Annotated in this window: 99 protein-coding genes and 4 pseudogenes; 37 read left to right on the top strand and 66 right to left on the bottom strand. The window is 71.3% G+C overall.

Annotated features, from left to right (window positions below; all coding sequences use genetic code 11):
• Positions 1–29: 29 nt before the first annotated feature.
• Positions 30–1556 carry an amidase gene (locus tag D581_RS0133425; protein WP_018961476.1) on the bottom strand — a complete coding sequence of 509 codons (1527 nt, stop codon included), beginning with the start codon at positions 1554–1556 and terminating at the stop codon, positions 30–32.
• Between the two features lie 307 nt (positions 1557–1863).
• Between D581_RS0133425 and D581_RS0133420 the strand changes: the two genes are divergently transcribed.
• The gene (locus D581_RS0133420) at positions 1864–2625 is read left to right on the top strand and encodes a hypothetical protein (protein WP_026291132.1); all 762 of its coding nucleotides are present in this window, start codon (positions 1864–1866) and stop codon (positions 2623–2625) included.
• Between the two features lie 73 nt (positions 2626–2698).
• Here the strand turns inward: D581_RS0133420 and D581_RS1000000140340 are convergent.
• Positions 2699–2989, bottom strand: a pseudogene (locus tag D581_RS1000000140340) (helix-turn-helix domain-containing protein); the annotation flags it as partial.
• 358 nt (positions 2990–3347) lie between these two features.
• On the opposite strand from D581_RS1000000140340, the gene D581_RS1000000141045 reads away from it, so the two are divergent.
• On the top strand, positions 3348–3614 hold the full coding sequence (locus D581_RS1000000141045) for a hypothetical protein (protein ID WP_018961474.1): 267 nt from the start codon (positions 3348–3350) through the stop codon (positions 3612–3614).
• Between the two features lie 417 nt (positions 3615–4031).
• On the opposite strand, the pseudogene D581_RS0133405 reads toward D581_RS1000000141045, so the two are convergent.
• Positions 4032–4487: pseudogene (locus D581_RS0133405) on the bottom strand (helix-hairpin-helix domain-containing protein); the annotation flags it as partial.
• A gap of 148 nt (positions 4488–4635) precedes the next feature.
• On the opposite strand from D581_RS0133405, the gene D581_RS0133400 reads away from it, so the two are divergent.
• A complete protein-coding gene (locus D581_RS0133400) occupies positions 4636–5262 on the top strand; it encodes a hypothetical protein (RefSeq protein ID WP_018961471.1) in 627 nt (208 codons plus the stop codon).
• A gap of 148 nt (positions 5263–5410) precedes the next feature.
• On the opposite strand, the gene D581_RS0133395 is transcribed toward D581_RS0133400, so the two are convergent.
• From D581_RS0133395 to D581_RS1000000142385, 5 genes are all read right to left on the bottom strand, one after another.
• Positions 5411–5716, bottom strand: a complete 306-nt coding sequence (locus D581_RS0133395; protein ID WP_018961470.1) for a hypothetical protein — start codon at positions 5714–5716, stop codon at positions 5411–5413.
• Between the two features lie 158 nt (positions 5717–5874).
• Positions 5875–6321 carry an ATP-binding protein gene (locus D581_RS0133390; RefSeq protein ID WP_018961469.1) on the bottom strand — a complete coding sequence of 149 codons (447 nt, stop codon included), beginning with the start codon at positions 6319–6321 and terminating at the stop codon, positions 5875–5877.
• Between the two features lie 368 nt (positions 6322–6689).
• The gene (locus D581_RS0133385) at positions 6690–7562 is read right to left on the bottom strand and encodes an RNA polymerase sigma factor SigF (RefSeq protein WP_026291130.1); all 873 of its coding nucleotides are present in this window, start codon (positions 7560–7562) and stop codon (positions 6690–6692) included.
• Between the two features lie 180 nt (positions 7563–7742).
• A complete protein-coding gene (locus D581_RS0133380) occupies positions 7743–8468 on the bottom strand; it encodes a VOC family protein (RefSeq protein WP_469226211.1) in 726 nt (241 codons plus the stop codon).
• 523 nt (positions 8469–8991) lie between these two features.
• Positions 8992–9159: a hypothetical protein gene (locus D581_RS1000000142385; RefSeq protein ID WP_018961466.1), complete on the bottom strand. Its 168-nt coding sequence runs from the start codon at positions 9157–9159 to the stop codon at positions 8992–8994.
• A gap of 141 nt (positions 9160–9300) precedes the next feature.
• Here D581_RS1000000142385 and D581_RS0133370 point away from each other — a divergent pair.
• Positions 9301–9621: pseudogene (locus D581_RS0133370) on the top strand (helix-turn-helix domain-containing protein); the annotation flags it as partial.
• An 85-nt stretch (positions 9622–9706) separates the two neighbouring features.
• On the opposite strand, the gene D581_RS0133365 reads toward D581_RS0133370, so the two are convergent.
• Positions 9707–10159, bottom strand: a complete 453-nt coding sequence (locus tag D581_RS0133365) for a VOC family protein (RefSeq protein WP_018961464.1) — start codon at positions 10157–10159, stop codon at positions 9707–9709.
• Positions 10160–10162: 3 nt separating this feature from the next.
• Positions 10163–10819, bottom strand: a complete 657-nt coding sequence (locus tag D581_RS0133360) for a hydrolase (RefSeq protein ID WP_018961463.1) — start codon at positions 10817–10819, stop codon at positions 10163–10165.
• A 244-nt stretch (positions 10820–11063) separates the two neighbouring features.
• On the opposite strand from D581_RS0133360, the gene D581_RS0133355 reads away from it, so the two are divergent.
• The 3 genes from D581_RS0133355 to D581_RS0133345 all read left to right on the top strand — a co-directional run bounded on the left by D581_RS0133355 (position 11064) and on the right by D581_RS0133345 (position 13825).
• Positions 11064–12128, top strand: a complete 1065-nt coding sequence (locus tag D581_RS0133355) for an LLM class flavin-dependent oxidoreductase (protein ID WP_018961462.1) — start codon at positions 11064–11066, stop codon at positions 12126–12128.
• Positions 12125–12691: an FMN reductase gene (gene msuE / locus D581_RS0133350; RefSeq protein ID WP_018961461.1), complete on the top strand. Its 567-nt coding sequence runs from the start codon at positions 12125–12127 to the stop codon at positions 12689–12691. Before D581_RS0133355 ends, msuE begins: the two co-directional genes overlap by 4 nt.
• 90 nt (positions 12692–12781) lie before the next feature.
• Complete coding sequence (locus D581_RS0133345) at positions 12782–13825, top strand: YhgE/Pip domain-containing protein (RefSeq protein WP_018961460.1); 1044 nt, start codon at positions 12782–12784, stop codon at positions 13823–13825.
• A 68-nt stretch (positions 13826–13893) separates the two neighbouring features.
• On the opposite strand, the gene D581_RS0133340 is transcribed toward D581_RS0133345, so the two are convergent.
• From D581_RS0133340 to D581_RS0133330, 3 genes are all read right to left on the bottom strand, one after another.
• On the bottom strand, positions 13894–14418 hold the full coding sequence (locus D581_RS0133340) for a MarR family winged helix-turn-helix transcriptional regulator (protein WP_018961459.1): 525 nt from the start codon (positions 14416–14418) through the stop codon (positions 13894–13896).
• A gap of 162 nt (positions 14419–14580) precedes the next feature.
• Positions 14581–15651 (bottom strand): MBL fold metallo-hydrolase, encoded by a 1071-nt coding sequence (locus D581_RS0133335; RefSeq protein ID WP_018961458.1) that lies wholly within the window; start codon positions 15649–15651, stop codon positions 14581–14583.
• A gap of 56 nt (positions 15652–15707) precedes the next feature.
• Positions 15708–16823, bottom strand: coding sequence for an NAD(P)-dependent alcohol dehydrogenase (locus D581_RS0133330; RefSeq protein ID WP_018961457.1), 1116 nt, complete (start codon positions 16821–16823; stop codon positions 15708–15710).
• A 502-nt stretch (positions 16824–17325) separates the two neighbouring features.
• Here D581_RS0133330 and D581_RS0133325 point away from each other — a divergent pair.
• The 6 genes from D581_RS0133325 (at position 17326) to D581_RS0133300 (ending at position 21400) form a co-directional block, all read left to right on the top strand.
• Positions 17326–18798, top strand: coding sequence for an aldehyde dehydrogenase family protein (locus D581_RS0133325; protein WP_026291128.1), 1473 nt, complete (start codon positions 17326–17328; stop codon positions 18796–18798).
• Positions 18799–18887: 89 nt separating this feature from the next.
• Entirely contained in the window at positions 18888–19379 is a 492-nt protein-coding gene (locus tag D581_RS0133320; protein ID WP_018961455.1) for a MarR family winged helix-turn-helix transcriptional regulator, read from the top strand.
• Between the two features lie 139 nt (positions 19380–19518).
• Complete coding sequence (locus D581_RS1000000141470) at positions 19519–19692, top strand: hypothetical protein (protein WP_018961454.1); 174 nt, start codon at positions 19519–19521, stop codon at positions 19690–19692.
• Positions 19689–20174 (top strand): LLM class flavin-dependent oxidoreductase, encoded by a 486-nt coding sequence (locus tag D581_RS01000000138090; RefSeq protein WP_158688655.1) that lies wholly within the window; start codon positions 19689–19691, stop codon positions 20172–20174. The genes D581_RS1000000141470 and D581_RS01000000138090 overlap by 4 nt, the downstream gene beginning before the upstream one ends.
• Before the next feature lie 14 nt (positions 20175–20188).
• The gene (locus tag D581_RS0133305; protein WP_032753464.1) at positions 20189–20785 is read left to right on the top strand and encodes a YceI family protein; all 597 of its coding nucleotides are present in this window, start codon (positions 20189–20191) and stop codon (positions 20783–20785) included.
• Between the two features lie 45 nt (positions 20786–20830).
• Positions 20831–21400 carry an NADPH-dependent FMN reductase gene (locus D581_RS0133300; RefSeq protein WP_018961451.1) on the top strand — a complete coding sequence of 190 codons (570 nt, stop codon included), beginning with the start codon at positions 20831–20833 and terminating at the stop codon, positions 21398–21400.
• A 797-nt stretch (positions 21401–22197) separates the two neighbouring features.
• On the opposite strand, the gene D581_RS0133290 is transcribed toward D581_RS0133300, so the two are convergent.
• From D581_RS0133290 to D581_RS0133260, 7 genes are all read right to left on the bottom strand, one after another.
• Entirely contained in the window at positions 22198–23211 is a 1014-nt protein-coding gene (locus D581_RS0133290; protein ID WP_018961449.1) for a TIGR03842 family LLM class F420-dependent oxidoreductase, read from the bottom strand.
• 11 nt (positions 23212–23222) lie between these two features.
• Complete coding sequence (gene hydA, locus D581_RS0133285) at positions 23223–24623, bottom strand: dihydropyrimidinase (protein WP_018961448.1); 1401 nt, start codon at positions 24621–24623, stop codon at positions 23223–23225.
• A gap of 106 nt (positions 24624–24729) precedes the next feature.
• Entirely contained in the window at positions 24730–26013 is a 1284-nt protein-coding gene (locus D581_RS0133280) for an aspartate aminotransferase family protein (RefSeq protein WP_018961447.1), read from the bottom strand.
• Entirely contained in the window at positions 26010–26852 is an 843-nt protein-coding gene (locus D581_RS0133275) for a nitrilase-related carbon-nitrogen hydrolase (RefSeq protein ID WP_018961446.1), read from the bottom strand. The genes D581_RS0133280 and D581_RS0133275 overlap by 4 nt, the downstream gene beginning before the upstream one ends.
• 224 nt (positions 26853–27076) lie before the next feature.
• Positions 27077–28714, bottom strand: a complete 1638-nt coding sequence (locus D581_RS0133270; protein WP_018961445.1) for a hypothetical protein — start codon at positions 28712–28714, stop codon at positions 27077–27079.
• 131 nt (positions 28715–28845) lie between these two features.
• Complete coding sequence (locus D581_RS0133265; protein WP_018961444.1) at positions 28846–29226, bottom strand: PPOX class F420-dependent oxidoreductase; 381 nt, start codon at positions 29224–29226, stop codon at positions 28846–28848.
• A gap of 54 nt (positions 29227–29280) precedes the next feature.
• The gene (locus D581_RS0133260; protein ID WP_018961443.1) at positions 29281–29550 is read right to left on the bottom strand and encodes a helix-turn-helix domain-containing protein; all 270 of its coding nucleotides are present in this window, start codon (positions 29548–29550) and stop codon (positions 29281–29283) included.
• Between the two features lie 73 nt (positions 29551–29623).
• Here D581_RS0133260 and map point away from each other — a divergent pair, with 73 nt between their 5' ends.
• Positions 29624–30391 carry a type I methionyl aminopeptidase gene (gene map / locus D581_RS0133255; protein WP_018961442.1) on the top strand — a complete coding sequence of 256 codons (768 nt, stop codon included), beginning with the start codon at positions 29624–29626 and terminating at the stop codon, positions 30389–30391.
• A gap of 21 nt (positions 30392–30412) precedes the next feature.
• Here map and D581_RS0133250 read toward each other — a convergent pair whose 3' ends face one another.
• The 5 genes from D581_RS0133250 to D581_RS0133230 all read right to left on the bottom strand — a co-directional run bounded on the left by D581_RS0133250 (position 30413) and on the right by D581_RS0133230 (position 36909).
• Positions 30413–31150 (bottom strand): glycoside hydrolase family 75 protein, encoded by a 738-nt coding sequence (locus D581_RS0133250; RefSeq protein ID WP_018961441.1) that lies wholly within the window; start codon positions 31148–31150, stop codon positions 30413–30415.
• A gap of 136 nt (positions 31151–31286) precedes the next feature.
• A complete protein-coding gene (gene ggt / locus D581_RS0133245) occupies positions 31287–33104 on the bottom strand; it encodes a gamma-glutamyltransferase (RefSeq protein WP_018961440.1) in 1818 nt (605 codons plus the stop codon).
• A 226-nt stretch (positions 33105–33330) separates the two neighbouring features.
• Entirely contained in the window at positions 33331–35010 is a 1680-nt protein-coding gene (locus D581_RS0133240; RefSeq protein WP_051114679.1) for a histidine kinase, read from the bottom strand.
• A 130-nt stretch (positions 35011–35140) separates the two neighbouring features.
• Complete coding sequence (locus tag D581_RS0133235; protein ID WP_018961438.1) at positions 35141–35947, bottom strand: ABC transporter permease; 807 nt, start codon at positions 35945–35947, stop codon at positions 35141–35143.
• Positions 35944–36909, bottom strand: coding sequence for an ATP-binding cassette domain-containing protein (locus D581_RS0133230; RefSeq protein WP_018961437.1), 966 nt, complete (start codon positions 36907–36909; stop codon positions 35944–35946). The genes D581_RS0133235 and D581_RS0133230 overlap by 4 nt, the downstream gene beginning before the upstream one ends.
• Positions 36910–37161: 252 nt before the next feature.
• Here D581_RS0133230 and D581_RS0133225 point away from each other — a divergent pair, with 252 nt between their 5' ends.
• The 6 genes from D581_RS0133225 (at position 37162) to D581_RS0133200 (ending at position 43865) form a co-directional block, all read left to right on the top strand.
• The gene (locus D581_RS0133225) at positions 37162–37842 is read left to right on the top strand and encodes a response regulator (protein ID WP_032753462.1); all 681 of its coding nucleotides are present in this window, start codon (positions 37162–37164) and stop codon (positions 37840–37842) included.
• A 424-nt stretch (positions 37843–38266) separates the two neighbouring features.
• Positions 38267–39343, top strand: a complete 1077-nt coding sequence (recA, locus tag D581_RS0133220) for a recombinase RecA (RefSeq protein ID WP_018961435.1) — start codon at positions 38267–38269, stop codon at positions 39341–39343.
• Between the two features lie 114 nt (positions 39344–39457).
• Complete coding sequence (locus tag D581_RS0133215) at positions 39458–40201, top strand: hypothetical protein (RefSeq protein ID WP_018961434.1); 744 nt, start codon at positions 39458–39460, stop codon at positions 40199–40201.
• Positions 40202–40310: 109 nt separating this feature from the next.
• Positions 40311–40598 carry a MafI family immunity protein gene (locus tag D581_RS0133210; protein ID WP_469226202.1) on the top strand — a complete coding sequence of 96 codons (288 nt, stop codon included), beginning with the start codon at positions 40311–40313 and terminating at the stop codon, positions 40596–40598.
• Positions 40599–40886: 288 nt separating this feature from the next.
• Positions 40887–42095 carry an Ig-like domain-containing protein gene (locus tag D581_RS0133205; RefSeq protein ID WP_018961432.1) on the top strand — a complete coding sequence of 403 codons (1209 nt, stop codon included), beginning with the start codon at positions 40887–40889 and terminating at the stop codon, positions 42093–42095.
• Between the two features lie 174 nt (positions 42096–42269).
• On the top strand, positions 42270–43865 hold the full coding sequence (locus D581_RS0133200; RefSeq protein WP_018961431.1) for a CocE/NonD family hydrolase: 1596 nt from the start codon (positions 42270–42272) through the stop codon (positions 43863–43865).
• Between the two features lie 32 nt (positions 43866–43897).
• Here D581_RS0133200 and D581_RS0133195 read toward each other — a convergent pair whose 3' ends face one another.
• The 5 genes from D581_RS0133195 to D581_RS0133175 all read right to left on the bottom strand — a co-directional run bounded on the left by D581_RS0133195 (position 43898) and on the right by D581_RS0133175 (position 47717).
• Positions 43898–44785 carry an amino acid ABC transporter permease gene (locus tag D581_RS0133195; protein ID WP_018961430.1) on the bottom strand — a complete coding sequence of 296 codons (888 nt, stop codon included), beginning with the start codon at positions 44783–44785 and terminating at the stop codon, positions 43898–43900.
• On the bottom strand, positions 44782–45426 hold the full coding sequence (locus D581_RS0133190; protein WP_018961429.1) for an amino acid ABC transporter permease: 645 nt from the start codon (positions 45424–45426) through the stop codon (positions 44782–44784). Before D581_RS0133190 ends, D581_RS0133195 begins: the two co-directional genes overlap by 4 nt.
• Positions 45427–45443: 17 nt before the next feature.
• On the bottom strand, positions 45444–46373 hold the full coding sequence (locus D581_RS0133185; protein WP_018961428.1) for a glutamate ABC transporter substrate-binding protein: 930 nt from the start codon (positions 46371–46373) through the stop codon (positions 45444–45446).
• A gap of 12 nt (positions 46374–46385) precedes the next feature.
• A complete protein-coding gene (locus tag D581_RS0133180) occupies positions 46386–47129 on the bottom strand; it encodes an amino acid ABC transporter ATP-binding protein (RefSeq protein ID WP_018961427.1) in 744 nt (247 codons plus the stop codon).
• Positions 47130–47276: 147 nt separating this feature from the next.
• Entirely contained in the window at positions 47277–47717 is a 441-nt protein-coding gene (locus D581_RS0133175) for a DUF6278 family protein (protein ID WP_018961426.1), read from the bottom strand.
• A gap of 109 nt (positions 47718–47826) precedes the next feature.
• Here D581_RS0133175 and D581_RS0133170 point away from each other — a divergent pair, with 109 nt between their 5' ends.
• Positions 47827–48606 (top strand): SDR family oxidoreductase, encoded by a 780-nt coding sequence (locus tag D581_RS0133170; RefSeq protein ID WP_018961425.1) that lies wholly within the window; start codon positions 47827–47829, stop codon positions 48604–48606.
• Positions 48607–48769: 163 nt separating this feature from the next.
• On the opposite strand, the gene D581_RS0133165 is transcribed toward D581_RS0133170, so the two are convergent.
• The 10 genes from D581_RS0133165 to D581_RS0133120 form a co-directional block, all read right to left on the bottom strand.
• A complete protein-coding gene (locus D581_RS0133165; protein ID WP_018961424.1) occupies positions 48770–49507 on the bottom strand; it encodes a Clp protease N-terminal domain-containing protein in 738 nt (245 codons plus the stop codon).
• Between the two features lie 83 nt (positions 49508–49590).
• Entirely contained in the window at positions 49591–50370 is a 780-nt protein-coding gene (locus D581_RS0133160; RefSeq protein ID WP_018961423.1) for an exodeoxyribonuclease III, read from the bottom strand.
• Between the two features lie 42 nt (positions 50371–50412).
• On the bottom strand, positions 50413–51066 hold the full coding sequence (locus D581_RS0133155) for an MBL fold metallo-hydrolase (protein WP_018961422.1): 654 nt from the start codon (positions 51064–51066) through the stop codon (positions 50413–50415).
• 12 nt (positions 51067–51078) lie between these two features.
• On the bottom strand, positions 51079–52368 hold the full coding sequence (gene pcaDC, locus D581_RS0133150; RefSeq protein ID WP_026291126.1) for a bifunctional 3-oxoadipate enol-lactonase/4-carboxymuconolactone decarboxylase PcaDC: 1290 nt from the start codon (positions 52366–52368) through the stop codon (positions 51079–51081).
• 606 nt (positions 52369–52974) lie between these two features.
• On the bottom strand, positions 52975–53571 hold the full coding sequence (locus D581_RS0133145) for a hypothetical protein (protein WP_018961420.1): 597 nt from the start codon (positions 53569–53571) through the stop codon (positions 52975–52977).
• 71 nt (positions 53572–53642) lie between these two features.
• Entirely contained in the window at positions 53643–54809 is a 1167-nt protein-coding gene (locus tag D581_RS0133140) for an ROK family glucokinase (protein WP_018961419.1), read from the bottom strand.
• Between the two features lie 133 nt (positions 54810–54942).
• Entirely contained in the window at positions 54943–55812 is an 870-nt protein-coding gene (locus D581_RS0133135) for an ATP-binding cassette domain-containing protein (protein WP_018961418.1), read from the bottom strand.
• The gene (locus D581_RS0133130) at positions 55809–56864 is read right to left on the bottom strand and encodes an ABC transporter permease (protein WP_018961417.1); all 1056 of its coding nucleotides are present in this window, start codon (positions 56862–56864) and stop codon (positions 55809–55811) included. The genes D581_RS0133135 and D581_RS0133130 overlap by 4 nt, the downstream gene beginning before the upstream one ends.
• Positions 56861–57871 (bottom strand): sugar ABC transporter substrate-binding protein, encoded by a 1011-nt coding sequence (locus D581_RS0133125; protein WP_486585909.1) that lies wholly within the window; start codon positions 57869–57871, stop codon positions 56861–56863. The genes D581_RS0133130 and D581_RS0133125 overlap by 4 nt, the downstream gene beginning before the upstream one ends.
• 377 nt (positions 57872–58248) lie before the next feature.
• Positions 58249–59007, bottom strand: a complete 759-nt coding sequence (locus tag D581_RS0133120) for a GntR family transcriptional regulator (RefSeq protein ID WP_018961415.1) — start codon at positions 59005–59007, stop codon at positions 58249–58251.
• Positions 59008–59138: 131 nt separating this feature from the next.
• On the opposite strand from D581_RS0133120, the gene D581_RS0133115 reads away from it, so the two are divergent.
• Positions 59139–60161 carry a Gfo/Idh/MocA family protein gene (locus tag D581_RS0133115; RefSeq protein ID WP_018961414.1) on the top strand — a complete coding sequence of 341 codons (1023 nt, stop codon included), beginning with the start codon at positions 59139–59141 and terminating at the stop codon, positions 60159–60161.
• Positions 60162–60249: 88 nt separating this feature from the next.
• On the opposite strand, the gene D581_RS0133110 is transcribed toward D581_RS0133115, so the two are convergent.
• The 3 genes from D581_RS0133110 to D581_RS0133100 all read right to left on the bottom strand — a co-directional run bounded on the left by D581_RS0133110 (position 60250) and on the right by D581_RS0133100 (position 63629).
• Positions 60250–61422 (bottom strand): cytochrome P450, encoded by a 1173-nt coding sequence (locus D581_RS0133110; protein WP_020679265.1) that lies wholly within the window; start codon positions 61420–61422, stop codon positions 60250–60252.
• A gap of 46 nt (positions 61423–61468) precedes the next feature.
• Positions 61469–62209: a response regulator transcription factor gene (locus D581_RS0133105; RefSeq protein ID WP_026291125.1), complete on the bottom strand. Its 741-nt coding sequence runs from the start codon at positions 62207–62209 to the stop codon at positions 61469–61471.
• Positions 62210–62408: 199 nt separating this feature from the next.
• Positions 62409–63629, bottom strand: coding sequence for a sensor histidine kinase (locus tag D581_RS0133100; protein WP_018961411.1), 1221 nt, complete (start codon positions 63627–63629; stop codon positions 62409–62411).
• Between the two features lie 145 nt (positions 63630–63774).
• Between D581_RS0133100 and D581_RS0133095 the strand changes: the two genes are divergently transcribed.
• On the top strand, positions 63775–63978 hold the full coding sequence (locus D581_RS0133095) for a hypothetical protein (protein ID WP_018961410.1): 204 nt from the start codon (positions 63775–63777) through the stop codon (positions 63976–63978).
• Positions 63979–64106: 128 nt separating this feature from the next.
• Here the strand turns inward: D581_RS0133095 and D581_RS0133090 are convergent, their stop codons facing one another.
• The gene (locus D581_RS0133090; RefSeq protein ID WP_026291124.1) at positions 64107–65027 is read right to left on the bottom strand and encodes a DMT family transporter; all 921 of its coding nucleotides are present in this window, start codon (positions 65025–65027) and stop codon (positions 64107–64109) included.
• A 242-nt stretch (positions 65028–65269) separates the two neighbouring features.
• On the opposite strand from D581_RS0133090, the gene D581_RS0133085 reads away from it, so the two are divergent.
• The 3 genes from D581_RS0133085 to D581_RS0133075 all read left to right on the top strand — a co-directional run bounded on the left by D581_RS0133085 (position 65270) and on the right by D581_RS0133075 (position 67850).
• Complete coding sequence (locus D581_RS0133085; RefSeq protein ID WP_018961408.1) at positions 65270–65911, top strand: TetR/AcrR family transcriptional regulator; 642 nt, start codon at positions 65270–65272, stop codon at positions 65909–65911.
• A 126-nt stretch (positions 65912–66037) separates the two neighbouring features.
• Entirely contained in the window at positions 66038–66817 is a 780-nt protein-coding gene (locus D581_RS0133080; RefSeq protein WP_018961407.1) for an SDR family NAD(P)-dependent oxidoreductase, read from the top strand.
• A 202-nt stretch (positions 66818–67019) separates the two neighbouring features.
• Positions 67020–67850: an aldo/keto reductase gene (locus tag D581_RS0133075; protein WP_018961406.1), complete on the top strand. Its 831-nt coding sequence runs from the start codon at positions 67020–67022 to the stop codon at positions 67848–67850.
• A 199-nt stretch (positions 67851–68049) separates the two neighbouring features.
• Here D581_RS0133075 and D581_RS0133070 read toward each other — a convergent pair whose 3' ends face one another.
• From D581_RS0133070 to allB, 3 genes are all read right to left on the bottom strand, one after another.
• Entirely contained in the window at positions 68050–68373 is a 324-nt protein-coding gene (locus D581_RS0133070) for a putative quinol monooxygenase (RefSeq protein WP_018961405.1), read from the bottom strand.
• 166 nt (positions 68374–68539) lie between these two features.
• On the bottom strand, positions 68540–69661 hold the full coding sequence (gene alc, locus D581_RS0133065; RefSeq protein WP_018961404.1) for an allantoicase: 1122 nt from the start codon (positions 69659–69661) through the stop codon (positions 68540–68542).
• A gap of 137 nt (positions 69662–69798) precedes the next feature.
• On the bottom strand, positions 69799–71142 hold the full coding sequence (allB, locus tag D581_RS0133060) for an allantoinase AllB (protein ID WP_018961403.1): 1344 nt from the start codon (positions 71140–71142) through the stop codon (positions 69799–69801).
• A gap of 352 nt (positions 71143–71494) precedes the next feature.
• Between allB and D581_RS0133055 the strand changes: the two genes are divergently transcribed.
• Complete coding sequence (locus tag D581_RS0133055; protein ID WP_018961402.1) at positions 71495–72298, top strand: IclR family transcriptional regulator; 804 nt, start codon at positions 71495–71497, stop codon at positions 72296–72298.
• A 49-nt stretch (positions 72299–72347) separates the two neighbouring features.
• On the opposite strand, the gene D581_RS0133050 is transcribed toward D581_RS0133055, so the two are convergent.
• Both D581_RS0133050 and D581_RS0133045 read right to left on the bottom strand, forming a co-directional pair.
• Entirely contained in the window at positions 72348–73028 is a 681-nt protein-coding gene (locus D581_RS0133050; RefSeq protein WP_018961401.1) for an ABC transporter ATP-binding protein, read from the bottom strand.
• Complete coding sequence (locus D581_RS0133045; RefSeq protein WP_026291123.1) at positions 73025–74125, bottom strand: ABC transporter permease; 1101 nt, start codon at positions 74123–74125, stop codon at positions 73025–73027. Before D581_RS0133045 ends, D581_RS0133050 begins: the two co-directional genes overlap by 4 nt.
• Positions 74126–74235: 110 nt before the next feature.
• Between D581_RS0133045 and D581_RS0133040 the strand changes: the two genes are divergently transcribed.
• Both D581_RS0133040 and D581_RS0133035 read left to right on the top strand, forming a co-directional pair.
• Complete coding sequence (locus tag D581_RS0133040; RefSeq protein WP_018961399.1) at positions 74236–75435, top strand: sensor histidine kinase; 1200 nt, start codon at positions 74236–74238, stop codon at positions 75433–75435.
• Complete coding sequence (locus D581_RS0133035; RefSeq protein ID WP_018961398.1) at positions 75432–76073, top strand: response regulator; 642 nt, start codon at positions 75432–75434, stop codon at positions 76071–76073. Before D581_RS0133040 ends, D581_RS0133035 begins: the two co-directional genes overlap by 4 nt.
• Positions 76074–76243: 170 nt before the next feature.
• Here D581_RS0133035 and D581_RS0133030 read toward each other — a convergent pair whose 3' ends face one another.
• Positions 76244–76546, bottom strand: a complete 303-nt coding sequence (locus tag D581_RS0133030; protein ID WP_018961397.1) for a DUF5955 family protein — start codon at positions 76544–76546, stop codon at positions 76244–76246.
• Positions 76547–76795: 249 nt separating this feature from the next.
• Between D581_RS0133030 and D581_RS0133025 the strand changes: the two genes are divergently transcribed.
• Positions 76796–77395 (top strand): nucleotidyltransferase family protein, encoded by a 600-nt coding sequence (locus D581_RS0133025; RefSeq protein WP_018961396.1) that lies wholly within the window; start codon positions 76796–76798, stop codon positions 77393–77395.
• 273 nt (positions 77396–77668) lie between these two features.
• Positions 77669–79288, top strand: coding sequence for a malate synthase A (aceB, locus tag D581_RS0133020; protein ID WP_018961395.1), 1620 nt, complete (start codon positions 77669–77671; stop codon positions 79286–79288).
• Positions 79289–79537: 249 nt separating this feature from the next.
• Here aceB and D581_RS0133015 read toward each other — a convergent pair whose 3' ends face one another.
• The 4 genes from D581_RS0133015 to D581_RS0133000 all read right to left on the bottom strand — a co-directional run bounded on the left by D581_RS0133015 (position 79538) and on the right by D581_RS0133000 (position 87654).
• A complete protein-coding gene (locus D581_RS0133015) occupies positions 79538–84505 on the bottom strand; it encodes a DUF3320 domain-containing protein (protein ID WP_018961394.1) in 4968 nt (1655 codons plus the stop codon).
• A gap of 223 nt (positions 84506–84728) precedes the next feature.
• Positions 84729–86261, bottom strand: coding sequence for a YfcC family protein (locus D581_RS0133010; protein ID WP_018961393.1), 1533 nt, complete (start codon positions 86259–86261; stop codon positions 84729–84731).
• Positions 86258–86569 carry a hypothetical protein gene (locus D581_RS1000000142380; protein WP_018961392.1) on the bottom strand — a complete coding sequence of 104 codons (312 nt, stop codon included), beginning with the start codon at positions 86567–86569 and terminating at the stop codon, positions 86258–86260. Before D581_RS1000000142380 ends, D581_RS0133010 begins: the two co-directional genes overlap by 4 nt.
• 92 nt (positions 86570–86661) lie before the next feature.
• A complete protein-coding gene (locus D581_RS0133000) occupies positions 86662–87654 on the bottom strand; it encodes a fibronectin type III domain-containing protein (RefSeq protein ID WP_018961391.1) in 993 nt (330 codons plus the stop codon).
• A gap of 368 nt (positions 87655–88022) precedes the next feature.
• Here D581_RS0133000 and D581_RS01000000138085 point away from each other — a divergent pair, with 368 nt between their 5' ends.
• Entirely contained in the window at positions 88023–96407 is an 8385-nt protein-coding gene (locus D581_RS01000000138085; protein WP_018961390.1) for a type I polyketide synthase, read from the top strand.
• Between the two features lie 280 nt (positions 96408–96687).
• Here the strand turns inward: D581_RS01000000138085 and D581_RS0132990 are convergent, their stop codons facing one another.
• The 10 genes and pseudogenes from D581_RS0132990 to D581_RS1000000142375 all read right to left on the bottom strand — a co-directional run.
• Positions 96688–97371, bottom strand: a complete 684-nt coding sequence (locus D581_RS0132990; RefSeq protein ID WP_032753461.1) for an alpha/beta fold hydrolase — start codon at positions 97369–97371, stop codon at positions 96688–96690.
• A gap of 115 nt (positions 97372–97486) precedes the next feature.
• Positions 97487–98944, bottom strand: a complete 1458-nt coding sequence (locus D581_RS0132985; protein WP_018961388.1) for a nucleobase:cation symporter-2 family protein — start codon at positions 98942–98944, stop codon at positions 97487–97489.
• Between the two features lie 391 nt (positions 98945–99335).
• The gene (locus tag D581_RS0132980; RefSeq protein ID WP_018961387.1) at positions 99336–100724 is read right to left on the bottom strand and encodes an 8-oxoguanine deaminase; all 1389 of its coding nucleotides are present in this window, start codon (positions 100722–100724) and stop codon (positions 99336–99338) included.
• Positions 100725–100769: 45 nt separating this feature from the next.
• Entirely contained in the window at positions 100770–102173 is a 1404-nt protein-coding gene (locus D581_RS0132975) for a nucleobase:cation symporter-2 family protein (RefSeq protein WP_018961386.1), read from the bottom strand.
• Between the two features lie 68 nt (positions 102174–102241).
• Positions 102242–103165 carry a factor-independent urate hydroxylase gene (gene pucL / locus D581_RS0132970; RefSeq protein ID WP_018961385.1) on the bottom strand — a complete coding sequence of 308 codons (924 nt, stop codon included), beginning with the start codon at positions 103163–103165 and terminating at the stop codon, positions 102242–102244.
• Between the two features lie 7 nt (positions 103166–103172).
• Positions 103173–103562, bottom strand: a complete 390-nt coding sequence (gene uraH / locus D581_RS0132965; protein WP_018961384.1) for a hydroxyisourate hydrolase — start codon at positions 103560–103562, stop codon at positions 103173–103175.
• A gap of 20 nt (positions 103563–103582) precedes the next feature.
• On the bottom strand, positions 103583–104119 hold the full coding sequence (gene uraD, locus D581_RS0132960) for a 2-oxo-4-hydroxy-4-carboxy-5-ureidoimidazoline decarboxylase (RefSeq protein WP_018961383.1): 537 nt from the start codon (positions 104117–104119) through the stop codon (positions 103583–103585).
• Between the two features lie 164 nt (positions 104120–104283).
• Positions 104284–104721, bottom strand: a complete 438-nt coding sequence (locus D581_RS0132955; RefSeq protein WP_018961382.1) for a helix-turn-helix domain-containing protein — start codon at positions 104719–104721, stop codon at positions 104284–104286.
• The gene (locus tag D581_RS0132950) at positions 104721–104969 is read right to left on the bottom strand and encodes a YkoF family thiamine-binding protein (RefSeq protein ID WP_026291122.1); all 249 of its coding nucleotides are present in this window, start codon (positions 104967–104969) and stop codon (positions 104721–104723) included. Before D581_RS0132950 ends, D581_RS0132955 begins: the two co-directional genes overlap by 1 nt.
• Before the next feature lie 285 nt (positions 104970–105254).
• A pseudogene (locus D581_RS1000000142375) lies at positions 105255–105602 on the bottom strand (beta-propeller fold lactonase family protein); the annotation flags it as partial.
• 301 nt (positions 105603–105903) lie between these two features.
• Here D581_RS1000000142375 and D581_RS0132945 point away from each other — a divergent pair.
• The 3 genes from D581_RS0132945 to D581_RS0132935 all read left to right on the top strand — a co-directional run bounded on the left by D581_RS0132945 (position 105904) and on the right by D581_RS0132935 (position 109401).
• A complete protein-coding gene (locus D581_RS0132945; RefSeq protein ID WP_018961380.1) occupies positions 105904–106743 on the top strand; it encodes a TIM barrel protein in 840 nt (279 codons plus the stop codon).
• Between the two features lie 79 nt (positions 106744–106822).
• Positions 106823–107716: a 2-hydroxy-3-oxopropionate reductase gene (locus tag D581_RS0132940; RefSeq protein ID WP_018961379.1), complete on the top strand. Its 894-nt coding sequence runs from the start codon at positions 106823–106825 to the stop codon at positions 107714–107716.
• A gap of 227 nt (positions 107717–107943) precedes the next feature.
• Entirely contained in the window at positions 107944–109401 is a 1458-nt protein-coding gene (locus tag D581_RS0132935; RefSeq protein WP_026291121.1) for a catalase, read from the top strand.
• A 905-nt stretch (positions 109402–110306) separates the two neighbouring features.
• Here D581_RS0132935 and gcl read toward each other — a convergent pair.
• Positions 110307–112091 (bottom strand): glyoxylate carboligase, encoded by a 1785-nt coding sequence (gcl, locus tag D581_RS0132930; protein ID WP_032753460.1) that lies wholly within the window; start codon positions 112089–112091, stop codon positions 110307–110309.
• A gap of 261 nt (positions 112092–112352) precedes the next feature.
• Here gcl and D581_RS0132925 point away from each other — a divergent pair, with 261 nt between their 5' ends.
• A complete protein-coding gene (locus tag D581_RS0132925; protein ID WP_026291120.1) occupies positions 112353–113063 on the top strand; it encodes a hypothetical protein in 711 nt (236 codons plus the stop codon).
• Positions 113064–113233: 170 nt separating this feature from the next.
• Positions 113234–113890 carry a GNAT family N-acetyltransferase gene (locus D581_RS0132920; protein WP_018961374.1) on the top strand — a complete coding sequence of 219 codons (657 nt, stop codon included), beginning with the start codon at positions 113234–113236 and terminating at the stop codon, positions 113888–113890.
• Here the strand turns inward: D581_RS0132920 and D581_RS0132915 are convergent.
• On the bottom strand, positions 113863–114119 hold a 257-nt coding region (locus D581_RS0132915), incomplete at its 5' end, for a hypothetical protein (protein ID WP_486585908.1). The genes D581_RS0132920 and D581_RS0132915 overlap by 28 nt on opposite strands.

The following is a 114119-nucleotide window of genomic DNA, read 5'->3' as shown; positions in this document are numbered from 1 at the left end:
GCCCCGTTACGGGGCCGGGGGCCGGCGGGTTACGGGGGTGGGGGCCGGTGACCCGCGTGGGGCGGGGGCCGGTGCTCGTACCAGCGCAGGTCGTCCTCCAGCTGGGCGGCGAGCGCGATGAGCCGCTCCTCGCTGCGGGAGGGGCCCAGGAGCTGGGCGCCGACGGGGAGCCCGGACCGGGTGAAGCCGGCCGGGACGTTCACGCCGGGCCAACCGAGGACGTTCCACGGCCAGGCGTAGGGGCAGGCGGCCGCCATCGTGAGGTCGGTGCGCCAGGCGCTGAGGCGGTCGAAGGCGCCAATCCGGGGCGGCGGCGCGGCCGTGGTCGGGGTGAGCAGCACGTCGAAGCCGGAGGCGTCGAAGAGGGCGCCGATCCTGCGGTGCTGGCGCACTTCACGGGCGCGGGCGGCCCGTACCACCCGCCCGCCCAGCCGTGTCCCGGTCCGCAGGGCGCTGCGGGTGCGCGGGTCGAGCAGGGCCGGTTCGGGGTGGCGGGCGGCGAATTCGGCGATGCCGGCGGTGGCGCGGGGCACGAAGGCGAGACCGATCAGCCCGTACCGGGGGCGGGCCTCCTCGACGTGGTGGCCGAGCCGGGCGAGGGTCTCGGCGAGCGCGGTGACGGCCCGGCGCACCTCCGGGTCCGGTCCGGCGCCGGTGAGCGTGAGCGGGGGACGCCAGGCGAGGGCGATGCGGAGGCGGCCCGGGTCGCGGCGGGCGGCGTCGGCGGCGCGCACGGCGGGCGGGCGGTGGAGGTCCTCGGGGTGCGCTCCCGCGACGGCGTCCAGGAGCAGCGCCGCGTCGGCGACCGTACGGGCGAGGGTGCCGTTCACGGTGAGCCCCTGGAAGGCGTCGCTGTGCGGGTGGACCGAGATGCGCCCGCGCTGCGGTTTGATGCCGACGAGGTGCGTCCAAGCAGCGGGGATGCGCACGGATCCGGCGCCGTCCGAGCCGAGGGCGGCGGGGACGAGACCGGCGGCGACGGCCGCCGCCGAGCCGCCGGAGGAGCCGCCCGGGGTGTGCGCGGCGTTCCAGGGGTTGCGGGTGGCGCCGAAGGCGAGGCCTTCGGTGAAGGGCCACTGGCCCAGTTCGCAGGAGTTGGTCTTGCCGACGACGACGGCTCCCGCGGCGCGCAGCCGACGGACCGCCTCGCTGTCGGAGGCGGCCGGAGGGCGCTCTCCGTCGCAGCCGAAGTGGGTGGGCAGGCCCGCCACATCGGTGTCGTCCTTGACGGCGACCGGCACGCCGAGGAGCGGTAGCCGCTCCCCCGCCGCGAGCCGCCGGTCGGCCTCCGCGGCGTCGGCGAGAGCCGCTTCGGTGCGCAGGTGGCGGAAGGCGTTGAGGGTGGGCTGCGTGGCCTCGATGCGGGCCAGGGCGTCGGCCACGAGTGCGGTGGAGGTGGCGGTGGCGTCGGCGAGCCGGCGTGCGCTCTCCACGAGCCCGAGCCCCGGCCCCGACGGCGGGACGGGGGCGGTGGGGCGGGGGCCTCGTCCGGATTCCCGTACGGCCGGACCGGTCTGCTCGCTGGGCTTCGCTTCGGTGGGCTCCGCAGAGGACATGGGCGTGCCGCCTCCCTCGTGGTGCGGGCCGACCGGTCTTCCCGGCTGCGCCCACACGTACTTACTGGAGGGTAACGAGAGGAGGCGGCACGCTCAACCGTTCCGACCGAAAGGGGCGCCCGGGTCGTACGGGGGATCGATCCCGGGCGGGATCACCGCAGCCCTGCCCACCCTCCGTAACGAGAAACGCGTTCACGTCTTACGCTCCGTGTGCGCGCCGGGCGGCTCCCCCGCTCGCGGCGTACGCTCGAATGTGCCGGTTCTCATGGAGCGCACCCCCTGGCCGGGGCGTTTTCGAGGAGGCGATGTGAGCGCACACCGTTGGGCCGCACGTGCGGCGGCAGGGGCGGCGACCGTTGCCCTCACCCTGACGAGTGGTGTGGTCGCGCAGGCTGACGACGACATCGACTCGCTCGGCGCCGAGGAGATCGCCGACCGCTCGCGCGACGCCCTGCTCGACGTGGACTCCCTACATCTGAGCGCGCGCGGGAGTCTCGACGGGAGCGGCCCGGACATGAGCCTCGACCTCACCCTGGACCGCGAGGGAAACTGCGCGGGCGGCGTCGACATGGGCGACGACGGCTCGGTCGAGATCGTGAAGCGCGGCGACGATGTCTGGCTGAAGCCGGACGCCGCCTTCTGGAAGAACCATGTGCCGATCGGCGGCTCCACCTTCGACGCGATCCTCGACGGCCGCTATATGAAGGCCGAGGCCGACAACCCCCGGCTGCTGAGCGTGACCGAGGTCTGCGATCTCGACACCTTCCGCGAGCTGATCGCGGACAACGCCGACACCGCCGACCGGGGCACCCTGACGAAGGGCGAGAAAACCGAGGTGAACGGTGCGCCCGTCGTTCCGGTGACCCGCGCCGATGGCAACGAGCGCCTGACGGCCTACGTGGCCGCCGAGGGCACGCCGTACCCGGTGCGGATCACCGTGCGCAACGCCGACGAGAAGGGGACCGTGGACTTCTCCGGACTCGACCGGCCCGTGCCCACGGCCACTCCCTCGGCGGACGAGACGGTGGATGTCACGGCCCTGCTGGGCCGCAGCATCAAACCCGTCTGAGGAACCGTCCAGAGCTACGGATAGAGCTACGGATAGAGCTACGGACAGGCCGGCCACCGGTCGGACAGGTCGCTCCGCCGCGGATCGTGTACGCCTTCTTCCGGACGGTCGTCATGGCCTGTTCCAGCGTGGGCGCGAGGGCGGCCAGGAGGTCGACGGCCTCGCGTAGGTAGCGGTGGACGGTGGCGATCCCGATGCGGAAGCCTGCCGCGAGGCGGGCATAAGTGTCGCCGCAGCGCAGGGGAGCCAGGACGAGCAGGGCCTGCCGGCCACAGGTCGGACGACGCCACCGGGAGCCGACGCGGCGGCGATGACCTGCGAGAAGACCGGAGAGGTGCCGCAGGGTGCGGCTGGGCAGATCGATGCAATGGGGTCTCCCCTGCTCGAGCGGAGCCGAGAGCCTGGGGCAGGGTGGACAAGCACACGAAGCTCATGGCGGGCTGGTGATCTTGGTCGTGAACCCGTCTACCAGGAGCTTCCTTCATGCCCACCGCTGGGCTGCCGACCCAACCACCCGGCAGGCTGGATGAGGTGCACGGAATCGATGTCCCTCAACGCTGACCGCCCCCGGCCTGGCCACTCAGCTACCAGCGAGGCCGGATGAGCTTCCGAGATGCCAGTGAGCAATGGATGCGCCAAACGGAACGATCAGTCATATCCCTCACCCGCAGAGCATGCGCACCCGCTATCACGCACCAACTCGTTGGTGCGATCATCACCACATGAAGATCGATCTGCGTCGTATCAGTGCGGTGGTTGTTCTGCTTGTCGGCATGTCCCTCGCCGTGTGGGCCATCATCGGACCGCCCCAGGACTGGACGGGCAGCATGTGGTGGGCTCGTGCGGGACTGTGTACGGGAGGCCTCGGACTGGTACTCCTCAGCGCGCAGCTGATGTTCCCGATCAACCGCAAGAAGGACAGGGACGCCGACCGGGACCCAACGCCCGCATGGGGATCCCTGGCCGGGCCGCTGGACGACCTCTTCTGAAGGGCCAGGGCGAGAGCGGGCGCTGTACGAGTCTTCACGCGTACCGCATACGAACCTGGACACGGTAGACGCGAAGGGAGAAAATACTGGTCAGGGCCCGTGGTTGGCGGCGCGGGGGACCTCGACTGACCGCGGCCTGGACCCACGGCGTTCCCGCCGCTCTCGGCGCTGACGACATCAAGTGCTGGGCTGACAGGGCATACCAGGGCGCGGGACTTGCTGTCCGCGTCCTGATTCGGGGCAAGAACCTGCGCGGCCGGCGCCAACGGCATCCGCAGCCTCGAGGAACGTGCCATGGCCACCCTCAAGTTCTGGCGGCTCCTGCGGAAGCTCCGCTGCTGCACCACCCGGATCACCGCCGTTGTCCGGGTCGTCGTCGCCCTCGGACTCACCACCTGATCAAGAGGGAAAAGGCTCCATGACCTCCTTGATCGCCCTCTGCTCCTCCCAGGCTGTCGCGATCACCTTCGGGCGTTCGGGGCCGAGGCCGGGGACCTCGACCAGACGCTTCGGCTCCTGCTCGATGATGTCGAGGGTGTCGACGCCGAAGTGGGTGGTGATCCGGTCGGCCATCACCGGCCCGATCCCCTTGATCAGCCCGGAGCCGAGATAGCGGCGGATGCCCTGGATGGTGGCGGGCAGCACGGTGGTGTAGTTCTCCACGGTGAACTGCTTGCCGTACTGGGAGTGCGAGCCCCAGCGGCCCTCCATCCGCAGCGATTCGCCGACCTGCGCGCCGAGCAGCACGCCGACGACGGTGAGGAGGTCACCGGCTCCGCGTCCGGTGTCGACGCGGGCGACGGTGTACCCGTTCTCCTCGTTGGCGTAGGTGATCCGCTCCAGGACACCTTCGAGGACGGCCATGTTGGACATGACCCGACGCTACCGGGTGGCACTGACATCCCGCGGACCCGGTCGTCGGCCGGATGGCCTTCCGGCGGAACCACCGGCGGACGCACCGGCGTCGGTAGGAGCAGCCGAGTGCACCACGCCGACGCGGACGCAGTGGGGAGCGGACGGGATGAACACGGGGGACGGAGATGCCGGCGGCGCCAGGTCGGCGCGTACGGCGGTCGCGCTGCCGAAGGCTCCGCTGAAATGGCCGAACGGCGGAGACTGGGCGGTGATCGTCGGCTTTCCCTTCGTTTTCAATTACCTTCTCTGGATGTTCGGCCGCGACGTCATGTCCGCGGTGATCACCGGGAAGTCCGCGACGCTCACCTACGTGGGGCGGTGCCTTGAGGGCGGCGGCGACACGACGCCGGAGCCCGACTGCTACGGCCGGTGGAAGTTCGCCGACGGCAGCACCGGCTCCGGAGAGATCCACGCCTCGTCGGTCGGCTACGGCGACACCGTCCTCGCCTCCGCGGACCAGGCCTACTCCTCGCTCGGCTCCGCGTGGAGCATGGCGGGGCCCTTCTACGCAATCATGATCACGACGGTGGTGGGGAGCGCGGTCACGTGGGTGAACCACTACCGGCAGGACCGCCGGGAACGGACACGGCAGCTGCGGAACCCGCCCGCTGACGAGCCCGGGACCGACACCGGACGAACCGACGGTCCCGGTTCCCCGGAGAAGCGTGACGAGGAAGCCGCCGCGGGCCGGAAGGAAACCGGACAGCCTCCGCCCTCGTCTCCTCCTACATAAGCTCATAGGCCGATCACCGGTACGGGGTGACCGCACGAACCACCTGGGACGGTCGAGCAGCTCCACGCCCGACCGCCGACCGCAGGGGGATGCGAGGGATGCGGAACGGCTCGGAACCGAGCATCCGACTCCCGTACCACCGATGGCGCTATGTCCCGGCCACCTCGCGGTAGGCGAGGCCGCTCGCGTTCGGGGTCGCCCCGTCGTAGAGGCCGGTGCGGTGGATCTGGGTGGAGACGGTGAACCAGGCATACCGCTCCGGGTACGGCCGGTAGCTGTTGCCCGCCCAGGGCTGGGGCGTCGCCGCGGGGGTGGTGTCCTGAGTGGTGGTCAGGATGTTCCTTGGCGGTGCGGGGTGTTCGGTCTGGTGCCGGGCACCGGGTGGGGCGGCACCAGGCCGGTTTCGGCTCCGGCCGTACTCCGGGAGACCGGGGCCCGGCCCTGTGCGCTCCACACCTGCACGGGCGCGTGGGGAGCGTACCGCCGGAATCCTGGGCGCACTTCTGACGGGATGCCAGGGTTTACGCGTCGTACTGGCGTGCGGGCGAGATCCCGAGCGAGCGGCTCTACCGTCCGTGTCTTTGCCGTTGCGTGGGGGCAGTGCGCTGCTGGTCAGGTGGTGCCGTCGGGGTTGAGAAGGTGATCCGGTGCGGGGTAACCAGGCGGGACGAAGCAGGCGGTCACGGTCTTGCCGTCTCGTTGCGGATGGTGTTCCCAGCCGTCGGACAGTGCCTCGACGATCGTGAGGCCCCGGCCGCCAGTCGCGTGAAGGCCCCGGTCGGCCGGGGCCAGCGGGTTCGGGCTGGCGTCGTGAACGCTGACGTGGAGGCAGGTACTGTCCCAGGTCAGGACGAGCTGGGCATCGCTATGAGCGTGCTTGTGCGCGTTCGTAATGAGCTCGGTCACGGTCAGAAGCACCGAGTCCACCAAGTCGGGTGCGTTCTGCGCCCATTCCAGCGAGTCGATATGCTCCCGCGCCCAGCGGCGCCCGGCCCGCGCCCCTTGGGACATGGGGAAGGATTGCGCCCAGCCCACCGCTCTCATCTCCGAATCAGCCACGCCGGTGCCTCTCATTCGTTCATCAAGGGAGCCAGGGTCGTTCGTCGTCTTCCGCCACCTCTCCTACCCGCCCACAGGGAGATGACGTCCGACCCGCTCCAAGCGGCGTTCAGGGCGCGGTGCCCCGGACCCGGTCGCCATGGGAACGCCGGCGGGCTCAACCAAGCCCCACGAGGTTGAGCATGTCGGCGGGGCTGTTGACGAGGAGGCGGGCCCGCCCGTCCGGGACCGCGTCGTGGCCCGAAACCGGTCGGCGTACGGGCGGCGAACCGGGGGCAGATCGGCCGCTGTTCCTGGTCCTGCTTCCCACCGACTGTGCGGAGGACCGTCTGCCCCTCATGACAGAACCTGGCGGTCCTGTGCCGCAGTCAGCGCTCGGTGAGCATGTTCTTGCGGAGCTGGGTGAGCAGGCGGTTCAGGAGCCGGGAGACGTGCATCTGGGACAGGCCGAGATGTTCGCCGATCTGGGCCTGGGTCATTTCCTGCCCGAAGCGCATGGCCACGATCTCGCGGTCCCGGTCGTCGAGGTCTTCCAGGAGCGGGGCCAGGGCGTGGAGGTCCTCGACGAGTTCCATGGCGGGGTCGAGGTCGCCCTTGATGTCTCCGTAGGTGATGGTCTCGGCGCTGTTCTGCTCGGTGCCGATGGGCAGGTCGAGGGAGCCGGCGGTGTAGCCGTTGGAGGCGATGAGGCCCTCGATGACCTCTTCCTCGCTGAGGTCCAGGTGCTGGGCGAGTTCGGCGACCATGGGGTCGCGGTCGAGGCGGCCGGCGAGTTCTTCTTTCGCCCTGGCCAGAGTGACCCGGAGTTCCTGCAGGCGGCGGGGTACGTGGACGGCCCAGGTGGAGTCGCGGAAGAAACGTTTGATCTCGCCGACGATGTAGGGGATCGCGAAGGAGGTGAACTCGACTGCGCGGCTGAGTTCGAAGCGGTCGATCGCCTTGATCAGACCGATCGTGCCGACCTGGACTATGTCCTCCATCTCGCCACTGCCGCGGTTGCGGAACCGCTTCGCCGCGAAGTGCACCAACGAGAGGTTCATCTCGATCAAGGTGTTCCGCGCGTACTGGTAATCCTGCGTACCCTCCTCCAGGACCTGCAGCTGCTCGAAGAACAGGGCACCCAGGGCCCGGGCGTCCTTCGGAGCCACCTTCCGGGGATCGTCGATCTGCGGGAGGCCCGTCGGGACGGCGGCACCGGCGGCAGTAGCGGTGGCGACCGTGGTTCCCGTGGGTATCGACATGACACTGTCCTCTCCGTAGATGCCGTCGGTCCCGTGCACGGGCGCGCCTACCCTGCCGACGGCTCACCACACGCGCGGGAGCGACCACTTTGGGCCCCGGGCGCGTGGTCCCACGTGCCGCTGCCGGATCTTCCGAGCTTTCGCGCCGCAACCTGTGAAGGCCAGCCCCTGAGGAGTTGGTCAGCGTTCCCGGTGGGCGAGGGTGAACAGGCCGCCGTCGGGGTCCTGGAGGGTTCGGGAGAAGCCCTTGGCCGTCCAGGTGGTGGCGGAGGGCTTGGGCCGGCCGCCTCCCGCGCTCATGGCCGCGAGCACGGCCCGCTCGACGTCGTCGACGGCGAAGTTCACCAGCCAACGGGGCCGCAGGTGAGCCAGTGGGGAGGTGTGCACCCCTCCGCCCCGCAGGGAGAGCACCACCCGGCCGCCCAGTTCCACCAATACATGGTCATCCCGGTAGATGACGCCGATGGCCGGCTCGTCGGCCCAGCCGAAGACTTCCCCGTAGAACACCGCGGCGTCGAACACGTCGCACGTCTGCAGATCGAGCCGGGCAGGTGCCCGGCCCTCCCCGGGGGACCAGGCCAGGGTGTGGCCCTCCCAGAATCCGAACGTCGCGCCGTCCCGGTCCGCCGCCAGCCCGGCACGCCCGTCCCCCAGAGCCACCGGTCCCACCGCAACCGTGCCACCGCGCTCCCGGATCCGCGCCGCCGTCACGTCAGCGTCCCTGACGGCGAAGTACGGCGTCCACACAGACGCCGGAGCGAGCCCCGGGCGCCGGGTCCCCATGCCGGCCACCGGATCGCCGTCGGCCGTCGCGACGAGGAACTCCTCGTCCAGTGAGCTCGGCCGGAAACGCCAGCCGAGAACCTCGCCGTAGAAAGCCCGGGCCACACCCAGATCAGCAACCATCAAGTTGACCCAGCACGGAGCACCCTGCGCCGCCATACTCCGCCGCTCACCCGACCCAGACATCAGCCCTCTTCTCCCCTGCCCTTCGGTCTTCATCCCGCCCGGCGACCGGCAGACGGAGCACCGTCCGGCACTCTCCACGGGACCGCCCGCCGGCCCGAACGCCGCGGTCATCATGTGCACCACGTACCCCGCCGCAGAGGTTCGACCCGAGGGACTGATCCGAGCGCCGGTGCGGGCGTGGCCGATGGCGAGGCCGCAGTTGGATCGTCACATCTCGAAGGGTTCACCGTTCGGGGTGTCCTGTGCCCATACCTTCAGGGTGGTGATGCGGGTCCATGAGCTGCCGGACGCCTCTGGCACGATGAGTGCGTCGCCGATCGCTACCGTGGTCTGTGGGCAGGAGACCGAGGGTGTGGCGACGAAGAGCGTGGGGCCATCGCTGGTGGATGCGCCGGGCACGCGGATACGGACGCTGCCGTCTGGCGACGCCCAGGACCCGGGCGATCGGCTACACCGTCGTTCAGCGCGGGAGGCGTCTGCCGTTGAGGGTCTCGGAGATCGTGCTGACGACCACGCTCGCGGTCGGATCGGTCAACCGGATCCGGCGCACGATCACGGTGTGACCGGGCTTCTTCGCTTCCCGGTGCAGGTGACGCAGCCAAGCGGCGAACTCCTCGACCGGGTCCACCGCCACCTCCTGCTCTCGTCGCTGTTCGGCTTCGTTCGCCGTCCTTCGGCCCGCCCCACCCAAAACTTCAGGGCTGCCTCAATGAGTGAACTGTTTCCAACCTGACGGCGGTGTCCGCCACTTGGGCGGCTCTGCAGCGCGATGAAGCTCCTGGTAGGAGGTGTCACGACCAAGATCCACCGTGCCCCACCAGGACTCCGCGTCCTTGCCTACCCCCCGTCGATCGATCTGTCCGGTCGCACCCCGCGCTACCTGACCACACGGCTCCGTGCCCGGCAGCGAGAGATCGGGACCCGGTGGCGGCGGCTGCCTGTCGGCCGTCAGGCCCTCCTCGCCCTCGCCTATCTGCGGTGCGGGGACACCTACGCGCGACTCGCCACCGGGTTCGACATCGGCGTCGCGACCGTGTACCGATACATACGCGAGGTGATCGACGTCCTGGCCGCCCTCGCCCCGACCCTGACGGCACCCGCATGACGTTCACCTTGGCGCCGAACCGCCGCAGAGTCCCACCTGTCCCCCAGGCGCCGTACGGTCCGCGCCCGTGTCAGGCCGGATCGGCGGGCAGGTCGGCGAGTATCCCCCGCAGCAGTCCTGTGGCCTGTCCGACCTCGATGAGGTATCCATCCGGGTCACGCATGTAGCAGCGGATCTCCGCCTTTCTGTCGATCGGCGGTGTCAGGAACTCAGCCCCCCGGGCGCTCCACTCGGTGTAGCAGTGCTCGATGTCGGCCACCCGGATGTTGAGAAAGCTCGTGGCGCTGGAGAAGTCGACGGGCGGGTGCAGGGTGACGTCCGGCTTGTCCGGGGTCGGCCCGCCGCCGGGGTTCATGATGAGCCAGCTGTTCGCGATCTTGACGATGCACGGGTTCTCGTCAAGGACCACCTCGCCGCCGAGCACATCGCAGTAGAAGGCGCGCGACCGGGCGACATCGGCCACGGTGAGGAAGTGGGTGAGCAGTAGCCCTGCTTCCGGGGCCGGAAGGTCCTCGCGGCGCATCGTTCAGTCCTTCCCCGCGGCGGTGCCGGATTCCATGGCGAGGTACCAGCCCCACGCCGTGCGGTGGTCGATGGCGTTTCGCCGGAAGCCCTCGACGGTGCTGCTCCGGTTCCAGTCGCGCTGCAACTCGCAAGCCACCGAGTTCCAGCTGGTGAGCCGGGCCCCGGCCTGGTGAACACGGGCCAGCGCGGCCTCGTGGGCCACCTTCGTGGTACCGCCGAGGGCATCGACGACGGGATAGACCTCATAGCCTTCGGCCAGCGCGTCCAGGGTGGGAAACAGCAGACACGCCTCGGTCCACAGCGCCCCGATGATCAGTTTGTTCCGGTCGGCACCTCGTACGGCAGCCAGGAAGTCCTCGTCCTCCCAGGCGTTGATGGAGGTGCGATCGACCGGTGGAACATCGGGCAGCACGGCACGCAGTTGGGGAATGGTGTCGGCGTTGACTCCTGTGGAGACGTTGACCGTGGAAAGGACGACCGGGAGATCGAAGGTGATGGCGGTTTTCGCCAGTGCGACCACGTTGGCGACCAGGTCACCGGTGTTCATCGAACGGACCGTGGAGATCTGGGGTGGCTGGTAGTCGATGAGTACCAGCGTGGCGTTGCCCGGTGCCAGCAGGTGATCGGCCAGTGCCTCGCGTTGGCGAGTGCTGCGCATGGCGTGTCGCCTCCATGATACTGCGGCGCCCAATAGGTCCCTGTCTCCATGATGAACCGCATTCGCCGTCTCCGAAAGGTGATCAAGGGGGTTCCTGGTTGGAGGCTTCCTGGTGCCGGGGGCCTCCGGACAGTCGGCGCCCATACCGGGACCCGCGGGACCGGAGCCGGATGCGGAATAGTCGGACCCTCACCCAAGTTATTCGTTGCGCAACGAACTACTAGGTAAGTGAGGCGATCTTGTCATGGGTTTCGAACTGGGTATCTACCACTTCGGCGAGCTGACTCCCGATCCGTCGACCGGAGCACTCCCCGCACCGGGCATGCGGCTGCGGGAGCTGGTGGAGCAGGCGCGGGCGGCGGACGAGGCGGGCCTGGACGTCTTCGCGGTCGGCGAGCACCACCGTACGGACTTCGTCGTCTCCTCGCCCGCCGTGGTGCTGGCGGCGATGGCGGAGAACACGAGCCGCATCAAGCTGTCCAGCGCGGTGACGGTGCTCAGCTCCGACGACCCGGTCCGGGTGTTCCAGCAGTTCGCCACGCTCGACCTGCTGTCCGGGGGCCGTGCGGAGATCATCGCGGGCCGTGGCTCGTACACCGAGTCCTTCCCGGTCTTCGGCTACGACCTGAACGACTACTCGCAGCTGTTCGCCGAGAAGCTGGACCTGCTGCTCAGGCTCCGCGAGGAGAACCCGGTGAGCTGGCAGGGCACCCTGCGCCCGGCCCTGGTGAACGGCGACATCACGCCGCGGCCTGACCGGGAGCTGCCGGTCTGGGTCGCGGTCGGGGGCACTCCCGCTTCGGTCGTCCGGGCCGGGCGGCTCGGACTGCCGCTCTCGCTGGCGATCATCGGCGGGAGCTACCGCCAGTTCGCCCCGTTCGTCGACCTGTACCGCCAGGCCGCGGCCGCGGCCGGGCACGCCCCGGACGGACTGAAGGTCTCCATCAACTCCCCGGGCTTCCTCGCCCCCACCTACCAGGAGGCGATCGACGTCTCGCACCCCTCCTTCCAGGCGGGCTGGATGGCCAACCACCACCAGCGCGGCCAGGGCGTCCCCATGCCGAAGGCCGCGTACGAGGCACAGGCCACGCCGGCCGGCGCCTTCTTCCTGGGCAGCCCCCAGGAGGTCATCGACAAGATCATGGCGCAGTACGAACTCTTCCGGCACGACCGCATGATGATCCAGCTCGGGTTCGGCAACGTGCCCCAGAAGGAAGCGCTCAGGGCGATCGAGCTGCTCGGCTCCGAGGTAGCCCCCGTCGTCCGCAAGGAGATCGCCGCTCTCGGCGGCACGGGGGTGACGGCATGAGCGCCCCGCTGAAGGTCGTCGCCGTGGTCGGCAGCCTGCGCTCGCCGTCGAAGACCACGGCCCTGGCCGAGCTGATCCTCGCGACGCTCCGAGCCCGTACCGAAACCGAGGCGCGGCTGATCGAACTGCACACGGTGAGCGCCGACTTCGTGGGCGCGACGGAGCGCGACCAGGTCGGGCCGAAGGCCGAGGAGGCGCTGCGGGCCGTGGAGGAGGCCGATGTCGTCATCGCGGCGACCCCGGTCTTCCGGGGCTCGTACACCGGCCTGTTCAAGCACTTCTTCGACCTGGTCGACCAGTACGGAGTCGCCGCCAAGCCCGTGCTCCTGGCCGCCACCGGGGGCAGCGACCGGCACGCCCTGGTGATCGAGCACGCCCTGCGCCCGCTGTTCGGTTTCCTCCAGGCGTGGACCGCGCCGGCGGGGATCTACCTCTCGTCCGGCGACTTCGACGGCACCACCATTCTCAACCCGGAGGTGTACGAGCGGATCGACATGGCCGTGAACGACGTCGTTCCGGTCGCCAGGGCCCTCACCGCGGTGAGGACGACCGCCCCCGCCTGACCGGGCCCGCCCCGTCCAACGGACCCGCCCCACTCGGGTACCGCCCGGCGCGACCTCGCCGCTCCGACCCTCATCGACAAGGAACACCGCATGCGCGACACCCTCCCCACGGCACCTCGGCGGCGCGACGACCCGCGGGCCGGGCCCGCGGCCCCCGGCCCTCCCGTGCCGCGCCGGCCCGGGTGGGTACGGCCGGTCCTCCTCCCGGTCGGGGTGGCCGTCGCGATCGGTGCGATCTTCATCGGCGTCTACCTGTCGGCGTTCCACGCCCCCGCCGCCCGTGATCTGCCGGTCGCGGTGGTGGGGACGTCCGCCGAAGCCGCGACGGCCGCCGGGCGGCTGCCGGACCATCTGCCGGACACCTTCGACGTGCGGGCCGTGCCGGACCGGGGTGCCGCTCGGGCTGCCGTCGAGCACGGCGACGTCTTCGCCGCGTACGTCCCCGACGGCGAGAAGGCCGAGCTGCTCCTCGCGGGGGCGCACGGACCGTCGGTCAACGCGTTGCTGACCGACGTGTTCGGTACGGTCGCCGAGGCCGACGGGGAGCGACTGGCGCTCGTGGACGCCGTTCCGGCGTCCGACGAGGACACGAGGGGACTCGTCGTCTTCTACACGACCTTCGGCCTGGTCCTCGCGGGCTACCTGTTCGGGATCATGACCTTCCAGCTCGGCCCCGGACTGACGGCACGGGGCCGCATGGGGTCCCTCGTGGCGTTCGGCGCCATGGGCGGCCTGACGGTAGCCTCGCTCGTCTCCGCTTTCGGCGCGCTGCCGGCGCCGTTCCTCGGGATCGCGGGGCTGGTCATGCTCGTGGCGACGGCCGTGGGCGCGTCCACCATGCTGCTGGTGCGGTCGCTGGGGGTGCTGGGCTCCAGCGTCGCCGCGGTGCTGTTCATGACGCTCGGCAACGCGACCAGCGGCGGCAGCCTGCCCGCCGAGTTCCTGCCGGGCCGGTTGGAGCCCCTGTCGGCCGTCCTCCCGGTCGGCGTGGGCGTACGCGCCGTCAACGGCCTCGCCTACTTCCACGGCGACGGCGTGATCAGCGGGGTCGCCGTCCTCACGGCCTGGACGGCCGTCGCGGCCGGCGGACTGCTCCTCCTGGAACGCGCACGCCGGAACCACACCCCGGGATAGGGCGGCCCTGAGCTAGAGAACGACGGAAAGGGCCCCGGCCGGGGCCCTTTCCGCGTGCTGCGCAGTTCTCAGCAGGCGGCGGCGTTGTCGTCGAGGCCCACCGTGGCCCAGATTTCGGCCAGCGTGGTGAGCTGCTCGTCGGTCAGCTTGTCCAGGAACTCCTTGCGGAGGTTGGACAGGTGCACCTTCCTGGCCCGGCGGTACGCCCTGCGGCCGGCCTCGGTCAGGACGGCGTCGAAGCCCCGGGCGTCGGTGGGGCACTTCTCCCGCACCACCAGGCCCTGGCGTTCCAGGTCGTCCACGATGCGGGTCAGGCCGCTGCGGCTGATCAGCAGGGAGGCCGCGATGTCCTTCATCCGCACCCGCCCTTCGGGCGCTTCGGCGACGGTGAGCAGGACCTCGAAGGAGGAGAGCGGAATCCGCTCGGCCGCCGTCAGTTCCGTGTCCAGCGTGCGCAGCAGCTTCATGTGGGTGGAGAGCAGTCCGAGCCAGACGGCCCGCTCGGTGCGGTTCAGCGGCCGGGACGGCGAGCCGAGTCGCTCCGGGGCCCCGCTCCCGTCCTCAAGCACGGTGTTCTCGGCGCCCTGACTCATGAATACCCCTCCAATGGTTTGTTTCAGAACGAATTATATCGGAGCGCGACGGTTACCCGGGGCCGGTGTGGCCGGTGGCTGTGGGAACGGTGGATGTGGGTACGGGAGCGGGCCCGGAGCGGACCGTGGTCCGCTCCGGGCCCGTCACGCCGGCCGGAGGGGTCACTCGCCGGACTGCGGGATGATCAGCTTCTCGAAGCCCGAGACCATGCCGTACTCCAGGCGCAGGGCCTCCAGGATGGTGTACGCGTGGTACTTGGTCATGACGTCGGCGCCGGCCAGGCGCTGGGCCCAGGTCTGACCGTTGTCGGTGACCTTCTCCAGGGTCTTCTTCGTGACGTAGTTGGTCATCTCGTTGAAGTAGTTCTCCCAGAGGACCCAGGCGTTGGAGAAACCGATCTTCTCGATGTACTCGAACTCGTGTCCCTGGTCGAGGGCTTCCTTGGCGAACTCGATGATGTCGTTGGTGTAGTCGCGGGATGCCTTGGCGTCCTCGGGGGTGCCGTAGCGGTTGACGTGACCGGAGACGACGCCCTTGAAGTCGTAGGAGAGGATCCAGTCGTGGGCCTCGGCCCAGCCGCGGATGTTCTCGGAGGCGTCGCAGTTCTTGAAGGCGCTCCATCCGGGGCTGATGATGTCGATCGCGGCGAGGGCCTTCTGCTGCGGGGCGTAGATGAAGATGTTGCCCGGGGTGTGGTTGACGCCGTGGTAGTCGAGGTTGAACCGGACGCCGTTGACGTCGAGGGTGTCGCTCTCGGTGATGGTCTCGGTCGGGACGGGCAGCGGGCGGTCGCCGCCGAGGTCGGGCCAGCGCTGGATCATCTCTCGGGTGTAGTCGTGGGCGATGACCTTGGGCTTGTCCGCGGCGAAGATGCCGGCCGCGCCGATGTGGTCGGAGTGCCAGTGGCTGTAGACGAGGTGGGTGACGGGCTCGTCGGTGACCTCGGCGATGGCCTTCTTGAGGTTGGTCCCGAGGAGCGGCGGGGCGTCCACCACGACGACGCCGTTTCCGGTGCGGACGAACATGGTGTCGTACGCGCCGGAGGTGACGTAGTAGGCGCCGTCGTGGATCTCCTCCACGTGGTAGCCCTTGGCGATCCGGTCGGGGAGGAACAGGGCTCCGTAGCCGTCCGCCGGGATGGGGCGGTAGTCGGCGAGGGTGTTGAGCGGCATCCCGGCGGCGCCGAGCTCGTGGCGGTCGGTGGGGGTGCCGGGCTTCTGGAAGTCGGTCATGGTGGTTTCCTCTTGACTGTTTCGGAGGTGGGGGGCGGCGGCGAGGGGTGGTGCCGCTACTCCCCGATGCGCAGCACGGGCTTGATCGCGGCCCCGGTCTGCGTGTCGGTGGCGGCTTCATTGATCTCGTCGAAGCCGTAGAAGGTGATGAGCCGGTCGAAGGGGAAGCGCCCGGCCCGGTGGAGGTCGATCAGCTGGGGGATGAACAGCTGGGGGATGGAGTCGCCCTGGGCGATGCCGCGTACGGTGCGCCCGCCGAGCAGGGCGTTCATGTTCACCGGAGCGTGCGCGCCGGCGGGGGCGCCGCCGATGAGCGCGGCCGTCCCGAGCGGGGCGAGCGCGTCGACGGCGAGGGTGAGCATCTCCGGACGGGCGGTGATCTCCAGGACGTAGTCCGCGCCGCCGCCGGTGATCTCGGCGATCCGTGCGGCGGTGTCCTCCTCCTTGCCGTTGACGGTGTGGGTGGCGCCCAGTTCCCGGGCGAGGTGGAGACGTTCGGGGACGATGTCGACCGCGATGACGGGGCTCGCTCCGGCGACCTTGGCGGCCATGACGGCGGCGAGTCCGACGGTGCCTGTGCCGATGACGACGACCGATGAACCGGCTTCGATCTTCAGCGAGTTGAGCACCGCTCCGGCACCTGTCTGCAGGCCGCAGCCCAGCGGGGCGAGGAGCTCCAGCGGGATCTCCTCGTCGTCGATCCTGACCACGTTGCGCTCGGTGGCGAGGGCATGGGTGGCGAAGGAGGACTGGCCGAAGAAGTGGCCGTGGATCTCCTCGTTCTCCGTGTGGAGGGCGTTGGTGCCGTCCAGCCGGGAGCCGCCGAAGTTGGCGGGGAAGGAGTGGGCGCAGTAGGCGGGCTTGCCGGTCAGGCAGGGGGTGCAGTGACCGCACGCCTGGTACGACATGACCACCCGGTCACCGGGCGTGACCATGGTGACGGCGTCGCCGACCCGCTCCACGATCCCCGCGCCCTCGTGCCCGAGCACCGCGGGGAGCGGCGTAGGCAGATGCTGGTCGCGGACATGGATATCGGTCTGGCACAGGCCGGAGGCAACCACCCGGACCAGAACCTCGTCGGGACGCAGAACGGCGTCGAGGTCGAGGTCCTCGAAGGTGAACGGGCCGCCCTTCTCACGCACCACGGCCGCGGTGACGCGGAGGGTGGACAAGGCGGTTTCCTGGTGCGTCTGCGAGGAAGGCGAACCCTGCGCTTCCGCCATGATCTCTTCTCCCAACCGGACGCGCCCCTGAGGAATCAGACCTGACGGTCACGTGGGGCGGCGGTCCTTCGGCCGCCGGAGGGGCGGCATGATGCGGAATGCCGACGGACTTCAGAGCGTCGGCGAACGAGTGAAGGCCGAGTGTCGATACATCGACCGGAGCCTCATTTAGTTCGTTCTGCAACGAACAATACTTCGCCGTTTCGTGTCGGTCAAGAAGCTCCGACGGACCCTCGCCGCTTTCGGGGAATACCTGCCCACGACCGCGCGCTGAGGGGTTTAAGATTCGTTGCAGAACGAACTATAGAACCTCGGTCGCCACCACACGATTCGGACAACGAACCGCCTGTCCAACGTCTCTCCGATAGCCCCGTCCCGCATCCCGAGCGGGGCCGCAACGGCCAGCCGGTCAGGGCGCCGAACCCACGACGAAGCCCGCGAACCTCAGGAGATGCCCCTCATGAACGCCCTCCCCCACGCCCGACACTTCATCGACGGCGCCTGGACCGAGTCCGGGACGGTCGGAGAGTCCACCGACCCCGCCACCGGCAAGGTGCTGGGCACCTTCGCCGACGGCGGCGCACCCGAAGCCCGCGCGGCCATCGATGCGGCGCGCCGCGCCTTCGGGACCGGCGACTGGTCTCGCGACCGCGATCTGCGCGCCCGCGCTCTGTTCGAGATGTCGGACCGGATGACGGAGCGCCGCGACGAGCTCGTCGCCCTGCTCTCCCGCGAGAACGGCAAGATCCCGGCCGAGGCCGCCCTGGAGGTCGACCTCACGATCTCCAAGATCCGCTACTACGGGGCGCTCGCCCTGACCGAGTCCGGCCGCGCTTCCGAGGTCAAGCCGGGGCTGTACTCGATGACCCTGCGCCAGCCCGCCGGCGTCGCCGGAGTCATCGCGCCCTGGAACTCCCCGGTCATCCTCTCGGTGCGCTCCTTCGCCCCCGCACTCGCGGCCGGCGCGACGGTGGTACTCAAACTGCCGGGCCAGACCGCACTGACCAACAGCCTGCTCTTCGAGATCATCTCCACCGTGGAGAGCCTGCCCCAGGGCGTCTTCAACGCCTTTACCGAGTCGGGCAGCCAGGGCGCGCGGCTGATCGTCGCCGACCCGGACGTGGACGTCATCAGCTACACCGGCAGCACCCGCGTCGGCCGCTCCATCATGGCCGACGCCTCGGCCTCACTGAAGGGCATGTCCCTGGAGCTCGGCGGCAAGACCCCGATGATCGTCTTCGACGACGCCGACCTGGACGCCGCCGTCCCCGTACTCACCAAGGCGATCACCACCTTCACCGGACAGTTCTGCATGACCGGCAGCCGCATCCTGGTCCAGCGCGGCATCGCCGACGAACTGCGCACCCGCCTCTCGGCAGCCCTGAAAGCGGTCCGGGTAGGACCCGGTACCGACCCGGCGAGCGAGATGGGCCCGCTGATCGACCGCGCCAACGCGGACCGGGTGGAGAAGGAGATCTCCGACGCCGCCGAGTACGCCGGCATCCTGGTGCGCGGAGGCCGGATCACCGAGGGCCCGCTCGCGGCCGGAGCCTTCGTCCGCCCCGCGCTGATCGAGGTGGCAGGAGCCGACGGTCTCGACCGCCCGATCGTGCAGCAAGAGGTCTTCGGCCCCGTCGCCACCTTCGAGGTCTTCGACACCGAGGCTGACGCGATCACCCGCGCCAACGCTACCGAATTCGGTCTCGCGGCATCCGTCTGGAGCCGTGACGTCGACCGCCCGCTCCGCGTCGGCCGCGAACTGGACGCCGGCACTGTCTGGGCCAACACCTGGGCCGTCATCGTCGACCAGATGGAAGAAGGCGGATTCAAGCAGAGCGGCGTCGGCCGCCTGAACGGCGAACGCGCCCTGGAGGAGTTCCAGGAGATCAAGCACATCGTCCACTCCGCCCCCCGCACCTCCTGAGCGCTCTCGAAACGCCGGGCGGCCAGCCTCGATACTGCCGCCCGGACGCCGCTCCCGGCGCCCCGCCGAGCTCGAACAAGGAGCACCCCATGGCCACCCCGACCGCCCGGTCCGACCCCAGCGCCGAACACGCGATGCGCGCCTTCCTCACCGCGGCCCGCCTCCTGTCCGAGCAGCTCGGACAGGAACTGCGCCGCGAGAGCGGCATGCTGCAGATCCACTACGAAGTCCTGGCCCACCTCGCCGACAGCCCCGGCAACCGACTACGCATGAACGAACTCGCCCACCGCACCGGCGTCTCCGCCAGCAGGCTCTCCCACCTGGTCGACCGGCTCGACCAACGTGGCTGGGTCAGCCGCCTTCCCGACCCCGCCGACCGCCGGGTCCACCTCGCCCGGCTCAACGGCACCGGGCGGCGAGCCCTGGCCGAAGCCGCCCCGTGGCACGCCGCGTGTGCCCGGTCCCGGCTCCTCGACCACCTCACCGACGAACAGCTCCGCCACCTGAAGGAGATCAGCGAACTCCTGCTGGACCGGCTCGCCGTCCGGCCCCCGCGAACCGATCCCGGCCCAGCGGAGTGAGGCCAGGCACCATGCACCGGCCGTCGGGAAGGTGAAGGCGCGCGACGATCCGGGCCCGCCCCTCCACTCCGGCACCCGAATCGCGCCGCGAGTCGCCTCACACCACGCCCGGCCGCCACCTCCCCAGAAGGAGAACGACATGACCATCCCCACCGGTTCCTTCGGCATCAACATCGATCCCTCCGCCACCGGTTCCGCGGCGGCGCTGCGCCTCGCCCGGCTGGCGGACGAGTCGGGACTCGACTTCGCCGGCGTGCAGGACCACCTCTATTCGGAGCCTTCGAGGAGGCGCTCCACGTCATGCGGGCCATGAGCGACCCGGCAAGGAACGAGGTGCACTTCACCGGCGAGCACCACCACCTCCGCGGCGCCCGCCCCGGTCCGTTCCCCGCGCAGCCCGTCCCCCTCATGGTCGGCGCGTACGGGCCGAGGATGCTGAGGATCACCGGCCGGCTCGGCGACGGCTGGCTGCCCAGCAACGGCTACGCACCCCCGGAACGCATTCCCGGCATGCAGCGGGTGATCGACGACGCCGCCACGGCCGCCGGCCGTGATGCCCGGACGATCCAGCGGATCTACAACGTCATGGGCACCATCACCGGTGAGAGCACACCCGCCTCCGACAGCAACGGAATCGTCGGCCCACCGGGCTTCTGGTCGGACACCCTGCTGCGCTACCGCGAGGAACTGGGCTTCGACTCCTTCCTCTTCTGGCCCGTCAACGCCGACAGCGAGACCCAGGCCGCGCTCTTCGCCGAGCAGGTCGTCCCCCACCTCCGCACCACCACGCAGTAAGGACCGCAGTCACCATGAGCCCCACGCCCCCCTTGGAGCCGGACCCCCAAACCCCTTCACCGGGGACCTGGCACATCGACCCGCTCCACTCCAGCATCGCCTTCGTCGCCCGCCACCTCGGCTTCGTCCGCGTCCACGGCCGCTTCACCGACGCCGAAGGCACCCTCACCATCACCGCCCCTCTCGAAGAGACGACCGCCCGGGTCAGGGTCGCCACCGCCACCCTCGACACCGGCGTCCCCACCCGCGACCACCACCTGCGCTCGCCGGAGTTCCTCGACACCGACCGACATCCCCTGATGGAGTTCCACGGTCATCGGGTCCACCGCCTGCATGATGGCTGGGCCATGGACGGCGATCTCACGGTGGCGGGCGTCACCGGCCACTTCCTGGGAGAGGACGTCTACCCCTTCACCGGAGGCCGCCGGCTCGGGTTCACCGCCCGCGCCTCCGTCGACCGGCGGGACTTCGGCGTCTCCGGACTTCCACCGCTCCCCGGAGCCCGGATCTTCGTCGGCGCACGTGTCGACATCGAACTCGACATCAGCATGGTCGACCACGACATCCAGCCCTTCAACCAGCGACTCCTCGGACGCCCCCAAGCGACCTGACCCGATCACCCCCTCTCGCCCACAGCACAGAAGCAGGTAGGAAAGATGACCAAGATCGCCATCATCATCGGAAGCGTCAGGCCCGGCCGCAACGGAGAGGCCGTAGCCCGATGGGTGCTCGACCAGGCCCGCGGTCGCGACGACGCCGAGTACGATCTCATCGACCTCAAGGACATGGCACTGCCGCTCCTGGACGAGCCCGCGCCGCCGTCGTTCGGCCAATACTCCAACGACCACACCAAGTCATGGGCCTCCACCGTGGCCGCCTACGACGGCTTCGTCCTCGTGACCCCCGAATACAACCACTCCACCTCCGGCGCACTGAAGAACGCAATCGACTTCCTCTACACGGAGTGGAACAACAAGGCCGCCGCGTTCGTCGGTTACGGAAGCGTGGGGGGCGCCAGAGCCATCGAGCACCTGCGCGGCATCATGGCCGAAGTCCAGGTGGCCACCGTGCGCAACACGGTCATGTTCTCGCTCTTCACCGACTTCACGGACTTCAGCACGTTCACCCCCGCCGAACACCACAAGGGCGAGGTCGATGCCATGCTCGACCAGGTCGTCGCCTGGAGCAACGCTCTCCAATCCCTGCGCACCTCCGCCGACGCGTAGCTCCTCGGACACGGGGCCTTCGCCGACTCCAGCCGTACGCCGTCGGCGCCCGAAGGGCACTTCGGGTGCCGGAGCCGTCAGTGAACAATGTCCTGCAATGCGGCGGCGGCCACCTGGCGACGTCGTGACCGGGGCGGATCGCGTCGCACACCTCCTGCGCGGTGGGCTCGCCCGGGACAGCAAGGAGCAGGTCTGCTCGACCAGGTCGTCGGGGAAGCGACGCACGAGGCGAGGCGCCCCGGATTCCGGGCCGGGCGTACACGCCGCCCAGGTGCTCGTCCGGATTTCCGAGGCTGATCAGCGGGCTGGGGCCGATGCCCTCCTGGTCCTTGGCCATCTGACGGTCGTTGCCGAGACTTCGCGTCCGGGCGTCACCGGTTCGCCGAGGCCAGCACGCCCGAAGTCGCTTTCCACGTGGTGCGGCCGGCTTCTGTGACCGCGTCGTGCACGGCCCGGTGGAGGGTGTGTGGTCCGAGCCGGGTGCCGAGCGGGTAGCGGGTGAGGTCGGCGGCGGCGCGGGTGCGGATATGGGCGAGGTGCAGGGTGATGCCGCGGTCTTGGAGTTCGTCGCGGAGTTCGTCGAGGGTGTCCAGTACGGGTACGCCGAGGTGGTAGCTGTCGACCAGGTACGCGGTCGGGCGGTGTCCGGGAGGCGGCCCAGGACGGCTACGTGGCGGCGGGCGGCGGAGATGAACAGCGCCAGGGACAGGGCTACCGCCGGCAGCAGTCCGGGCAGGAGATCGAAGAGCAGGACGCCGAGGAGCGCGGTGAGTCGGTACCTGGATCGAACGACTTCGTCAGCGGAGGGCGGGGATGACCGTGGCGCCGTAGGCGTCGATGGTGCCCTCGCGGTTGTCGTGCATGTCGTAGAGAGCGAACTGGTCCACGCCAAGGTCGCGTAGGTGGTGGAGCTTCTCGACGTGGGCCTCGGCCGGGCCGAGGAGGCAGAAGCGGTCGACGATTTCGTCGGGGACGAAGGTGGTATCGGGGTTGTCGGCGCGGCCGTGGTGGGAGTAGTCGTAGCCCTGCCGGTCCTTGATGTACACCGTCAGCTCCTCGGGGACCATCGAGGAGTGTTCGCCGTACTTGGCGACCAGGTCGGCGACGTGGTTGCCGACCATCCCGCCGAACCAGCGGCACTGCTCCCGGGCGTGCGCCAGGGCCTCGGGAGAGTCGTCGGCCGTGACGTACGCGGGAGCGGCGACGCAGATGGTGAGGGCGTCGGGGTCGCGGCCCGCGTCGGTGGCGGCCTGCCGGACCGCTTTGATCATCCACTCCGTCAGGAACGGGTCGGCGAGCTGGAGGATGAAGCCGTCGGCCTTCTGCCCGGCCAGAGCCAGGGCCTTGGGCCCGTACGCCGCCATCCACACCGGCAGCTTCCCGTCCTTCACCCAGGGGATCCGGAGCGGCTGCCCGTCGACCGTCGCCTCCCGGCCCTCCGCGAGGTCCCGGATCACGTCGATGGCCTCGCCGAGACGGGCCAGGGTGTTGGGAGCGCGGCCCGCGACCCGCATCGCGGAGTCGCCGCGCCCGATGCCGCAGACGGTGCGGTTGCCGTACATGTCGTTGAGGGTGGCGAAGGTGGAGGCGGTGACCTCCCAGGTGCGGGTGCCCGGGTTGGTGACCATCGGGCCCACGGTCATCTTCTCCGTGTGCTCCAGGATGCGGCTGTAGATGACGAACGGCTCCTGCCAGAGCACTGCCGAGTCGAAGGTCCAGCCGTAGCGGAAGCCGTTGCGCTCGGCGCGGCGCATCAGGCCGACGACGGCGGAGGCGGGCGGGTCGGTCTGGAGGACGAGTCCGAAGTCCATGACGGGGTCTCCTAGTCCAGGTACTGGCAGGTGGCGCGGGGGGTGTACATGCCGTGTCCGGTGCGTCCGGTGAACTTCCGTCCCTCGATGACGGGTTCGCCGCGCGAGAGCACGGTCTCCACCTGGCCGGTGATGCGTTTGCCCTCGTACGCCGAGTAGTCGACGTTCATGTGGTGGGTCTCGGCGGAGAGGGTCTGTTCGACGGCCGGGTCGTAGATGACGATGTCGGCGTCGGCGCCCGGGGCGATGGTGCCCTTCTTCGGGTAGAGGCCGAACATCCGGGCCGGGGAGGCGCAGGCGATCTCGATCCAGCGGCGGCGGGTGATGTGCCCGTCCACGACGGCCTGGTGCAGCAGGTCCATGCGGTGCTCGACGCCCGGCATGCCGTTGGGGATCTTGGAGAAGTCGCCGCGTCCCCTCTCCTTCTGCCCCGAGAAGCAGAACGGGCAGTGGTCGGTGGAGACGACCTGGAGTTCGTTGTTGCGCAGGCCCCGCCACAGGGCTTCCTGGTGTTCCTTGGGGCGCAGCGGGGTGGAGCAGACGTACTTGGCGCCCTCGAAGTCGGGCTCGGCGAGGTTGTCGGTGGACAGGAACAGGTACTGCGGGCAGGTCTCGCCGAAGACGGGGAGGCCCTTGTGGCGGGCGGCGGCGATCTCGGCGACGGCCTCGTCGGCGGAGACGTGGACGACGTAGAGGGGGGATCCGGCGACCCGGGCGAGCTGGACGGCGCGGTGGGTGGCCTCGGCCTCCAGGGCGACCTTGCGGACGTCCCCGTGGTAGCGGGGGTCGGTGTGGCCGGCAGCGAGGGCCTGCTCGACGAGGACATCGATGGCGATGCCGTTCTCGGCGTGCATCATGATCAGCCCGCCGTTGCCGGAGGCCCGTTGCATGGCACGCAGGATCTGGCCGTCGTCGCTGTAGAAGACGCCGGGGTAGGCCATGAACAGCTTGAAGGAGGTGACCCCTTCGGAGACGAGGAGGTCCATCTCCTGGAGCGAGGAGGGGTTCACGTCGGCGAGGATCATGTGGAAGGCGTAGTCGATGGCGCAGTTGCCGTCGGCCTTGGCGTACCAGGTGTCGAGCCCTTCGCGCAGGGAGCGGCCCACGCTCTGGATCGCGAAGTCGACGATGGTGGTGGTGCCGCCCCAGGCGGCGGCCCGGGTGCCGGTCTCGAAGGTGTCGGCGGCGTACGTCCCGCCGAACGGCATCTCCATGTGGGTGTGCCCGTCGACGCCGCCCGGGATGACGTACTTGCCCGTCGCGTCGATACGCCGGTCGGCGCTCCAGCTCGCGGCGGCGTCGGTTCCGTGGGCGGCGAGGGCGGCGATCCGGCCGCCCTCGACGAGCACGTCGGCGTGGATCTCGTCGGACGCGGTGATGACCAGACCACCGTGGATGACGGTGCGGCTCATGGGTAGCTCCTCAACTCGGGGCGGCCCCGTCGGCCCTGTGGGCGTACGGCCGGGGCCGCCCCGCGCGGTTCGTATACGTAGGGGCCCGCCGGGCGGGGGGCGGGGGTCAGCCCGCCGCGTGCAGGGCGTCCGCGAGGATCGCCGCGCCTTCCTCGGCCTCGGCGACGGTCAGGGTCAGCGGCGGGGCGATCCTGAGGACGCTGGTGCTGTGGCCGCCGCCCTTGCCGATGAGCAGCCCGCCCGCGCGGGCGGCTTCGAGGACGGCCGCGGCGGCCTCCGGGTCGGCCTCGTCGGTGCCGGGCCTCACCAGTTCGATGCCGATCATCAGGCCTCGGCCGCGCACCTCGCGCACGGCGGGCGATGCGGCGGCGATGCCCCGCAGCCGTTCGATGAGGAGCCCGCCGACGCGCCGCGCGTTGCCCTGGAGGTCGTGCTCCAGGAGGTACGAGAGGTTGGCGAGCGACGCGGCCATGGTGACCGGTGAACCGCCGAAGGTGGAGATGGAGTTGGCGTCGAGGCAGTTCATCACCTCGGCCCGGGCCACCACTCCCCCGACCGACATCCCGTTGCCGATGCCCTTGGCGAAGGTGAGGATGTCCGGCGGCCCGTTCCCGGCGTGCGCCTGCCAGCCCCAGAAGTGGTCACCGGTACGGCCCCAGCCGGTCTGCACCTCGTCCGAGATCCACAGCACCCCGTGCCGGTCCAGGATCTCCCGGAACGCGGCGAACAGGCCGTCGGGCGGGGAGGTGAAGCCGCCGACGCCCTGGATGGGTTCGGCGATCAGGGCCGCGGGCCGGCGGGTGTGCCCGAGGAGGTCCTCCAGGTCGGCGACGCACGCCTGGATGAACCGCTCGTCGCTCAGCTCGGCGTACGGGCCACGGCCGCGGACGCCGCCGTGGACGTACAGGGTCTGGAGCGGGGACAGACTCGTGGGCGACCAGGCCTGGTTGCCGGTGATGGAGACCGTGGAGAACGACCGGCCGTGGTAGCTGTTGCGCATCGCGAGGATCTGGTTGGAGCGGCGGTACGCGGTGGCGAGCAGCAGGGCGGTGTCGTTGGCCTCGGTGCCGGAGGTGGTGAAGAAGACCCGGGCGTCGGGGATTTGGGAGAGGGTGGCGATCCGTTCGGCCATCTCCACCATGGGGCGGTTGAGGTAGAGGGTGGACGAGTGGATGATCCGCCCGGCCTGTTCGGCGACCGCCTTGGTCACCTCGGGCAGGGCGTGGGCGGTCATCGTGGTGAGGATGCCGCCGAAGAAGTCCAGGTAGCGGTTGCCGTCCGCGTCCCAGACGTGGCGGCCCTCGCCGTGGGTGATTTCCAGGGGGTGGCGGTAGTAGAGGGCCAGCCATGCGGGGCTGACGGCGAGGTGGCGCTCGTGCAGTCCGCTCACGGCTCCACCAGCCCGTCGTAGGCGTCGGGCCGTCGGTCGCGGTAGAACGCCCACTGCTGGCGGACTTCCTCGATCAGGTCGAAGTCCAGGTCGCGGACGAGGAGTTCCTCTTCCTTGTCGCTGGCCACGTCCCCGACGAACTGGCCGCGCGGGTCGACGAAGTAGCTGGTGCCGTAGAAGTCGTTGTCGCCGTACTCCTCCTGGCCGACCCGGTTGATCGCGGCGACGAAGTACTCGTTGGCGACGGCTGAGGCCGGTTGCTCCAGCTGCCAGAGGTGGCTGGAGAGTCCGCGTGAGGTGGCCGACGGGTTGTACACCAACTGGGCTCCACCGAGTCCGAGTTGACGCCAGCCCTCGGGGAAGTGCCGGTCGTAGCAGATGTACACCCCGACCTTGCCGACGGCGGTGTCGAAGACCGGCCAGCCGGCGTTGCCGGGCTTGAAGTAGTACTTCTCCCAGAATCCCTTGACCTGCGGGATGTGGTGCTTGCGGTACTTGCCGAGGTACGAGCCGTCGGCGTCGATCACGGCCGCGGTGTTGTAGTAGAAGCCGGACTGCTCGATCTCGAAGACCGGGACGACGATCACCATGCCGGTCTCGCGGGCCAGATCCCGCATGCGCCGGACGGTCGGGCCGTCGGGGACCGGCTCGGCCCAGCGGTAGTGCTCGGGCTCCTGGACCTGGCAGAAGTAGGGGGCGTTGAACACCTCCTGGAAGCCGATGATCTTCGCGCCCTGCCGGGCGGCCTCGCGCGCGTGTTCCTCGTGCTTGGCAATCATGGATTCGGTGTCGCCGGTCCAGGTCGCCTGGACGAGTGCGGCGCGTACGACGTGGGACATGAGCTGCTCCTTCGACGCGGCGTCAGAGAGCCTGCACGCGTTCTCTACGCACGTAGATCGGTGCATGGATGGAGAACGTAAGCCCCTCCGTCCGGCGGGGCAAGACCATCGCCGTGAACCGGCGGAGTCGATCATGTTTCGCACCCGACCGGTCCACAACGCGCGGTCCCCTTCTCCGGCGGTGTTCAAGGCGCCCCGGGGGCGTCGACACACACCCGGGAACCTCAGACGCCCGGCACGCCCGCCACCCGCAGCGCGTGCACCAGGTCCCACTCCCGTTCCACCGACACCTCGCGGGCCGCCGCCAGGAGCAGGGGCAGCAGCCGGGTCCCGCCGGTCCCGGCCAGTTCGGCGGCCTCCTGCGGAGTGCGTACGCGGACGAAGGCGCCGAGCAGGTCCCGCGCCTCCCGCTCCCGGCCGGCGCCTTCCAGGGCGAGCACCGCCTCGGCCACCTCGGCGGCGGGCCGCGCGACGCCCTGGCGCAGCAGGAGCCCGCAGTCCGCCTCACGCCCGGCGACGGCCAGCGCGCCCGCGGCGGCGGCGAATCCGGCGGGCGGCAGCGAGGACACCTCCCAGAGCAGGGTCGTCCAGTCGGCGGCGAGCCCGGCCCGGTACAGGGCCACCGCGAGCACCGGCAGCCGGGGCGCGGGCCAGGCCGCGACCTCGCAGAGCACCACGTGCGCCTCGCCGCCGCGGCCCTCGGCGCGCAGCCGGACCAGCTGGGCGACGGCCCCGGCGACGGCCTGTCCGGCGGCCGGATCCGGCAGGGCGTCCGGCGCACGGTTCCGCCTGGCAGCGCCCCGGCCCCCGCGCCCCTCCTCCCCCGCGCCACCGCCGAAACGGGCGCCGCGCGGGGCGGGCGGACCCGAGCGCGAAGGCGCGGGCGGACCGGGCAGCGGCGAGGGCGCGTAGCCCGCCTCCTCCGCCTCCTCGTCGACCTCCAGGCCGGCGAACCGGGCTCCGCGCGGCTTCCTGGGCCGGGGAGCGGGGGCGGTGGAGGCCGGTGCGTCGGGGGCACAGGCGGTGAAGGCCGAGGCGGCGGCCCGGGCCCCGTCGCCGCTCCCGGCCCCACCGGGAGGCGGATGCCCGGCCGCCGCGCCCGTAGCCTCGGCACGCGGCTCGGGGACCCTGACGGACCAGGCAGGCCCGACAGGCGACTCGACGGGCGGCGCGGCAGCTGCGGCGGGCGGCCCGGCGGTCCCGGCAGACCCCAGGAGCCCCGCAGGCCCTGGGGGCCCAGCAGCCCCCGCAGCCCCAACGCCCCAGGCGGGCGCCCCGGCACCGACGACGGGTGGTTCGACGGCCCCTGCCGGTCCGGGAGTGACGACGGTCCCCGCCCCCCGCCCGTCGGATTCCTCCGCCCGGAACCAGCCCTCGGGGACCGTCACGGCCGCCAGCCGCCCCCGCAGTTCGGCGCAGCGGGCGGTGGCGCGTTCGTGGTCGTCGCGGGCCCAGGCCAGCGCTTCCGGTTCGACCGGGACCGGGCCGCCGGGCCCGGTGCCGCGCAGGCGTTCCGCCGCCCGGTGCTGCTCGCGGACCATCAACTCCAGCCGGTGGACGATCTCCTGGCGTCCGCCGGGCCGCCGGTCGTGGGTGGCCGCGGACGCGGAGTAGAGCGCGGCGGCCCGGACCGAGACCTGCTCGGCGAACCGGGCGCCGCGCAGGGCGGCGAGGTCCGCGAGCAACGACTCCACCACGTCCCAGGGCGGGATCTCCACTCCGTCCAGGCAGGACCGCATGCCGACCGGGTCGCGCCGGGTGAAGACCCCGTACCAGCCGCGTCCGGGGTCCAGTCGTGCCACCAGTTCCCGCAGGTACTGCGCGAACGCCCCTACTTCGTCAGCCTGCTGACGCGCCGTCATTTTTCGCCCTCGCCGACCGTCGACTAGAGCCTTCCCGTCCGGAGACATTCGACCGCAGGCGTGTTACGGGGCGGCTACGCGCAGCTTTCGGACACGATGCGGCGGGAGCACGCGGGGGTCCGGAAGGGGAGTCAGAAGGTGATGGCGATCCCGGTGTGCGGGCGCTTGCCGAGCCGGGCGACCGTCGCGGGCCAGTCGACGAGCCAGAACTTCCAGGTGTACTTGCGCGCCAGCAGCTTGCGCGCCGCGCGGGTGCCGTCCTCGTCGAGGAGCTTCGCCGTGCCCTCCGCGCTGGGGGCCCCTTCGGCGATCCTGCCGCGCACGTCGCAGACGGTGACGACGACTTCGCCGTTGTCGCGCAGCCGCTTGACCTTCCACGAGTCGGAGCGGGTCCAGACGTACAGCACATCACCCTCGGCGGCGGCCCAGACGGGCGTGGCGACGGGTGTGCCGTTCTTCCGGTACGTGGTCAGGCTGACGTATTCGCTGCGCGCGAAGTCCTGGAGAGTCACGGCGCGACCCTACGCGCCCCGAGGGGAGACCCGCCGGTCAGGGCACGGCCCGGACTACGCGATCAGCGGGACGGCGGCCGGTTCCGGCGCGCAGCGGCCGAGGATCTCGTCCATGGAGAGGCCCAGCGCACCGGCGAGGGCGGCCACGGTGAAGAAGGCGGGCGTAGGGGCGCGGCCGGTCTCGATCTTCCGGAGGGTCTCCGCGGAGATTCCGGCGCTCGCGGCGACGGCCGCCATGCTGCGCTCCCCGCGCGCCGCGCGGAGCAACGCGCCGAGCCGTTCGCCGCGCAGGCGCTCTTCGGGTGTCAGAGGGGTGCGAACCATGCGCCCATCGTACTACGGAATGCCATTTCTATACCGTCATTACTATACCGGTTCGACCGGTATAGTAATCGGCATGGTGCACATCAAGACGGACACAGACATCGCAGCGATGCGCGAGGCCGGCCGGGTCGTCGCGCAGATCCTGACCCGGGCGCGGGAGGTGGCGGCGGTCGGCGTGACCCCTCGCCAACTGGACGAGGCGGCCCGCGAGGTGCTGAGTGCGGCCGGGGCCTCCTCGCCCTTCCTGAACTACAAGCCGCACTTCGCGCCCACCCCGTTCCCGGCCGTCGTCTGCGTCTCGGTCAACGACGCGGTCGTACACGGCATCCCCTCGGCCGATCCACTGCGCGACGGGGACCTGGTCAGCGTGGACGCGGGAGCCCTCCTGGGCGGCTGGGCCGGCGACTCGGCGATCAGCTTCACCGTCGGCGAGGCCCGCCCCGCCGACATCAGGCTCATCGACACGGCGAACGAGGCCCTGGCCGCCGGGATCGGCGCGGCCGTGGCCGGCAACCGGATCGGCGACATCGCCCACGCGATCGGCACGGTCTGCCGCAAGGCGGGCTACGGCATCCTGGAGGGGTACGGCGGCCACGGGATCGGCCGGACCATGCACGAGGACCCGTCCGTGCCGAACGAGGGACGGCCGGGGCGCGGCATGGAGCTGCGGCACGGCATGGTCCTGGCGATCGAGCCCATGCTGATCGGCGGTGGCGGCGACGAGTTCCGCCACGACGAGGACGGCTGGACGCTGCGGACCACCGACGGCAGCCGCGCCTCGCACGCCGAGCACACGGTGGCGGTCACGAACGACGGACCGCGCGTCCTGACCGCGCTGTGAGCACCCGTACGGACAGCCCTCCTACGAGCGCCCGACGAACTCCCGGGCCAGTTCCGCTCCCCGGCTCCGCGCCCGCGCGCGGCTCTCGATCGGGGAGACCCGGGAGTCCTTGAACGCGATGTAGGTGACACCGGACTCGGCGCCTCCGGTCGACGGGTCGGGATCGATGCCCAGAGTCTTCGCCATGGCGTACGACGCCTCCCCGATGATGCCCGTGGGGCCGGTGTCGCCGATCACGCCGTACCGCACCCGGTCCCGGTACACGACCGCCACGACGCTGCCGCCGGTGAGCCCCGACTTCCGGTAGTCCCACACCTTGCTCGGGCCCGGTACGACCACATGGGGGAGCGCGGCCGAGTCCAGGGGTTCGCCGCGGGAGCTCTGGAACGCGGTCTCCGGCAGGAAGTACGGATCGGTCCTCCGGTTGCAGGCCTTCGTCTTCCGGCCGTCGCAGTCGATGTCCATGTCCGCCTTCCAGAAGACGGCGTTTCTGGTGCCGCAGACGGGCACCGTCGCCTCGGGGCTGCCGCTGTCCGTGCGGTAGGCGTCTTTCGAGATCCGGGTGCAGGCTCGGACCTCGGCCAGCAGTTCGGCGGCGGTCACGGCGGTCGCGCCCCCTTCGACGGCGGTCGTCCCGGCCGCTTCCGGCTCCTGGCCGCCACCGGCCCCTGCGCCGGTGGCGGACGCGGGCAGGGCCGCCGCTCCGAGGAGCGCGGCGCCGCAGGCGGCGGATGTCAGGGCGAGCACGCGGGTACGCATGGTGCGGGAGGACCCTTTCCGTAGACCGAGGGACCCCGGTACGGGTCCCCTCGCCGGCACGCCATGGCCGCGGGGCCGGCACCGCGCGCTGTGTCGCGCGATACCGGCCCCGGGGCCCCTGCTTCGTCCGGCCGGCTCAGTGACCGCCGCCCGGATGCACCACCATGGCCGAGCCGCCGCCCCGGCGCACCTTTTCCGCCGCCGCCAGCCAGCGTCCGTCGGGCAGCCGCTGCACCCCGGTGGCGGCCCCGATCTCCGGGTTCTGCCTGAAGGCGTGGCCGAGCTTCTCCAGCTCCGCGCGGACCGGGCTGTTCCACAGGTCCGGCTCGATCTCCGTCGTCGGCGCGTTGCGCTGGCTGGCGCGCGGCGCGGCGATCGCGTCGACCAGCGGGAGCCCCCGGTCCAGGTGTCCGGTGAGCGACTGGAGCACGGTCGTGATGATCGTGGCCCCGCCCGGCGAGCCGAGGGCGAGCACCGGCTTGCCGTGCTTCAGCACGATGGTCGGGGAGATCGACGAGCGCGGCCGCTTGCCCGGCCCCGGGAGGTTCGGGTCGTGCACGGCCGGATGGGCGGGCGCGAAGGAGAAGTCGGTCAGTTCGTTGTTGAGCAGGAAGCCGCGGCCGGGCACGGTGATGGCGCTGCCCCCGGTGGTCTCGATGGTCAGGGTGTAGGCGACGACGTTGCCCCACTTGTCGGCCGTCGTCAGGTGGGTGGTGTTCTCGCCCTCGAAGGTGGTGGGCGCGGCGGTGCCGCCGCTGCCGCACCGCTCGGGGTCGCGCGGGTCGCCCGGCGCCAGGGGGCTGGTCAGCGCCCGGTCGTCCCGGATCAGACACTCCCGCGCGTCGGCGAACCGCTGGCTCAGCAGTTCCTTCGTGGGGACGTCCTCGAACGCCGGGTCGCCGACCCAGCGTCCCCGGTCGGCGAACGCGATCCGGCTCGCCTCGATCAGGCGGTGGAGGTACTGCACCCGGTCGGCGCGCGAAAGGTCGGTGGACTCCAGGATGTTGAGGGCCTCACCGACGCTGGTGCCGCCGGACGAGGAGGGCGCCATGCCGTAGACGTCCAGGCCCCGGTAGTTCACCTTCGTCGGGTCCTTGCGCAGGGTCCGGTAGGCGGCGAGGTCCGCACGGGTCAGATCGCCGGGCCGCACCACCCGGGTGGCGCCCGGGTCGACGGGCGGCTTGCGCACGGTGCGGACGATGTCGTCGGCCAACTCGCCCCCATACAGCTCCCCGACACCCTCGCGGCCGAGCTTCTCGTACGTACGGGCCAGGTCGGGGTTCTTGAACACGGAGCCGACGGCGGGGAGTTCACCACCCGGCAGGAACAGCTCTGCGGAGGCCGGGAAGTCGGCGAACCGGGCCTGGTTGGCGGCCGTCTGCGAGCGGAAGGTGCCGTCCACGACGAAGCCGTCCCGGGCCAGGCGTTCGGCCGGTTTCAGCAGCGTACGCAGGGACTTGCTGCCCCACGCGTCCAGGGCCCGCTCCCAGGTGGCCGGGGTGCCGGGGGTGCCGACGCCGAGGCCGCTGGTCACGCCCTCCTCGAAGGGGATCGGCTTGCCGTTCTCCAGGAAGAGGGAGGCGTCCGCGCTGCGGGGCGCGGTCTCGCGGCCGTCGATCGTCCGCACGGTGCGCTTCTTGGCGTCGTAGTGGACGAAGTAGCCACCGCCGCCGATGCCCGCCGAGTACGGCTCGGTCACGCCGAGCGCGGCGGCCGTGGCCACGGCCGCGTCCACCGCGTTGCCGCCCTTGCGCAGCACCTCGATCCCGGCCGCCGACGCGTCCGGGTCGACGCTCGCCACCGCTCCCCCGTAGCCCACCGCCACCGGGGACTTGGGCGGCGCGGGGCGCGGGGCGGCGGACGGCGCCGAGGCCACCGGGGCGGCGGCTCCCACCGACGCGACCACGGCGAGGACGGCCAACAGCGACGTTTTCCGGCCGACGGAACGGCGCATACGTACCTCCAGTCAACGGATCTCCCGCCGCAGGGTAGCCCCGGGGGTGCCGGATCGTCAGGACCGCCTCGAACGGTTACCCGGATGACCGATACCATGCGCGCCCATGACGGACGACGTGCGCACCGTCGTGCTGGGCGTGATAGCCGAAACCAGAACCCCTCCTCCGCCAGGCCCCGGCGCCCCGGGCTCAGGTGTCGGGTCGTGGCCTCACTCCGTGAGGACGTCAGGGACGTCGTGCGGGCACGGTGTTCTTGGTCAACAGTGTGTTGCCGGACCAGCAGAGCCGGTAGAGGTCGACTTCGTCGAACAGATCGCGGCCGGAACGGTAGAACTCGCAACGGGCGTCGGGCGGCCGGGACACGGAGCGGGCCAGGTCGGACGGGTAGGGGTAAACGCGGGCCGGCAGCAGAGGGGCGAGTTCGGCGCGTGGCCGGCCGACGGACAGCTCGTCGAAGTGGGAGGGCGGGAGCACGCTCGTCGTCAGTTGCCAGGCCAGGTACGCGGCGGACGGCACGAAGAAGACGGCTGCGACGGCAGGTGCTACGAAGGCGACGGCGGAGCGACGACGGGCGTCGCTCCGTACGGAGGCGAGCCGCTTGGCGGACTCCGGTAGGACCGTGCCCGGGGCGGCGGTGTCCGGGCCCGGCTGAAAAGCGGTCTCCGATGGCAACATGGGCCGTCGGGGCCCGACCGGCATGCCGGGGACCGTCCCTGGTCCCGGCGCCGGTATCGCGGTGCGGGCGGTCGCCTGGTGCGGGAGCACGGCGGTGACGTTGAACCCGCGTTCGTCGGGTCCGGTTCGCAGGGAGCCGCCGAGGACGCTCACACGCTCGTGAAGTCCTATGAGTCCTCGGCCGGTGCCACTTGCCGGGCCGACGCTCGTGTGCGCCGGTGGGACGGCGTTCATGACGCTCACGCGCGTACGGTCGGACTCGTGGATGATCCGGACGCTGATCGGACAGTCCGGCGCGTGCTTCGTCGCGTTGGTGACGGCCTCCTGCACCACCCGGTACATCCCGCGCTCGACCGGGGAGGACAAGGAGGGCGAGGCCCCGCGCCGCTCCCAGCGCACCGGCACTCCAGAGGCTGCCGCCCGCGAGAGGAGGTCCTCGACCGTGTCGTTGACCGGCAGGCCCGCACCCGCGTCCCTGCCGGGCGGGTCCTGGAGGATCGCGACGGTTTCCCGCAACTGCTCCACCGCGTCCGCGACTGTCCCGCGCAGATCGGCGAGGTCGGCGCGGTCGCGGTCGGTGAGGTCGGGCGAGAGTTCCAGGGCCCCGGCGCGCAGGGCGACCAGGCTCAGGACGTGGCCGAGGGAATCGTGCATGTCGGCCGCGATCCCCGCGCGTTCGGTCAGCCGCGCCCGCTCCGCGACCAGGTGCTGCCGCTCTTCCAGGCCGCGGGCCAGGCGCCAGCCCTCCCGCACGATCTGGCGCCGGCCACGCCAGTGCCGTCCCCCGAGCCAGGGCAGCAGCAGAGCCGCGGGCAGGACGGTCAGCGCGTAGAACCACCACACCGGCTGCGCGCGCAGCACGGCACAGGTCGCGAGATCGACAGCGGCGCACCCGGCGAGCACCAGGAGCGGGCGCCGTGCCGCGGCGACGCGGGCGCCGAACAGACAGCTCAGTGCGGCCAGCGACAGGACGTGGGCGTTGCCTGGTGTCGCGGTGTCGGCCAGGCCCACGACGCACAAGCCGTTGACGAGCACGACGGCGGCTGCCGGACGGCGACGGGACCATGGCACGGCCACGGCCAGGACGGCCAGAGGGAGGAGCAGGTCCATCGTCAAAGAAGCCGTGGCCGCGTCCCAGAACCCGTAGCCGGTGGTGGCGGCGAGCACAGCCCAGAGAGCCACGTCGCCGGCGCGCGCGAACCTGGCTGGGGTTGTACGCGTGTGCAGCATGGTGCGTCGGCAGCCCTTCCGCTGGTTGTTCTCACCTGTCAGGGGCGATTCTGAGGGACGCGCCCGGACGCCCGGCCAGGGGGATGCGCTCGGTACACCGGTACAGGCGTCCGGGGCGATTCCGCCGCTGTCAGGCGTCTCGCCGTCGCAGCACGAGGAGACCGGCCATCTGGGCGGCGGCGGCCCACACCAGCAGGATCAGCAGACTCACGGCGTCCGGGAACGGGGCTTTGCCGTCACCCAGCATGAAATATCCGCCCACGGTCTGCGGCAGGTATTCGTTGATGGCCAGCAGTACCGGACCCCCCAGTCCGAGCAGCATGCTGGGCAGTGCGGACACCACGAAGAAGATCATGGCCACGGTGCCAGCCGCCGTCCGCAGAGCGAACGACACCCCTACCGTCAGCACACAGATGAGCGCGGAGTACACGCCCATGGCGACGGTTTGGTACGCCGCTTTCGACAGCTCGAAGTCGGCGTGCCCCTGAAAGGGGGTCCAGGCCAGGGCGATGCCCAGCACCGCCCACACCACTGCGGTGACGAAGCCCACCAGAGCGCTCAACAGCGCCTTGGCCAGCTGTACGCGGGCCCTGACCGGCACCCACAGCAGCGAGGTGCGCACGCTGCTCGTGGAATACTCGCTCGTCACCGTCGTCATCGCCAGAATCACCAGAGCGAACTGGGTGAGAACGACCGAGGACACCGAGGCGTTGCCGACCGGCTGGATCGGCTTGTCGTTGATGCGGGCGATCGACCCGTAGTAGGAAGTGAAGACCGCGGTCACGACGAGGCCGACCAGCAGGCAGACGTACGGCGTGCGGACGGTCCACAGTTTGGTCCACTCCGAGGTGAACGCCCCGACGAACCCACCACCGGCGTGCCCGGAGACCATGCGGCCACGGGGGCCGTCGCTCACGTCGGTCGATCCGGTGCTCATGCTGCCGCCCCCCGCGTCCGCGCGGCGCCCGTGCCACCGGGCACCGTGTCGCCCGTTCCGTACTCCACGCTCTGCGCGGTCAGTTCCATGTAGACCTGTTCCAGCGACGCGGAGACGGACCGCAGTTCGTGCAGCCGCAGTCCCAGCCGGTGAGCCAGATCCCCCACCTGCTCGGCACTGCGGCCCCTCACGACGAGCTCGTCCGCCGCGGGCGACTCCACGTTCACGTCGCCGTCCTTCAGGAGATGGTCGATCAACGTACGCAGGTCCGCCGCGTCGGGCGTGCGCACCCGCACCGACGACAGCGCGCTGCCGGCCAGCAGGTCGGCCATCGGTGTGTCGGCCAACAGCTTCCCCCGTCCGATGATGACCAACTGGTCGGCGGTCAGCTGCATCTCGCTCATCAGGTGACTGGACAGGAAGACCGTCCGCCCCTCCGCGGCCAGGGACCGCACGAGCTCCCGCACCCAGCGGACACCGTCGGGGTCGAGGCCGTTGACCGGTTCGTCGAAAATGAACACCTGCGGGTCGCCCAGCAGCGCGCCCGCCACGCCCAGCCGCTGGTACATACCGAGGGAGAACGTCCCGGCGGACCGCCGCGCCACCTTCGCCAGACCGACCATCTCCAGCACCTCGTCCACCCGGCGCGGCGGGATGCCGTTGCTGCGCGCCTGCGCAACCAGGTGGCCGCGCGCGGAGCGAGCCGGGTGCAGGGCCTTGGCGTCGAGAAGCGCGCCGACCTCGCAGATCGGGTGACGCATCGAGGAGTACGGCCTTCCCCCGATGAGCGCCTCACCCTCGGAGGGGCGGTCCAGGCCGAGGATCATGCGCATCGTGGTCGACTTGCCGGCACCGTTGGGACCGAGGAAGCCGGTCACCAGACCACCCTTGACGTCCAGTGTCAGACCGTCAACGGCGACGGTATCCCCGTACCGCTTGGTCAGTTCTCGAAGGGTGATCACAGGTCTCCTCGGTGCCGGTCGCGGAACGCGGAAAGCCGCCGGCGGCGCGCCCCGGCCGGCACATGGTGCTCGGCTCCGGAGCGGGGCTGCCGCGACTCCCTTACGAGAGCGACGCTAGAAGCCCCGCAGGCCCGGCGACCATCGGTCGAAAGGCAACGGCGTCCTGCCGTTCGTCAGGGGTGCGCCCCTCCCCCGGGCTGAACTGTGCAGCCCACCCCTCGCACAGCCGCGCGTCGGCCATAGGCTCGCCACGTGGAAGAGACGACACCGGAAAGTTGCCCGGTCCGCGTGCTGATCGCCGACGACGAAGCGATGATCCGGGCGGGCGTCCGGGCCATCCTCGCCAGGGACCCGCACGTCGAGGTGGTCGCCGAGGCGAGCGACGGGCACGAGGCCGTCGCACTCACGCGCGTGCACCGGCCGGACGTGGTCCTGCTGGACATCCGGATGCCCGGACTGGACGGGCTCACGGCAGCGGCGCGGCTCCACCGGGAGTCAGCGGCGGTGGGTGTGATCATGCTGACGACCTTCGGCCAGGACGAGTACGTGACCCGAGCGCTGGAAGGGGGCGCCGACGGTTTCCTGCTGAAGGCGGACGACCCGAGAGAACTCCTCAACGGGGTACGGGCAGTGGGAGCCGGCGGGGCCTACCTGTCCCCGCGGGTCGCCGGCCGGGTCATCGCCGGAATGCGCGCACACCGGGCGGCACACCCTCACCGCTCACTGGAGCGGCTCACGGAACGGGAGCGCAAGGTGTTGGCCGGACTCGGGACGGGCCTGACCAACGCCGAGATCGCGAGCCGGCTGCACCTCGTCGAGGGCACGGTGAAGGCACACGTCAGCGCGGTACTCGCGAAGCTGGGCGCCCGTAACCGGGTGGAAGCGGCCATCTCCGCGTACGAGGCCGGCCTGGTCCCACCCGGTCGTCACTGACCAGGCTCACCGTCCTCCGCAACCGTGATCTTCCCCGACGGCTGCCGGCTGCTCGTAGGCACCGACACCTCGTCGCACGGGTGGCCGTACGAGGCAGCGGCTATCGCCACATGCGGCTGACGTGGGTGACCACTCTCCTCACGCTGTCCAGGTGATCAGTCCGATCGAGCTCCTCGTCTTCGACGGTCGATCGTCTCCGACGGTTTTTACTACCCGGCGACAGGCGGGAAGCGGGCGGCGAGGTCTGCGTCCGGAGCGGTCCGGTGCGTCATCCGTCCCGCTTCCCTCGGTTTGGTACCTTTCACTGGACACGAAATTCGATCGGATGTTCGCTTTTGGGATCTTCGACACGTCCGTTGTCGGCAGTAGACGCTCACGTTCTCCGACGTGCGGCGTGCCACTCCATCGGATCGGGTGAAAGCTCATGGCAGGAACCGACCAAGAGAAGGCTCTGGACACCGCACTCGCACAGATCGAGCGGAAATTCGGCAAGGGTGCGGTGATGCGCCTGGGTGAGCGGCCGAACGAGCCCATCGAGGTCATCCCCACGGGATCGACCGCGCTGGACGTCGCCCTCGGCGTCGGTGGTCTGCCGCGCGGCCGTGTGGTGGAGGTGTACGGGCCGGAGTCCTCCGGTAAGACGACGCTGACGCTGCACGCGGTGGCGAACGCGCAGAAGCTCGGCGGTTCGGTGGCGTTCATCGACGCCGAGCACGCGCTGGACCCGGAGTACGCGAAGAAGCTCGGCGTCGACATCGACAACCTCATCCTGTCCCAGCCGGACAACGGTGAGCAGGCGCTGGAGATCGTCGACATCCTGGTCCGATCCGGCGCGATCGACCTGATCGTCATCGACTCCGTGGCGGCCCTGGTGCCCCGTGCGGAGATCGAGGGCGAGATGGGCGACTCGCACGTGGGTCTCCAGGCGCGTCTGATGAGCCAGGCCCTCCGCAAGATCACCAGTGCGCTCAACCAGTCCAAGACCACCGCGGTCTTCATCAACCAGCTCCGCGAGAAGATCGGCGTGATGTTCGGCTCCCCGGAGACCACCACCGGTGGCCGGGCTCTGAAGTTCTACGCCTCGGTGCGCCTGGACATCCGCCGGATCGAGACGCTCAAGGACGGCACCGACGCCGTCGGCAACCGCACCCGCGTCAAGGTCGTCAAGAACAAGGTCGCCCCGCCGTTCAAGCAGGCGGAGTTCGACATCCTCTACGGCCAGGGGATCAGCCGCGAGGGCGGTCTGATCGACATGGGCGTGGACCACGGCTTCGTCCGCAAGGCCGGCGCCTGGTACACGTACGAGGGCGATCAGCTCGGCCAGGGCAAGGAGAACGCCCGCAACTTCCTCAAGGACAACCCCGACCTCGCCAACGAGATCGAGAAGAAGATCCTGGAGAAGCTCGGAATCGGGGTAGCGGTGGCGACTGCGGTCCCCGAGGACGCGAGCACCGCCCCGGCCCCCGATGTCGCCCGGGTCGCGTCGGAAAACGCCGCCTGACAGGCATCGACACGACCCGGCCTGGGTCCGGTTCACGAAAGACAGCTATGGGGGGAGCCGGATCGTCAGGACCGCCTCGAACGGTTACCCGGATGACCGATACCATGCGCGCCCATGACGGACGACGTGCGCAACATCGTGCTGGGCGTGATAGCCGCCGGGATCAGTGCCTCGCTGGGCTGGCTCGCCCGGACCTACCTCTGGCGGCGGGGACTCCGCCGCAAACAGACCTTCTTCGGGCTGCCGGCGAACTCCGAATGCCTGCTCGTCGTCAACCGCTACGCGGGCGCCGAAGGGTCGGTGCACCGTCACGACGCGTTCGCACTGCTCGAACTCTCCGCCCTCATCAAGGACTGTGCGGCACACGCGCAGATCGTCACGCACGACACGGCCCAGCAGGGGTTCGGGGAGCGCACGGAGTTCTGCGTCGGCGGCCCGACGTCCAACCAGCGGATGGCCGCGCATCTGCGGACCCTGCTGCCCGGGGTACGGATCAACGTCGAGCAGGACCCGGGCCCTGACCGGGTCGCGTTCCAGATCGGCTCGGAGCGCTACCGGCTGGAGTCGGGGACCTCCGAGTACGTCCTGCTCGCGCGCCTGACGGGCAGCCAGGAGGCCCGCCCGGTCTTTCTGTTCTGCGGTCAGCGGGCTATCACCAACCAGGCGGCCACCCGCTACGTCGCGCGCAACTACGAGAAGCTGCGCCGCAAGCACGGCGCCAAGTCGTTCTGCCTGCTGCTGAGGGTCGTCAACTCCGGTGCGTACGGCCCCGATGTGGTCGAGCTGGTCGGCGATGTGACGCGCGAGGCCCAGGCCTCCGTGCCCAGCACGCCCGCTTCCCACCGGGCGGGCGGCTGACCGGGCCCGCCGTCAGCGGCGCAGCCGCGCCCGGCCGGCCGGGCAGATGCTGAGGACGGGAGCGGGGGAAGCCGCCCGCCCTCACAGTTGACCCGCTCAAGGCCGGGCGATGGAGGGGAAATCAGGTGCCATGATGCAGAATCCACGCTATCGAACCGTGATCACGGAACTCTTGACCGACTCCCCTGTCGTCCGGGAGCAGGTGGTCAAGGACGTGAGAGAGTTCCTGGCGGTCGGCGAATACGCCTTGGCTTTTGAAACGCTTTGCGGGTGGATCCACGAAGACGACCTCGCGATCTCTTCTGCATATCACGAACGACTTCGGCAGCTGGCTGAAGACATGAACGCAGCAGAGTTGGTAGAAGATCTTCGGCCGCAGATCGTCGAAGAGAACTGATGGAGCCGTTGATCCAGTTGCTCGTGAAGGGCCCGTCGACTTGTCGGCGGCCCCTTTCGTCGAAGACGCGTTGGGCCCTCCACCTTCATCGCAGGGGCTCCGACGAAGCAGGAGCCCGAGCCCTGTCGGCGGTCGCGCTCACTGCTGGTCTCCCGTGTTCCGAGGTGCTGGCCGACGGTGGAGCGTACTCCGGACCGGGCAGTGAGGTTTCTCCGGGGAAAGGAAGGAACCCGACATGAGGGAAATGCCTCTCCCCTGGTGACCACCCCTGCCCTGGAGGTTTTTCCGTTGTTCTTCGCACGTCCGCGCATCCGTCGTTCCGCCCCGGCCGGCCGGAGGGGCCGGCTCGCCCTGACCGGGCCGGCGGCCCTGCTCGCCGCCGCGCTCACCGCGTGTTCGGGCGACCCCTCGGGCTCAGCAGAGGTGGGCGGGGACGCCGAGGCGCCCGGCACCAGCGTCTCGGTGAACCTGAAGGGCAGGGCGGCGGCCCCGGGCGGACCGGTGAAGGTGACGCTGGCTCACGGAAAGCTGAGGACAGTGTCGGTGACGGCGGGCAAGGACGGCGCGCTGACCGGGAAGATATCCGCCGACGGGCGGACCTGGACATCCGATCGGGTCGCCGCGCCCGGCACCGCGTACACGGTCGAGGCCAAGGACGCGGACGGCGGCAGCGACCGGGCCACGTTCGCCACCGCCGAGGCCGAGAAGGTCAACAAGCTGCTCCTCGCGCCGGGGAAGAACACCACCGTGGGCATCGCCCAGCCGCTGTCCGTCGTCTTCGACCACCCCGTGAAGGACAAGGCGGCCGTCGAGAAGGCGCTGAAGGTCTCCACCTCCAACGACACCGAGGGCTCCTGGGGCTGGCTCCAGGACTACTCGGGCAAGGACCGCGTCGACTGGCGGCCCAGGGAGTACTGGAAGCCCGGCACGAAGGTCACCCTGGACGCACAGCTGAACGGGGTCGACACGGGGTCGGACGGCGGCTGGTTCGTCCGCGACTACACGACGACGTTCACGATCGGCGCGGCCCAGGTGGTCAAGGTCGACCTGGACCGGTCCCGGCTCGCCCTGCACCGGGACGGGAAGCAGGTCCTGGACATCCCGATGTCGGCGGGCACCCCGGGCGGCGAGAAGGCTTCCTGGCGGGGCACGGCGGTGCTGATGTCGAAGGAGGGCACGATCAACATGCGCTCCGAGACGGTGGGCCTGGGCGACGCCTACGACAAGATGGTCGACTACTCGATGCGGCTGACCTGGTCCGGGATGTACGTGCACGCGGCCCCGTGGAACGCGGGCGTTTTCGGCCGGGCCAACCGGAGTTCGGGCTGCGTCGGGATGAGCGACGCGGACGCCGCGGCCCTGTACGGGCAGGTGCGGGTGGGCGACCCGTTCGAGATTACCGGCACGCAGGCGAAGGGCACGGTCGCCGAGGGGAACGGGTACGGCGCGTGGAACCTCTCGTGGGAGGACTGGGCGGCGCAGAGCGCCCTGAGGTGACCCGGTAGCGCCCGCCGCGGGCCCGAGCGCGTGCGTGGCACTCCGGGCCCGCAGCACTACTGACACCACGTCCAACAATCGTTACCTTCACGCAACGCCCCAGTAGTTACCAGCGGTAAACAACCGGGGTTACCGTCGGGTCACTTTGCACTGACACGCGTGAGGAGTGACCCCGTGGCACGTCCGAAACCGGCACGGCGCACCATTGCTTCGATCACCACCGCCGCCGTCCTGCTCGCCGGGACCGCGCTCGCCGCCACCCCGGCCGCGACGGCGGCCCCCGGCACCGTGCCCGCGGGCGCGACCGCCCAGGGCCTGACGTTCCACGACATCCCCGGGGCCGGGGGCATCACCCTGAAGGGCAACGTCTTCACGCCCGCCGGGGCCGCGGCCGGGACGAAGCATCCGCTGATCGTCTTCCCGACGAGCTGGGCCATGCCGCAGATCGAGTATCTGGCCCAGGCCCAGAAGCTCGCCGACTCCGGTTACTTCGTGGTGAGTTACACCTCGCGCGGCTTCTGGCTCTCCGGTGGGGAGATCGAGGTGGCGGGCCCGCCGGACATAGCGGACGCCTCCGCCGTCATCGACTGGGCACTGGAGCACACCTCCGCCGACCCGGAACGCATCGGCATGGGCGGCGTCTCCTACGGGGCGGGCATCAGCCTGCTGGCGGCGGGGCACGACGCGCGGATCAAGGCGGTGGCCGCGCTCAGCGGCTGGGCCGACCTGATCGACTCGATCTACAGCGGGCGCACCCAGCACCTCCAGGCCGCCGCCCTGCTCGGCGGCGCGGGCCTGATCACCGGCCGCCCCGGCGACGAACTCAACCGGACGCTCAAGGACTTCCTCGGCTCCGACCTGGACAAGGAGCCGGAGATGATCGCCTGGGGGAAGAAGCGCTCCCCCGCCACGTATCTGGACCGGATCAACGCCAACGGCGCGGCGATCATGATGGGCAACGCCTGGGGCGACACGATCTTCCCGCCCAACCAGTACGCCTCGTTCTACGCCAAGCTCACCGGCCCCAAGCGGCTGGAGTTCCGCCCCGGCGACCACGCCACCGCCGAGGCCACCGGACTGCTCGGGCTCCCGAACGACACCTGGACGAGCACCCGCCGCTGGTTCGACCGCTATCTCAAGAGCGAGCGCAACGGCATCGACACCGAGCTGCCGGTCCAGCTCAAGTCCCGTACGGACAAGGGCTACGAGGGCTACCCGGACTGGAAGTCGGTCGGGGCCGTGAAGAACCGGATCCCGCTGGACGGCACCAGGAAGGTGTGGGCGAACGTCGACTCCGGCGCCAACGGCGGCATCGCGATCCTGTCCAACGCGCTGGACCAGTTCCTGAAGCTGCCGCCGACGGTCTCCGTGCCCCTGCTGCCGCGCGCCTTCGCGAGCACCTGGCAGTCCGAGCGGTACGCCACCGAGCAGCGGATCCGGGGCACGTCCGCGCTGCACACCACGGTCACCAGCACAGAGCCGAGCGGCACCCTCGTCGCGTATCTCTACGACGTGGGGCCGCTCGGCATCGGCAAACTGGTCAGCAACGCTCCGTACACCTTCCACGGGCAGACGCCGGGCCGGCCGTTCCCCGTCGACCTGGAGCTGTACTCCACGGCCTACGACGTCCCGGCCGGTCACCGGCTCGCCCTGGTGATCGACACCGTCGATCCGTTGTACATCGAGCACAACCCGACCGGCGCGCAGCTGACCTTCTCCTCGCCAGGCACGGACCCGAGTCATCTCTCGGTCCCGCTGCGCGAGAAGTGATCACCGACTGCTGCCGGGCGGGCAGGGCCCGGCTACTGCCCTCCTGGCAGCAGCGTCCCCGGTTCGGCCGGGGCCACCCCCACCGCCTCCGTCTTCGGATTGCGCCGTTGACGACGGGCCACCCAGGTGGCGAACCACGAGAGCAGCATGCACATCCCGATGTAGATCGGAGAGATCACCATCACGACGGGGATGAAGGGAAGATCGTAGTCGAGATTCGACGCGATCAGCTTTCCGGCGTGGAGGAATTCCTCGTAGGTGATCAGATAGCCCAGTGAGGTGTCCTTGAGCGCGACCACCAGCTGACTGATGATGGTCGGCAGCATCGCGCGCACGGCCTGGGGAGCCAGGACGAACGTGGTGACCTGTGTCTTGCGCATGCCGAGCGCGTACGCCGCCTCGCGCTGGCCCCGGTCCACGGAGTTGATCCCGGTGCGGAACACCTCCGCGAGGACGGAGCCGTTGTAGAGCGTCAGCCCGGCGACCAGGGCGGGCAGCGGCTGGACCTTCAGCGCCACGAAGATGAAGAAGATCATCACCAGCACCGGCATGGCCCGGAAGAACTCGACGAGCAGGGTGGAGACCCAGCGCAGCACCCGGTGTTCGGAGAGCCGGCCGACCGCGAGGACCGCGCCGAGGACGAGCGAGAGGACCGCGGCGTACGCGAACGCCTTCAGGGTGTTGCCGAGTCCTCGCAGCAGCAGTTCCTGGATGCCCTTGTACGTGAAGGGCGTCCACTTCTCGGCGGTGAACTGGTCGGTGTCGAAGAGCAGATAGACGATCCAGCCGAACAGCGCCAGGATCACCACCGTCGAGGCGATCCCGTACATCAGGTGCCGTTTACGGGTCACCGGGCCGGGGATGTCGTAGAGCGCGGTGGCCGCCGGCAGTGTGGGCCTGCGGGTGAGGGTCTTGGTCATCGTGCCACTCCCCAGCGCTTCTCCATCACGTGGAACACCGCGCTGATGGTCAGGGTGATGATCAGGTAGCCGACGGCGATCCAGATGAAGGACCAGATGATGCTGTAGCCCAGCTCGTTGAGCGTCTTGTAGGTGCCGAGGAGTTCGGTGACGCTGAACGCCCCGGCGATCGCCGAGTTCTTCGCCAGCGCGATCAGGGTCGAGCCGACCGGCGGGATCACCGACCGGAACGCCTGCGGCAGCACCACGGTGCTCAGGGTCTGGCCGAAGTTCATGCCGAGGCTGCGCGCGGCCTCGCCCTGGCCCTTGGGCACGGTGTTGATGCCGGAGCGCAGCACCTCGCAGATGAAGGCCGAGGTGTAGCAGCCGAGCGCCAGCACCGCGAAGACCTGGAACGGCAGGACGAGCCCGAAGCGGGGCAGGCCGAGCAGGACCGCGAAGAACAGCAGCGTCAGCGGGGTGTTGCGGAGCACGGTGACCCAGACCGTGCCCAGCACCCGGAAGGAGCCGACGGGCGCGACCCGGAAGGACGCCATCAGGAAACCGAGGACGAGCGCCAGCGCGGAGGCGTAGACGGTCAGCTCGACGGTGCCGAGGAAGCCCTTGCCGTAGAGGGAGAAGTTCTCTGTCAGTACGTCCATGGGTGGGGCCGTCCCCTTTAGTTCGCCGGGTAGCGGTCGATCGGCGGCGGGGTCGGCGCGGGCGCTCCGGAGAGCCCCAGCGTCGCTTCGTACGCCTTCTTCCAGTTGCCGTCTCTCTCGTTGGCCTCCAGCGCGTCGTTGAGCGCGTCGCGCAGCGCGTTGTCGTCGCGCGGTACGCCGATGCCGTACGGCTCCTCGGAGAAGGGCTTGCCGACGACCTTCATCTCGTCGGGCGCCTTGGCCGCGAAGCCCAGCAGGATCGCGTCGTCGGTGGTGACGGCGTCGACCTGGAAGGTGAGGAGGTTGTCGACGCAGATCGAGTACGTGTCGTACGCGACGAGCGTCGCCCTGGGGTAGTCGGCGGCGATGCGCTGGTAAGGCGTGGAGCCGGCCGCCGAGCAGACGGTCTTGCCCGCCAGGTCCTTGGGCCCGTCGATGTCGTTCTCGTCGGTGCGCACCAGCAGGCCCTGGCCCGCCAGGTAGTACGGACCGGCGAAGCCGACGAGCTTCTTGCGCATGTCGTTGATGGTGTAGGTGCCGACGTAGTAGTCGATCTGGCCGTTCTGCAAGGCCGTCTCGCGGTTGGCGGAGGCGATCGTGCGGAAGCGGATCGTCTTCGGGTCGAAGCCGAGCGAGGCCGACATCATCCGGGCGATCTCGATGTCGAACCCGGAGTAGATCCCGCTCGCCGGGTCCTTCTCCCCGAGGTACGGCTGGTCCTCCTTGGCGCCGACCACCAGATAGCCGCGCTTCTTCGCCTTGGTCCAGGTGCGGGAGTCGGGCAGTTCGAAGCCGGTGTCGACCTGGTACACCGGCAGGGCCTCGGCCTTGGGGCCCTTGACCGGCGGGCTGCCGTCCCTGCCGCAGCCGGCGGCGAGTGCGGCGAGCAGGAGACCGGCCACCAGGGCGGTGACCCTGCCCGTACGCGTGTTCCTCGTGCGCAACATGGAAGCCTCCCCTCAGTGCTTGAGGATCTTGGACAGGAAGTCCTTGGCGCGGTCGCTCGAAGGGTTCGTGAAGAAGTCCTCCGGGGTGCGGTCCTCGACGACGCAGCCGTCGGACATGAACACCACGCGGTTGGCCGCGGAGCGGGCGAAGCCCATCTCGTGGGTGACCACGACCATGGTCATGCCGTCCCGGGCCAGCTGCTGCATGACCTCCAGCACCTCGTTGATCATCTCCGGGTCGAGCGCCGAGGTGGGCTCGTCGAAGAGGAGCGCCTTGGGGTCCATGGCCAGGGCGCGGGCGATGGCCACGCGCTGCTGCTGGCCGCCGGAGAGCTGGGCGGGGAACTTGTCCGCGTGGGCGGCCAGGCCGACGCGCTCCAGGAGTTCACGGGAGCGCCGGTCGGCCTCGTCCTTCTTGCGCTTGCGGACCTTGAGCTGGGCCAGCGAGACGTTGTCCAGCACGGTCTTGTGGGCGAAGAGGTTGAACGACTGGAAGACCATGCCGACTTCGGCACGGAGCTGGGCCAGGCCCTTGCCCTCCTCGGGGAGGGGTCTGCCGTCGATCGTGATGCTGCCGGACTCGATCGTCTCCAGCCGGTTGATCGCCCGGCACAGGGTGGATTTCCCTGAGCCGGAGGGGCCGATGACCACCACCACCTCCCCGCGGCCGACGGTGAGATTGATGTCCTGAAGTACGTGCAACTCTCCGAAGTGTTTGTTGACGTCCCTCAGTTCGATCAACGGATCGACGGCCATGCGCTGCCCTACCCACTTGTCGCTGTGTCGAGGTCAGCGCAAACTATCCATCGCGAAAAGGGACTTCGCACCCGACACGCGTAAATGGCGCAAAAGGCTTTTTAACTGGATTAGGTGAGGAGAGCAGGGCCCCGGCCGGCCGCCGGCTCAGTTCTCGGCGGACTCCCCATACACCTGGGAGAGCTCGGGGCTGCCCGCCATCGCCCAGTCGAGACCGGCCGCGACGACGTCGATCTCGCGCCCGGACTCCAGCCGCACCACGGGCTGACCGCTCGGCCAGACGTCCCACGCCGCACCCGGGACGGTCCGCACGATCACGGTGCCGAGGTAGAGACCGGCGTCGTTGCCGAGCCAGGGAAGCTCCTCGGGGTCGTCGCGCCAGCGGGGCGGCAGCTGGTCGAGCGCGGCCAACGAAGCGGGTGTGTCATCGAGTTCGAGTCCGTGCTGCCCCGCCCTGACGCGCAGCAGTTCGCATTCGGCGAGCAGTTCGGCCACACCGTCGGGGTCTGCCTCGACGGCGGCGGCGAGTGCGCCTGAACGCGTACCCCCCTGACGCTTACGCCAGTTGTCCAAGAAAGGGATGTTCATACCACTAGGGTCCCACCCCGTCCGGGTTCCGCACCACAGGGCGCGCGGCGTTCACCGATCCCCCACCCCGCCCCGGCCGGGAATCCGAGCAGATATCTAAAGTACGCACATGAGTGCACACGCTTACGTTTCGGAACTGTTCTCGCTGGAAGGCCGGGTGGCGGTGGTCACCGGCGGCAGTTCCGGCATCGGCCGGGGGATCACCGGCGCCCTGGCCCGGGCCGGCGCGGGCGTCGTCGTGGTGGCTCGCCGGGAGGCCGAGCTGCGCGCGACCGTGGACGAGCTGACCGCCGAGGGCTGCCGGGCCGCCTGGGTGAGCGCGGACCTGAGCACCACCGAGGGGGTGCGCACGGGGGCGGACGAGGCCGTGCGGGCGTTCGGGGAGCCGGACATCCTGGTGAACTGCGCCGGGATCAATCTGCGGCCGCCGATGAGCGAGCTGGGCGAGGACGCGTGGGACACCACGATGGCGGTGAACCTGAAGGCGCCGTTCCTGCTGGGGCAGCGCTTCGGGCCCGGCATGGCCGAGCGCGGCTACGGGCGGATCATCCACGTCACCTCGCAGCAGGCACACCGGGCCTTCGTGAACAGCGGCGCGTACGGGGTGTCCAAGGGCGGCCTGGAGTCCCTCGCCCGCTCCCAGGCCGAGGCGTGGTCCCCGCACGGGGTCACCGTGAACACCCTGGTGCCCGGGTTCGTGCTGACACCGCTGAACGAGCGCCTCGCCTCGGACCCGGAGAAGGTGGCGTCGCTCGCCGCGCGGACCCTGATCGGCCGCAACGGCCTCGCGGAGGACTTCGCGGGGGCCGCGGTGTTCCTGGCGGGGCGCTCCTCGGCGTACGTCACCGGGCAGTCGGTGTTCGTGGACGGCGGGTTCTCGGTGCACTGAGGACCGGTGCGCCCGGGCGGCGGATTCTCGGTGCACTGAGGCCGGTGCACCCGGGCGGCGGGCTGTCGGTGACCGGCCGTCGGTGCGCCCCGGGCGGCGGGGTCGCGGTGACCGACTGTCGGTGCGCCAGGCCCGCCGCCCGTCGTGAGGGGCCTCGGGGCTTCTACTGCTGGAGGGCCTGTGCCGCCTCTCCCACCGCCCGCTCCACCGCGGCGGAGACGGCCTCCTTGTCCAGACCGAGGCCGGTGAGCACGCCGGAGCCGTCCTCGAACTCCAGCAGGGCCAGCAGGAGGTGCTCGGTGCCCACGTAGTTGTGGCCGAGCCGGAGCGCCTCGCGGAAGGTCAGCTCCAGGACCTTCTTGGAGTCCGCGTCGTACGGGATCAGCTCGGGCGCCTCGTCCACGGCGGCGGGCAGCACGGCGGTCGCCGCCGCCCGCAGCGCGTCCGTCGTCACACCCTGCCCGGCGAGGACGCGGGCGGCGACGGCCTCGGGCTCGGCGAGCAGGCCGAGGACCAGGTGGGCCGGGACGATCTCGGCGTGCCGGGCGGCCTGGGCCTCGTTGTGGGAGGCGACCACCACGTTCCGGGCGCGCGGGGTGAAGCGGTTGAAACCCTCGTTCGGGTCCGGGTCCGGGGAGCCGCCGCCCTTCTTGGGCACGAAGCGCTTCTGGGCGGCCTGGCGGGTGACCCCCATGCTCCGGCCGATGTCGGTCCAGGAGGCGCCGGAGCGCCGGGCCTGGTCCACGAAGTGGCCGATGAGATGGTCGGCCACGTCTCCGAGGTGGTCGGCCGCGAGCACCGCACCGGAGAGCTGCTCCAGGGCGTCGTCGTTGGTCTGCTTGATGGCCTCGATCAGATCGTCGAGGCGCACGGACGGGGTGACAGGAAGAGGCTGCGTCATGTGACAACCGTAGGTTGACACCTGAGGGCTGTCAACCTTGAGTTGTCAGCAGGGTGAGGCCTCCGTCCCCCGTGGGTCCCGGCTCAGAGGTCGAGGTCGACGACGACCGGGGCGTGGTCCGACGCGCCCTTGCCCTTGCGCTCCTCGCGGTCGACGTAGCTGTCCTTGACCGCGGCGGTGAACGGGGCGTTGCCGAAGGTGAGGTCGATCCGCATGCCCTTGTTCTTGGGGAACCGCAGCTCGCGGTAGTCCCAGAAGGTGTAGGCGCGGTCGTACTTGAGGGGGCGGGGCAGGACCTCGCTCAGACCCTCCGCCTCCAGGGCCGCGAGGGCGGCGCGCTCGGCGGGCGTCACATGCGTGGCGCCGGCGAACAGCGCCGGGTCCCAGACGTCCTCGTCGGTCGGGGCCACATTGAAGTCGCCGAGGACCGCGAACGGCAGGGCCTTCGCGGCGTCCGCCGCCACGGCCTTCCGCAGGGCCTCCAGCCAGCGCAGCTTGTACGCGTAGTGCTCGTGCGCGACCTCGCGGCCATTGGGCACGTACACCGACCAGAGGCGCAGCGGGCCGCACGTCGCCGCGATCGCGCGCGGCTCCTGCACCCCGTCGTACTCCGGGCCGTCGGGCAGCCCGGTGACGACGTCGGTGAGGCCGACGCGGGAGAGCAGCGCGACCCCGTTCCACCGGCCGGTGGCGTTGACCGCGGACTCGTAGCCCAGCTCGGCGAGCGCGGCGGTGGGGAACTGCTCCGCCGTGCACTTGGTCTCCTGGACGCACAGCACATCGGTGCCGCTGCTCTCCAGCCAGGCCAGAAGCCTCGGCAGCCGGGCGGTGATCGAATTGACGTTATAGGTGGCGATGCGCATGGCAGCCAACCTAGCGGCTCCCACTGACAGTCGCCGGGGGGCTCACAGCTCGGTGACCCCGCCCGGGGCCAGCCGACCGTGCTCCGCGCCGCCCAGGGCCCCGATCTGGTTGTCGTAGATCGGCCGTGCCAGATCGGTCAGCAGGGCGTCGTGGACGTCGATGGCGCGTCGCGGCTTGACCTCGCGCACATAGTCGATGACCTCGGAGATCTTGTTCCAGGGGGCCATGACCGGCAGCAGGAGGGTGTCGACGGGGCGGTCGGGAACGGTGAGCGCGTCGCCGGGGTGGAAGACCGAACCGTCGACGAGGAAGCCGACGTTGGTGACCCTCGGGATGTCCGGGTGGATCACCGCGTGCAGCTCGCCGTGCACGGTGACGTCGAATCCGGCGGCGGAGAACGCGTCCCCGTCGCCCACGGTGTGCACCCGCCCGGGGAACGCGGCCGAGAGCTGATCGGCCACGCTGCGCAGCGTCCAGATCTCGGCCGCCGGATTCGCCTCCAGGCCCGCCCGCAGCCGCGCCTCGTCGAAGTGGTCCGGGTGCTCGTGCGTCACCAGGACGACATCGGCGCCGAGCGCCGCGTCGTCCTCGGAGAAGCCCCCGGGGTCGATGACCAGGACCCGCCCCTCCTTCTCGATACGGACGCAGGAGTGGGTCTTCTTGGTGAGGGCGAGAGCCCCGGGCGATGCGTTCATGGCTCCATCCTGCTACGCGGGCGGCGTGGTTTCCTCCTGGATCACCTTCTGCGCGACGGCGAACGCGGCTCCGGCGGCCGGGAGTCCGCAGTAGACGGCGGTCTGGAGGAGAACTTCCTTGATCTCGGCGGGCGTCAGGCCGTTGCGCAGGGCGGCGCGGGTGTGCGCGGCCAGGCCCTCCAGGTGGCCGGAGGCGACGAGCGCGGTGAGGGTGATGCAGCTGCGGGTGCGGCGGTCGAGGCCGTCCCGGCTCCAGACCTCACCCCAGGCGTACCGGGTGACCAGCTCCTGGAAGTCCTCGGTGTAGCCGTCTGCCGAGGCGTTCACCGCGTCGACATGGGCGTCCCCCAGCACCTCCCGGCGTACCTTCGTGCCCTGCTCGTGCCGGTCGTCCGCCGTCGGCGCGGAGGTCTCGGGCATCGCGGCGGCCGGGGCGATCTCGGCCACCGGGGCGAACGGGGCCGCGGGCGTCGCGAGCCCGGGGACCAGCGGCAGCACGGGGATCGCCGCCGAGGTGTCCTGCTGCCAGGCGGTGGAGAAGTGCATCAGCAGCAGGTCGCTGACGGCGGCGGGCTGCTCGACCGGCGCGAGGTGCGAGGCCCCCGGGACGAGCGCCAGGCGGGCGTCCGGTATCCCGGCGACCAGCGTGCGGGCCTCGGCGGGCCCGGTGACCTGGTCCTCCGCCCCTACCAGCACCAGGGTGGGGACCCCGATCCGGCCCAGCGCGCCGCGGATGTCGAACGCCGCGAGCGCCTCGCAGGCGGCGATGTAGCAGCCGGGGTCGGTGGTGCGGACCATCTGCACGGCCCATTCGACGATGGCGGGCTGCGCGGCGGCGAAGCCGGGGGTGAACCAGCGCTCCGGCGCGGTGCGGGCCATCGGCTCCAGGCCGTTGGTGCGGACGATCACGCCGCGCCGGCGGAACTCGTCGGCCGTGCCGAACCGGGGCGAGGAGGCGACGAGCGCCAGCGAGGCGACCCGGTGCGGGTGGCGCAGGGCCAGGTCGGCGCCGACGGCCCCGCCGATCGAGCAGCCCGCGTAGCCGAAGCGCTGGACGCCGAGTCCGTCCAGCGTCGCGAGCAGCCGGTCGGCCAGATCGGCGACGGAGGCGGCGGCGTGCGCGGGGGCGCCGCCGTGGCCGGGAAGGTCGTAGCGGAAGACCCGCCAGTGCTGGGACAGCTCGGGAATCTGCCGGTCCCACATGTGCCACGTCGTGCCCAGCGAGGGCCCGATGACCAGGACCGGGGCGTCCTCGGGCCCGTCGAAGCGGTACTGAAGCGTCCGCGGGGCGCCGGTCGGCACCCGCGCTTCCTCCGGGGCGAGTACGGCCGGCGGTACGGAGGTGGCCTGCGAGACGGAGGCGACCGGCGGGGCGGCGGTGACCTGCGGGGCTGAAGCGGCCTGCGGTACGGAGGTGGCCTGCGAGACGGAGGCGACCGGCGGGGCGGCGGTGACCTGCGGGGCTGAAGCGGCCTGCGGTACGGAGGTGGCCGGCGGGACGGGAGCGGCCCCCGGCCCCGGGGCGGCCTGCACGGCCTGGGGTACGGAGCCGGTCTGCGCGGCAAGTGCGGCCTGGGGCACAGCCGTGGCCTGCGGTACGTGGGCGGCCGGCGGTACGTGGGTGGCCTGCGGGGCAAGCGGGGTCAGGGCCGGCTGCGCGGTCACCGGGGCCTGCGGGAACTCGGGCGTCCCGCTGTCGCCGGGGGCCGGGTAGTGCCCCGGGAAGGGCACGGGGGCCGCCGACAGGGGCACGGCGTCCGGTCCCTGGTGGGGGGCCGGAACCGCCTGGTGAGGCGCTCCGGGGTGCGGGGCGGGCCCACCGGGGTGGGGGGCCTGCACGGGCTGCGGGGTCGTCTCGCTCACTTCGCTCACTCGCTCCAGGTTACTGAGCGCCCCGCCGACCCCCGGTCAGGGGGTCGCCGCCGATACGACATACACGACGGGACTGGCCGGATCGGTCATGTTGACGGTGATGTTCTGGGTCGGGCGGGGCTTCTTGTTCTTGTGCGTGGTGCTGGCCCACTCCTCGCCCGGGCCGAAGGTCCAGCCGGTGATCTTGATGTCCCGGGGGCTGATGTCGACCGTGTCCGGCTCCAGCGCCGCGCGTCCGGTGCCCACCCCGGTCAGGAAGCGGTCGAGACCGGCGGAGGTCGTCCGGAACTTCGCGTACATCCGGCTGGCTTTCCAGTTGTTCGTCTCGTAGTACTGGACGCCCTGCCCGTTGCCGGGGATCGGGATCTCGAAGATCCGGCGCTGCATCTTGGAGGGCCAGCCCTCCCGGAGGCCCACGGCGGCCGCCTCGGCCTCCTTGTCCTGGCCCGAGCGGCGGCTCTGACCGGCCGAGATCAGCAGGTAGCCGGCCGGGATGCCGATCAGCAGCACGATGATCGTCGCGGTGATGAAACGCCGCTTGAACACATGCCGCCGGTCCTCGGGCGGCTTGCCCTCGCCGTCGCCCGGAGACTCCGACTGGTGCGGCACCACGGGGTGCTCGGCTGCGATCATGATCAGGTGGTCCTCAAGGTGCTGCGGTGACGGCGTACTGAAAGGTGGACGCCGGAAAGGGCGGCTGCGGTTCAGTCAGCGATACGGGTGGACCGCGTGTTGCGGAGGGTGCTCGCCGCCTGGTCGTAGATCTGGGCGTACCGCTCGTACCGCTCGACGCGCCGCCGGTTGGCCCGGCGGAATCGGCGGGCGACCAGCCGGGCCAGGTCCGCGGCGCCGACCATACCCGCCTCGGGGCCGAGCTGCGCCTTCGCGATCCGGGCCTCGGGGCGGTAGCCGCGGCCGGTGAGGTGACGCTTGAAGGCGTCCCTGGCGGGGTTGATCAGCAGGTCGTCGGCGGCGCTGACGCCGCCTCCGATGACGAAGCAGGAGGGGTCGAGCGCCGCGGCCAGATTGGCGATGCCGATGCCGAGCCACTGGCCGATGTCCTGGAGCAGCTCGATGCACATCGCGTCGCCCTCGCGGGCCAGTTCGGTGATGAGCGGGCCGGTGATGTCGGGGATGTTCCCCTTCACCCGGTCCAGCAGGTAGTGCGCCACCGGGGAGTCGGCGGCAGCCAGCTCCCTGGCCTCGCGGACCAGGGCGTTGCCGGAGCTGTACTGCTCCCAGCAGCCCCGGTTGCCGCACGGGCAGCGGTGGCCCGAGGGCACGACCTGCATGTGGCCGAACTCACCGGCCACGCCGTACTTGCCGCGCTTGACCTGACCGTCCTCCAGGATCGCGCCGCCGATCCCCGTACCGAGGGTGATCATGACGAGATGGTCCTCGCCGCGCCCCGCCCCGAAGCGCCATTCCGCCCAGGCGGCGGTGTTGGCGTCGTTGTCGACCATCACGGGGACGACCAGACGGGACGCGATCGCGTCGCGCAGGGGCTCGTCGCGCCAGGCGAGGTGCGGGGCGAACAGCACCTTGGAGCGGTCGGCGTCCACCCAGCCCGCCGCGCCGATGCCCACCGCGTGGACGTCGTGGCGGTCGGAGAGGTCCAGGACCAGTTCGACGATGGTGTCCTCGACTACCTTGGGGCTCTTGGACTTGTCGGGCGTCTCGGTGCGGAGCTGTTCCAGGATGTTGCCGTCGGCGTCGACGACGCCCGCCATCACCTTGGTGCCGCCGATGTCGATCCCGACCGTGGGGACCCGGGGGGCGGTGAGATGCGAGCGGCGTTCCTTGGTGCCGACGGTCTTGAGGACGGTGGCGCGGGCGGAGCCGCGGTGTGCGAAGTCGCGGTACGTGCTCATCGTCCCTGCGGGGTCTGGGGGGCCGGGCCGCTGTCGCGGCCGGCGGCGGACGGCGCCCGCCGGGCTCGATTCTGCCACTGCCCGGCACCGGCGGGCCGGTGGGCGGGGTCGGCCGCGCCGGGACGGTCGCCGCTCAGGGAGTCCCGCCCTTCGCGCCGTGGGCGCCCGGGAGGGTGGGGGTCGGGGTGCGTTCCAGCTCGTGGCTGAGCTCCTCCAGCTCGCTGCCGCCCGCCATCTGCCGGGTCAGCTCGTCCAGCGTGACGTCGTCCTTGGTGTGGCTGCCGGACATCGCGCCGCGCTTGAGGAGGATGAAGCGGTCTCCGACGAGGTGGGCGTGGTGCGGGTTGTGGGTGATGAGGACCACGCCGAGGCCGGCGTCCCGGGCGGCCGCCACGTACTTGAGGACCACGCCGGACTGCTTGACGCCGAGGGCGGCGGTCGGCTCGTCCAGGACCAGGACCTTCGCGCCGAAGTAGACGGCGCGGGCGATGGCCACGCACTGGCGCTCGCCGCCGGACAGGGTGCCGATGGGCTGGTCGACGTCGCGCAGGTCGATGCCCATGCGCAGCAGTTCGGTACGGGTCGTCTCGCGCATCCTCCGGACGTCGAGGCGCTTGAAGGGGCCGAAGCCGACGGTGGGCTCGGAGCCGAGGAAGAAGTTCCGCCAGACCGGCATCAGCGGGACGACGGCGAGGTCCTGGTAGACGGTGGCGATGCCCCGGTCCAGGGCGTCGCGCGGGTTGGCGAGGGTGGTCTCCTCCCCCTCGATCAGGAAGCGTCCGGCGTCGTGCCGGTGCAGCCCCGCGATGATCTTGATGAGGGTGGACTTGCCGGCGCCGTTGTCCCCGAGGACACAGGTGATCTGGCCCGCGTGGACCTCCAGCGAGACGTGTTCCAGGGCCTTGATGTTGCCGTAGAACTTGGACACGTCGTCCAGCTCGACCAGCGGTCCGGCGGTCGCTTCCCCGGTCGCTCCCGCGGTCTCTTCAGGGGTGGCCGTCATGCCGTCGCCTCCGCGCGCTTGCGCACCCACGCGTTGAGCAGGGTGGCCATGAGCAGCATCGCTCCCAGGAAGAATTTGAACCAGTCCGGGTTCCACTCGGCGTACACGATGCCCTTGCTGGTCATGCCGAAGATGAAGGCGCCGACGGCCGAGCCGATCGCGGAGCCGTAGCCGCCGGTGATCAGACAGCCGCCGATGACGGCGGCGATGATGTACGTCAGCTCGTTGCCGACGCCCTCGCCGGACTGGACGACGTCGTAGCTGAACAGCAGGTGCTGGCCGGAGACCCAGGCGGCGAAGGCGACGCCCAGATAGAGCCCGATCTTGGTGCGGATGACGGGGACGCCGACCGCGCGCGCCGCGTCGGCCTCGCCGCCGACGGCGAAGATCCAGTTTCCGAAGCGGGTACGGAGGAGGATCCAGGTGGCCACGCCGACGAGCGCCGCCCACCACAGGATCGTCACCTTGAACTCGACGCCGCCGAGGGTCAGCGTCGAGGCGAACAGCGCGCGGGCCGAGTCGAAGCCCTCCATGTCGCCGATCGTCTTGGTCGAGACGGTGCCGCTGATGAGCTTGGTGAAGCCGAGGTTCAGACCGGTCAGCATCAGGAACGTGCCGAGCGTGATGATGAAGCTCGGCAGTTTGGTGCGGGTCAGCATGAAGCCGTTGAACGCGCCGATGGCGAGCGTGACCAGCAGCGACACGAGGACGCCGACCCAGACGTTGGCCGTCATCTGGTAGCTGAACATCGAGGAGATCAGCGCGGAGCTGGTCACCATGACCCCGGCGGAGAGGTCGAACTCGCCGCCGATCATCAACAGCGCGACCGGCGCGGCCATGATGCCGAGGACGGAGGCCGCGTACAGCACGGTGCCGAGGCTGGAGGCCTGGAGGAAGCTGTCGGCGACGATCGCGAAGAAGAGGAAGACGGCCGCCGCGCCGACGACCGAGCCGAGTTCGGGGCGGCCGAGCAGCTTGCGCAGCGGTGAGGTGCGTACCAGCCGCTCGTCCACCTGCGACGGCGCCTGGGGGGCGGCGGTGGAGCCGCTCATCGGGTTCCCCGCTTGGTGAGGTCGGCCAGGGCGTCGGCGTCGTCCTTGGTGATGATCTGCGGGCCGGTGAGGACGGGCAGGCCGCCGCCGAGGACGTTGCGGTTGTAGCGGTGGAGCCAGAGCAGGTCGACGGCCTGGTAGCCCTGGAGGTAGGGCTGCTGGTCGACGGCGAAGCCGAGCTTGTCGGTCTGGAGGCCGGTGGCGACCTTGGCGTTGAGGTCGAAGGTGTCGATCTCGGCCTTGCTGCCGGCCGTCTGCTTGGCCTGGACGGCGGCGTCGGCGAAGGGGGCCCCGAGGGTGACGACCGCGTCGATGCTCTTGTCGGACTGGAGCTTGGCCTCGATGGACGCGGTGACGTCGGGCATGTTGGTGCCGTCGACGTACAGGTTCTGCATCGTGCCGTCGAAGGTCTTCTTCGCCCCGGCGCAGCGCTGCTCGTGGCCCACGTTGCCCTGCTCGTGCAGGACGCACAGGGCCTTCTCGCGGCCCCGGCTGTTCAGCTCGTCGCCGACGGCCTCGCCGGCGATCGACTCGTCCTGGCCGATGTGGGTGAGCGCGCCGAACTCCTTGGACTCCGCGGAGCCGGAGTTCACGGTGACGACCGGGATGCCGGCCTTGACGGCCTTGGCGACCACGGCCTTCATCGCGTCCGGCTTGGCCAGCGAGACGATCAGCCCGTCGACCTTCTTGTCGATCGCGGTCTGGACGAGCTGGGCCTGCTGGTTGGCCTCGTCGTTGTGCGAGTAGAGGAAGTTGATGTTGTCCTTGAGGGCCGCCTGCTCGGCGCCCTTCTGGACGATGTCCCAGAAGGTGTCGCCGTCGCCCGAGTGGGTGACCATGGCGAAGGTCCAGCGCGGCGTGTTCACCGCGGCCCGTCCCTCGGCCGCGGCGGCGGCGCGCTCCTCGGCGCGCTTGCCGCCGGTGCTGCTGCATCCCGCGAGGGAGGCGCCCAGCACCACTGCCAGCACGGCGCCCATCGCGCGTACCCCTGTCCGAACCCTTGCCACGACGCCGTGCCCTTCTACTGCTGCTCGCTGTGCTGCTTGACGGGGCCGGGGAGTGTGCGGTCCCGGCCCGGCTGCCCAAGTATCCCCGAGCGCCGCCCCTCGGCGCCCGCACCCCCAGCCCGTCCCGCGTTTGAGGGCGGACCCCTTGCGTGGGCGGGCCCGACGGACACAGGAGCCTGGGGCACAGGACCCGCCGAGCGCAACCCGTGTGCCCGCACCATTTCAGCCCGTCCGGCGCTTGAGGACGGAACCCTTGCGTGGGTGGGCCGGCAGACACAGGGACCCGGAGCACAGCCACCCGCCAGGTGCGGCCTCGTCCACAGCGACGGTTCCGTCCTCAAACGCCGGACGGCTGGATCAGCGGGTTCGCCTACCGCTCAGGCGCGTACCAGGAGCTGGAACTCGAAGGCGTACCGCTCCGCCCGGTAGACGTGCGAGCCGAACTCGACGACCCGGCCGGTGTCGTCGTATGTCGTGCGCTCCATCGTCAGCAACGGCGCGCCCACGGGCTCCACCAGCACCCGCGCCTGCCGGTCGTCCGCGGCGCGCGCGCCGACGGTCTGGCGGGCACTGTGCAGGGTGACGCCGGACGCCCGCATCAGCCGGTAGAGGCCGGTGGACTCCAGTTCCTCGGTGAGCAGGGGAAGCAGCCCGGGGGGCAGGTGGTTGCGCAGGAGGGCCATCGGTTCGCCGTGGGCGCTGCGCAGCCGTTCGACGAGGTGGACCTCGCTCCCCTCGGCGACGCCGAGCGCGGCGGCGACCTCGGCGGTGGCCGGTTCCATGGTGTTGCGCAGGACGCTGGTGGCGGGGCGCTGGCCGGCCGCCTCCAGGTCGTCGTAGAGCGAGCTGAGCTCCAGCGTGCGGCGGACCTTGCTGTGGACGACCTGGGTGCCGACTCCCCGGCGGCGGACCATCAGGCCCTTGTCGACGAGCGACTGGATGGCCTGGCGGACGGTCGGCCGGGACAGGCCGAGGCGGGCTGCGAGGTCGATCTCGTTCCCGAGCAGGGCGCCCGGGGCCAGCCGGCCCTGCTCCACGGCGGCCTCCAGCTGCTGTGCCAGCTGGAAGTAGAGCGGCACCGGGCTGGTGCGGTCCACGCTCAGCGGCAGCGGCCGGTCGGATCCATGTGCGGTCACGGGGCGAGCGTAGTTCGCTTGTCCGGACAAAGCCATGGCGTACCGGGACGAGGAGCCGCCGATCGGTGCGGCCACCATTTGTCAGGACAAACGCTTGACATGATGACCGGGCGAACGTCACCTTGGGGCCCATGCGCATCGGACTGATCGGAACGGGACGGATCGGCACATTCCATGCGGAGGTGCTGAGCCGTCACCCAGCCGTGGACGCCCTGCTGCTGGCGGACGCGGACCCGGAGCGGGCGGCCGGAGCCGCGGCGCGGACGGGAGGGACGGCCGTCCCGGTGGACGATCTGTTCGCCGGGGAGGACGCCGCCGCCGGGGGCCCGCCCGACGCCGTGGTGATCTGTTCGGCGACCTCGGCCCATGCCGGGCTCATCGCACGCGCCGCCCGCGCCGGACTGCCCGTTTTCTGCGAGAAGCCGATCGCCCTGGACCTGCCGGGCACCCTCGCCGCGCTCGCGGAGGTCGAGGCGGCGGGCAGCGTGCTCCAGCTCGGCTTCATGCGCCGCTTCGACGCCGGGTACGGCGAGGCCAGGGCCGCCGTACGGGAGGGGAGGCTCGGCCGGCTGCACACCGTGCGCACGGTCAGCTCCGACCCCGCCCCGCCGCCCGCCGCCTACCTCCCGCTCTCGGGCGGGCTGTACCGCGACTGCCTGGTCCACGACTTCGACATCCTGCGCTGGGTGACGGGCCGCGAGGTGAGCGAGGTGTACGCCACCGGCTCGGACTCCGGACCCGCGATGTTCCGGGAGGCCGGGGACGTGGACACGGCCGCCGCCCTGCTCACCCTCGACGACGGGACGCTCGCCACCGCCACCGCGACCCGGTGCAACGGAGCCGGGTACGACGTACGGATGGAGCTGGCCGGCGAACGGGACCAGATCGCCGTCGGCCTGGACGACCGTACGCCGCTGACCTCGGCCGAGCCCGGTGGCCCCGGCGCACCGGCGAAGCCCTGGCCGGGGTTCCTGGAACGGTTCGCCCCGGCGTACGAGGCGGAACTGGACGCGTTCCTGCGGGTGGCCCGCGGCGAACGGGCCAATCCGTGCGACGGGCGGGAGGCCCTGCACGCCCTGCGGATCGCCGAGGCGTGCGAGGTCTCCCGCCGCGAACGCCGGCCGGTGGCGATGACGGAGATCCCCAGCGGCTGAACCGGCCCCGGCCCTCCGTCACCGCCGACCGGAGGCTCACCGGCCCCCGCATCGGCATCCCGGTGCGCAGGGCCGGGGGGTCCGGGCCTCACCAGCGCACCGGCAGCCCCCGCGCACCGCGCATCAGCAGACCGGGCAGCCAGTCCAGCTCGCCGCCGGACGGGTCGCGGGCGAGGTCGGGGAAGCGTTCCAGCAGGGCGCCTATCGCGATGCGGGCCTCCATGCGGGCGAGCGGCGCGCCCAGGCAGTAGTGCGCGCCGTGGCCGAAGCCCAGGTGCCCCTGGGGTTCGCGGCGGATGTCGAAGGTGTCCGGGTCGGGGAAGCGGCCCGGGTCGCGGTCGGCGGAGGCCAGGGCGATGAGGACCGGCTCGTCGCGCGGTATCACGGTGTCGCCGATCGTGACCGGCTCCCGGGTGAAGCGCATGGTGGCGGTCTCCACCGGTCCGTCGTAGCGCAGCATCTCCTCGACGGCGTTGTCGAGCAGCCCGGGGTCGGCGCGCAACAGGGCCAGCTGGCCGGGGTGGTCGAGCAGGGCCCGGACGCCGTTGGCGATCAGATTGACGGTGGTCTCGTGACCGGCGACCAGCAACAGGAAGGCCATGCCGACCAGTTCGGCGGAGGAGAGCGAGTCGCCGTCCTCCTCCCCGGTCCGGATCAGCCCGCTCAGCAGGTCGTCGCCGGGCGAACGGCGTTTGTTCTCGATGAGTTCGACGAGGTAGGCGCCCATCGCACCGGCCGGGTCGGCGTTCCGCTGCTCCGGGGTGGGGGTGACGATGCCGCTGGAGAGTGCCCGGAAGGCGTCCCGGTCGATGTCCGGGACGCCGAGGAGTTCGCAGATCACGGTCATCGGCAGCGGGAAGGCCAGCGCGTCCACCAGGTCCGCGGCGCCCCGGGGCGCCATGGCGTCGAGCAGGTTGCCGGTGATCTCGGTGACGCGTGGACGCAGTGCCTCGATGCGCCGGGCGGTGAACTCGCGGCTGACCAGCCGGCGCAGCCGGGTGTGGTGCGGGGCGTCCAGCTCCAGCATGTTGGCGCTGAGCACGGCCTCGGGGGCGGTCCAGCGTCCGCTGGTCCGCCAGTCCTTGCCGAGCCGCTGGTCGGCGAGAGCGGCGCGGGCCTCCGCGTAACCGACGACCAGCCAGACCCGCTCCATCTCCTCGGTGCGCACGGCGTGCACCGGCCCTTCGGCCCGCAGCTTCGCGTAGTACGGATAGGGGTTCGCGGTGAAGTCCGGCAGGTCGCGCAGATCGAGCACAGTCATGGTGGTCAGCCCCTTTTCCGTTCCGGCCCGTTCCGGCCCGCTCCGGTCAGCGTAGGCCGCCCCCGCCCTCCCCGTCCGTGTCGAGGAGTCCCGCGTCATGGACCAACAGCGCGATCTGGACACGGTTGTTCAGTTCGAGTTTGGCGAGAATCCGGGAGACGTGGGTCTTGACCGTCGCGACACTGAGGTAGAGGGAGCCCGCGATCTCCGCATTGGAGCCACCGCGTCCGACGGCGACGGCCACTTCCTTCTCCCGCTCGGCGAGTTGGTCGAAGCGCCTGCGTGCACGGTCGGCGCGGCCGGCCCGGTCGTCGTGTCCGCCCCCCGCGGCGCGCGCCATCAACTGGCGGGTGACGGCGGGCGAGAGCACCGGGTCGCCGGCGGCGACCCGGCGGACCGAATCGACGATCCGGGCCGGCGGGGTGTCTTTCAGGACGAATCCGGCCGCCCCGGCCCGGATGGCCCGGAGCACCTGTTCGTCCGCGTGGAACGTGGTGAGGACGACGACTTCGGGTGCTCCCGGTCGGCGGCGCAGCCGTTCGGTAGCGGTGAGACCGTCCATGACCGGCATCCGGATGTCCATCAGGACGACGTCCGGGTGCAGTCGTTCGACCAGTTCCTCGACCTCGTCGCCGTCCGCGCCCTCCCCCACGATGTCGATGCCCTCGTCACCGCCGAGCATCAGGGTCAGTCCGGCCCGGACCAGCGGGTCGTCGTCGACGATCAGCAGCCGGACGGGCGGGGGCGTGGGTGACGCCGGGGACGTGGGGGACGCCGGGGTGTTCATGACGGCCACCGTAGCCAGCCGGTGAGCGGGCCCCGTACGGCGGGCGTCGCGGCCACGGGCCTCCGGGAGTACGTCACGGCCACGGGCCGCCGGGCACGCGTCACGGTCCCGGCCCTCCGGGAACACGTCACTGCCACGCCCCTCCGGGAACACGTCACCGTCCCGGCCCTCCGGCGGGGCCCCGCGCCGCCCCGGGGGTTCACGCGGCGGGCCACGGCAGGCGGGCCCGGACCGCGAAGCCGCCGTCCTCCGTCGGGCCGTGCTCCAGCCCGCCGCCGGCGAGCGTGGCGCGTTCGGTGAGGCCGATGAGCCCCTGGCCCGATCCGGGGACCCGCTCGAAGGGTTCGGTGGGGGCGGGGTTCTCCACCTCGATGGTGAGCCCCTGGCCGGGGCCGCCCGTCACGGTGAGGGAGACCTCGGCGCCGGGCGCGTGCTTGCGTGCGTTGGTCAGACACTCCTGGGCGATCCGGTAGACCGTGCGGCCGGTGGCGGCGGGGGCGTCCTGGGGGTCGGCGACCCTGTTGTCGACGGCGACCTTCATGCCCGCGAGCCGGGACTCGGCGATGAGGGCGTCCAGGGTGGCGAGGGTGGGCTGGGGCCGGTCGCCCTCGTCGGTGTCGCCTGGCCCGCGCAGGACGCCGATGATCTCGCGGAGGTCCTGGAGGGCCTCGTGGGCGCTGTCCCGGATGACGCCGGCGGCCCGGCCGACCTCGGCGGCGGGGGCGTCGGGCCGGAACTCGAGGGCCCCGGCGTGCACGCTGAGCAGGGTCAGCCGGTGGGCCAGGACGTCGTGCATCTCGCGGGCGATGGCCTCCCGGGCCAGCCGCTGGGCCTGTTCGGCGCGCAGCGCCGCCTCGGCCTCGGCTCGGCGGGCCCGTTCGCGGAGGGAGAGGACGAGCTGGCGCCGGGAGCGTACGACCATGCCCCAGCTGAGGACCAGCAGGACGAGCAGGACCCCGAAGATGACCGAGACCAGGAAGGTCGTCGCGGGGTCGGGGCGCAGGAGGGGCTGCAGAGGAGCCACGATCAGCGCGCCCGCGCCGACGATCGCCACCGGCTTGAAGGGGCGGTGCACGGCCAGGCTGAAGAGGGCCACCATCAGCGCCCCGGCGGCCACGGGTTCGACGATGCAGACGACGGTCAGCACGGCGGCGAGCCCGACGGGCCAGCGTCGTCGGAGCCAGAGCGCGCAGCAGGCCGCCGCGCCGACCACCGAGTCGACGAGGACGAAGACGTCCGCCGTGGTCTCGTCGGCGTCGATCGCGGTGAGTGCCAGCAGGCCGAAGCCCGCGGCACAGAGGAAGACCGTGATGTCGACGGCCCAGTCCCGCACGGTGCGCCGCGTCCGGGACCGGTCGCCGGGCAGCTCGGGATCGGCCATGGCCGAGGGGAGCAGCCAGCGGTACTCGGTGCGCGTCATATCGACAAAGTTACGCAGCCGGGAAGCCCGGAGGGGCCCTGCGCGGCGAGGGAGCGACCAAAGTCGTGGGACCGGCTACTTTCGGCGCGGCGGACGGGACCGGTGGCCGACGCGGCGGGTGCTGGGCGGGCGGGAGGCTCGGCCCATGAAGAAAATCGTCGAGACGATCGGGTTCCTCGTCTTCGCCCAGGGCGCAGGCGGGCTGCTGTACGAGTGGACGGGCTGGTTCCGGCTGTGGACGGTGGTGCGGCGGATCGACTTCCTCAGCGACCGGGGGCTGTTCGTCAACATCGTGCTGATCGTGGCGGGGGCGGCCGTGATGATCGCCGCGGACTCGATCAAGTCCTGACGCCGGAGAACAAGTCTTGACGGCATGAACACGTCCTGACGGCGGCGATCAGCTCCTGACAGCGGTGAACACGTCCTGACGGCGGTGGTCAGCCCCTGACAGCGGTGAACACGTCCTGACGCCGTCGATCAGGCAGCCCGGTCCGCGCCGCGTCGGCCCCACGCGGTGCCCGCCAGGACGAGAACCGCCCCGGCGGCGCCGAGCAGTCCGAGCCGTTCGCCGCCCAGGCTGATGCCGACGGCGGCGGCCCACAGCGGTTCCGTACCGAGCAGCAGGCTGACCCGCGACGGCGACGTGCGGCGTACGGACCACATCTGCACGAAGAACGCGAACAGCGTGCAGAACACCGAGAGGAAGACCAGGCCCGCCCACTCCCGGGCGCCGAAGTCCGCCGCCGCGCTCCACGGCGAGGCGCCGGTGCCGGGGACGGCGGCGAGCACGGCGAAGACGGCGACCGCGGCCCCGAGCTGGACGGTGGTGAGGGAGAGCGAGTCGGCGTCCTGGACAGCCTTGATCCTGGCCATCGCCAGGACGTGGACGGTCCGGGCGAGGGCGGCGAGGAGCATCAGGAGGTCGCCGCCCGAGGGGCTCGTGAACCCGCCGCCCTGGGTCAGCAGGACCACTCCGGCGACGGAGAGCCCGGCCGCCGCGACGAATCCGGCCGACGGGCGCACCCGGGTCACGGCGGCCTCGGCCAGCGGCGTGAAGATCATGGTGAGGCTGATGATCAGCCCGGCGTTGGTGGCGGAGGTGTGCACCACCCCGTACGTCTCCAGCAGGAAGATGCCGCTCAGCACGAGGCCCAGCAGCCCGGCGCCCCGCCACTGCGCACCGGTCAGCGCCCGCAGCCTGCGCCATCCGGTCGCCACGAGCACCGGCAGCACGATCGCGAAGCGCAGGACGAGGACGGCGATGACCGTGTGGGCGGTGGTGATGCCCTTGGCCGCGAGGTAGCTGGCGCCCCAGACGACAGCGACCGCCAGCACGGGCAGATCGGTGACCCAGGCGCGGCGCGGGGGTGCGAGGGCGGGCACGGCTACAGCGGACACCTGGATCTCCTGTGATCTCCACGGAACGTGTTGTGGAGACCTCACCGGCTCGCACGCGGAGCGATCACGCTATCCGCTGGACTCCAGAAAAAGGAACACCTGTCTCAACGCTCGGAGCGTTCCGGGGCATCACCCGTGGTCAGCGGCGGTCGAGCCGTTCGGCCGGACTCCGCAGGGTCCTTCGGCCGCGCCACCGCTCCCTAGACTGACGCCTCGATAACTCTGAGGCACGGAGTGGTCACATGACGTCGTTGAGAGCGGACGGGCGGGTCGAGCGGGGGAACCAGACCCGGCAGTTGATCCTGGGGCGGGCGGTGCAGATCGCCTCGGTCGAAGGGCTGGAGGGCCTGTCGCTGGGGCGGCTGGCCACCGAGCTCGGGCTGAGCAAGAGCGGGGTGTTCGCGCTGTTCGGCTCGAAGGAGGGGCTCCAGCTGGCCACCGTGCGGGGGGCGGTGGCCATATACGTCGACCATGTGCTGCGCCCCACCCGGTCGGTGCCGCCGGGGCTCGGACGGGTCTGGCAACTGTGCGAGGCGTGGATCGCGTACTCCCGCGAGCGGGTGTTCCGGGGCGGTTGCTTCTTCTACGCCGCCACGGCCGAGTTCGACGCCCGCGGCGGCAGGGTGCACGACGCCCTGGCGTCCGCGCAGACCGGCTGGGTCACCTTCGTGGAGCAGACGATCGAGGAGGCCAGGGCCGCCGGGGAGCTGGCCGGGGACACCGACGTGTGCCAGCTGGCGTTCGAGGTGATCGCCCTGCTGGAGCTGGCCAACGCCGAGTCGGTGCTCCAGAACAACAACCTCGGCTACGACAAGGCGGCGCGGGCCATCCTGATCCGGCTGCGGGCCGCGGCGACGGATCCCGCACTGCTGCCCGCACGGTAGGCGGCCCGGGCTGCCGGATCCCCTGTCGGCCGTGGGCGTCCGATACCCGCCGGTGCGCGGGCCCCGGCCCGCGTTTGCTGGGGGATGTCGTCGAAGCGACGGCGTCCCTCAGCAAAGGAACCGGCCATGTCCAGCACCCTGCCCACCACCGCCCCCGCCACTGTCACCACCGCCCTCCCGGCCCGGGCCGCCCTGGTCACCGGAGGCAGCCGGGGCATCGGTGCCGCGATCGCGCTGCGGCTCGCCCAGGACGGCGTGGACGTCGCCGTCACCTATGTCCAGGACGAGGCGGCGGCCCGTGCGGTCGTCGCGAAGATCGAGGGCTTCGGCCGCCGGGGCGTCGCGCTGCGCAGCGACGCGGCGGACGCCGACGCGGGCGCCGACGCCGTGCACCGGGCGGCGGACGCGCTCGGCCGGCTCGACATCCTGGTCAACAACGCGGGCATCGGTGTCCTCGGCCCGATCTCCGCGCTCGCCGGGCCGGAGGTGGACCGGACGCTGGCGGTGAACGTGCGGGCGGTCTTCCTCGCCTGCCGGGCGGCGGCGGAGCGGCTGGCCGACGGCGGCCGCATCGTCTCCGTGGGCTCCGCCCTGAGCCGGTACGTGGGCGGGCCCGGCTCCGCCCTCTACGGGCTCAGCAAGTCCGCCCTGGTCGGGCTGACCAAGCCGCTCGCCCGGGAGCTGGGACCGCGCGGCATCACGGTGAACCTGATCCAGCCGGGGGCCGTGGACACCGATCTCAACCCGGCCGACGGACCGTACGCCGAGGGCCAGCGCGCGGCCAACGCGCTGGGCCGCTTCGGCACGACGGAGGAGATCGCCTCGCTCGTCGCATACCTCGTGAGCGCGGAGGCGGGGTTCATCACGGGCACGGAGCTCGTCGTGGACGGCGGCCACGCGGCCTGAGCGCCGCCTGAGCGGCTCCCGGGCGGAGCTGCGCCACCGCCCGGCGCACGCGCGGTCCCGTCCGCCGACGGTAGCTCGCCCGCCGCTCCCCCGGGCGGCCCCCGGAGCGCTCCTCCGTCGGCCCCGTCCGGCTGCCCCCGTCCCGGCCACGCCCCTACGCTGGCCGGGACGGGGGCAGCGACGGGAAGGACGGGACCAGTACATGTCCGGCACACCGGTTCAGGCGCTCAACGACGGCACGCGACTCCCCGCGGTGGGGCTCGGCACCTACCCGTTGGACGACGCGGCGGCCGAGGAGGCCGTCGCCGGGGCCCTGGAGCTCGGCTACCGGCTGGTCGACACGGCCCTCAACTACGGCAACGAGACCGGCACCGGCCGGGGCGTCGCCCGCAGCGGAGTCCCCCGCGAGGAGGTCCGCCTCACCACGAAGGTGCCCGGCCGCCACCACGGGTACGAGGAGACGCTCGCCTCGTTCGAGGAGTCGCGGGCCCGCCTGGGCGTCGAGTACGTGGACCTCTATCTGATCCACTGGCCGCTCCCCCGCCTCGACAAGTACGTGGACACCTGGAAGGCGATGATCCGGCTCCGCGAGGACGGTCTCGTCCGCTCGATCGGCGTCTCCAACTTCACCGCCGCGCAGCTGGAACGGCTGGAGCGGGAGACGGGCGTGCTGCCCTCGGTGAACCAGATCGAGATGCACCCGCTGCTGCCGCAGGAGGAGCTGCGTGCGGTGCACGCGGCGAAGGGCATCGTCACGGAGAGCTGGAGCCCGCTGGCCCGGGGCCGCGAGGTGCTGGAGGATCCCTCGACCGTGGCGATCGCGGAGGACCACGGGGTGAGCCCCGGGCAGGTGGTGCTGCGCTGGCACACCCAGCTGGGCGCGGTGCCGATCCCGAAGTCGGCGGACCCGGGCCGGCAGCGCGAGAACCTGGATCTGTTCGGGTTCGAGCTGACGGCGCAGGAGCTGACGACGATCGCGTCCGGGCGGCAGCGGCGGTTCGGCGGCGACCCGGAGTCCCACGAGGAGTTCTAGGCCCTGTCGTCGAGCTCCCGCCTGCCCCACGGCGCCATGCACGCACTCTCGCCGCACCGGGCCCACGCCCGAGTACGTCCAGTACGAGGACCTGCGCCCGGCACACCGAGAGCACGCACCTGACCCCGCGGGGCCGCCCTCCGGGCGACGACGGGAGTTCGACGACAGGGCCTAGCGGGAGGTGAACGGGCCGTGCCGGTCAGCGGTTACGCGGGGTGACCTCCGCCATCCGGGACCAGCCGGTGCCCTCCACCTCGACGTTGATGATCTCGGGGACCTCGGCCACCAGCTCCGACATCGTCGCGATCGCCGCCTTGAAGTGTTCGGAGTTCACGTGCGCCTCACCGGCCGCCGCGTCGGCGAAGGCCTCCAGCAGGACGAACTCGTTGGGGTTCTCCACACTGTGCGACCAGTCGAAGAAGAGGTTGCCGGGCTCGCGGCGGGTGGCGACGGTGAAGGCGTCCAGCCGGGTGAGCCACTCCTCGGGGTCGAGGGCGGTGAACTTGACGGCGATGAAGATCATGGGGGGGGCTCCTGGTCGAGGCGTCGGAAAGTGCGGCTCGCCCGGCCTTCGGGGCCCGCTCACCGCACCTCGACCAGGGTGACACACCCTCACGTAACGGGACTGGCCGGGCGCACCGCGATCCCCCTGCGACCGCGGTGCGCCAGGTGCCGGGCGCGTTCAGGGATCAGCCGCCGAGCTCCCGGTGACGGGCCGCCAGGGCCGCGGCGCCCTCGTCGGTGAGCGATCCGAACAGCCGGAGCCGGGAGATGCCGCCGTCCGGGTAGATGTCGATCCGTACGTGCGTGGCGCGGACGGTTCCGTCCAGGACGAAGCGGTGGTTGGTGTCGGGCTGGAGCCGGGTCCGGGGAAGGACCTCCGTCCGGTCGCCGTCCTCGCCGTCCCGTACCGAGAGGCTCGCCCAGCCCGCGGAGTTGCCCTTGAGGTAGGCGGTGTCGATCTCGACGGCCCGGATCCCGGACTGTGCGGCGAGACGGTAGCTGATCCAGTCGTTGCCCCGGTCGCGCCGGCGGCGGGTCTCCCAGCCGTCGTCCATCTTCCGCGAGCGGCCCGGCTGGATGGTGTGGGTGGCCGGGGAGTAGAAGCGGTCGGAGGCGTCCTCGACCTGGCCGCCGTTCTCCAGGGCCGCGAGGTCGAACGTACCGAGCGCGCCGAGCCAGGCGGGGTCGGGGACGACCTCCCCGTACACGCGCAGCCGGGCGATCCCGCCGTCCGGGTGCTGGTTGACCCGCAGGTGGGTGAAGCGCTGCTCGGCGTCGACGGCGAACCCGTTGGCCGCGTGACCCCCGACCGCCGTACGGGGGACGAGCGTCGTCCACTTCACGTCGGGGACGAGGAGGTCCTCGGGGGACGGGGAGCCGGGCAGTGCGACCGCCTCGACGGAGACCGCCTGCGGGTAGTTGCCGCGGAAGTGGGCGGTGTCCAGGACGATGCCCCGGATGACGCCGGGCGCGCCGAGCCGGACGAGGGCCCAGTCGTGGTCGTCGGCGGTGGGGTGCGGTTCGGCGGCGCTGACACCGCGTCGGCGGCGGGTCTCCCAGCCGTCCATGATCTTGCCCTTGTGCCCGAAGTGCTCCGGGTCGAAGACGGCGGGCCCGGGCTTGAGGAGGTTCTCGCGCTCGGCGAAGAACTCGTCGTTGGCGGCGATGACGCCCGCCCCGAGACGACGGTCGGCCAGGTCGACGAGGTGGGTGAAGGGGAAGTCGGCGGTGCGGTGGTCGGCGTACGGGTCGCCGCCCGCGTAGGGGCTTGCGTCGCCGGTGAAGCGCGGTATCGCGGCGTCCGTCATGGTCAGGGGTTCCTTTCGGGCACGGTCAGGGGCGCGTTCGGGGAGCGGACCGGTCAGCTCGGTCGGTGGTCGCGTACGGGGAGCGGACCGGCGAGCCCGGTCGACGGTCTCGTACGGGAGCGGACCGGTGGGCTCGGTCAGTGGTCGCGTTCGAGGAGGCGGCCGGCGGGGTCGGCGAGGACACCGTCGGACGCAATGCGGACACCGCGCAGCCAGCTGGAGCGGACCACGCCGTGCAGGGTCTTCCCGGCGTAGGCGGTGACCTGGTTGCGGTGGAAGAGCTCGGCGGGGTCGACGGTGAAGGTCGCGTCGGGGGCGAGGACCGCGAAGTCTGCGTCGCGTCCCGCCTCGATGGCGCCCTTGCGGGTCAGCCCGGACAGCGCGGCGGGGGCGGCGGACATCCAGCGGGCGACGTCGTCGAGGGAGTGGCCGCGCTTGCGGGCCTCGGTCCAGATGGCGGGCAGGCCGAGCTGGAGGGAGGAGATGCCGCCCCAGGCGGAGGCGAAGTCCGGGGTCTTCAGGTCGGTGGTGCACGGCGAGTGGTCGCTGACGATGCAGTCGATGGTGCCGTCGGCGAGCCCGGCCCAGAGCGCGTCCTGGTTGGCGGCCTCGCGGATCGGCGGGCAGCACTTGAACTCCGTCGCCCCGTCGGGCACTTCCTCGGCGGTGAGGGTGAGGAAGTGCGGGCAGGACTCGACGGTGACGCGGACGCCCTCACGCTTCGCGGCGGCGATCAGCGGCAGCGCGTCGCTGGAGGAGAGGTGCAGGACGTGGACGCGGGCGTCGAGCCGCTTGGCGTGGGCGATGAGCCCCTCGATCGCGGTGTTCTCGGCGTCGCGCGGCCGGGAGGCGAGGAAGTCCGCGTAGGCGGGCCCGGGGCGCTGCGGGGCCTCGGCCAGGTGGTGCGGGTCCTCGGCGTGCACGATGAGCAGCCCGCCGAATCCGGCGATCTCCGCCATGGAGCGGGCCAGCTGCTCCTGGTCCAGCTCCGGGAACTCCTCGACGCCGGAGGGCGACAGGAAGCACTTGAAGCCGAAGACCCCGGCCTCGTACAGCGGGCGCAGGTCCTTGACGTTGGACGGGATCGCGCCGCCCCAGAAGCCGGTGTCGACGTGCGCCTTGGGGGCCGCGACCTGCTGCTTGATCCGCAGGTGCTCGACGGTGGTGGTCGGCGGGAGGGAGTTGAGGGGCATGTCCAGGAGCGTGGTGATCCCGCCGGCGGCGGCCGCGCGGGTGGCGGTGTAGAAGCCTTCCCACGCGGTGCGGCCGGGGTCGTTCACATGGACGTGGGTGTCGACCAGGCCGGGCAGCAGGACGTCGTCGCCGAAGTCCTCCAGGCGGGCGCCCGCGGGCGTCCCGGTGTCGTACGGCAGGACCGCGTCGATCGTCCCGCCCGCGACGGCGACCGCCGCCGGACGGGTCCCCTCGGGGGTGACGACGCGCGTCGAGCGCAGTATCAGGTTCACGTCCGGACCGGACACCTGTGCTCCTTCACTCCAGCAATGATCACAACAGGAATTCAACGAACTGTTGAAGCTTTCGATGGAGTCTTCACTCGGGAATCGCCCTCGTCAAGACCCCACCTTCCGCCACGGGGGCACACCCGACCACCCCTGCGACCCGACTGGAGGTTTCCACAAAGTAAAAGTCATATTTCGAACTGCGGAACGTAGCATGGGCCAGGAGGGGCGGCGCCGAGCCGCCCGCACCGACCGTCGGCACCCGGACAAAACAGCCCCTGACCGGCACGGACGCCGACCGGGGAGCTGTGGGCCGATCGGGAACCGCCCGGTAGGCTGCTGCCTTGCCTTCCGCTTCGAAAGGACCGTTGACGTGCCGCCGTCCCACGCCAGCACAGCCGACTCCAAGCCCTCCGGTGCCAGCGGTGGGGTGCAGTCCCTCGAGCGCGCCTTCGATCTGCTGGAACGGATGGCCGACGCCGGAGGGGAGGTCGGGCTGAGCGAGCTCTCCGCGAGCAGCGGTCTGCCCCTGCCGACCATCCACCGGCTGATGCGCACCCTGGTCGGCTGCGGATACGTGCGCCAGCAGCCCAACCGCCGCTACGCGCTGGGCCCCCGGCTGATCCGGCTCGGTGAGTCCGCCTCCCGGCTGCTGGGCACCTGGGCCCGCCCCTACCTCAGCCGGCTGGTGGAGGAGACCGGCGAGACGGCGAACATGGCGCTGCTGGACGGGGACGAGATCGTGTACGTCGCCCAGGTGCCGTCCAAGCACTCCATGCGGATGTTCACCGAGGTCGGCCGCCGGGTCCTGCCGCACTCCACCGGTGTGGGCAAGGCGCTCCTGGCGCACACCCCCGCCGACGAGGTCCGCGCGCTCCTGGCCCGTACCGGCATGCCGGCCGCCACGGAGAAGACCATCACCACCCCGGAGGGCTTCCTCGACGCCCTGGAGCTGGTGCGTCGCGCCGGGTACGCGGTGGACGACAACGAGCAGGAGATCGGGGTGCGGTGCCTCGCGGTCTCCGTGCCGAACTCCCCCACCTCGGCCGCGATCTCCATCTCGGGACCGGCGGGGCGGGTGACGGAGGCGGCGACGGAGCGGATCGTGCCGATCCTCCAGCAGGTCGCGGGAGAGCTGTCCGACGCGCTGGCGAGCAACGGCACGAACGGCGGCTGAGCCTCCAAGGCGGCGGGGCCCGGGATACCGGGCCCCGCCGCTCGTCGTTTCAGACCCCGGCCGGGACGGTCAGCCGCCCGTCGTCCATCGTCACCGTGCGGTCCATCCGCTCCAGGTGCGCCAGATCGTGCGTGACCAGCACCGTGGCGGTGGCGCGCTCCCGGGTCAGGGTGACCAGCAGGTCGAGCACGGCCGCGCCGCGCTCGTGGTCGAGCGCGCTGGTCGGCTCGTCGACGAGCAGGACCGCCGGCTCGTTCATCAGGGCCCGTGCGATGTTGATCCGCTGGCGCTGACCGCCGGAGAGCTGGTGCGGCCGCCGGTCGGCGCGGTCGGCCAGACCGACCGCGTCCAGCAGCTCCAGGGCCCGGCGGCGGGCGCCGCGGGCGGACCCCCCGGACAGGTGGCGCATCACCTGGAGCTGTTCGGCGGCGGTCAGCGAGGGCAGCAGGTTGGGCTGCTGGAAGACGATGCCGATGTGCTCCCGGCGCAGGGCCGCCCGCCCGGCCCGGCCGAGCCCGGTCGTCGGCGTCCCGGCGACCACGACCTCGCCGGAGTCCGGGGTGACCAGGGTGGCGGCGGCCGCGAGGAGGCTCGACTTGCCCGAGCCGGACGGCCCGACCACGGCGGTGAGCGTGCCCGGGGGCACGTCCAGCGAGACCCGGTCCAGGGCGGTGAGCCGCCCCTCGCCGTCCGGGTAGGTGAGGGTGACGTCGGTCAGGGTGAGCGTCATCGGGCACTCCCGAGTGCGGTGAGCGGGTCCACGGCGGTGATCCGCCGGATGGACAGGGCGGCCCCGAGCGCGCCGAGGGCGATCAGCACGGCGGCCGGGACGAGGACGGTCGCCGCGTCCAGGACGAACGGCACGGCTCCTCGGCCGATCACGGCTCCGACCCCGGCGGCCAGCGCGGTGCCCAGTCCCGTACCCAGGGCGAGCATCACGACGGCTTGTCCCAGCGCGTCGCGCAGGAGGTACGGGGTCGACGCACCGAGCGCCTTCAGCACGGCCACGTCGCCGCTGCGCTGGATCGTCCAGACGGTGAAGAACGCTCCGATGACGAGCGCGGAGATGGCGAAGAGGAAACCGCGCATCAGTTGCAGCGAACTGTTCTCCGACTGGTAGGAGCCGATGGCCATGAGGGAGCCGTCGAGCGTGAGCGTGCTGGTGCCCGCCGCCGCGTCCCCCGCCGCGAGGTCGACGCCTCCGGTGGTGGTCAGGGCGATCACGGTCGCCTGTTCGGCGGGGCCGGCGCCGTCGTGGCCGATCTCCTGCCAGTCGTCGAGCGAGGTCCAGACGACGGGGGTGTGGCTGTACGAGGCGTCCGTCGCGACGGCGGCGACCTCGCGCTCCGCCCGGCCGAGCGCGATCCTGTCGCCCGCCGAGGCGTCGAGCTCCTCGGCCGCCTTCTCGGAGAGCACGACCCGCCCCGGACCGATCCCCTCCGGCCCGAGGGTGCCGTCCGGTTCGACGCCGAAGGCCGAGACGGCGGCACTCCGCTCACCGGCGGCACTCCGCTCACCGGCGGCGGTGGCGTTCAGGGTCCGGATGCCGACCGGCTGGGCGGCCTCGACCCCGGGCCGGCCGGCCCAGTTCCGCCAGTCGTCCTCCCGGACGGTCGAGTTGGTGAACGACTCCGCCTGCCCGTCGGGGGGCTCGGCGAAGGCCAGGTGGTCGGCGTCCAGACCGGTGACGGCCGAGATGTTCTCCCGGGCCAGGCCCGCGGTCAGGCCGGACAGCAGCCCCACGAGCAGCGTGATCAGCACCACGACCGAGCCCATGAGCGCGAACCGGCCCCTGGCGAAGCGAAGGTCTCTCCATGCGACGAACATGGCTCCAGCGTCGTGCGGCGCGGGCGGGAGAACATCGCGCGGCGGACGGGCCCGGGATCAACCTTTCGATTGACCGGGTCCGGGGAGGCCGCGGCTACGCTGGACGGACCATGGATTCGCGTTCGCACACCCACGTCACGGCAGCCCTGCGGCTCTGTCTGCACGCCCTGCTGATGGGGCTGCTGGCCCTCGTGGTCGTCCGCACGGCGAGCGAGGACGCGCCGCACACCGCGGCCGTCGTGGTGGTGGCGGTGCTGATGGCCGCCCTGTACGCGGCGGGGCCGCTCGCCTCCTCCGTACAGCCGGGAAACCGGGCGGGGGCCGTGTGGCTGGCGGGGCTCGGCGCCCTGTGGGCCGCGCTGCTGGTCCTGTCGCCGGACGCCCTGTGGGTGGCCTTCCCGCTCTACTTCCTCCAGCTCCACATCCTGCCGACGCGGTGGGCGCTGCCCGCCGTCGTGGTCACCGCCGCCGCCGCGATCACCAGCTTCGTCGTGCACCGGCAGGCGATCGAGCCCGGCGCGTTCATCGGGCCGCTGATCGGCGCGGCGGTCGCCGTCGCCACCGTCCTCGGGTACGACGCTCTCTTCCGGGAGAGCGAGCGGCGGCGCGAACTGATCGTGGAGCTGGTCGCCACCCGTGCGGACCTCGCCGAGGCGGAACGAACGGCCGGGACCCTCGCCGAGCGTGAGCGCCTCGCCCGGGAGATCCACGACACGCTGGCCCAGGGTCTGTCCAGCATCCAGCTGCTGCTGCGCGCCGCCGAGCGCTCGCTGCCCGAGGACGCTCCCGCCGCCGCGCATGTGCGGGCCGCCCGCGAGGCCGCGCAGGCGAATCTCGCCGAGGCCCGTTCGTTCGTCCGCGCGCTGACGCCGCCGGACCTGGAGCACGGTTCGCTGGCCGCCGCGCTGGAGCGGCTCTGCGCCCGTACGACCGCACCGGGGCTGACCGTACGGTTCGCGGTGAGCGGCACCCCGGTGGAGCTGCCGACGCCGTACGAGGTGGCGCTGTTGCGGACCGCGCAGTCGGCGCTGGCCAACACGGTGCGCCATGCGCGGGCCGGGCGGGCGGAGATCACCCTGAGCTTCATGGACACCTCGGTCGCGCTGGACGTCGTGGACGACGGGCAGGGCTTCGAACCGTCGGGGGCGCCGGTCCACGAGCGCGACGACGGCGGCTTCGGGCTGCCGGCGATGCGGGCGCGCGCCGGGTCGCTCGGCGGTGCGCTGAGCGTGGAGTCGGCGCCGGGACAGGGCACGGCGGTGGCGGTCACGCTCCCGCTGCCCGTGACGGAAGCGGAGCGTGCGGCATGAGCGGGAGCGAGGACGTGATCCGGCTGCTGCTCGCGGACGACCATCCGGTCGTCCGGGCGGGGCTGCGCGCGGTCCTGGACACCGAGCCGGACTTCCGGGTCACCGGTGAGGCCGCCACCGCCGAGGAGGCCGTCGCCCTGGCCGCGGCGGGCGGTTTCGACGTGGTCCTGATGGACCTCCAGTTCGGTACGGGCCTGCACGGCTCGGAGGCGACGGCGACGATCACCGCGGCGCCGGAGGGCCCCCGGGTCCTGATCCTGACCACCTACGACTCCGACGCGGACATCCTGGCGGCGGTCGAGGCGGGGGCGAGCGGCTATCTGCTCAAGGACGCGCCGCCGCAGGAGCTGGCGGCGGCGGTGCGCACGGCGGCTGCGGGCCGCTCCGCGCTCGCGCCGTCGGTTGCGCACCGGCTGATGGACCGGATACGGACGCCGGCCGAGGCGTTGACCCGGCGGGAGCTGGAGGTGCTCCAACTGGTCGGCGAGGGCCTGTCGAACCTGCGGATCAGCAAGCGGCTGTTCCTGAGCCAGGCGACGGTGAAGTCCCACCTGGTGCACATCTACGCCAAGCTGGGTGTCGACTCCCGTACGTCGGCGGTCGCGGCGGCCACGGCCCGCAGGCTCATCCGCCGGTGAAGCCGGGGCGCGCGGCGTAGCCCGCCGCGCGAGGGCTCGCGCGTCATGGGTCCACCGCGCGGGGACTCGCGCGCCATGGGTCCACCGCGCGGGGACTCGCGCGCCGTGGGTCAGCCGCGCGAGGGCTCGGGCACCGTGGGCCGACCGCGCGAGGGCTCGCGCGCAGCAGGTCAGCCGCGCGGGGGCTCCCCGAAGAGGTCGACCGCGTTGCGCACCTCGCGCAGGGCCGCGGCCACCGCGCTCACCGAGCCGATGGCCCCCGCGATCAGCAGCAGGGAGCGGCGCATACGGGGGATCTCCGGCACGCCGCTGACGGCCATCGCGTCCAGGGCCGCCAGCTCGTCCTCGGCGATCGGCCGGTCGGGGAATTCGGCCCGGAGCCCGGCCAGTTCCCGGCGGAGCCGGGAGACGGCCATCCGCAACTCTGCCACCCTCGGGTCCTCGTCGCTGCCGGTCAGCTGCTTCTGCCCCACGCTTCGCAACACAGCACTCCCCCTCGCACGTCCGTGTGCCGGTGTGACCCCCGAACCCGGGCTGTGGCCAAGTCCCCGGATGTGTCCGCAAGTTAACGCCATGACAGGCAGTGCGCGCCAGCCCACGGAAAGAAATCGGGGTGACCCCTGAGGGTGACATGCGTGTCGCGTGTGCGAAGCGCTCAGTGGTATCCAGGCCCCATGGTCACGGAGACGACGACAGGCACGGCTACGGAGAGGGCCGCGGACATGACTTCCGCCGCGAGGAACCCCGAGGTCGCGGGGGTACTGCTGGCCGCCGGAGGGGGCCGCCGGCTCGGCGGCCGGCCGAAGGCGCTGCTGGAGCACCGGGGCCGCCCGCTGATCGAACACGCGGTGCGCTCGCTGCGCGACGGCGGCTGCGGCCCGCTGCACGTGGTGCTGGGCGCGGCGGCGGACGAGGTGCGGGCCCGCGCGGATCTCGCGGGCTGCGCGGTGACGGTGAACCCGGACTGGGAGGAGGGCATGGGCTCCTCGCTCCGGCGGGGACTGGCCGCCCTGGGCGCGACGGACGCGGCACTCGTCCTTCTGGTCGATCAGCCCGGGATCGGGGCGGAGGCGGTGGCGCGGGTGCGTCTCGCGTACCGCTCGCGGGCGAGTCTGGCGGCCGCCTCGTACGGCGGGGAGCGGGGCCATCCGGTGCTGTTCGGGGCGGACCGGTGGACGGACATCGCGGCGGGGGCGGTGGGCGACCGGGGGGCGCGGGCTTATCTGCGCGAGCACCGCGATGCGATCACGCTCGTGGAGTGTTCGGATGTGGCCGAGGCGTACGACATCGACACCTCGCAGGACCTGAAGCACCTGGAGTGACCGGGCGGGCCCGGCGGACCCCCGCTCGCCGTCCACCGTGCGTGGCCGTCCCGGCACGCTGCGCCGCCGACGGCCCGTTTCTGTCGACCCGGAGAATCTCGACATCAACAAACCATTGAACTTCCACCATAAGGAAACTACTATCCACTGGTCAGAAGCCCTCTGAACCTCAGACGGCATCCACGGCCGTATCTCGGAGCCATGGCACGCCGTGCCGTCTCAGGCGACCCGGCGGCCATGAGACGCCGCCGCCCGCTGAAGGAGTGACAGCTCATGTCCGCACCAGCGCCGTCCACGCTGGCCATCGTCGATGCCGAGCCCCTGCCCCGGCAGGAAGAGGTCCTGACCGACGCGGCCCTCGCGTTCGTGGCCGAACTGCACCGGCGGTTCACCCCGCGCCGCAATGAGCTGCTCGCCCGGCGCGGTGAGCGCCGCGCCGAGATCGCCCGCACCTCCACGCTGGACTTCCTGCCCGAGACGGCGGCGGTCCGCGCGGAAGCCTCCTGGAAGGTCGCACCGGCTCCGGCCGCTCTGAACGACCGCCGGGTGGAGATCACCGGTCCGACCGACCGCAAGATGACCATCAACGCCCTGAACTCGGGCGCCAAGGTCTGGCTCGCCGACTTCGAGGACGCGTCCGCCCCCACGTGGGAGAACGTCGTCCTCGGCCAGCTCAACCTCACCGACGCCTACGAGCGCCGCATCGACTTCACCGACCCGAGGTCGGGCAAGTCGTACGCGCTGAAGTCCGCCGACGAACTCGCCACGGTCGTCATGCGCCCCCGCGGCTGGCACCTGGAGGAGCGCCACCTCCAGCTGGACGGCGTCTCGGTGCCGGGCGCGCTCGTCGACTTCGGCCTCTACTTCTTCCACAACGCGCAGCGCCTGATCGATCTCGGCAAGGGCCCGTACTTCTACCTGCCGAAGACGGAGTCGCACCTGGAGGCCCGTCTCTGGAACGACGTCTTCGTCTTCGCCCAGGACTACGTCGGCATCCCGCAGGGCACGGTCCGCGCGACGGTGCTGATCGAGACGATCACCGCCGCGTACGAGATGGAGGAGATCCTCCACGAGCTGCGCGACCACGCCTCCGGTCTCAACGCCGGCCGCTGGGACTACCTCTTCTCCATCGTCAAGAACTTCCGTGACGGCGGGTCCAAGTTCGTCCTCCCGGACCGCAACGCGGTGACGATGACCGCCCCCTTCATGCGGGCGTACACCGAACTCCTCGTCCGCACCTGCCACAAGCGCGGCGCGCACGCGATCGGCGGCATGGCGGCCTTCATCCCCTCGCGCCGCGACGCCGAGGTCAACAAGGTGGCCTTCGAGAAGGTCAAGGCGGACAAGGACCGCGAGGCGCACGACGGCTTCGACGGCTCCTGGGTCGCCCACCCCGACCTGGTCCCGATCGCCCTGGCCTCCTTCGACGCGGTCCTCGGCGAGAAGCCCCACCAGAAGGACCGCCTCCGCGAGGACGTCTCGGTGGCCCCGGGCGACCTGATCGCCATCGACACCCTGGACGCGAGCCCGACGTACGACGGCCTGCGCAACGCCGTGGCGGTCGGCATCCGCTACATCGAGGCGTGGCTGCGCGGCCTGGGCGCGGTCGCCATCTTCAACCTGATGGAGGACGCCGCCACCGCGGAGATCTCCCGCTCGCAGATCTGGCAGTGGATCAACGCGGACGTGGTCTTCGAGAACGGCGAACACGCCACGGCGGAGCTGGCCCGCAAGGTGGCCGCCGAGGAACTGGCCGCGATCCGCGAGGAGATCGGCGAGGAGACCTTCACCGCCGGCAAGTGGCAGCAGGCCCACGACCTCCTGCTCCAGGTCTCCCTGGACCAGGACTACGCGGACTTCCTGACGCTGCCGGCGTACGAGCAGCTGCGCTGACGTCACGGCGCGAGCACCATCGCCGCCCCCGGCACCGCGCCGGCGAGCACCGTCACCGCCCCCGGCACCGCACGGCGCCGGGGGCGGTGGTGTGCGCCTGAGCCCGCACGGCTCGGTCCCTCGCCGACCGCGACGGCAACGGCCGTGCACGGCACGCCTGTTCGTCGGCCGGTGACCACGACGCCCGGCGTCTCCACCGTACGCCCGCCGACACCGCGGGCTCACCCCTGTGCCGTAGCGTCGGCGGGCTCACCCGCTCGGGGTACCTCCGCGCACCACGCTGATGCGGTCCGGCCCTCCCTGGAGGCGGCCCCGCCGGTACAGGTCCGCGATGTCGCTCTCCAGGGCGGTGCGGATGTCCGCGCCCGTCCTGCGCCATCCGAAGAACTCGCAGGCCTGCCTGATCAATTCGTCCTGGGACATGCCGGGGCATTCGGCCGCGAGCTCACTCAGGGCGAGCTGCCGCTCGGCGGGAGCGATGTGCGTGACCTTGCGCGCCGTTTCCCCGGCCTCCGGCGTCCGTGCCGTGTCGGCGGTCCGCCCGCCGGCCCGGTAGAAGCCGTCGTCGCAGGCGAGCCTTCCCGAGCGGACGAGTTGCTGTGCCACCGTACGGACGTTGTCGCGAATGCGGTTCCCGGCCCGTGCTACGCCCCATGCCTCACGGGCCCGCTGCACCAGGAGCTCCTCGTGGACGGGTCCTTCGAGGGCGACGATCCGGTCGAGGGCCTGTCCCAGTTCCTTCCTGGCCTCCGGCGTGTGGAGCTCGTGGGAGGAATGGACCGTGATCCGGCATGCCTGGTAGGAAGCGCTCCACTCGCGGCGCGGCGCGGCGTCGACCGGCACCCTTGCGTACGTGGTTCCGGCCGGCTTCGCCTGAGCCGGCACGTGGACGGCAGCCTGGTCTCCGGACGCGGTGCCGGACGCTCCCTCATCGACGGCAGGCGACGGGGCGGCCGGGGGCGGCCCGGGGTCCGGCTCGACAGGGGCCGGAGGCCGCGCTGTCTCCGCCGTGAGCGGGCCCTGCGCGATGGCCTGCTCGACCGCTTCCTTCAGCCGCTGTTCGGCTGCCGCACGCCCCCGGTACCAGTCGGTGCCCCAGATCCGGTAGAGGCGCCAGCCGAGCCCGTTCAGCACCTGCTCCCGCAGCCGGTCGCGGTCCCGGGCCGCCTTGGAGGAGTGGTACATCGCACCGTCGCACTCGATCCCCAGTGCGTACGCGCCAGGGTGCTGCGGGTGACGCAGCCCCAGGTCGATGCGGTATCCGGCGACGCCGACCTGCGGCTGCACGGTGTAACCCCAGCCATCCAGCACGGCGAGCACCGACTCCTCGAAGGGGCTGTCGGGCTCCGCGTCCGCCTGGACGACGTCGCGGGCCAGTACCGCGGGCCCGTTCTCCGCGTACTCCAAGTAGCGCTTCAGGTGCTGGACGCTCTCGTTGGCGCTGTCGGGCAGGCTCGTGCCACGGAACGAGGCGACGACCTCCATCCGGTAGCGCGCCCGGGTGACGGCCACGTTCAGACGTCGCCAGCCGCCGTTCTTGTTGATGGGGCCGAAGTTGAGCCCGAGCTTTCCGTGTTCGTCGGGTCCGTAGCCGACGGACATGATCATGACGTCACGCTCGTCGCCCTGCACCGATTCGAGGTTCTTGACGAAGAAGCCGTCCAGCCGGTCCTCGGTGAAGCAGTGGTCGAGGTCGGGCCGGCCCAGCCGGGCCTGCTGCACCGCGAGGTCGATGGCCGAGGCCTGCGCCTGGGAGAGGGCCACCACGCCGAGGGACCGGCCGGGGCGGGTGTCGAAGTGGTGGATGACACGGTCGGCGACGTACTCCGCCTCCGCCCGGTTGTCCCGGCGACCGCCGCGGTCGTACGTGCCGTCGGCTTCCAGGAAGGCGACGCCCACGTCGTTGCCCTCGTCGAACGCGCCGGGGAAGGTCACCATGGAGTTCCGGTAGAACGACCTGTTGCTGAAGGTGATCAGGTCCTCGTGCCGGCTCCGGTAGTGCCAGCGCAACGGCAGCTCCCGCATGGCGCCCGCCTTGCAGGCGTGCAGCAGCGATTCGAAGGAATCGGGGATGTCCGCCTCGTACTCGTCACCCTCCTCCTCTCCCGCGGAGTCGAAGAACGAGGTGGGCGGCAGCTGCTTGTCGTCGCCGGCGACGATCAGCGTCTGCCCCCGGTAGATGCAGTTGATCGCGTCACTGGGCCGGACCTGTGAGGCCTCGTCGAACACGACGACGTCGAAGTGATAGTCGGCCGGGAGCATCTGACTGACCGTCAGAGGACTCATCATGAAACATGGCTTGACGGACTGCACGACTTCACGGGTGCGACCGAGCAGTTCCCTGACGGGCATGTGCCGGGTCTTCTTCTCCGCCTCCCTGATGATCACTGCCGCTCCTCCACCGCCGATGCCCCTGGGACGCCGGTTGTTGCAGGCCTCGATCACGGCACCGCCCGCGGCGGCGATCAAGCGGCGGTCGGCTTCCCGGTAGTCGGCCACCCTGGCGTCGAGGTCGTCCGAACGGGTCGTGCGCAGCCGGCTGTCGGTGGCGAGGATCCCGTCCGCCCAGGAGGTGAGCACGGACCGTTCGACGATCTCCGGCAACCGCTCCGGCTCGATGCCGCGCTCGGCCGCGCCCGCCACGAGCGCGTCGGCGCCCTGTCGGGCGAGGACGGCGACGCCGTCCCGGTACGCGTACCACTCCTCAGGGCCCCGCGGGTCGGCGAGCAGCTCTCGGACGGCTTGCCCTGCCTGGTCCAGGGGCCCCATCAGCAGAGGGGAGAGCTGCACCTGGCGCTCCGCGCCGAAGAGGCCGAGCAGAGCCGTCACGGACGTGGACCAGCGCTCGGCCCGGCGCTCGGCGACGGCACACCAGTCACCGAGGGAACGTCGCGCGTTCTCCGCCAACAGGGCGGGGAGGCGGTCGGTGTCGACGGCGTCGGCCAGCTGGTCGGCCAGCAGATCGCGCCGGACCGGCTCACCGGCCAGTTCGATGATGCGGTCGGCGGTCGCGAGAGCGTCGGTGAGGGCGGGTACGTCCTCCTGGGTGCGGGGCGTGTACCGGCCGAGCAGCACGGCGTGCTCGCCGGAGAGCCTGCGCACCTCGTCGGCGGCCCGTTGCCACTGAAGGGCATCGCCCAGGCGCCCGACCAGCGACTTTGTCCAGGCGCCGTCATGAGTGAGTGCGGCGACAGCCGTACGGTCGGCCTTGTACTGGGCCGAGAAGCGGGCCATCAGCTTGGCGTGCGGGCCCTCGAAACGGGCGACCAGCTCGGGCAGGTCCGTCCGTTCGACCGTCTGCTCGCCGAACACGTCCGCGGCCGCCGCACGCGCTTCGGCCTCCGCGGTCAGGGCTTCCCGCAGCGCCTGTGCGGCCTGATGTGCTCCACGAAGCTCCGCGTCGTCGAACCAGGCGCCCAGCGGGGGGTTCGCGGCCGCCGTGAGGTCGGCGAGTGCGCACAGGGCTGCGGCCGCCTCGCCGTCGTTCGGCTTGGGCATCCCGAACAGGTCCGCGAGCTGGGCCAGTTGACCGGAGGCGTCGTCCTGGAGAGTTGCGTCTCCGGAGCCGAAGCCGTCGGGCAGGCCGGCTCGCAGGGAGCGTACGGTCTGGTGAAGCTCGCGGACGGACCGGGGCTCGCCCTGGGTACCGGCGAACGGACGGCGGGCGGTCGCCGCACGCAGGGCGTCGAGCGCGTCGGACGCCTCGGTGGCCGTCTGGTGTGCGGAGGCACCCACGAGCCCGTGCCAGGGAAAGGAGTTGCCCTCCGCTACGGGGCGCCACGCCCGGCTCACTGCTCGGGCCGCCACGGTGAGGTCCTGCAACGCCGCGGCGCTCAGGGTCCGGACGGTCTTCGCGTTCTCGGCGGACAGGGAGAGTTGCGGTGTTCCCGCCTGGTCGAGCTGGACCAGGCGGCCGAGGACGTCGTGCAGAGTCCGCCCGAGAGGATCCCTGACCTGGTTCATGCCCGCCGCGTAGGCGGAGAGCTCCTCACGCAGCTGCCGGGCGCGCTCACGTTCGTGTTCCGCGGCTCCGTTGACCCGGGCAACCGTGGTCAGTACCCGGGCGAGCTCGGTGGCGACGGCCTTCTTGCTCGTATCACCGCTGTGCAGGGCCAGCACGAAATCGCCGAGCCCCACCCCGCGCAGCCGGTTGCGCACGACGTCGAGCGCCGCCGCCTTCTCACTGACGAACAGCACACTGCGACCCGCGTGCATCAGAGCCGCGATCAGGTTGGTGATGGTCTGGCTCTTGCCGGTGCCGGGCGGGCCGCTCATCACGAAGGAGCGGTGCTCCAGAGCCGCCGCGATGCACTGGCGCTGCGAGGCGTCCGCGTCCAGTACGAGCGGCGTCCGCTCGGGCAGCTGGACCTCGTCGATCCGGTCCAGTTCCGGCGGCTCGAACCCGATGAGGTCGTCCGGCAGACCCGCGTCCGGTCCCAGGGCGACGGCGCGCACCAGAGGATGGGCGAGGATGCGGTCCTCGTTCTGCTCCAGGTCCTTGTACATGGCCTCCCGGTGCGAGGCGAACAGACCCAGCACGGCGCGATCGTCGACCGTCCAGCCCTGCTGTCCGGCCGCGGCGGCGCGGGCGGCCGCCAGCAACGCCGGCAGATCGCCGACGTCGGTGCCGGTGACCGGGGACCAGTCGGCCCCCAGACGTTCCGCCTTCACCGCGAGAGCCGGGTTGTGCACGCGGTCCTGGCCGTCGGCCGGATGGAGGCGGTAGCGGTGGCCGCTCTCCCTCCGCAGTTCCACCGGGACGAGAAGCAGCGGTGCCGAACTGGTCTCGTGCGCCCCCTCCTCACGCCAGTCGAGCATGCCGACGCCCAGCCAGAGCACCCACAGACCGTAGTCGTTGAACATCTGGCCGGACTTCTGGCGGAGCTGGTAGAGGGCCCGGTCCAGTGTCGCCTGCGTGGTCTTCTGCGTGACCAGTCCCGGACGGCCGCGGGGAGCGGGTACCGACCGGACCTCCTCGCCGTCCGGGGCCTCCGCCACCGGGGCGAACTCCCAGCCCCTGGCCAGCTCGGCGAGCAGAGGGCCGGTCTCCGGAGAGGTGATCTCCAGCGTCGACGTACGGGTGTGGCGGAAGTTCAGCAGGCGGTTGCGTCCGCCCATGTCCAGCAGCGAGGACCGCCAGCCGTCCAGTACGGCTTTCAGCCTGTCGAGACCGGGGTCATGGACTACCGAAGGCTGGGAACGGGGCGGTCGGGGCATGGGGCGAGAACCTCCTGAGCACGGCGCACAGGGGTATCCACGCTCACAGGCCCCCCTGGAGAGATGTACTTATCAGCCCGCGACTACCGACACGCCACGGATCAACCACATGATATGTGTTTGTTGTGAAGACCCAGGTGACTGGCGGGAAATAGTCAGCTCCTGGCCTGAGTGAGCCACCGCTGCACGCTCTCGGCCGCCCCCTACCCGACGGACTCGCCTCTCACGTCCACACCGCTCCCAGCGCCACGAACCCGCAGACGAGGGCGAACAGGATGGCCAGCAGCGGCCAGACGAACCGCAGGTACGTGTCGTAGCCGACCTTCGCCAGGGCCACCCCGCCGATGGTGACCGCCGTCGTCGGGACCCAGAGGTTCATCCAGCCGCTCGCCGCCTGCCACGCCGTGACGACCACGGCGCGGGAGACGCCCGCGAAGTCGGCGAGCGGGGCCAGGATCGGCATCGCCAGCGTGGCGTGGCCGGAGGTGGAGGGGATGAGGAAGGCGAGCGGCAGGTTGACGACGAAGACGAAGACCGCGAACAGCGCCGACGAGGTGCCCGAGACCACGCCCTCGATGGAGTGCAGCACCGTGTCGGTGATCTGCGCGTTGTTCATGATGACCGTGACACCGCGCGCGAGGACGATGACCAGCGCCGGGGAGATGAAGTCCGCCGCGCCCCGGATGATCGTCGCGCTGAGCTTCTGCTCGCCGAACCGGGCGACGACGCCGACCAGGACCGCCGCGACCAGGAACAGGGCGGCCAGCTGGGGGAAGGACCAACCGAGTTCGAAGCCGTACGGGGTGGCGTCGGCGTCGCCCGTGAGGGCGCTGGACCACGGGACGACCGAGAAGATCATGAAGCTGAAGACCAGGGCGACCAGGACGAGGACGATCCGGTGGAGCCCGGTCAGCTCCGGGGGCTCCCCCGCGTCCGCCGCGTTGTGCTCGCGGTCGCCGGGCAGGAAGCCGGAGAGCGAGCGGTCGGGGTTCTCGCGGACGCGGCCCGCGTACCGGATGACGTAGCCGATCGTCACCGCCGTCAGGACCACCCACATGATCGCGCGCAGCACGATGCCGTCGCCGAGCGAGATGCCGGCGGCGGAGGACGCGACCCCGGTGGCGAAGGGGTTCACGGTGGAGCAGAGCACGCCGATGCCCGCGCCGAGGATGATCGTGCCGGTGGCCACCATGCGGTCGTAGCCGAGGGCCAGCATCAGCGGGATGATCAGGCCGTAGAAGCCGAGCGTCTCCTCCGCGAATCCCTCGACGGTGCCGAGGAGGGAGAAGACCAGCATCACTCCGGCGATGAGCAGCGCCCCCCGGTCGCGCAGCCGGTACGCGAGGCGGCCGATGCCCCGGTCCAGGGCGCCGGTGGCGAACACCACGGTGATGAACGCGCCGATGGCGAGCACGAAGAGGAACACGCCGGCGCTGCCGTACAGCTCGCCGGCCAGGTCCGGGCCGACCTCGCCCGTCTTCGCGTCCTGGACGCCGTAGAGGCCGTTGACCGGGGAGAGGAAGAGGTCGTTCAGGCGGTCCACGAAGCTCTGGTCGGAGTCGACTCGGTGGTACGTGCCCTGGAGCGGGGCCCCCTCCTCGTCGCGGTCGTAGGTCCCGGGCGGGATCAGGAAGGCCAGTCCCCAGACGGCCAGCGTGACGACCGCGAGGATCGTGAGGGCGCTGGGGAAGGCGAACCTCTTCCGGGCCGGGGGCTCTTCCTCCGGGGCCGGCTTCGTGTCGGCCGCGCTGCTCATGCCGTGCTCCCGCCCGTCGCGGTCCCCAGCGGGGAACCGAACGGACGCAAGGACTCCAGATGGGTGACCAGGAGGTCCTGGGGCCCGGCGAGGGAGCGGACCTCCTCCTCCCGCCTCGCCACCCGCTCCACGCCCGCGCCGCGCACCAGGTCCACGAGGAGGTCGCGGGCCTCGCGCACGAGCTCGGGCGGGAAGCCGGGAAACGCGATGGGCGGGGTGGGCGGGATGGCCGTCAGCCGTTCCAGGCCGGCGACGAGACCGTCCATCAGCGCGTCGACCCGTGTGCTCGGGCCGTCTCCCGGATCCATGGTTCAGCCCCTTCGGTCCACTGGCCTTCCAGGACCAATGGACCATGGGGGGCGGCGCGCCGCACGCCTGGGAAACGGTGGCCGGTCGGGCCTCAGTCCGTCAGGACGACCGTCCGCTGGGCCGAGAAGTCACCCCACTTGCCATCCGGAAGCTTGGCCCTGAGCTTGACCGAATAGCGGGTGCCCACCGGGTCGGAGAGGTCCAGCCGGTAGGTGGCGCGCCCCTTGGGGGGCGTGCCGCCCCAGACGATGGTGGTGGTCAGCTTGCCGTTCAGATGGAGCTCGTAGGCGGGGATGACTCCGCCCGTCTCGGGCTGGTCCCAGGACAGGTCGAGGGTGGAGGCGGCGCCCTCCTTGCCGATCTCGGCCCTCAGACCGGTGGGGGCCGTGCTCGCGGGTGCGCCGGGGGCGGACTCGGTGGTGAGGTCGAACGTGTTGCTGTCGGCCGAGGACTTGTCGGAGGCGTCCCGGGCCCGGACGGTGAAGGTGTAGACGGTCCCCGGGCGCAGCCCCGTGAGCTTCGCCGTGGTCTCGGAGGCCGGGACGCTGTGGATCCGGGAGTCCTCCTGGTAGACGTCGTACGAGGTGACGCCGACGTCGTCCTTGGACGCGCCCCAGGTGAGGGTGGCGGCACGTTTCCCGTCGGCGCTGCCCGTCAGCTTCGCCGGGACGGTGGGGGGCGTGTCGTCCTTGGGCGGGGTGGCCTGGGTGGTGACGGGGACACCCTTGCTGGGCGCGGAGAGATTCCCCGCCGTGTCCTTGGTCCGGACGCTGAAGGTGTAGTCCGTCGAAGCCGTCAGCCCGTTGACGTCGATCATGGTCTTGGTCGCCGGGACGCTCTTGACCTTGGACTTTCCACGGTAGATCTCGTATCCGGCGACCTTCTTGTTGTCGGAGGCGCCTTCCCACATGACGTGCACCGAGGTGGAGCTGCTGGCCTGGGCCGTCACGCCCTTGGGGGTGGCGGGAGGCTGCGTGTCGGCTTCGGCGGTGCCACCGCAGGCGGAGAGGAGGGGTGCGAGAAGCAGGGCGGAACAGGTCAACGCGGCAGAGATGTGGGGGCGTTGCACGGTGGTGCCTTCCATCCGGACAGCAATGGTCCAGACCTGTATGCCATGGCGCGGGGGTCGCCGACAAGAGGACGGCGAGGAACCTTCCGCTATGTGCCGGTGTGCCCTGCCCAAACCACGGTCCGGGCAGGGCATGGACCCAAATGCCTGCCCCGGAGGGGGCCTGTTCTGGTGGCAGCCCGGCAACCACGGCAAGGCCGTCGACACCGATGCGAGGCGACGCGCACTCCAACCACCACGAGCCTCGCCGCAAGTTGAGCCCGCACGGCTCGGCAACCCGACGCGTGGTCCGACCCGTTGCGGGTTCGCCGGGCGCCTCCCCCGGCAGACCTGTCACTATCGTGATCATCGACAGCTCCCGTACGAAGGAAGTGTTCGTCCTTGTGACAGCGCACCTGGCCACTCTCCGTCCTCTGCCGGACCTGCTCCGGGAGCATGCCCGGCTTCTCGGTACCAAGACCGCCTTCCAGGACGACCGTTCCCGTGTCACCTACGAACAGCTGGAACAGCGAACAGGCAGACTGGCGGGGCATCTCGTCAGCCTCGGTCTGCGGCACGGGGAGCGCGCGGCGATCCTCCTGGGCAGTCGTGTGGAGGCCGTCGAGAGTGTCCTCGCCGTCCTCAGGGCGGGCGCGGTCGGTGTGCCGATGGACGCGCGGAGCACCACCGCCGAGTTGGCGCACCTGCTGGACGACAGCGCGGCCCGGTTCGTCTTCGCCGACCGGTCCTCCCTGGGCCAGTTGCTGCCGTTGCTCCCGGAGCGTCCCCGGCTGACCGTGGTGCTCGTCGAGGACGAGGACCAGGATGCCGGGACGCGAGGCGCATGCCCGGCGGCGAGGGCGAGTGGCGACTCGGTCGACGAAGCGGGCATGTTCCGTTACGCGACCCTGGCCGCCACCGAGCCGCCCGCGCCGGCTCCTGATGATCTCGGGCTCGACGAGGTGGCCTGGCTCTTCTACACCTCCGGGTCGACCGGTCTGCCCAAGGGTGTGCTGTCCACTCAGCGCAACCGGCTGTCGTCGGTGGCGGCCGGTTTCGTCACCGTCCTCGGCCTGTCGGCGGATGACCGCCTGCTCTGGCCCCTCCCACTGCACCACGCCATGGGGCAGCTCCTGTGCGTTCTCGGGGTGACCGTGACCGGAGCGTCCGCCCTGCTCCTGCCGCGCTTCTCCGTGGCGGATGTGCTGGGTGAACTACGCCGGACCGACGCCCCTTTCACGCTCCTGGCCGGGGTACCGGCGACGTACGGCAAGCTCCTCGACGCCGTGGGGACCCGCGGGCTGGAGGCGCCCGCGCTGCGTGGCTGCGTCAGCGGAGGCGCGGCCGCGTCGCCCGCTTTCCAGCGGGCCTTCGAGGAAGTCTGCCGGGTTCCGTTCCTCGATCACTACGGAAGCACCGAGGCGGGGCCCGTCACCATGACGGCACCGGGCACCACCCGGGCAGCCGGCTCCTGCGGCCGTGTGCTGCCGGGCATGCGGGCGCGTATCGGCGACGGCAGCGGCGCCGAGGTTCCGGGCGAGGGCGAGTTGTGGGTCTCCGGACCCGGTGTCATGGCCGGTTACCACCAGCGTCCCGACGACACCGCCGAGGTCCTGCGCGACGGGTGGTACCGAACCGGTGATCTGGCCCGCATCGGCCCCGGCGGTGAACTCACCCTCACGGGCCGGGTCAGCGAGCTGATCATCCGGGCCGGGGAGAACGTCCACCCCTCCGAGGTGGAGGCGGTGCTGCTGGCGCTGCCGGGGATCACGGACGCCGCCGTGGCGGGCGTCCCGGACGACGTACTCGGTGAGGTCCCGGCCGCTTACCTGGTTCCGGCGAAGGCCGGTGTCCTCGACAGGAGAGAGATCCTCGCCGGCTGCCGGAAACACCTCTCACCGTTCAAGGTGCCCGTCATCCTCCACGAGGTGGACGCGATCCCGCGTACCGCCTCGGGCAAGGTCAGGCGGTACGCGCTCGCCGGCCTGCCCGCGCGCCCTCTGCCGGCCGGAGGCCTCTCGCTGACGGAGGCAGGGGAGGTGGACCTGACAGCCCTGGTGCGGGCCGAGGTCGCCGCCGTGCTCGGCTGCGCCGTGGACGAGGTGGAACGGGGCACCGCCTTCCGTGACCTGGGGCTGGACTCGTTGACGTCGACGGTGCTGTGCAACCGTCTGTCGGCGGCGACCGGTCTCCCGCTGTCCGAGGCCGCGCCCTTCGACTTCCCCACCACGGACGAGCTCGCCGCACATCTTCGGGCGCGGCTCACCGGCCGGACGACGACCGCCACGCCCAGCCGTCCGGAAGGCGCCGGTACGGACGAGGACCCCGTGGTCATCGTGGGAATGGCGTGCCGCTTCCCCGGCGGCGTGGAGAGCCCCGAGGACCTGTGGCGGCTGGTCGAGGACGGCGTCGACGCCATCACCCCCTTCCCCACCGACCGGGGGTGGGACGTGGACGGGCTCTACGACCCGGATCCCGGACGGGCCGGCCGTACCTACGTACGCGAGGGGGGCTTCCTGTCCGGTGTCGACCGCTTCGACCCCGCCTTCTTCGGGATCTCGCCCCGCGAGGCCCTGGCCATGGATCCGCAGCACCGGTTGCTGCTCGAAGTCGCCTGGGAGGCTTTCGAACACGCGGGGATCGATCCCGGTACGGTGCGCTCCACGCCCACCGGCGTGTACGCCGGACTCATGTACAGCGACTACGCCGGCCGTGTCGCCCGCACACCGGAACGTGTGGAGGGCTACCTGGGCATCGGTAACGCGGGCAGCGTCGCCTCCGGCCGTATCGCCTACACCCTGGGCCTGGAAGGCCCGGCGGTCACGGTGGACACGGCGTGCTCGTCGTCGCTGGTGGCCCTGCACCTGGCGGCGCAGGCCCTGCACAGGGGCGAGTGCTCACTGGCGCTGGCCGGCGGCGTCACGGTGATGTCGGCGCCTCGGTCCTTCGTCGAGTTCAGCAGGCAACGCGCGCTGGCCCCCGACGGCCGCTGCAAGGCGTTCGGGGCGGCGGCGGACGGCACCGGGTGGGCCGAGGGCGCGGGAATGCTGCTGATGACACGGCTGTCGGAGGCCCGGCGGGCGGGTTACCCGGTCCTGGCCGTGATGCGCGGTTCCGCGGTGAACCAGGACGGTGCGAGCAACGGCCTCACCGCCCCGCACGGACCGGCGCAGCAACGGGTGATCCGCCGGGCTCTGGCCGACGCGCGGCTGGAACCCGCGGAGATCGACGCGGTGGAGGCACACGGCACGGGCACCCGACTCGGTGACGTCATCGAGGCGGAGGCGTTCCTGGAGGCGTACGGGCAGGCCGGTGCACGGGAACACCCCCTGTGGCTGGGCTCGGTCAAGTCGAACATCGGACATACGCAGGCGGCGGCGGGCATGGCCGCTGTGATGAAGACGGTCCAGGCGATCGCGCACGGCGTACTGCCGCGTACGCTCCACGCCGAGGAGCCGAACCCCGGCGTGGACTGGTCGTCGGGTGCGGTGTCGTTGCTGTCCCGTTCGGTGCCCTGGCCCCGGACCGGGCGGCCCCGGCGGGCGGGTGTGTCGTCCTTCGGGATCAGCGGGACCAACGCGCATGTGGTGATCGAGCAGGCGCCTGTGGAGGAGCCCGATGACTCGGGCCGCCCGGGCAGGCGGTCCCCGGACAGCGGATCCCCTGCCGCCCGGACGGCCGGGGCACCGGTGTCGGCCGTGCCGTTCCCGGTGTCGGCGAAGAGCGCCTCGGGGCTGCGGGCGCAGGCCCGGCGACTCCATGCCCACGTGGGGGAACGCCCCGGAGCGGACCTGCTGGACCTCGGTTTCTCGCTGGCCACGACCCGCGCCCATTTCGAGCACCGCGCGGTGGTGGTGGCCGGTGACCGCGACGAACTGCTCGCCTCGCTCGACGCGGTGGCGGAAGGCCGCTACCGGCCGGGCCTGAGCACGAGCGGTCCCCGCCCGGCGGGCCCGGTGGTCTTCATGTTCACCGGGCAGGGCAGCCAGCGGGCGGGCATGGGCCGGGAACTGTACGAGACCCATCCCGTCTACGCCCGTTCCTTCGACAGGATCTGCGCACTGCTGGACCCGCTGCTGCCGCGGCCACTGCGGGACGTGGTGTTCGCCACCGAGAACGCCGAAGGCGGCCGGGAGGGCACCGAGGGTGACGAGGCCCCGCGAGCGGGCGGGCTCCTGCACACGACGCGCTTCGCGCAGCCCGCACTCTTCGCTCTGGAGGTCTCGCTGTTCCGGCTGCTGGAGTCCTGGGGCGTACGTCCCGACCTGGTGGCCGGGCACTCGGTCGGCGAACTGGCGGCGGCGCACGTCGCCGGTGTGCTGTCCCTCGCGGACGCCTGCACCCTGGTCGCGGCGCGGGGCCGGCTGATGGACGCGTTGCCCGCCGGCGGCGCGATGGCCTCCGTCCAGGCGGACGAGAGCGAGGTCACCGCGTATCTGGCGGGCGGAGCGGACACACCGCGGGAGGTGGACATCGCAGCCGTGAACGGCCGCTCCGTGGTCGTCTCCGGGGACGAGTCCGCGGTGCTGGAGGTCATCGCGCACTGGCGCGAACAGGGACGTGGGGCCACCCGTCTGCGGGTGAGCCATGCGTTCCACTCCGCGCACGTGGAACCCATGCTCGAAGCCTTCGGCTTGGTCGCGCGGGGGATCGTCTACTCCCCGCCGGAACTCCCCCTCGTCACCGCGGTGGCGGACCGGCCCGCGACCACCGAGGAGATCTGCTCACCCCGGTACTGGGTGGACCATGTGCGCCGGCCGGTCCGTTTCGCCGACACGGTGCGGTACCTGCGGGAGCGGGGGGCCACGCACTTCGTGGAGCTGGGCCCGGACAGTGTGCTCGTGGGCCTGGCACGTGACGCCTTCCCCGGCCCCGGCCCGACGGCCACGGCCACCTCGGGCGACCGTGCGGACAGCTCCGCGCCCTTGGCCGTCCCGACGCTTCGTGGCCCGCGTCCTGAGGCCGGGGCGCTGCTCGCCACGGTGGCCGCGCTCCACGCGCACGGTGTGCACGTGGACTGGCGGGCGGTCTTCGCCGGGCGTGGCGCACGGCGTGCGGCGCTGCCCACCTACGCGTTCCAGCGTGAGCGGTACTGGCTGGACGCCGACCTGCCGGGGCCCGCGGCGGAGCCGGACGCCGCGTCCCACCCGTTCCTGCGAGCGGTGACGTCGACGGCGGACGACGACGGCCTGCTGCTGAGCGGCCGGCTGTCCCTGCGCGACCAGCCCTGGCTCGCCGACCACACGGTGGTGGACACGGTGCTCCTGCCGGCGACGGCCTTCGTCGAGATGGCGATCCGCGCCGGGGCCCGGGTGGGCGCCTCCGTACTGGAGGAACTGACGCTGACCGCGCCGCTTCCGCTCTCCTTGGACGAGGCGGTCGAACTCCAGGTGAAGGTGGCGCGAGCGGACGCGGACGGGCGCCGGGCCGTGGTGTTCCACGCGCGGACGCACGCTCCCGGATACGACGACGGCCCCTGGAACCGCCATGCCTCCGGAGTTCTGGCCCCCGCGGACTCCGGCCTTCCGCGACCGCGGACCTCCGCGGACGCGCCGTCCCCCTGGCCGCCGGCGGGCGCTGTCCCGCTGCCGCTCGGCACCGAGGCGGGTACCGGCCTCTACGAGGGACTCGCGCACAGCGGGCTCCGTTACGGGCCGGCCTTCCAGGGACTGCGGGCTGCCTGGCGCCTGGGCGAGGACGTCCTCGCCGAGATCGAACTCCCGGACGGGGAACACGCAAACGCCGACCTCTTCACCCTTCATCCGGCCCTGCTGGATTCGGCGCTGCACACCTTGATGCTGGACCAGACCGTCCCGGGCGGTGAAGACGGCGACACCGGTAGCGGAACCGGGGCGCTGTTGTCGCTCCCGTTCGCCTGGAGCGGTGTGCGGCTGTACGCGTCCGGCGCCCGCACACTGCGGGTGCGGGCGTCCCAGGCGGAGGGGAACAGAGCCCGGCTGGAGCTGGCCGACGGGACCGGAGCCCCCGTCGCCACGGTGGACTCGCTCGTCCTGCGGCCGCTCTCTCCCGCGCAGTTGAGCGGCGTACGCGCGCACGGCGACTGTCTGTTCCTCCTGGACTGGACGCGTCTGCCGGATTCGTCCGTCCCGATGCCGGAGAAGCCGCCTCTGTACGGGCTTCTGGGCGAGCCCGGCCCGTGGCTGGACGACGCACTCCTGCGGGCGGGCATCGGGCCGACGGCCTATCCGGATGCGGCCTCGGCGGCCGCGGACGCACCTGCCGTCGTGATCGCCTGCCCTCCGCTCACCGGGGCCGACCGAACGGACCGCGCGTCGGCCGCACACCGTACGGCAGGCTGGGCACTGCGGCTCGTACAGGACTGGCTCGCCGAGGAACGGCTCGCCGGCTCACGTCTGGTCGTCCTCACTTCGGGCGTCGTCGCCACCGGAGCCGAGCGGGACGGAAGCAGCCGCGACGACGACGCCGCGCTCGTCCACGCACCTGTGTGGGGTCTGCTCCGCTCGGCGCAGACCGAGAACCCGGGCCGCTTCTCGCTGGTCGACGTCGATGACCACCCCGCCTCCGCGGGGGCCCTGGTACGGCTCCTGACGAGCCCCGAACCGCAGACGGCCGTACGCGACGGTGTCGCGTACGTACCGAGACTGGTCCGCGCGTCCCGAGCGGCGACGGAGACGGCCGATGGGGCGCCGCGTCGGCTGCGCCCGGACGGCACCGTCCTGGTCACCGGGGGATCCGGTTCGCTGGGCAGGGAGTTCGCCCGTCACCTCGTGGTCGCGCACGGGGTGCGTCACCTGCTGCTCGTGGGGCGGCGCGGAGCCGATGCGCCCGGCGCCGCCGAGCTGTGCGCGGAACTCACCGGACTGGGCGCGGAGGTCACGGTGGCGGCCTGCGACGTCGCCGACCGTACGGCGCTCGCCGCTCTGCTCGCGGGCGTGCCGGAGGCGCACCCACTGACCGGCGTGGTGCACACCGCGGGGGTCCTGGACGACGGTGTGATCCCGGCACTCACACAGGAGCGGCTGGACCGCGTACTGCGGCCGAAGGTGGACGCGGCCCTGGCCCTGCACGAGCTGACCCGGGGCAGCGACCTGGCGGTGTTCGCCCTGTTCTCCTCGGTGGCCGGGGTGTTCGGCTCCGGCGGTCAGGGCAACTACGCGGCGGCGAACTCGTTCCTGGACGCGCTGGCACGGCACCGCAGGGCGCTCGGGTTGCCCGGCACTTCTCTCGCCTGGGGGCCGTGGCAGCAGAGCGGTGGGATGACGGCCGCGCTCCGGGACGCGGACCTGCGCCGGATGGCCCGTTCCGGTTTCGTCCCGCTGCGGACCGAGGAGGGCCTCTCGCTCTTCGACACCGCCGTCGAAGGACGGGACTCCGTCCTGGTGGCAGCTCGTCTCGACCCGGCGGCAACCGGGGCATCCGGGGCACCTGGGGCGCCGCTCTCCCGGGTACCGGGCCGGGGGCCCGCACGGAGCGCCTCCGCATCGCTCACCGGGCCCGGCACCGACGGCGAGGACTCCCTTCGCCGTCGGCTGGCCGCCACGCCTCCGGACGAGCGCGGTGCTCTGCTCCTCGCGCAGGTCCGAGCGGAGGCCGCCCTGGCACTCGGCCACGGCTCGGAGGACTCCGCGGTCGAAGCGGACCGCGCGCTGGCGGAACTGGGCCTCGACTCACTGGCCGCGGTCGAGTTGCGCAACCGGCTCGGGGGGCTCACGGGACTCGCCTTGCCGGCCACGCTCCTGTTCGACTACCCGACGCCGCGTGGGGTCGCCGCCCACCTGGCGGAACGCTGGTCCCAGGACGCCCCTGAAGCGCTCGGATCTCTGGCCGCTCCCGGCACCACCGGCGGCAGTGCGGCCGGGACCGCCCCGGGCGGGGCCTCCTCCCGGCAGGGCGGTGGCGCGGAAAGGGCCTCGGCCCCGAAGGGCGCGGACGCCGACTCCTTGTCCGCGCTCTTCCGTACGGCGTGCGCCCGTGGCAAGGCGTGGGACGGGATGGTCCTCCTGACGATCGCGTCACGTTTCCGTGAGGTGTTCGAGGGCCCCGAGGCCCTCGGCTCGCCACCTTCGGCCGTCACTCTCGCGACAGGGGGTCCCGGGCCCCGCCTGATCTGCTTCCCCGCCCTCAGCGCACTGTCGGGGCCGCACGAATACACCCGTTTCGGGGCGGCTCTCCAGGGCCGGCGTCCGGTTTCGGTCCTGCCCAACCCCGGGTTCCTGCCACAGGAACCGCTGCCGGCCACGCGGGACGCCTTCGTGGCGGTACAGGCCGCCGGCGTGCGCGCGTGTGCGGGCGGCGAGCCGTTCGTCCTGCTGGGGCGCTCGGCCGGCGGATGGGTGGCACACGCGGTCGCCGAGGAGCTGGAGCGCACGGGTCTGGTCCCGTCCGCCGTCGTACTGATCGACACCTATCCGTGCGAGGACAGCGGCCTCGGCGGCGACCGCGGGGACGGATCCGCACTCTCGGCGATGACCGCGGGCATGCTGGACAATTCCGCGCAGTTCGCCTCGGCCGAGACCGACCGGCTCACCGCGATGGGCGGCTACCTGGAGCTCTACGCCCGCTGGAAGCCGGCGGAACTGGCGGCTCCCACCCTCTTCGTCCGGGCCGGAGAGCGCCTGCCGGGCATCGAGGCCGCCGAGGCGTGGAGCCTGCCGCACTCCGAGATCACCGTGTCCGGTGACCACTTCACCGTTCTGGAGGATCATTCCCGCACGACCGCCATCGCCGTCCACACCTGGCTCTCCGAACACCTCACAGGGGTGGACACGACCGGAGGCCACTCCCGGCACCAGGACGGGGCAGCCTGACGACGGCCGAGCTCCCGGCAGCCACCGGCCCTTTCGTCACGGCCGTCACGAGGACCATCGCCGACGCCCACCCTCGCGCCTCGACGTGCTCGCCCCGCACCGGACGGACGCCAGTGGCGGGCCGCCCTGGTGCTGGACCGGGTGATCGCTCTCCGTGGCCGCCGTCCGCGACCGGCGGCCGGGCGGCTGAGAGGAGAGGGCCCCTCACCGCTCCCGGGACCCACGGTCCGACGGGGTGGTTCCGCCACCGGTGAGAACCCGGTGACGGCAGGCGGTCCGGTCAGCTGGTGAAGAACTCCGTGATGTGCGCGGCCACCTGGTCCGCCCGGGTCTCGTGCATGCGGTGGCCGCCCGGGACCGTGATCAGCCGGCAGTCCGGGATCAGGGAGGCCACGTCGGCCTGGCGGTGCTGTTCCATCGGGCTCTCCGGGCCGCCGGTGATGATCAGCGTCGGGGAGACGATGTCGCCGAGGGCCTCGTCGGCGTCCGGGCCGGGGTCGGCGAGCTGGTCGCGTACGGCGGGCACCGCGTTCTCGTCGTAGTCCACCGGGCCCTCGCCCCGGCCCGCCGGGCCCGGGTCGCCGGGGAACGGGGCCGGGGTCTCCACCAGCACCAGCCGCTCCACCCGGTCGGAGTGCTCCTGGGCCACCAGGCGGGCGACGACCCCGCCCATGCCGTGGCCGACGAGACCGACCCGGTCCAGCTCCAGTTCGTCGAGGAAGCCCACGACGTCCTCGGCCATCAACTCCAGGGCGTAGTCGTCGGGCCAGTCGCTCTCGCCGTGGCCGCGCAGGTCCAGGGCGAAGACCCGCCACTCCTGGCCCAGCAGGGGGCCGGCCGCCTCCCAGTTCGCGCCCGAACCGCCGAGGCCGTGCAGCAGCACGACGGGCGAGCCGAACGCGTCGCCCCAGGTCCGGTACGCGAGGCGCACATCGCCGACATCCACAACAGACTGATCTTCCATGCCCCTGACGCTACAGCCGACGGGCGCCGGACGGCCGCCGGGGCCCCGCGTCGCACGGGGCCCCGGATACTCCGGTCAAGATCCGCAGGGTCATCCGCAGGGTCATCCGCAGGGGTCAGTGGACGCCGACCCCGGCCGCGGCCGGCACGACGTGCTCGCCCGGTGCCTGCTCCTCGTCCGCCGTGTCGGGCTTGCGGCCGAAGTGGTTGAAGGCGAGGTTCAGCACGATCGCCACCACGCAGCCGGTGGAGATGCCCGAGTCGAGGACGACCAGCAGGCTCTCCGGGAAGGCGTGGTAGAACTGCGGCGCCGCGATCGGGATCAGGCCGATGCCGAGGGCCGCCGCCACGATCAGCGCGTTCTCGCCCTTCTCCATGGCCGCGGTGGCCAGGGTCTGGATACCGCTGGCCGCGACCGTGCCGAAGAGGACGATGCCCGCGCCGCCGAGCACCGGCAGCGGTACGAGGGCGATGACGGAGGCCGCGACGGGGACCAGACCGAGCACGATGAGGATGCCGCCACCCGCGGCGACGACGAAGCGACTGCGGATCTTCGTCATGGCGACGAGGCCGACGTTCTGGGCGAAGGCGCTGCACATGAACCCGTTGAAGAGCGGGCTGATGGCGCTGCCGAGGGTGTCGGCGCGCAGACCGCCCTCGATGATTTTCTCGTCGGCCGGGCGGCCGACGATCTTGCCGAGGGCCAGCATGTCCGCGGTGGACTCGGTCATGCAGACGAGCATCACGATGCACATGGAGATGATGGCGGCGATCTCGAACTGCGGGGCGCCGAAGGCGAACGGTGTCGGGAAGCCGACCACGTCGGCTTCCTTGATGGCGCCGAAGTCGGTGATGCCGGCCGGGATGGCGATCAGGGTGCCGATGACCAGGCCGAGCAGGATGGCGATCTGCTGGAGGAAGCCGCGCAGGAGCTTGCGCAGGGCCAGCACGATGACCAGGGTCACGGCGGCCATGGTGATGTTGGTCATCGAACCGTAGTCGTCGGCCGTGGCGTTGCCGCCCTGGGACCAGTTGAAGGCGACCGGGAGGAGCGAGACGCCGATCAAAGTGATCACGGTGCCGGTGACGACGGGTGGGAAGAAGCGCACCAGTTTGCAGAAGTACGGGGCGAGGACGAACCCGAGAAGACTCGCGACGATGATCGCGCCGAATATGACGGCTATCCCGTCGTGCCCCCGGTCCTTGCCTATCGCGATCATCGGGGCGACCCCGGCGAACGAGACGCCGTTGACGAAGGGCAGCCGGGCGCCGACCTTCCAGAAGCCGATGGTCTGGAGCAGGGTGGCGATCCCCGCGGTGAAGAGGCTCGCCCCCATCAGGAAGGCGGTCTCCTTGGCGGTGAGGCCGACGGCGGGCCCCACGATGAGCGGTGGGGCCACCACGCCCGCGTACATGGCGGCCACGTGCTGGAGGCCGCTGGTGAACATCTTCAGTGGGGGGAGGGTCTCGTCGACCGGGTGTTTCCGGTCGTCTCCCGCTTCCGCGGCGTTGTCGGCCGTCGTGTCGGGGGCGGCTGCATCTGCGTCTTTGCGAAACCTGGGCTTGGCGGCCACGGCGGTTCCTCCGGTCGGTTACACGTCGTCGGCGACGTGGGATTCAGGGAGGTGGTGCGTAAGTGGTGCGGCGGTGCGGCTCTCTCAGGTGGTGCAGGTGGGGCAGGTAGTGCGGGTGGGGCAGGTAGTGCGGGTGGGGCAGGTGGGGCAGTCGTGCGGAGGGGGGTGCGGATGGGCGCGCACGGGGGTGTGCGCGGGCAGCGTTCATCACCGGTCCGGCGGGCGCGCACCATGCGCGCGTCCGCCGGACCGGCTGCCGTGGACCCCGCTCGGGTCCACGGCGGCCGGTCTCGGGCCGTCCCCCTCGACCGGCCGGTCGGGGATACCGCGCGGAGTGGGGCTCCGCGGGGATGCCGCACGGAGTCGGACTCCGGCGGGGTACCGCTCGGAATCAGGCTCCGGCGGCGATCTGCGCGAGGCGGCGGGCCTCGTCGCGGGTGACACGGGCGATGGCGTCCTCGTCCACCGTGGTGAGGTGGTTGCCCTCGACGACCGGCTTGCCGTCGACGAGGGACAGGGTCACCGGGGCGGCCGCGCCGAAGATGAGGGCGGTCACCGGGTCGGCGATCGAGGAGTGGGCCAGGGTGTCCAGCTTCCACAGGACGAGGTCGGCGAGCTTGCCGGCCTCCAGGGAGCCGATCTGGTCGGCGCGGCCCAGCACTTGGGCCCCGCCGAAGGTCCCGAGGCGGAGGGCCTGACGGGCGTTCAGGGCGGCCTCGCGGTGGGCGCCGAGGCGGTTGATGAGGAGCGCGTTGCGCAGCTCGGTGTGAAGCTCGCCGGACTCGTTGGAGGCGGTGCCGTCCACGCCGAGGCCGACGGGGACGCCGGCGGCGAGCATGTCGGGGACCCGGGCGATGCCCGCGGCGAGGCGCGCGTTGGAGGACGGGCAGTGGGCGACGCCGGTTCCCGCACGGGCGAAGGCGGCGATGTCCGAGTCGTTCATGTGGACGCAGTGGGCCATCCACACGTCGTCGCCGAGCCAGCCGGTCGACTCGAAGTACTCGGTCGGGCCCATCCCGAACAGCTCCTTGCAGAACTGCTCCTCCTCGACGGTCTCGGAACCGTGAGTGTGCAGCCGTACGCCCTTGCGACGGGCCAACTCAGCACCCTGACGCATCAGTTCGGTGGACACGGAGAACGGCGAGCAGGGCGCGACGGCGACCTGGGTCATGGCGTCGAAGGAGGCGTCGTGGTGGGCGTCGATCGTCGCCTCGGTGGCCGCGAGCGCGCCTTCGAGGGTCTCGACGGCGAAGTCCGGGGGCAGGCCGCCGTCCTTCTCGCTGCGGTCCATGGAGCCCCGGGCGAGGGTGAACCGTACGCCCGTCTCACGGGCGGCGCCGATGATCGCACCGGAGAGGTCGCCGGAACCCTTCGGGAAGACGTAGTGGTGGTCCATGGCGGTGGTGACGCCGCCGCGGGCCATCATGGCGAGCGAGCCCTGCGCGGCGGCGCGGGCCATCGGCTCGTCGATGCGCGCCCAGGTCGGGTAGAGGGCGACCAGCCAGTTGAAGAGGTTGTGGTCGGTGGCCAGGCCCCGGGTGATCCACTGGTAGAAGTGGTGGTGCGTGTTGACCAGGCCGGGCGTCGCGAGGTGTCCGGTGCCGTCGATCCGCCGGACGACTCCGGCGAGGCCCTCCGGAGCCTTGCCGGCGCCGATGGACTCGATGCGGTTGCCCGCCACGACGATGTACCCGGACGCGTACTCCGTGTCGTGGGCGTCGACGGTGGCGATCGAACAGTTCTCGATGATGATGCGCTGAGGGTCTGCCGAAGCTGCCATGGCGCTTCCTTCTTCTCTCTGTGGCGATGTGGGCACGGCAGGACCCTAGGAGGATTTGAGTGCCACAGCGGTGCGGCTGTGGGTGCCGAGATGATGGAAGAACAGGTTGAGCACGACCGCGACCAGTGCTCCCGCGCTGATCCCGGAGCCGAGGACGGTCTGCGCCCAGGCCGGGAAACCGGCGTAGAAAGTGGGCGCGGCGAGCGGGATGATGCCGGCGCCGAGCGCGACGGCGACCAGGATGATGTTGGAGCTGTCGTCCAGGCCCGCCTCGGAGAGCGTACGGATGCCGCTGACCGCGATGGAGCCGAAGAGGACGATGCCGGCACCGCCGAGGACGGGCATCGGGACGAGCGAGACGACCGCGCCGAGGACCGGGAAGGCGCCGAGGACCAGGAGCGCCCCGCCGGCCGCCGCGACGACGTACCGGCTGCGTACGCGGGTCAGCGAGACGACGCCGACGTTCTGGGCGAAGGCGCTGGTGGGAAAGGAACCGAAGACCGGGCCGAGGAGGGTCGCGATGCCGTCCGTACGCAGGCCCCGGGTGATCGTGCGGCCGTCGGTGCGGCGGTCGCAGATCTCGCCGAGGGCGAGCATCCCGGCGGAGGACTCCGTCATCAGGACGAGCATGACGATGCAGAGCGACAGGATCGCGGCGGGCTGGAACTCCGGCGCGCCGAAGGCGAAGGGGGTCGGCAGGGCGGCGAGCGGTGCGGACTCCAGCGCGGAGAAGTCGGCGAGTCCGAACGGGATCGCGGCCAGCGTGCCGACGAACATGCCCATGAGCAGGGCCACTTGCTTGAGGAAGCCACGGCCGAAGCGCTGGATGAGCAGGATGACGACGAGAGTGAAGGCGGCCAGCGCCAGGTACTTCATGGCGCCGAAGTCGGCGGCGGTGGCGTCGCCGCCCTGCGCCCAGGCGACCGGGACCGGCATCAGGGTGACGCCGATGAGGGTGATGACCACGCCGGTGACGAGCGGCGGGAAGAAGCGCAGCAGCCTGCCGAAGAAGGGGCCGACGGCCAGGCAGAAGACTCCGGCGACGAGCACCGCCCCGTAGATCGCGGGGAGTTGGTGGCCGGGTGCGTTGGTCTCGGCGATGGCGAGCATCGGCGCGATCCCGGCGGAGGAGGCGGCGTTGACGAAGGGCAGCCGGTTGCCGGCGAAACGGCCGAGACCGACGGTCTGGAGGATGGTGGCGAGCCCGGCTATCAGGAGGCTCGCCGCGATGAGCCGGGTCATTCCGGCGGTGTCCAGGCCGACGGCCTGGCCGATGATCAGCGGAGGGGTGACGACGCCCGCGTACATGGCGGCGATGTGCTGGAGCGCGGCGGGGACCAGCCGCGCGGGAGGAAGCTTCTCGTCGACCGGGTGAACCGCCGTGTCGGCGGCGGTGGTCGGCGAGGTGGTGCATGGGCCTTCTGCCGGCCCCGTTGCAGGCTGTGCCATGGGGGTTCCCTCCGGGATGACCGGCCCCCGCCCGTCTGTGGAAGGACGGGGGCCGGTTCAGTGCCGCGTCAGAGGTTGGTCATGTCGACCGGGATCTTCGGCTCTACGCCGTCCCGGAGCACGGTGGCCTCGATCAGACCGTAGGGACGGTCGGCCGCGAAGTAGACCTCATTGTCGTTCTTGAGGCCGAACGGTTCGAGGTCCACCAGGAAGTGGTGGTTGTTCGGCAGCGAGAACCGGATCTCGTCGATCTCGCTGCGGCTGTTGATGATGCGCGAACCCATCTGGTACAGGGTCTGCTGGAGCGAGAGGGAGTAGGTCTCGGCGAAGGCGTGGAGCATGTGCTTGCGCGCCTGCTCGTAGGACTTCTCCCAGTTCGGCATCCGCTGCTCGTCGCTGGTCCAGTTGTAGCGCCAGCGGGCCGAGACGTCCGTCGCGAGGATGCGGTCGTACGCCTCCTTCAGCGTCGTGTACCGGTCCTTGACGTAGCCCCAGAACTCGGAGTTGGTCGAGTTCATCACCGTCAGGTCCTTGAGGCCCGAGATGACCTCCCAGTTCTCACCGTCGTAGGTGATCTGGGAGACGCGGGTCTCCTGGCCCTTGCGGACGAAGGAGTGCTTGACCTCGTCGGCGCCGATGAAGCGGGAGTTGCCGTCGGAGGTCGCGATGCGCTCCCAGCTGTACTCCTCGATCCGGATCCGGGCGCGGTGGATCGGTTCCTGGGAGGAGACGAAGTGCCGGGCGAGGTGGATGCCGAACTGCTCGGCGGAGTCGATCCCGTGCTCCTTGGCGAACGCGAACACCGTGTTCTTGGTGGTGTCGGTCGGCAGGACGTTGGCGTTGGAGCCGGAGTAGTGGACGTCGTCCATGTCGCCGGAGAGGGCGACCGAGACGTTCAGGTCCTTGATGTGGTGGGTGTCGCCGTCCCGCACGATCTTGACGACGCGGTTCTCTGCTTTGCCGTACTGGTTCTGGCCGAGAATCGTGGGCATGTCGGTGCTAGCTCCCTCGGTAAACGGAGTAGCCGAACGGGTTGAGCAGCAGCGGTACGTGATAGTGCTCGCCCGGGGCGACCGCGAACGCGATGGTCACCTCCGGGAAGAACGCGCCGCTGTCCCTTACGCGGGGGGCGTCCTGCTGCGCCTCGGCTTGCTTCTTCGAAAAGTACGTCTCGGTGTCGAAGTCGAGACGCACATGGGTCGTTCCCTCCGGCAGGGCCGGGAGGTCCTTGCAGCGCCCGTCCGCATCGGTCGCGGACGCTCCGAGCGTCACGTACGGCGCGTCGCTTCCGCTGCGGGCGGCGAGCGAGACGGCGACGGACGCGGCGGGGCGGCCGATGCTGGTGTCCAGGATGTGGGTGGACACCGATGCGGTCGTGTCGGTACTCAAGACCGTCACTCTCCTAGATCTCAAGAGTCCTGTGCGGGAGCGCCCTCTGCGAGGGTCTCCGTCACGAGACGGGTCAGCCGGATGCGGTTGATCTTGCCCAGTTCGGTGCGCACGATCTCCTGCTCCTGCTCGGGCGAGTTCCCGATCCGGGACTTCACCGCGTCGCGCATCTGCTCACCGGTGGCGCCGGTGGCACAGATCAGGAAGACATGTCCGAACCTCTCCTGGTAGGCCAGGTTCAGTTCGAGCATCTCGGTCTTGAGCTCCTCGGAGGCGCCGGCCATCCCCCGCTGTTCGCGGGAGGAGGTCGGGTCGCCGGGCTTCGGCCGGCCGATCGGCGGGTGGCCCGCCATCGCTTCGGCCAGGTCCTCCGCGGTGAGCTCCGCCATGACGGCGTCGCTCGCGGAGAGCAGGGCTTCTTCGGTGGCGTACGGGCGCCCGGCGAGGATGGTGTTTCCCCAGGTCGCACTGGCACACACCTCGTGCAGTGCGGGAGTGGCCTCGCCGTCCGCCAGGGTGTTGAACCGGGTGAGGCCCGGTGTGGAGCTCGAAGTCACGGGAGCCTCCGTGGCTGTTTTTCGCTGTGCGTTGTTCGGGCTGCGGATAGCTAACGCCCTCCGCAACACGACGTCAACACTTTGTTGAAATCTCGCGAACGAAGAAAGCCGCCGTCCCGGCATACGGACGGCGGCTTTCCTGTGTCTTCGGTGGGTTCGGCCAACTACTCACCCTTGGCCGCATGTTCCCGGTTGAGATAGTTGTACACGGTGAATCTGGAGACGCCCAGAGCGCTCGCCACGGTCTCCACTCCGTGCCGCACGGAGAAGGCACCGCGTGCCTCCAGCGTCCGGACGACGCCCTGCTTGGCCTTGCGGTCCAGGTCGGCGAGCGGCATCCCGTGCCGTCGTTCCATCGCGGCGAGAATGTGGTCGAGCGAGTCGGAGAGCTGCGGCAGGCGTACGGCTATGACGTCCTGGCCCTCCCAGGCGAGCACGACGTCGTCCTGTTGGGCCTGGTCCGGGCCCAGCAGTTCCGCGCCCATCGCGTCGACGAGCGGCTTGACCGCGGAGACCAGCGGGTGGTCGAGCGTTGCCGAAGGGTCGTCGGACGCGGTGGAGGGGTCGGCTGCGGCCGGGGGGTGATCGACGGATTCGGTCATCACGCGTCCCCCTCGATCACGTTCACCTGGAGCGAGACCCGGGTGGCGCCCGAGGCCAGGGCCCGCCGCAGCAGGGAGTCCACGGCGGTGAGCACCTCGTCCGCGCCCCCTTCCGCGGTGTTGCCGAAGGGGCCGACGTCCACGGCGTCGAGCCCGGCGCCCTGGATCACCTCGCGGGCGACCACCGCGTGGGCGGGCGCCTCGTCGAGATCGAACGGCTCGGTGGTGAATTCCACCCTCAAGCGCACTGTGCCTCCATGATGTCCTCGCCCCGGGTGCGGGCTCCCGCGGCTCGGCCACGACTGTAACCGCTGGACGGGGCCCCGCTCCGGTGCGCGCGGGGCCCCGACCGCGGTGGTCACGGAAGCGGCAGGACGCAGACCGCGACCGGGGCCGGGAAGGGGCCGCCCGCACCGGTCAGGGAGCCGTCGGGGCCGACCCCGAACACGGTGACGGTCGAGGAGCGCTGGTGCGGCGCTCAGCAGCCAGCGTCCGGACACGTGGACGGAGAGGTGGGTGGGGCCGGAGCCGCCGGTGGGGCGGCTGCCGAGCACCTCGTACGTCCCGTCCGGCGCGATCGCCACGGCGGTGACCGCGCCCGCGCCCTGCTCGGCGACCGCGTAGACGGTGGCGCCCGAGGGGTGCGGGGCCAGGTAGGAGGGGTTCTCGACGCCGGTGATCACCGGACCGGAAGTGATCGCGCCGGTGCGGGTGTCGTACGCGGCGGGGGTGCCGATGCCGGCGCCGCCTCCCGCCTCGGAGGTGTACGTGCCGAGGAGCAGCGGGCGGGTGGCGCGCGGGCCGGCGGGCGGCCCGCCGTGTCGGAGGTCGGCCGACCAGCAGGTGGACCACGTCCTGCATGTGAAGGACCAGGTGCTCACCCCGGCACAGGTCAACGCGATGGTCGGGGCGTACCGGGGTGCGGGGACGAGCTGCGAGGACACGGTTCCGGCCGGATAGCGGGGCCGGGGGGCCGTACGGCGGGAGAGCCGGGCGGGGCGGGGGGCGAGGACGGCCCCCGCCCCGCTTTCGCATGCCTGGAGGCGCGCGCGCCACCGATTCCGTACGCCGCCGGCCGGGGCAAATTTTTCCGGCACCCCTTGACAGCCCCGCCACCCTCCGGGCAATCTTCCGTTAAGCAGAAACTAACTTCCGCAATACGGAAGGAGCGCCGACATCCTCATGGGATACCCGGACCAGCGCTTCGATGTGAACCTTTCGATCCTCTTCACGGAACTCCCGCTCCTGGAGCGTCCCGCGGCAGCCGCCGCGGCGGGCTTCACGGCGGTCGAGCTGTGGTGGCCCTGGATCGAGACCCCCACCCCTCCGCAGGCGGAGCTCGACGCTCTCAAAAAGGCGCTCGACGACGCCGGCACCCAGTTGGTGGGGCTGAACTTCTACGCCGGACAGCTACCCGGCCCCGACCGCGGCGCGCTCTCCGTGCCCGGCACGGAGTCGGACCGCTTCCGGGCCAACATCGAGGTGGCGGCCGACTTCGCCGCCTCGGTCGGCTGCACGGCGCTCAACGCGCTGTACGGCAACCGCGTCGAGGGCGCGGACCCGGTGGTGCAGGACGCGCTCGCTCTGGAGAACCTGGTGCTGGCCGCCCGCGCGGCGGACCGGATCGGGGCGATCCTCCTCGTCGAGACCCTCAACAAGCCGGAGTCGCCGCTCTATCCGCTGGTCAGCGCACCGGCCGCGACCGAGGTCGTCGACAAGGTGAACGCGGCGACGGGCCTCGGGAACGCCAAGTTCCTGCTGGACCTCTACCACCTCTCGATGAACGGCGAGGAGCTGAGCCAGGTCATCAAGGCGTACGCCGCGAAGACCGGCCACGTCCAGATCGCCGACAACCCCGGCCGCGGCGCGCCGGGCACCGGCTCGCTGCCGCTGGAGCAGCTCCTCGACGAGCTGAAGGACGCCGGCTACGCGGGCTGGGTCGGCCTGGAGTACAAGCCGGGCGACCGGCCGAGCGCGGAGTCCTTCGACTGGCTCCCGACATCGGCCCGAGCGGCCCGCTGACCGGCTGCGGACGGGCCGGGCCGACCCCCCGTCGAGCCCAACCCCCTTACGTACGAACGTTTTTCAGGAAGGCACCCTCATGAGCAACAACCTCCCCAAGGTTGCGTGGATCGGCCTCGGCATCATGGGCTCCCCCATGTCCGAGAACCTGGTCAAGGCCGGTTACGACGTCACCGGATACACCCTGGAGCAGGACAAGGTCGACCGGCTGGTCGCGGCCGGCGGCAACGGCGCCTCCTCGATCGCGGACGCGGTCGGGGACGCGGACGTCGTCATCACGATGGTGCCCGCCTCCCCGCAGGTCGAGGCCATCGCCTACGGCCCCGACGGCATCCTGGAGAACGCCAAGCGCGGCGCCCTGCTGGTGGACATGTCCTCCATCACCCCGCAGACCTCCGTGGACCTCGCCAAGAACGCGGCCGAGAAGGGCATCCGGGTCCTGGACGCGCCGGTCTCCGGCGGGGAGGCCGGCGCCATCGAGGCGGTTCTCTCCATCATGGTCGGCGGCGAGCAGGCGGACTTCGACGCCGCTGAGCCGCTGCTGGAGGCGCTCGGCAAGACCATCGTGCTCTGCGGCCCGCACGGCTCCGGCCAGACGGTGAAGGCGGCCAACCAGCTGATCGTCGCGGTCAACATCCAGGCCTGCGCCGAGGCCGTGGTCTTCCTGGAGAAGTCCGGCGTCGACCTCGCCGCCGCCCTGGACGTCCTCAACGGCGGTCTGGCCGGCTCGACCGTGCTGACCCGCAAGAAGGACAACTTCCTGAAGCGGGACTTCGCCCCCGGCTTCCGGATCGACCTGCACCACAAGGACATGGGCATCGTCACGGACGCCGCCCGCAACGTCGGCGCGGCCCTGCCCGTCGGCGGCGTGGTCGCCCAGCTGGTCGCCTCGCTGCGCGCCCAGGGCGACGGCGGCCTGGACCACTCGGCGCTGCTGCGCTCGGTCGAGCGGCTGTCCGGCTCCCAGGTCTGACCCCTCCGGCTCCGCAAGGAGCCGCTGGCCTCGTACGGGGCCACGGCCCGCACGACGGGCCCTCTGATCTCCGGGCCGCGGTGGCGCTGACACCTGTCCTGTCGCGCCCAGGCGCTGCCGCGGCCCGGAACCACACACTTCGTTTTCAACAAACTGTTGACGTTGCTTCGCGGCGAATCTACGCTCCTCAAGCCGTCAGCAGCTCGTACGAAAGGTCATCCCGCCACATGGCTAAGCGTGTGCTCACGACCGAGTCAGGCGCCCCGGTCGCCGACAACCAGAACTCCGCCACCGCCGGTGTCGGTGGACCGATCCTCCTCCAGGACCAGCACCTCCTGGAGAAGCTCGCCCGCTTCAACCGTGAGCGCATCCCGGAGCGCGTGGTGCACGCCCGCGGTTCCGGCGCGTACGGCTACTTCGAGGTCACCGACGACGTCACGGGGTTCACCCGCGCCGACTTCCTCTCCGAGGTGGGCAAGCGCACCGAGACGTTCATCCGCTTCTCGACCGTCGCCGACTCGCTCGGCGGCGCGGACGCCGTCCGCGACCCGCGTGGCTTCGCCCTCAAGTTCTACACGGACGAGGGCAATTACGACCTGGTCGGGAACAACACCCCGGTGTTCTTCATCAAGGACCCCATCAAGTTCCCCGACTTCATCCACTCGCAGAAGCGCGACCCGTTCACGGGCAAGCAGGAGCCGGACAACGTCTGGGACTTCTGGGCGCACGCCCCCGAGGCTACGCACCAGGTCACCTGGCTGATGGGCGACCGCGGCATCCCCGCCTCGTACCGTCACATGAACGGCTACGGCTCGCACACCTACCAGTGGACGAACGCCGCGGGCGAGGCCTTCTTCGTCAAGTACCACTTCAAGACGAACCAGGGCGTGCGGTCCCTCTCCGCCGACCAGGCCTCCGAGCTCGTCGGCAAGGACGCCAACTCCCACCAGACGGACCTGCTCCAGGCCATCGAGCGCGGCGTCAACCCCTCCTGGACACTGCACGTCCAGGTGATGCCGGCCGCCGACGCCGCCGACTACCGGTTCAACCCGTTCGACCTCACCAAGGTGTGGCCGCACAGCGACTACCCGCTCCAGCGGGTCGGCCGCCTGGTCCTGGACCGCAACCCGGACAACGTCTTCGCCGAGGTCGAGCAGGCCGCGTTCTCCCCGAACAACTTCGTGCCCGGCATCGGCCCGTCCCCGGACAAGATGCTCCAGGGCCGGCTGTTCGCCTACGCGGACGCGCACCGCTACCGCCTGGGCGTCAACCACACCCACCTGCCGGTGAACGCGCCGCGCACCGCCGTCGTCGACAACTACGGCCGCGACGGCGTCCACGCGACCCGCAACGGCTCGCGCCACGACAAGAACTACGAGCCCAACTCGTACGCCGGTCCGGCACAGACCGACGCGGCGCTCGCCGCCCCGCTGGCGGTCCACGGCTGGACGGGCACGCACGAGGCGCCCGCGCACGCCAAGGACGACGACTTCTTCCAGGCGGGCGAACTCTTCCGGCTCATGTCGGAGGACGAGAAGGGCCGCCTGGTCGCGAACATCGCCGGAGGCCTCTCGCAGGTCACCCGTGACGACGTGATCGAGAAGAACCTCGCCCACTTCCACGCCGCCGACGCCGACTACGGCAAGCGCGTCGAGGAGGCCGTCCGCGCCCTGCGCGAGGACTGAGCTTCGGCTTCTCCAGGCCCCTGCCCGTACCGCGCACCCGGATGAGGGGTGCCGCGCGGCACGGGCAGGACGACGAGGCCGCGGCGGTCGAGCGATGCCAGTGCGGTGGTGAAGGACCCGGGGACCGTCTCCTGACCTGAAGGAGACGCCCTCCCCCGGGCCGATCGCCGCCGCCGCGGTCCCTGTCACCCGGCGACACCTCTGTCGCCCCCTGAACGAGGGCGCGGAGTACGGATACGGTCCCGTACTCCGCGCCCTTTCGCGCGGCCGGGCACGGGTCGGCCCGCCCGGCGCCTTCCGATCCCGTCCGGCACTTTCCCAGCGCGCCCGGCACCTTCCGATCCCCTCCGGCACCTTCCCAGGCTGTCCGGCACCTTCCCAGCCCGCCCGGCGCTTGAGGACGGAACCGTGGCCCGGGTGGGCCCGCACCTTCCCAGCCCGTCCGGCGCTTGAGGACGGAACCGTAGCTCCGGAGCACGCCGCTCCCTGCCCGAGGGACACCCCCTTGAATGAACCCTGCCTGCGGAGTTCGGCCCCTCCCGCCCGAGGCTTCCGTCCTCAAACGCCGGACAGGCTGGAATGGCGCGGCCCCTCCCCCGGCAGGCTTCCGTCCTCAAACGCCGGACGGGCTGGAGTGGTGCGGCCCCTCCCGCCCGAGGCGTCCATCCTCAAACGCCGGACAGGCTGGAATGGCACGGCCCCTCCCCCGCGAGGCATCCGTCCTCAAACGCCGGACGGGGCTGGAGTGGCGCGGGCACGGGCTGGGGTGGCACGCATCCAGCCCGTCCGGCGATTGAGGACATCTTCGGCGGGGCGGAAGGGACCCACCCGAATCGCGACAGGCCCCCGCCCCGGGGAGGAATCCGGGGCGGGGGCCTGTCGGCTGTGGCAGGTGGGTCGGTCCGTCAGGACACGGTCAGGGGGCGGATCGCGGTGGGCGCGTGGGACACGTCCGTCGCGATGTCCTCGAACTCGTTGACCGACGCGATGTCACTGCCGCTCATCGCGATGTTCGTGACCCGCTCCAGGATCGCCTCCACGACCACCGGCACCCGGAACTCCGCGGCGAGCTTCTTCGCCTCCTCGAAGGCCGGCAGCAGCTGGTCCGGCTCGGTGACCCGGATCGCCTTGCAGCCCAGTCCCTCGACGACCTTGACGTGGTCCACGCCGTAGACGCCCAGCTCCGGGGAGTTGAGGTTCTCGAACTCCAGGTTGACCTGGAAGTCGATGTCGAAGTTGCGCTGCGCCTGGCGGATGAGCCCCAGGTAGGAGTTGTTCACCAGGACGTGGACGTACGGGATCCGGTGCTGCGCGCCGACGGCCAGCTCCTCCAGCATGAACTGGAAGTCGTAGTCGCCGGAGAGCGCGACGACCGTGCCCTCCGGGTCCGCGGTGGCCACACCCAGCGCGGCCGGGATCGTCCAGCCGAGGGGGCCCGCCTGGCCGCAGTTGATCCAGTGACGCGGCTTGTAGACGTGCAGCATCTGCGCGCCAGCGATCTGGGAGAGCCCGATCGTGGTGACGTAACGGGTCTCGGGGCCGAACGCCCGGTTCATCTCCTCGTACACGCGCTGCGGCTTGAGCGGCACGTTGTCGAAGTGGGTCCGGCGCTGGAGGGTCGCCCTGCGCTCCTGCGTGGACGCGGCCCACGCCGAGCGGTCCTTCAGCTCGCCCGCGGCCTTCAGCTCGCGCGCCACCTCGACGAAGAGCGTCAGCGCGGCCTTGGCGTCGGAGGCGATGCCGAGGTCCGGGGCGAAGATCTTGCCGAGCTGGGTGGGCTCGATGTCGACGTGGACGAAGGTGCGGCCCTGGGTGTAGACGTCCAGCTTGCCGGTGTGGCGGTTGGCCCAGCGGTTGCCGATGCCGAGGACGAAGTCGGACTCCAGGAAGTTCGCGTTGCCGTAGCGGTGCGAGGTCTGGAGGCCCACCATGCCGGCGTTCAGCTCATGGTCGTCGGGGAGGATGCCCCAGCCCATCAGCGTCGGGATGACCGGGACGCCGGTCAGCTCGGCGAACTCCACCAGGAGTTCGGAGGCGTCGGCGTTGATGATGCCGCCGCCCGCGACGAGCACCGGGCGCTCCGAGGCGTTCAGCATCTGGATCGCCCGCTCGATCTGCTTGCGGGAGGCCGCGGGCTTGTGGACCGGGAGGGGTTCGTACAGCTCGGGGTCGAACTCGATCTCCGTGAGCTGGACGTCGATCGGCAGGTCGATGAGGACCGGGCCGGGCCGGCCGGTGCGCATCAGGTGGAAGGCCTGCTGGAAGACACCCGGGACCTGCGCGGCCTCCAGGACGGTCGTCGCCGCCTTGGTGACCGGCTTGGCGATCGACGCGATGTCGACGGCCTGGAAGTCCTCCTTGTGCAGCACGGCTGTCGGGGCCTGGCCGGTGATGCAGAGGATCGGGATGGAGTCGGCGATGGCGGAGTACAGACCGGTGATCATGTCGGTGCCAGCCGGGCCCGACGTGCCGATGCAGACGCCGATGTTGCCGGCCTTGGCCCGGGTGTAGCCCTCGGCCATGTGGGAGGCGCCCTCGACGTGCCGGGCCAGTGTGTGCTGCACCCCGCCGGAGGCCTTGAGGGCCGCGTAGAAGGGGTTGATCGCCGCACCCGGCACACCGAACGCGTTGCTGACGCCTTCGCGCTTGAGGATCTCAACTGCCGCTCGGGCAGCGGTCATACGAGGCATTGAGTGCTCCTGCTCGGGATTGGTGGAGTCGGGCTCTGTCGCGCCACCTGAGAGCACCAATTCCGTATTACGGAAATTTAGTTCTGCTATACGGAAGCAATCTAAAACGTGCGGCGCCCCTCGTCAAGGGCGCGGACGGCCGCCCGCCCTCATGAAGTCCGCCAACCCCCTCCCCAGGGCCTCGCTCCTGATGGACGATGGCGTGACGAGGGAGGCACGGAGCGCAGCCGGTCGCGCCGTCCGTGCCGGAGGGAGACGATCGTGGAGTTCGTGCCGGTTCGGTGCCCTGTCTGCGGCCGGGACCACGCCTACAGCACACCGGCCTACCCCTGCCCGTGCGGGACGCCCACCGCACCGCCGCTGCTGCGGGACGCCCCGGCGGTCCTGGTCACCCACCGCAGCTGGAACGACGCGTGGGTGACCGTCCGCTGCGCGTCCTGTGCCCGGGAGAACCAGTGGCCCCAGCCCGAGCTGTGCTGTCCCTGCGGGACCGTCCTGCGGATTCCGGTGCGCCCGGTGGCCGTCGCGCCGGCCCCGGCCCCGCCGGTCTCCCCCGCCCACATCCCGCTTCCGCGCACCGCCGCGCGCCCCCGCCCGGCCTTCCGGCCGATGACGATCCGCACGGGCCACGACGCGGTGAGCGCGGCCGGCCTCTATCTGACCTGGCTGGGCTACCGCGACGTCGGCCGGCCCGGGGCGGGTCCGGCCTCCGGCATCGACCTGCGGGCCGACGGGCTGATCGCGCGGGTCGACTCCAGCACCCGGCCGACGACGCCGCGCGCGGTCGAGACCCTCTGGCTCAACGCGGTCGGCGCGTCGGTGACCGGGGTGTTCTTCTCCCTCGCGGGATACGCGGCAGACGCCCGGGCCCGCGCGGACGGCGTCGGCCTCCCGCTCTTCGTCATGGACCTCACCGGGACCCCGCAGCCGGTGAACGGCCCCGCGGACGAGCTGGTGAGCACGGGCGCGTGATGCGCCGGCAACGGCGAAGGGCCAGGTGCCGCGGTGCCGGACGCGAGGATCCCGGGGTGCGACTCCGTAAGGAGCCCCGGGGAGCGCACTCGTGCCCGGGTGCTGTCGCCCGGACATCCATATCCGGCCACCGCGTACCGGTCCACCGTCCGGCGCGGCACACTGAGTACATGCGTATCCGCTCCGCCAGACGCTCGGATCTCCCGCTCCTCCAGGACATCGAGCGCGCCGCAGGGGAACCGTTCCGGGACCTGGGCATGGCCTTCGTGGCCGACGACGATCCGCCCCCGCTCGACCTGCTGGAGAGCTACCGGCTGGCAGGCCGCTGCTGGGTGGCCTCCGACCCCCTCTCCGCCACCGGCGACCGGCCGCTCGGCTATGTGCTCGCCGACCCCGTCGACGACGCCCTGCACATCGAGCAGGTCTCGGTCGACCCCGCCGCCGCCCGCCGGGGCATCGGCCGGGAGCTGATCGCTCACCTCGCCGCCCTGGCCGCGGCCCGGGGCATGGCGGCCCTCACCCTGACCACCTTCACCGATGTGCCGTGGAACGCTCCGTACTACGCCCGTATCGGCTTCCGCGCCTTGGCCGAGGACGAACTCACCGACGGACTGCGCGCGATCCGCGCCGAGGAGGCCCAGCACGGCCTGGACCGCTGGCCCCGGGTCTGCATGCGGCGCGAACTGACCTCCGCCGCCCGGCCGTCGGGCGCCGCGGGGACCGTGAGGATCCCGCGTGTGCCGAACGCCTCGGCGTCCCCGGACACTTCGGAAGCCGTGGCTGATGCTCCTATTGGCTGTCAAGCGCCGGTGAGCCAGTCGCGGTAGGTGTTGGCGAGGTGGTCGTCACGGCGGATTCCTCGTTCGAGGGTGGAGATCGTGGCGGGCCAGACGCCGAAGTGGCGGGCCGCTGTGGTGAGGGTGATGTTCTTCGACTGTCGCAGGGGGCGCAGGTCGGCGATGTCTGGGATGGTGACCGTGGTGGTCAGGCAGCGGAACATCTCCCGGGCGATGGCCCGTTTCAGCAGCCGGATGGTCTCCTTCTTGGTGCGGCCGG

The sequence above is a fragment of the Streptomyces sp. CNB091 genome, assembly GCF_000377965.1.
Note: the sequence above shows the minus strand (reverse complement) of the source record. Positions and strands in the feature narration are given on the sequence as shown.

Excerpts from the sequence above, each read along its gene's own strand:
- D581_RS0133015 (WP_018961394.1), bottom strand. The coding sequence starts at position 84,505 with ATGCCCCGACCGCCCCGTTCCCAGCCTTCGGTAGTCCATGACCCCGGT.
- aceB (WP_018961395.1), top strand. The coding sequence starts at position 77,669 with ATGTCCGCACCAGCGCCGTCCACGCTGGCCATCGTCGATGCCGAGCCC.
- D581_RS0133240 (WP_051114679.1), bottom strand. The coding sequence starts at position 35,010 with ATGCTGCACACGCGTACAACCCCAGCCAGGTTCGCGCGCGCCGGCGAC.
- D581_RS0133335 (WP_018961458.1), bottom strand. The coding sequence starts at position 15,651 with ATGACCGACTTCCAGAAGCCCGGCACCCCCACCGACCGCCACGAGCTC.
- D581_RS0133100 (WP_018961411.1), bottom strand. The coding sequence starts at position 63,629 with ATGACGCGCACCGAGTACCGCTGGCTGCTCCCCTCGGCCATGGCCGAT.
- D581_RS0133385 (WP_026291130.1), bottom strand. The coding sequence starts at position 7,562 with ATGTCGATACCCACGGGAACCACGGTCGCCACCGCTACTGCCGCCGGT.
- alc (WP_018961404.1), bottom strand. The coding sequence starts at position 69,661 with ATGACGGACGCCGCGATACCGCGCTTCACCGGCGACGCAAGCCCCTAC.
- D581_RS0133025 (WP_018961396.1), top strand. The coding sequence starts at position 76,796 with ATGACTTCCGCCGCGAGGAACCCCGAGGTCGCGGGGGTACTGCTGGCC.
- D581_RS0133360 (WP_018961463.1), bottom strand. The coding sequence starts at position 10,819 with ATGCGCAGCACTCGCCAACGCGAGGCACTGGCCGATCACCTGCTGGCA.
- D581_RS0133355 (WP_018961462.1), top strand. The coding sequence starts at position 11,064 with ATGGGTTTCGAACTGGGTATCTACCACTTCGGCGAGCTGACTCCCGAT.
- D581_RS0133215 (WP_018961434.1), top strand. The coding sequence starts at position 39,458 with ATGACGGACGACGTGCGCAACATCGTGCTGGGCGTGATAGCCGCCGGG.
- D581_RS0133165 (WP_018961424.1), bottom strand. The coding sequence starts at position 49,507 with ATGACGCAGCCTCTTCCTGTCACCCCGTCCGTGCGCCTCGACGATCTG.
- D581_RS0133235 (WP_018961438.1), bottom strand. The coding sequence starts at position 35,947 with ATGAGCACCGGATCGACCGACGTGAGCGACGGCCCCCGTGGCCGCATG.
- D581_RS0133130 (WP_018961417.1), bottom strand. The coding sequence starts at position 56,864 with ATGAGCGGCTCCACCGCCGCCCCCCAGGCGCCGTCGCAGGTGGACGAG.
- D581_RS0133035 (WP_018961398.1), top strand. The coding sequence starts at position 75,432 with ATGAGCGGGAGCGAGGACGTGATCCGGCTGCTGCTCGCGGACGACCAT.
- D581_RS0133290 (WP_018961449.1), bottom strand. The coding sequence starts at position 23,211 with ATGGACTTCGGACTCGTCCTCCAGACCGACCCGCCCGCCTCCGCCGTC.
- D581_RS0132920 (WP_018961374.1), top strand. The coding sequence starts at position 113,234 with ATGCGTATCCGCTCCGCCAGACGCTCGGATCTCCCGCTCCTCCAGGAC.
- D581_RS0133140 (WP_018961419.1), bottom strand. The coding sequence starts at position 54,809 with ATGAGCACGTACCGCGACTTCGCACACCGCGGCTCCGCCCGCGCCACC.
- pucL (WP_018961385.1), bottom strand. The coding sequence starts at position 103,165 with ATGCCCACGATTCTCGGCCAGAACCAGTACGGCAAAGCAGAGAACCGC.
- D581_RS0133045 (WP_026291123.1), bottom strand. The coding sequence starts at position 74,125 with ATGTTCGTCGCATGGAGAGACCTTCGCTTCGCCAGGGGCCGGTTCGCG.
- D581_RS1000000141470 (WP_018961454.1), top strand. The coding sequence starts at position 19,519 with ATGACCATCCCCACCGGTTCCTTCGGCATCAACATCGATCCCTCCGCC.
- D581_RS0133320 (WP_018961455.1), top strand. The coding sequence starts at position 18,888 with ATGGCCACCCCGACCGCCCGGTCCGACCCCAGCGCCGAACACGCGATG.
- D581_RS0132990 (WP_032753461.1), bottom strand. The coding sequence starts at position 97,371 with ATGGAAGATCAGTCTGTTGTGGATGTCGGCGATGTGCGCCTCGCGTAC.
- D581_RS0133170 (WP_018961425.1), top strand. The coding sequence starts at position 47,827 with ATGAGTGCACACGCTTACGTTTCGGAACTGTTCTCGCTGGAAGGCCGG.
- D581_RS0133345 (WP_018961460.1), top strand. The coding sequence starts at position 12,782 with ATGCGCGACACCCTCCCCACGGCACCTCGGCGGCGCGACGACCCGCGG.
- D581_RS0132940 (WP_018961379.1), top strand. The coding sequence starts at position 106,823 with ATGAGCAACAACCTCCCCAAGGTTGCGTGGATCGGCCTCGGCATCATG.
- D581_RS0133400 (WP_018961471.1), top strand. The coding sequence starts at position 4,636 with ATGAACACGGGGGACGGAGATGCCGGCGGCGCCAGGTCGGCGCGTACG.
- D581_RS0133095 (WP_018961410.1), top strand. The coding sequence starts at position 63,775 with ATGAAGAAAATCGTCGAGACGATCGGGTTCCTCGTCTTCGCCCAGGGC.
- D581_RS0132935 (WP_026291121.1), top strand. The coding sequence starts at position 107,944 with ATGGCTAAGCGTGTGCTCACGACCGAGTCAGGCGCCCCGGTCGCCGAC.
- D581_RS0133380 (WP_469226211.1), bottom strand. The coding sequence starts at position 8,468 with ATGGTTGCTGATCTGGGTGTGGCCCGGGCTTTCTACGGCGAGGTTCTC.
- D581_RS0133425 (WP_018961476.1), bottom strand. The coding sequence starts at position 1,556 with ATGTCCTCTGCGGAGCCCACCGAAGCGAAGCCCAGCGAGCAGACCGGT.
- D581_RS0133340 (WP_018961459.1), bottom strand. The coding sequence starts at position 14,418 with ATGAGTCAGGGCGCCGAGAACACCGTGCTTGAGGACGGGAGCGGGGCC.
- D581_RS0133040 (WP_018961399.1), top strand. The coding sequence starts at position 74,236 with ATGGATTCGCGTTCGCACACCCACGTCACGGCAGCCCTGCGGCTCTGT.
- D581_RS0133145 (WP_018961420.1), bottom strand. The coding sequence starts at position 53,571 with ATGATCGCAGCCGAGCACCCCGTGGTGCCGCACCAGTCGGAGTCTCCG.
- D581_RS0133325 (WP_026291128.1), top strand. The coding sequence starts at position 17,326 with ATGCCCCTCATGAACGCCCTCCCCCACGCCCGACACTTCATCGACGGC.
- D581_RS0133260 (WP_018961443.1), bottom strand. The coding sequence starts at position 29,550 with ATGGTTCGCACCCCTCTGACACCCGAAGAGCGCCTGCGCGGCGAACGG.
- D581_RS0133085 (WP_018961408.1), top strand. The coding sequence starts at position 65,270 with ATGACGTCGTTGAGAGCGGACGGGCGGGTCGAGCGGGGGAACCAGACC.
- D581_RS0133185 (WP_018961428.1), bottom strand. The coding sequence starts at position 46,373 with ATGTTGCGCACGAGGAACACGCGTACGGGCAGGGTCACCGCCCTGGTG.
- D581_RS0133300 (WP_018961451.1), top strand. The coding sequence starts at position 20,831 with ATGACCAAGATCGCCATCATCATCGGAAGCGTCAGGCCCGGCCGCAAC.
- D581_RS0132980 (WP_018961387.1), bottom strand. The coding sequence starts at position 100,724 with ATGGCAGCTTCGGCAGACCCTCAGCGCATCATCATCGAGAACTGTTCG.
- D581_RS0133305 (WP_032753464.1), top strand. The coding sequence starts at position 20,189 with ATGAGCCCCACGCCCCCCTTGGAGCCGGACCCCCAAACCCCTTCACCG.
- D581_RS0133175 (WP_018961426.1), bottom strand. The coding sequence starts at position 47,717 with ATGAACATCCCTTTCTTGGACAACTGGCGTAAGCGTCAGGGGGGTACG.
- D581_RS0133195 (WP_018961430.1), bottom strand. The coding sequence starts at position 44,785 with ATGACCAAGACCCTCACCCGCAGGCCCACACTGCCGGCGGCCACCGCG.
- recA (WP_018961435.1), top strand. The coding sequence starts at position 38,267 with ATGGCAGGAACCGACCAAGAGAAGGCTCTGGACACCGCACTCGCACAG.
- D581_RS0133180 (WP_018961427.1), bottom strand. The coding sequence starts at position 47,129 with ATGGCCGTCGATCCGTTGATCGAACTGAGGGACGTCAACAAACACTTC.
- D581_RS1000000141045 (WP_018961474.1), top strand. The coding sequence starts at position 3,348 with ATGAAGATCGATCTGCGTCGTATCAGTGCGGTGGTTGTTCTGCTTGTC.
- D581_RS0133250 (WP_018961441.1), bottom strand. The coding sequence starts at position 31,150 with ATGCGTACCCGCGTGCTCGCCCTGACATCCGCCGCCTGCGGCGCCGCG.
- D581_RS0133080 (WP_018961407.1), top strand. The coding sequence starts at position 66,038 with ATGTCCAGCACCCTGCCCACCACCGCCCCCGCCACTGTCACCACCGCC.
- D581_RS0133050 (WP_018961401.1), bottom strand. The coding sequence starts at position 73,028 with ATGACGCTCACCCTGACCGACGTCACCCTCACCTACCCGGACGGCGAG.
- msuE (WP_018961461.1), top strand. The coding sequence starts at position 12,125 with ATGAGCGCCCCGCTGAAGGTCGTCGCCGTGGTCGGCAGCCTGCGCTCG.
- D581_RS1000000142380 (WP_018961392.1), bottom strand. The coding sequence starts at position 86,569 with ATGGATCCGGGAGACGGCCCGAGCACACGGGTCGACGCGCTGATGGAC.
- D581_RS0133105 (WP_026291125.1), bottom strand. The coding sequence starts at position 62,209 with ATGAACACCCCGGCGTCCCCCACGTCCCCGGCGTCACCCACGCCCCCG.
- D581_RS0133115 (WP_018961414.1), top strand. The coding sequence starts at position 59,139 with ATGCGCATCGGACTGATCGGAACGGGACGGATCGGCACATTCCATGCG.
- D581_RS01000000138090 (WP_158688655.1), top strand. The coding sequence starts at position 19,689 with ATGAGCGACCCGGCAAGGAACGAGGTGCACTTCACCGGCGAGCACCAC.
- ggt (WP_018961440.1), bottom strand. The coding sequence starts at position 33,104 with ATGCGCCGTTCCGTCGGCCGGAAAACGTCGCTGTTGGCCGTCCTCGCC.
- D581_RS0133275 (WP_018961446.1), bottom strand. The coding sequence starts at position 26,852 with ATGTCCCACGTCGTACGCGCCGCACTCGTCCAGGCGACCTGGACCGGC.
- D581_RS0133000 (WP_018961391.1), bottom strand. The coding sequence starts at position 87,654 with ATGGAAGGCACCACCGTGCAACGCCCCCACATCTCTGCCGCGTTGACC.
- hydA (WP_018961448.1), bottom strand. The coding sequence starts at position 24,623 with ATGAGCCGCACCGTCATCCACGGTGGTCTGGTCATCACCGCGTCCGAC.
- D581_RS0133135 (WP_018961418.1), bottom strand. The coding sequence starts at position 55,812 with ATGACGGCCACCCCTGAAGAGACCGCGGGAGCGACCGGGGAAGCGACC.
- D581_RS0133190 (WP_018961429.1), bottom strand. The coding sequence starts at position 45,426 with ATGGACGTACTGACAGAGAACTTCTCCCTCTACGGCAAGGGCTTCCTC.
- map (WP_018961442.1), top strand. The coding sequence starts at position 29,624 with ATGGTGCACATCAAGACGGACACAGACATCGCAGCGATGCGCGAGGCC.
- D581_RS0133210 (WP_469226202.1), top strand. The coding sequence starts at position 40,311 with ATGGAGGGGAAATCAGGTGCCATGATGCAGAATCCACGCTATCGAACC.
- D581_RS0133110 (WP_020679265.1), bottom strand. The coding sequence starts at position 61,422 with ATGACTGTGCTCGATCTGCGCGACCTGCCGGACTTCACCGCGAACCCC.
- gcl (WP_032753460.1), bottom strand. The coding sequence starts at position 112,091 with ATGCCTCGTATGACCGCTGCCCGAGCGGCAGTTGAGATCCTCAAGCGC.
- D581_RS0133010 (WP_018961393.1), bottom strand. The coding sequence starts at position 86,261 with ATGAGCAGCGCGGCCGACACGAAGCCGGCCCCGGAGGAAGAGCCCCCG.
- D581_RS0133270 (WP_018961445.1), bottom strand. The coding sequence starts at position 28,714 with ATGACGGCGCGTCAGCAGGCTGACGAAGTAGGGGCGTTCGCGCAGTAC.
- D581_RS0133365 (WP_018961464.1), bottom strand. The coding sequence starts at position 10,159 with ATGCGCCGCGAGGACCTTCCGGCCCCGGAAGCAGGGCTACTGCTCACC.
- D581_RS0132955 (WP_018961382.1), bottom strand. The coding sequence starts at position 104,721 with ATGACCGAATCCGTCGATCACCCCCCGGCCGCAGCCGACCCCTCCACC.
- D581_RS0133160 (WP_018961423.1), bottom strand. The coding sequence starts at position 50,370 with ATGCGCATCGCCACCTATAACGTCAATTCGATCACCGCCCGGCTGCCG.
- D581_RS0133070 (WP_018961405.1), bottom strand. The coding sequence starts at position 68,373 with ATGATCTTCATCGCCGTCAAGTTCACCGCCCTCGACCCCGAGGAGTGG.
- D581_RS0132975 (WP_018961386.1), bottom strand. The coding sequence starts at position 102,173 with ATGGCACAGCCTGCAACGGGGCCGGCAGAAGGCCCATGCACCACCTCG.
- D581_RS0133155 (WP_018961422.1), bottom strand. The coding sequence starts at position 51,066 with ATGAACGCATCGCCCGGGGCTCTCGCCCTCACCAAGAAGACCCACTCC.
- D581_RS0132945 (WP_018961380.1), top strand. The coding sequence starts at position 105,904 with ATGGGATACCCGGACCAGCGCTTCGATGTGAACCTTTCGATCCTCTTC.
- D581_RS0133075 (WP_018961406.1), top strand. The coding sequence starts at position 67,020 with ATGTCCGGCACACCGGTTCAGGCGCTCAACGACGGCACGCGACTCCCC.